Here is a 105,932-nt window from a genome sequence, read left to right as displayed (position 1 = left end):
CGACCCGAGTACGTCCAGTACGAGAGTCAGGACCCGGCACGCCGGGAGCACGCACCTGACGCCGCAGAGCCCGCCCTCCGGGCGAACGGCGGGAGGGCGGGCGACACGACCTAGGGGCCAGGACCGCCGTGGCGGCGACGCCCGGGAGTGACCGGCAGGCAGGACAGGGAACCAGTCCCGCGCCCATAGCCATGAGGTGAGCGGCTCAGCCGTGTCATCGATGTGGTCGGCTCCGGCGGGGATGCACTTCCCTTGGGCTCGGCCGGGATCGTGGCGTTAGCAGCCGGTCCAGGGCAACGACGCCGTACGCACCCGCAGTTGTTGCCGCAGCACGGGACTGGGCCGTCCCCCTGGCCGACCACCGCCTACCTGAAGTTCCGAGCTGTAGCCCTTGTCTCCCCGGTGAGAGGGCCGGACCTGGGGCCGCCGCACCGGTCCGATGCGGGGACCGACCCATCGCAGGCCAGGTGTGTCCTCCTCGTCGGACCGCCTCGAGACCGGCCGGGTGCCGGGTGCCGGGTCGCGGAGGTACCTTCTCGGGCTCCTGATCCGGACGATGGGCCCGGCCCGGTCAGTCCCGGGGCGGGAGGGCGCGCAGCGCGTCGGCCGTCTCGGCGAGCAGACGTGCTGCCTGCCGCAGGGAGTCATCCGGCACGGATTCCTCCGCGAGCAGGTCCTGGGCCGCCGCGGTGACCTCGCCCAGCCGCTGCCGCAGACGTTCCCGGCCGGTCGGCTGTGCGCCGGGGGAGGCCCAGCCGGCCCAGGTGAACCAGTTCTGATCGTCGGAGGTGTCGGTGGGACGACCCGTCGCCACCTGGAACTGCTCACGGAAGTCCCGCACGATCGCCTCGACGTCTCTCCGGATGGACTCGCTGAGGCCGCCCGCGGCTGTCGCCGACGCCTCTTCGGTGTCGTGATCGCTCGCCTCGGGGCGGGGACCGGAGTCGTTGCCGGCCTGCTCCAGCTCCTGTCGGCCCGCGTCGGTGAGGTGGTAAACCTTCCGGCCCCGGACCAGCTCGTGACGGACGAGTCCCTCCGCCTCGAGCCGGCGCAGCCTCGGATACACGGTGCCGGGAGAAGGCCGGTAGGCACCACCGAACTTCTCGCTCAGCGTGGTGAGCAGTTCATAACCGTGCCGCGGGCGCCGGGCCAGCTCGTCCAGCAGGTGGAAACGGACCTCACCGTAGGCGAACCGGCGGCTGTCACTCATCCGCTCCACCACTCCTAGTCCGCGATGCCGCCTTCCTCGAAGCCGCCCTTGAGCAGTGCGATCCGGCCGGAGACGCTGTTGGCCCACACCGACGCGCTGCCGCGGCCGAGATCCCCCCGGGCTCTGTGCTGCATGGGCATCTTAACCGGGCTGACACTGCTGAACTGGCTGGAGACCCGTCCGTTCATGGATTCCAGAGTGACCCTGACGTCGGCGTCCTCCGGTAGCCGGATGCTCAGATCGCCCGAGACACTGGACACCTTCAGGTTGCGTGTCGGACGGGGCACGGCGGACAACGCGACCGCTCCCGACACCGATCTGATGTCCACGTCGCCGCTCAGATCGATGGCGTCCACATGGCCGGAGGACGTCTCCACGTCGACCTGGCCCGACAACAGGTTCAGGGTGGTTCCGCCGCCACCGTTGTGCACATGGACATCGGTGGCGCTGTCGAGCACAGCGACCTCGGCCTGGACCGACCACAGGTCGAGCTTGCAGTGACGCGGTACGGCGAGCGACATGACGACGTGCTGCGCGTGGCGCCGGCTCAGTCGGCCCTTGACGAGCTGCCGCCAGCCGGTGCCCTGGTGGCCGAGGAAGAGCAGTCCGTCGTCGATCTGGAGGCGTAACGGATGCCGGTCGAGTTCCGCGACCTCCAGTGTCACGAAGTCGTCGTTCGTGCCGATCACCTGGAGGCGGCCGCGCACGACGAAGGAGCGGACGGCCGTCACTCCTTGCAGGGTCATGCGCTGGGGCCGGTCGATCTGCATGTGCTTCATAAAGGTCCTCCGATTCGCACAGGTCGGCGTCCGCGGTCCGTGTTGCCCCGGGGGATTCGTCGCTCACGGGGCGCCCGTGTCCCCGACGAGTCGGCCGGTGACCGGTACTGCGGCACCCGGTGTCAGTTACGGGCAGTGGGTTGTTCGAAACCTTGGCGGAGCTTCATCGCCTCCGCGCGGGTGGTCTCGGTCGCGTGGCTGATGAAGTCCAGGACCAGTGCGATCTCGTGGTCCTCGTAGCGCGCGCAGAGATCGAGCATCGAGGTCGTGATCGATCCGAAGAGTCCGGCGACGCGGGACGGCACGTCCGGGCTGACGGTGATGATCACTTTGCGGCGGTCGTTCGGGTCCTGTTCCCGGCGCACGAGCCCCGCCCTTTCCAGGCGGTTGACCACACCGGTGATCGAGCCGGAAGTGAGCCCGGAGACCTCGGCCAGCCGGCCGGCGGTGAGCGGTTCGGGGCCGGCGGCGAGGTCGAGGCACTTCAGGTCGGTCGCGTTGATGCCGAGGCGGTCGGCGATCCGCTGGTGGAACAGCACCGTTTCGGCGCTGAGCCGGCGCATCTTCCAGGAGAGCGCCCCGACGAGTTCGTCCCTGGATGGCAGATCGGTTGACATGCTTACTCAAGCCCTCCTAATATCTTAGCTCGCAAAGCAAAATACACTCTAGCAGGGTGGTTTTCAATGCCCGCGGGGCGGTCAAATTACCCGAAGATGGGCAGCTGCATGCGTAGGCGATCTGGGCGGCCATCGTGCTCCCACCCTTTCCTTACGTGTCTATTACGTATCTTCCCCGGTCAGGGGATGAACGAGCAAGGAGACCGATGTGACTACAGCTGAGTCAGGGGTGTCCGCCGAACCGAACGACGGGCAGGCCCGGAGCACGCGGCGTTGGTGGGCGCTCGTCGCCCTGCTGCTGGCGAGCTTCATGGACCTGCTGGACGGGACCATCGTCAATGTGGCCATCCCGTCGCTCCAGCGGGACCTCGGTGTCAGCAACTCCGATGCGCAGTGGGTGGCTTCGGGCTATGCGCTCGCGTTCGCGCTGGTACTGATCACCGGCAGCCGGCTGGGGGACATCTTCGGCCGCAAGAACCTGTTCGTGCTCGGCGTAGCCGGCTTCGTCGTGTTCTCGGCGCTCTGCGGCGCGGCGCAGGATCCGGCGATGCTGATCGTCGCCCGGCTGCTCCAGGGCGCTGCCGCCGCGCTCATGGTGCCCCAGGTGCTGTCCACGCTCATGGCGACGTTCCCGCCCAAGGAAGGGGCCATGGTCGCCGGTATGTTCGGCGGGGTCTCCGGTCTCGCCGTGGTCAGCGGCCCCATGCTGGGCGCACTGCTGATCAAGGCCGACGTATTCGGCCTGGAGTGGCGGTCGATCTTCCTGGTGAACATCCCGGTCGGCGCCATCGCTCTCGTCGGTGCGGCCCTGTTCGTGCGGAACACCAGGTCGGAGCACGCGCAGCGGGTGGACGTGGTGGGCAGCCTGCTGGTCACCACGGCGATGCTGCTCGTGATGTTCCCCCTGCTCAAGGGCCGGGACCTCGGGTGGCCGCTGTGGACCTACCTGTCCATGGCCGCGTCGGTTCCCGTCTTCGCCCTGTTCGCCGTCGTCCAGATCCGCAAGGGCCGCGCCCAGCGCTCCCCGCTGGTCGAGATGAGCCTGTTCCGCAAGGTTCCCTTCAACGGCGGCCTGGTCATCGCGTTCCTGTTCTTCGCCGCGCTGATCGGGTTCTTCTTCGTCTTCATGCTGTACCTCCAGATCGGGCGTGGCTTCGAGATCATGCACGCGGGACTCACCGCGCTGCCCTGGTCGCTGGGCATGGCGGTGGGGTCGGGTGTCTCCGGGGCGGTGCTCGCTCCCAGGCTCGGCCGCAAGCTCCTCAGCCTCGGCGCGCTGGTCATGGCCGCGGCCTTCACCGGAGTCATCCTGACCCTGCATCACCAGGGCCTGCACGCCACGTCCTGGCAGTTGATGCCCAGCCTGCTCGTCGCGGGTCTGGGAATGGGTGCCGTGGTCTCGTCGCTGTTCGGTATCGTCCTCGCGGCCGTGGAACCACGGGAGATCGGGTCGGCTTCCGGCCTGGTCAACGCCATCACCCAGGTCGGTGCGTCGGCGGGGATCGCGATCCTCGGTGTCGTCTTCTTCTCGCTGCTGGGGACCCAGTCCTCCGGCATGGTGGACCGGGTCGCTCCCGAGCTGAGGGCGGAGATGTCCGCCGCACACCTGCCGGCCGAGGCCCAGGACCAGGTGATCCGCGCGTTCAAGACGTGCTACCACGACAGGATGGCCGCCACGGACCAGGCGGCGACGCCCGAGAGTTGCCGCGCCACCGCGGCCGGCGACGGCAAGGGGTCCGACGCCCCGCCGGCCCTGGCGGACAAGAAGGTGGCGGTCGCGCTGGAGCATGCCGGCTCCAGGGCCAACGGCCAGAACTTCACCCTCGCGCTCCAGCGCACCCTGTGGTGCACGGTGGGAGCCATGGTCCTGGTCTTCCTGCTGTCCTTCATCCTCCCGCCACGCGCCCGTAATTGGGGCTAGCGGCAGGCCCGGCACGACCGGGGTGGCCGGGCCCGGCGGCCTGGCCGCTCCGAGCGAGGGCCGGCTCGGCTCAGCGTGCCCACAGGCGCTCGAAGGCACGGCGGGAGACCGCGCGGGGGAGTACCCGGCTCAGGGCGATGGCGGCCCGGTAGGGACGCCCGGGAATGCAGATCGGCCGGCCGGTCTGCACCGCCTCGATCGCCTCGCGGGCCACGTCGTCCCGGTCCAGCCAGAACGACTCCGGAAGGCGGAAACTCCGGGTGCCGCCGTCCGCGCCGCCCTCACCGCGCCGGACGAAACCGGGGCAGACCACGGTGACGTGGACACCCGAGCGGCGTGCCTCGCAGTACACGGTCTCGGTCATGGACGTCATGAACGCCTTGGACGCGGCGTAGGTCGCGCCCTGGGGCTGGGGCAGGAAGCCCGCTATCGACGAGACGTTGAGAATGCCGCCGTGCCGACGCGGCAGGAACGCGGACAGTGCCGCGTGCGTCAGCCGCAGCGGAGCCACGACGTTCAGTTCCACCTTCCCCAACTCGTGATCCAGCGGCTGGTCGACGAGGGGGTGCGGTGGACGGGAGCCCGCCCCGGCGTTGTTGACCAGCAGATCGATCGGCCGCTCGGCGACGGCCAGGCGCTTTGCCACGGTGTCCAGTTCCTCCGGCACCGTCAGATCCGCCGGCAGCACCTCGACGGACACCCCGTGGCGGCTGCGCAGTTCCTCGGCCAGCTCCTCAAGGCGCCCGGCGCGGCGGGCCACCACCACGACATCGGTCCCCTGTACCGCGAGCCGCCGGGCCAGGCTCTGACCGATACCGCTGGAGGCTCCGGTCACCAGAGCCGACGCGTACGTCACCATCCCATGTCACCTCGTCTGCGTGTGAGCGACCCGGCAGCCGGCAGGCGACCGAGCGCTCCGCTCACTTTGCCGACGATGCTGCCCGGCGTCGCTGGCGCATCGCTGGACGGTCCGGCGACGCGCCGCCCGACCGAAGGCACACCCGGGACCGTACGGCGGGGCCGCCGCGACTGTGTCCAGTGAGCTGCGAGTGTCCGTACGGACGATCGAGCACATCGCGGCATCACCGGACCGCTGTCTGCGCGGACGGAAAGAGGAGCGCGTAGGAGAAGGGACGTCGGAGTGGTCCAACTCGTCAGTGTCACCGTCATATTCGGCAGCGGCCTGGTGGCCGGCGTGTTCTTCGCGGTGGCCGTCAGCGTGCTTCCCGCACTCAGCGCCATGCCGCCGGACAGGTACGTACAGACGCACCACCTGCTGGGAAAGGGGTATCACCCGACGATGCCGCTGCTGGTCAACGCGACCCTCCTGGCGGACATCGTGCTGGTGCTGCTGACGGATTCCTGGACGGCCCGGGCCCTGTTGCTCGTATCCATTGTCGGCATTCTGGTGGTGGAGGCGGTTTCGCACCTCTGCAACGTGCCATTGAACAAACTGGTCCGGCAGGTCGCCGACGACACGGTGCCGGCCGACTGGCACGATCCTCGGCCCTTATGGCGGCGCTGGCACGGGATCAGAACGATCTCCGCCTTCGTCGTTCTGCTGCTGAACGGTCTGGCGGTCACACTTGGTCACTGATCCAGGGGCGGGAATCGGCCGAATTTCGGACCACGGGTGCCGGACAATCGAAAGGATTTATGATGAGACCGTGGCTCTACACACTGCTGTACAAGCGAGGCGCCGCATGGGAGCACGGCGTCGGGCCGGAGCTGCGTGAACTCCTGGCTCAGGGGCGAATCACGGCCGATCCGCGGTCCCCGGAGCGCCCCAGAGCCCTTGACCTGGGGTGCGGCACAGGAGCCAACGCCGTGTTCCTGGCCGAGAACGGCTTCGACGTCGTCGGCGTCGACTTCACCGAGTACGCGCTGGAACGCGCTCGCGAACGCGCCCGCGAGGCGGGCGTCGCCGACCACTGCCGCTTCGTCCACGGCGATCTCTCGGCCGACCGTATCCCCGGTGTCGACGGGCCTTTCGATCTGCTCGTCGATTACGGAACCCTGGATGACACCACGGGCCCCGTCCGCAGCGCGATGGCGCGCACCGTGTTCCGGATGTCCCGCAGTGGGACCCAGTTCTTCCTGTGGTGCTTCTCAGCGGACAAGAAAGAGCTGCCGTTGGTGGCCCGGCGGAGGATCTCGCGGCTCCTCCATACGGTTATGGAGCCCGGGGAGGAGCAGCGTCTGTTCGGACACGCCTTCACCATCGAACGGTTACCGGATCCGCCTCGCCCCGAACACGCGGCCTGCTTCCTCATGGTACGCAGGTGAAAAGTCTGCTCCTCGACGGAATGACGGGCCCGGTGGCGGTCCGGTAGGAGCGGTCGGTGCGAGGTGGTTTTCCCGGGACGCGTGAAAGCGCTTCCCAGCACAGTGGCAGTTCAACAAAAGGGGGAACAGCATGCAATTCGGAATACTGGGGAGCCTCGAAGTCTACAGCGGAGAGACGTTGGTGACTCCGACCTCACCCAAACTGCGGCACGTACTGGCCGCACTGATCCTGCATGCGAACCGTCCGCTCAGGCCCGAATCCCTCATCGACGAACTGTGGTCGGGCGAGCCGCCGGTCAGCGCCGCCACCACGCTCCAGACCTACATCTACCGGCTGCGGAAGAAACTGTGCCCCCACCGGCGCGTCGGAGAACGGGAACTGCTCCTCACTGTCAACTCGAGCTACCTCTTGAGGACCCAGGCCGAACAACTGGACCTCACCCTGTTCGAGCAGCTGTTCCGCATGGGACAGGAGGCGCTGGGAGGCGGCCGGCCGGACCAGGCGTCGACGCTGCTCGGCGAGGCGCTGTCCCTGTGGCGCGGCAACATGCTCGAGGACATCTCGGCCGGACCGCTCCTGGAGGCGAGTCTCGTCCACTTCGAGGAAGCGCGCCTGCGCGCCTTCGAGATGCGCATGGAGGCAGGTCTCCAGCTCGGCAGGCACCAGGAGCTGATTCCCGACCTCAAGGCCCTCACCACGAGTCATCCGCTGCACGAGGGGTTCCCCGCCCAGCTCATGCTGGCCCTCTACCGCTCGGATCGCCGGCTGGAGGCGCTGGAGGTGTACCACTCCCTGCGGCGCCGGCTCGTCGACGAACTCGGTGTCGACCCGTCGAGCGAACTGGAGCACCTGAACCGGGCGATCCTGCGGGCCGACCCGGGCCTGGACCTCCCGGACGGGAAGCGGACGGGGGTGCGGCTGACGTACCCGCCCCGGGCCCTGCCCGCGGACAAGCAGCAGGTGATCATCCACCAGTTCTCGGCTGCTCAGCTGGAGGCGCTGCTGAGCACCGCCTTCATGGACGTGCCACGCGCCGACTCCCGGCCGCAGCTCGTGGCCCTGCACGGCATGCCGGGAGTGGGCAAGAGCGCCCTGGCGCTGCACGTGGCCCAACGCCTTCGTCCCCGGTTCACCGGCGGCCAGTTGTACCTGGACCTCCGGGACGGGCAAGGGCGCCCCCTGACGTGCGCCGAGGCGATGGCCCGCATGCTGCGGCAGGCCGGGATCGAGTTCAGCCCGTCGGAAGGTCCGGCGGAGGGCAGGAGGCGGTTCCGTTCCTGGAGCGCCGACCGCCGGCTGCTGGTCATCCTGGACAACGTCACGTCGGCCGATCAGGTGCTGCCCCTCCTGCCCAGCGGCCCGGAGTGCGCGACCATCCTCACCAGCCGGTCGCACCTCGTCGGGCTGGGCGATGTGGTGGCGTTCGACCTGGCCCCGCTGTCGGTCAACGAAGGGGTCCAGCTGCTGGCGTCGCTGATCCTGCCGGAGCACGTGGTCAACGACCGGGAGCACGCCGAACAGGTGGTCAGGATGTGCGGCTGTCTGCCGGCCGCCATAAGCGCCGCGGCGCACCAGTTTCGTCAGCAGCCGCGGTGGCGGCTGCGGGATCTCGCCGCCTGGCTCGCCGATCCGCAGAGCCGGCTGAAGGCCCTCGGGTCGCCCGAGGGCGACCTGTGCAGGACCTTCGAACTCTCCGGCGCGGAGCTGGGCCGAAGCGGCTTGCAGCCCCTCGAAGCGGACCGCAGCCCTGCTTTCGGCTCCGAGCCGCCGGTCCAGGACGGGCACGCCGCGCACCGTCCGGCCGCTCAGACCCAGGGCGTGGCCCAGTTGGTGAGGGAGAGGCGATGAACCAGCCGGAGGCGAGGCGCTTCCCGTTCCCCAGCCCGGGGCCGGTGGAGATCGCCGAGGAATACGCGGAACTCAGGGCCGGCTGCCCGGTCGCCCGGGTGCGGTTCGCCACCGGCGACAGCGGATGGCTGGTCACCCGGTACGGCGACGTGCGTACGGTGCTGACGGACGCGCGCTTCAGCCGGGCGGCCGCGGCCCGCCCCGACGCACCCCGCATGCGGCCCCTGCTTCCCGACCCGTCGACCATACTGTCGATGGACCCGCCCGAGCACACGCGGCTGCACAAGCTGGTCGCCCGCGCCTTCGGCAAGAAGCCGATCGAGCGGCTGCGGCCCTTCGCCGAGCGGATCACCGACGACCTTCTGGCCGCGATGGAGCGCACGGGGCCACCGGCCGACCTGGTGAGCGGCCTGGCCATGCCCCTGCCCGTGGCGGTCATCTGCCAGTTGCTCGGCGTGCCGTACGACGACCGTGACCGGTTCTGCCACTGGGCCGACGTGATGCTCAGCCTCGGCAGCCACACCCCCGACCAGGTTCGCGTGGCTCGCGCCGGACTCGCCCGGTATCTGGCCGGGCTGATCGAGGCCAAGCGCGGCAGACCGGCCCAGGAGGACCTGCTGGATTTGCTGGTCGCCGCACGGGAGGACGGCGACCGGCTGAGCGAGCAGGAACTGGTCGTCTTCGGCGTCACGCTGCTGATCGCGGGCTACCACACGACGTCCAGCACCCTGGCCAACGGAGCGGTGCAGCTGCTGAGCCGCCCCGGGTTGGCGGACCGGCTCGCGCGTCACCCGGAACGGATCCCGCCCGCCGTCGAAGAGGTCCTGCGGTACAGCACGGCGGGCGTCAACGGCGGCACCATCCGGGTCGCCACGGAAGACGTACAGCTGGGCGGCGTCCTCGTACGGGCCGGTGAGGCTGTCCTGCCCGCGATCACGTCGGCCAACCGGGACGAAGCCGTCTTCGACGACGCGGCCGTCTTCGACCCCGAGCGCGAGCACAACCCGCATCTGGCCTTCGGACTGGGGGTGCACTACTGCCTCGGCTCACAACTGGCCCGGCTGGAACTGACGGTGGCCTTCAGCCGGCTCCTCGCCAGATTCCCCGGGCTGCGCCTTGCCGGGCCGGTGGAGGAACTGGTCTGCACGTCGGGCGTCATACGGAACCTCGTCGCCCTGCCCGTCGTATGGTGAAGCGGAGTCGAACCTGGGAAAGGGGGCTGCCGGCCATGGCCGAGGAGCCGGACCACACCCGAGCGAAGCGGCTGCGGGCGTCCGACGCGGAGCGGGAGCGGGCGGCGCGGCAGGTGCAGGACGCGGTGGGGGAGGGCCGGATCCCGCTGGACGAGCTGGACCGCCGTCTCGCCTCGGTCTTCTCCGCCGGCACGCGGGCCGAGGTCGAGGCGGCCGTGGCCGATCTGCCGGCCGCGGTGGCCCCGGCTCCGCTCCGGGTGCACGCGTTGAAGGCGGTATCGCGGCTCGACGGCCGCTGGGAGGTGCCGGCCGCTCTGTTCGTCGACGGCCACGACGCCCTGATCCGGCTGGACTTCCGCGACGCCGTACTGCGATATCCCGAGGTGCGCATCGAATTGGCGGCGCAGAAGAGCGTGGTGAGGCTGCTGCTGCCGCCAGGGGCGTCCGTGTCCGTGCACGGACTGGCACTCCACAAGGGATTCGTCCGCAACCGGGCCGGCGTTCGGCGCGATCCGCCGGGCGCCCCGCACTTCACGGTCATGGGGCACTTGTCGAAGGCCCTGCTCCTGCTGCGTTGACAGACCCGTCCTTGCACGGGACCCGCCGGCACGGCGGTCCGGGCCGCGCATCCTGCTCGGGTGCGCGGCCCGGCCGCGTGGTCACCAGTGGACGGGGATCTCGGTGAAGTTCTGGATCAGAGCGCCCTCGTTCTTCGGCAGCTCGTCCGCGGGCGCCGCCAGCCGCAGCCCGGTGAAGCGCCGCACCACCTCGCCGAGCGCCACCTGGAGCTCCATCCGGGCCAACGCGGCCCCGGCACAGTAGTGCAGGCCCGTGCTGAAGGTGACGTGCCGGTTGTCCTGCCGGGTGATGTCGAAGGTCTCGGGAGCGGAGAAGACCTCCGGGTCCATGTTGGCCGACTCGATCGAGGGAACGATGCTCGAACCGGCCGGGATCCGGACCCCGCTCACCTCGATGTCCTCCTTCACGTACCGCAGCATGGACAGCGAGGAACCCATGACCTGGAGGCGCAGGAGCTCCTCCACGGCGGAGGGCAGCAGCTCGGGCCGGCCGCGGAGCTGCGCCAGTGCCTCCGGGTCACTCAGCATGACGACCAGGCTGGAACCCAGCTGCCCGGCCGTGGTCTCGTAGCCGGCGATCAGCAGCAGCATCGTCCAGTAGACGAGCTCGTACTCGGTGAGGCCCGAGGCGTCATCGTCCTGGGCCGTGATCATCGCGCTGATCAGGTCGTCCCCGGGCTCGTCCCGCTTGGCCGCCACCAACTGCTGTACATAGGCGATCAGTTCGCCGCGAGCCCGGCCGATCTCCTCGCCGGTGAAGCGGCTCACGGACAGGAAGTGGTCGGTCCAGACGCGGAACCGGTTCTGGTCCTCCAGCGGGACGCCGAGAAGTTCGCAGGTCATCCGGATGGTCAGCGGGAACGCCAGAGCCTCGTTGAGGTCGGCGGGCCGGGGGCCGGCCTCCATCGCGTCCAGCAGTTCCGCGACCACCTTCTCGGCGCGGGGCCGCAGCTGCTCGACCCGCCGGGCCGTGAACGCCTTGGTGATCAGGCGCCGCATCCGGGTGTGCTCCGGCGGGTCCGGGCTGATCACGGGGTCCTGGAACATGACGTTGTCCTTCGTCATGCGGGCGGTCCCCGGCCGGGTCAGGTCGCGGCTCACCCGTTCGTCGGAGAGGACCGCGCGCATGTCCGCGTAACGGGTGATCAGCAGGGCCCGGTCGCCGCTGGGCAGTGTCACCGGGACGACCGGGTCCTTGTGGATGGTGCGCAGCTCCGCAGGCTGTTCGAGCGCGGACGGCCGCTTGAACGGGTACGGGCACGCGGTCGGGTTTGGGGGGCTCGTCGTCATACGTCTCACTTCCACGTCGGTCGGGCCCGGCACGACAGGCTCACTGGTGGACCCTGCCGGGACCACGCCACGGCAGGGCCGGTCACGTCACGAGTCTGGTGGCCGGCGATGGACGATCACTGGACAGGCGGAGTGTGTCCCTCCGCCCGGATGCGCTCGACGGCGTCCGCGAGCGCCCGCCCCGCGGGGCCGGGCGTGGCGTGCGCCGCGGGCAGCAGGGACACGGCGCGGCTGCGACCCGAGGCGACCGCCGGGTGCCGGCGGGCCAGACTCAGCAGGCTCTGACCGGGACCGGCGTCCACCAGGAGGAAGTCGTCGTCGGTGAGCATCCGGTGCAGCGCCGGTCCGAACAGGACGGGTGCGGCCAGCTGCCGGCCCCAGAAACGTGGATCGGTCGCCTCCCCGGCGGTGAGTGGGCCCCCCGTGGCCGCCGAGTACAGCCGGACGGCGGGGGCACGCCAGCGGGTCCGCTCGTACTCCGGGAGCGTCGCCGCGACCGCGGGCTCCATCAGGGGACTGTGGAACCCCTGCCGGGCTCGGGCCGGGCGGCAGGGCACCCCCCGGGCCCGCAGCCGGCTCTCCGCCTCGGCGAGCGGCTCACGGGCTCCGGCGAGCAGGATCTGGTTAGGGCCGTTGACCGCGGCCACGGCCACGCCCTCCGGCAGGAGGCCGGCCAGCGTGCCGGGTGACGCGGCCACGGCCAGCATGCCACCGGGCGGCGTCGTCCGTGCCGCAGCGGTCCGCGCCACCAGGAGCCGCATCGCATCCGGCAGGGACACCACATCCGCCACGACGGCCGCGACGGCCTCCCCGACGCTGTGGCCCAGCAGCGCCGCCGGCCGCACGCCCCGTCCGAGGAGCAGACGGGCCAGCGCGTACCCGAGGGCGAAGAGCAGCGGCTGCGCCCGTCCGGCGTCGTCGAAGCCGTCCGTGCGTCGGGCGAGCCAGCCGTCCCGCAGGTCCGGTCCGCCCGGGCCCAGCAGGGCGAACACCTCGTCCATGGCGTCGGTGAAATGCGGCTCCACGCCGTACAGGTGCAGCCCCATACCGGGGTGCTGGGCGCCCTGGCCCGCGAACAGCAAGGCCACGGGCCGCGGCCGGAATGCGCCAGTGGTCACCATGCGGGGCCCTCCCGGGGACGACGGTCAGGCGCTCGCGGCCGGGCGCCGGTCCGAAGGTGGGGCGAGCCGCTGTCGAGCCAGTCGCAGCCCGGTGGACGGGTGCCGCCGTGCTCCCGCCAGCGACCTGTCAGCACCTGTCCAGCGGAACCGCCCAGGCTGGCTCGCCGTAGCCACCTCGGACCGCGCCGCATGGGGAGGAACCCTTGCACCAGAACCTGATCGTCGCCCGGATGGAACCGTCGCAGGCCGCTTCGGTCGCGCAGATATTCGCCGAATCCGACGCCTCGGAGCTGCCCGATCTGATCGGGGTCTCCCGGCGCACGCTGTGGCGTTTCCACGACCTGTACTTCCATCTCGTGGAGGCAGACCAGGAGATCACCCCCAACCTCTACCGGGCGCGCAGCCACCCGCTGTACGAGGACATCCACGTCAAGCTCGCCCGGCACATCACGCCGTACGACCCCGCGTGGAGCGAGCCGAAGGACGCCATGGCCTCGGCCTTCTACACGTGGGAGAAGAAGCGATGAGTTCCGACGCGACAAAGGTGGCCCGCGCCGACGTCACACCCAACCGGCGCAGGGGCGGGGACGTCCGGGTCCTGCTGAGTCCCCGGACGGTCGGCGCCACCTCGGGCTTCATGGGGACCGTCACGCTGGAGCCCGGGGAGTACGTGTGCGAGCACTACCACCCCTACTCCGAGGAGTTCGTGCATCTGGTCCGCGGGACCGTCGAGATCACCATCGACGGCACCACGCTGACCCTGGAACCGGGCGACTCGGCACTGGTCCGGATCGGGCTGCGGCACCGGCTGGTGAACACCGGCCCCGTGCAGGCACAGGCCGTCTTCCACCTGGGGCCGCTGGCGCCTCGGCCGGAGCTGGGGCATGTCGACATCGAGTTCCTGCCCGGTGCCGAGCAGGCGCCCCCGCTCCAGGTCGGCGGCCCCCCGGCCGGCGGGGCGGGCGCATGAGGAGCATGGACGTGGCCATCACCGGCATCGGCGTGCTGGCCCCCGGCGGGGTGGGGCGCGACGCGTTCTGGCAGCGGATCATCTCGGGACGCGCGGCCACCCGCCGGGTCACCCACTTCGACCCGACGGGCTACCGCTGCCAGGTGGCCGCCGAGGTCGACTTCCACCCCGAGGCCCATGGGCTGACCCCTCAGCACACCCGGCGCATGGACCGGGCCGCCCAGTTCGCCGTCGCCGCCACGGACGAGGCGGTCACCGACAGCGGGCTCGACACCGGCGCACTGGATCCGGGGCGCCTCGCCGTGACGGTCGGCAACGCCGTGGGGTGCACCACCGGCCTGGAGCGGGAGTACCGCGTCCTCAGCGACGACGGGCGGCAGTGGATCGTGGACCACACCTACGCCGTACCCGAGCTGTACAACTACCTGGTGCCCAGCTCGATCGCGGCCGAGGTGGCCTGGTGGGCCGGCGCCGAGGGCCCGGCGTCGGTGGTCTCCTCCGGCTGCACCTCGGGCATCGACGCCCTCGGTCACGCGGCCGGGCTGCTGGCGGAGGGCAGCGCCGACGCGGTGGTCGCGGGCTCCGCCGACGCGCCGATCTCACCCATCACCATGGCCTGCTTCGACGCGATCAAGGCCACGTCCACGTACAACGACGAACCCGAGCAGGCATGCCGGCCCTTCGACCGCACCCGCCGGGGGCTCGTCCTCGGAGAGGGAGCCGCCATGTTCGTGCTGGAGAACGCCGAGCACGCCCGGCGCCGCGGCGCACGGGTCTACGGGCGCATCCTCGGCTACGCCACCCGTGCCAACGGCTACCACATGACCGGACTGCGCCCGGACGGCCGGGAGATGGCCGAGGCCATCGGTGCCGCGATGAACCAGGCCAGGGTGGACCCGCGGGACATCGACTACGTCAACGCGCACGGCTCCGGCACCAGGCAGAACGACCGTCACGAGACGGCGGCGGTCAAGAAGAGCCTGGGCAACCGGGCCTTCGAGGTGCCGATGAGTTCCATCAAGTCGGTGGTCGGGCACTCTCTGGGGGCCATCGGTTCCATCGAGGTCGCGGCCTGTGCGCTGGCGATCGAGCGGGGCGCCGTCCCGCCTACGGCCAATCTGCGGGAACGCGATCCCGAATGCGACCTGGACTACGTGCCGTTGACGGCACGCGAGCAGAAGGTCTCGGTCGCGCTGTCGGTCGGCAGCGGGTTCGGCGGTTTTCAGAGCGCCATCGTGCTGGCCGGCCCCGGCAGGGCCGTCGCATGAGCGGCACAGCCGCGGTGTTCGTCGGCATAGGCGTGACGGCCCCCAACGGGCAGGGCACGGAGGAATGGTGGGCGGCCACGCTGGCGGGCAAGAGTGCCATCGACACGGTCGGCACCTTCGACGCCCGCGAGTATCCCTCTCGACTCGCGGGTGAGATAAGGGACTTCGATCCGACGGAGTACGTCTCGCCCCGTGTCGTCGTCGAGACGTCCCGCATGAGTCACTTCGCCCTGGCGGCGACCCGGATGGCGCTGGACGACGCAGCTGTCGACCCGTCCCGGCTGCCGGAGTACGAGCTGGGCGTGATCACCGCCAACGCCACCGGCGGAGCCGAGTTCGGCCAGCGCGAGTTGCAGAAGCTCTGGCGTGGCGGCCCGCGGGACGTGAGCCCGTACATGTCCATCGCCTGGTTCTACGCCGCTACCACCGGCCAGATCTCCATCGGGCACGGGATGCGCGGACCGTGCGGGGTCATCGTCAGCGAACAGGCGGGCGGACTGGACGCGCTGGGGCAGGCACGCCGCGTGGTGCGCGACGGCGCCCGCCTCGTCGTCACCGGCGGCACGGACTCCTCGCTCTCCCCGGCCGGCTTCGTCTCCCAGCTGCCCACCGGACAGCTCTCCCCGGTCACCGACCCGGCCGGCGCCTACCTGCCGTTCGACACCAGCGCATCCGGCTTCGTCCCCGGCGAGGGCGGCGCGATCCTGCTGCTGGCGAGCGCCCGCGCCGCGCGTGAGCTGAACACCGAACCCTACGGCGAACTCGTCGGCTACGCAGCGACGTTCGACCCCCGTCCCGGATCGGAGCGGCCCCCGTCGCTCGCCCGCTGCATGCGCGAGGCCCTGACCGACGCGCGACTGCGGCCGGAGGACGTCGACGTCGTCTTCGCCGACGGGCACGGCAGCCCGGAGCGCGACCGCCAGGAGTCGCAGGCGCTCGCCGCGGTCTTCGGCCCCCACGGGGTCCCGGTGACCGTTCCCAAGACCATGACCGGCCGGCTGTACGCCGGGGCCGGCGCCCTCGACACCGCGGGCGCCCTGCTGGCCCTGCGCGACCAGGTCGTCCCGCCCACCGTGCACGTCACCGGCCCGGCCGCCCACCACCACCTGGACCTGGTCCTCGACCAACCGCGCGAACTGCCTCTGCGCACCGCCATGGTCGTCGCCCGGGGTTACGGCGGGTTCAACGCCGTGGCCGTCGTGCGGCGGACCGGATGACGTGCGGGGCAGTGCAGCCACACCATCACGAAGGAGCGGAGGAACGACCGTGAGCGCATTCACTCTCGACGAACTCAGATCGATGCTCCAGGAAAGCGTGGGCGTCGACGAGTCGGTGGACCTCGGCGGTGACATCCTCGACACCCCTTTCAGCAGCCTGGGCTACGACTCCCTCGCGATGCTGGAGATCACCGCCCGCATCCAGAACGACCTGGGCGTTCCCGTCCCCGACGAGCACATGGAGCTGATGACGACCCCCCGGGCCGTCCTCGACTACATCGACCACCACCTCCCGGAAGGACGCTGACACATGGCCGCACGGACAGAGAACTCCGTGGTCGTCGACGCGCCCATGGAACTGGTGTGGCGGATGACCAACGACATAGAGTCCTGGCCGCAGCTCTTCGACGAGTACGCCTCGGCCGAGATCCTGGACCGGGCGCCGGACGGAACCATCCGCTTCCGGCTGACCATGCACCCCGACGAGGACGGCAAGGTCTGGAGCTGGGTCTCCCTGCGCAAGCCGGACCCCGCGACCCGCACCGTACGCGCCCACCGGGTCGAGACGGGCCCGTTCGAGTTCATGGACATCGCCTGGGACTACCGGGAGACCGACGGCGGCGTGCGGATGCGCTGGGTCCAGGAGTTCCACGTACGGCCCGCGATGCCCTTCGACGACGAGGCGATGGCCGCGCACCTCGACGCCAACACCAAGGTGCAGATGGCCCGGATCAAGAAGCTCGTCGAGCAGGCGGCCGGCCGGCGGACCGGTTCCGGGTCATGAACCAGATCCTGCTGCCGCTCGCCCTGGTCGGGAGCGGGATGGCGGCCGGCGGACTGATGATCGCCTCGCTGGGAGGAGCCCCGCTGCTCCTCAGCCTTCCGGTCGAGCGCTACGTCCCGGTGCACCAGTTCCTGGTCACCCGCTTCGACCCCTTCATGCCGATCTGCATGATCACCGCGATGCTCTCCGACGCCGCCCTGGCCGCCCTGGGCACCGGCCGGGTACCGGCCGCCGCCGGGACCGCCGGCGTTCTGCTCCTCGGTGCGATCGTCGTGTCCGTCACCAGGAACGTGCCGATCAACAAGTGGGTCGGCTCCCTCGAACCGGGTGCCGTACCGCCGGACTGGGACCGGCTCGACCCCCGGGTGCGATGGCGCAACTGGAACCTCGTCAGGACCGCGCTCGCGGTCGCGGCACTGCTGGCCAACGCCGTCGGCGCCGCACTCTCCCTGTGAACCGAAGACGATTGGAGACGCCCCGATGAACCTGTCGCTGGACGGGCAGCACGTGCTCGTCACGGGAGGCACCCGAGGAATCGGCCGGGCCGTGGTACTGGCCCTGGCCGCCGCGGGCGCCGACGTCCTCACCTGCCACCGCCAGGACAACGACGACGCCCAGAGCCTCGTCCGCGTCCTGAAGGAACTGCCCGGCGACCACCACGTGGTCAAAGCCGACGTCGGCCGCCCAGAGGACGTGGACCGGCTGCTGGAGGAGTGCAGGATCCGGTTCGGCAGGCTCGACACCGTCGTCAACAACGCCGGAGTCATCTCCCACGTGCCCTTCGCCGAGCTGTCCCTCGAGGAGTGGCGGCGCATCCTCGACGCCAACCTCACCGCGCCCTTCCTGATCACCCAGAAGGCACTGCCGCTGCTCACCGAGAAGGCCTCGGTCATCAACATCGGCTCCCGGGTCGCCACGGTCGGCCTTCCGCTGCGGGCCCACTACACCGCGAGCAAGGCCGGCGTGATCGGGCTCAGCCGCTCCCTGGCCAAGGAGCTGGGGCCCCGGGGCATCCGCGTCAACGTCGTAGCCCCCGGCGTGATCGAGACCGAGGAGGCGGCCAAGCTGCCGCCCGAGGAGTACGAGGCCCTCCAGCAGAGGTACCGCCACATGACCGCGCTCGGCCGGCTCGGACTTCCCGCCGAGGTCGCCTCGGTCGTCGTCTACCTCGCCGGCTCGGCGTCGGGCTACCTGACGGGCGAGACCATCCACGTCGACGGAGGGATCTGACATGGAGCGCGCCGACGGCGTCTTCCGGGTCCTGCTGTGCGTGCAGACACACCCGGGCATGGGAGCCGACTTCGAGCGGACCTGGCTGGAGATAGGCCACGCGGTCACCGCCGACCCGGCCAACCTGGGTCAGTGGCTGCTGCGTTCGACCGAGGAGGAGCACGTCTACTTCATCATCAGCGACTGGACCGACGAGCAGGGCTTCCGCGCCTTCGAGCACAGCGAGCAGCACGTCGAGCACCGCGAGAGGCTCCACCCGTACCGCTCCGGCGGCTCCATGTCCACCATGCGGGTCGTCCACCACCTGCCCTCGGCGGAGGCGGCGGTATGAACCGCGAGATCCGGGTGATCGTGTACTGCCGGGCCCCCGAGGAGGGAGCCGCCCCTCTCGAGGCCGCTTTCCTCGGTATCAACGAGGACCTCGCCGAGGTGCCCGGCCTGCTGCGCAGCGAACTGCTCCACTCCACCCTCCAAGGGGAGGACGGCATCTTCGCCGTCCTGAGCTACTGGCAGGACGCCCAGTCGTTCCGCGACTGGGAACAGGGGGCCGCCCACCGCTCGCAGACCTCGCCGTTGCGCCGGTACCAGGACCGCGGCGGCAGCCGGCACTACGGCATCTACGAGGTCCGGGACGCGGCCTCGTTCACCGAGTCGTGAGCCGCCGTCCGCGGCACGGAAAGGAAGCCGTGATGCGTCGCCTGCTGCGCGCTGTGGGACGCGGGGTGTCCGAGGGATTCCAGACACTGGGGGCGGCGTACTTCCCCCTGCCCCCGTGGCAGGACTTCCACCTGAGTCCCGCCGCGGCCGCCTTCCTGCTGAGTCACTACGGCACCCCGACCCTGGCCGAGCCGCCCCCGGGGTCCCCCGAGCGCCTCACCTGCGAAGGCGAGGCGACCTCCGCCGAACGGTCACTGATCAGCGAACTGAGCCGGGACCTGCGGTGGCCCGCGGAAAGCTCCGACAAGGAAGAAGCCCCCTGATGTCCACTGCCGCTCCCTCCCGCACCCTGCTCGTCACCGGTGCGGCGGGTTTCATCGGTGCCAACTTCGTCCACTACTGGCGCGAACAGCATCCCGACGACACCGTCGTCGCCCTGGACGCGCTCACCTACGCCGGGAACGAGGAGAACCTCGCCGGTGTGCGCGACGGGATCGTGTTCGTGCACGCCGACATCGGCGACGGTGACCGGGTGGCGAAGGTCCTGCGCGACCACCGCGTCCGGACCGTGGTGAACTTCGCCGCCGAATCCCACAACAGCCTCGCCGTCCTGGACCCCGGCAGGTTCTTCCGCACCAACGTCATGGGCACCCAGCGACTCCTGGAGGCGTCCTTGCGCCACGGGGTGGAACGGTTCCACCACATCTCGACCTGTGAGGTGTACGGGGACCTCGCGCTCGACAGCACGGACGCCTTCCACGAGGACTCCCCCTACCGCCCGCGTACTCCGTACAACGCCAGCAAGGCCGGCGCCGACCACGCGGTGCGGGCCTATCACGAGACCTTCGGGCTGCCCGTCACGGTGACCAACTGCGCCAACAACTACGGCCCGCTCCAGTTCCCGGAGAAAGTGATCCCGCTGTTCGTCACCAACGCCCTGCGCGGCAGGAGCCTGCCCGTGTACGCCTCCCGGCACCACCGCCGGGAGTGGATCCACGTCCTCGACCACTGCCGGGCCATCGACATGGTGCTGGCCGACGGGGTGCCGGGGGAGACCTACCACGTCGGCACCGGAGTGGAGGCGAGCGTCCAGGACATCGCCGACGCGGTGCTCGGCGAGCTGGGACTGCCCGCTTCCTTCCAGACGACCGTGGCGGACCGGCCGGGACACGACCGCCGGTACCTGCTGGACTCGACGAGGATCAGGCGGGAACTGGGCTGGCGGCCCACCGTCGCGTTCGGCGCCGGCCTGCGGGAGACCATCCGGTGGTACCGCGACCACCCCGAGTGGTGGGAGCCCCTGCTGGGACGCCGTCCGGTCACGGAGGACCCGGCCGTCTGGCAGCCGTCCGGGGCGGGTGCGCGATGAAGGCCCTCGTCCTCGCCGGAGGCACCGGCTCGCGGCTGCGGCCCATCACCCACACCTCCGCCAAGCAGCTCGTCCCCATCGCCAACAAACCGGTCCTCTTCTACGGTCTGGAGGCCATCCGCGAGAGCGGCATCCGCGATGTCGGCATCATCGTGGGCGAGACGGCGGCCGAGGTGCGCCGCGCGGTGGGCGACGGGTCCGCATTCGGCCTGTCCGTCACCTACATCCCGCAGGAGGCGCCGCTGGGCCTCGCGCACTGCGTGCTGATCGCCCGCGAGTTCCTCGGCGACCACGACTTCCTGATGTACCTCGGGGACAACTTCGTCATCGACGGCATACGCGGTTTCGTCACCGACTTCCAGACCCAGCGACCCGACGCGCAGGTCCTGCTGACCAAGGTCGCCGACCCCACGCAGTTCGGGGTGGCCGAACTGGACGCCGACGGCCGGGTGGTGGGCGTGGCGGAGAAACCCAGCCACCCCAAGAGCGACCTCGCCCTCGCCGGGATCTACCTGTTCACCCCGGCCGTCCACCAGGTCGTCGCAAGGCTGCGGCCCAGCCTCCGGGGCGAGCTGGAGATCACCGAGGCCATCCAGCAGCTGATCGTCCAGCGTGCCGACGTGCGTTCGCACATCATCACCGGCTACTGGAAGGACACGGGCAAGGTCGAGGACATGCTCGAGTGCAACCGCATGGTCCTGGAGACCGTCGAGCCGCGCATCCGGGGAACGGTGGACGCCGACAGCGAGGTCATCGGGCGGCTGGACATCGCCGAGGACACCGTCGTACTGCGCTCCAGGCTGGTGGGCCCGCTCTCCATCGGCCCGGGCACGGTGGTCGAGGACAGCTACATCGGCCCGTTCACGTCGGTGGGCGCCGGGTGCCGGCTGGACCACACGGAGATCGAGTACTCCATCGTCATGGACCGCTCGTCCATCAGCGGGGTGCGCCGGATCCACAACTCGCTCATCGGCAGGGACGTGGAGGTGTCCCCCGCGGCTCCGACGCCGCGCGGCAACCAGCTGATCGTGGGCGACCACAGCCGGGTCCGGCTGAACTACTGAGGCCGGGGCCGGCCGATCTACCGAAGGAGACACCATGCCGCACACCGCCGCGCCGGGCACCCGGTGGAGGGCCGCCGCGTCCCTGGCCGAACGGCTGGCCCGATCAGCGGCCGTCAGGGACAGCCCCGGTCTTCCGACAGAGGACGTGGTGCTGCCCTGGCTGGCACGCGAGCGCCGCGACGGCGGGTTCGCCGTCTCCCGCATCCCCTTCGCCCAGCTGGACCAGTGGAGCTTCCACGAGGAGACCGGCAACCTCGTGCACCGCAGCGGGCGGTTCTTCACCGTCGAGGGACTGCGGGTGACCGGCGAGGACTGGCCCGCCGGCGGCTTCAACCAGCCCATCATCAGCCAGCCGGAACACGGGATCCTCGGCATCCTGGTCCGCGAGTTCGACGGCGTGCCGCACCTGCTCATGCAGGCCAAGATGGAACCGGGCAACACCGGACTGGTGCAGCTGGGCCCCACCGTCCAGGCCACCCGGAGCAATTACACCCGGGTCCACCGCGGTGGCGGCACCCGCTATCTGGAGCACTTCACCGGCCCCGGCCGGGGCCGGGTCCTGGTGGACACGCTCCAGTCCGAGCAGGGCGACAGCTTCCTGCACAAACGCAACCGCAACATGGCCGTCGAGGTCTTCGAGGACGTCGCCGCGGGCCGTGGCCACCGCTGGATGACGCTCGGTCAGGTCCACGCCCTGATGGGTCTCGATCACGTGGTCAACATGGACGTCCGTACCGTGCTGGCCTGCCTGCCGCTCGGCCCGGAGACGACACCCGGCGGCGGTCCCGCGGTGCCTCGCGCCGATCCGTTCCAGGAGGCACTGACCCGCTCCCTGAGCCCCGGCGAGTCCGTCCGCCACGACGAGTTGGAACTGCTCACCTGGCTCACCGACCTGCGCACGGGAACCCCCCGGTCCGCCCGGCTGATCCCCCTGAGCGCGCTGGTGGGCTGGCGGCGGAGCGAGGACGCCATCAGCGAGCCCTCCGGGCGGTGCCACCGGGTGATCGCCGTCTCGGTCAGAGCCGGCACCCGGGAGGTGACTCACTGGACCCAGCCGATGCTGGAGTTCCCCGGCCAGGGCGTCGCGGCGTTCGTGGTCCGGCGCATCGACGGTGTCCTGCACGTGCTGGTGCGGGGAAAGGCGCAGCCCGGACTCCGCGACGGCATCGAGCTGGCGCCGACCGTGAGCTGCGTCTCGCGCGACTGGCGCGCGCTGCCGCCCGGCGAGCGGGCCCCGATGCTGGATCACGTGCTGGGCGCCGACCCCGCACAGATCCGGTTCGACGCCGTGCTCCCCGAGGAGGGCGGCAGGTTCTACCGGCGCGACAACCGCTACCTCGTGGTCGAGGCCGGTGACGACTTTCCCGTCGCCGAGTCCGACACCATGCGTTGGGTGACGCTGCGTCAACTCAAGCGCCTGCTGAGGTACGGGACGTACGTCAGCGTCGAGGCCCGCACGCTCATCTCCTGCCTGCAATCGCTGTGGGACGGCGTCCGGTGAGCGGCACCCCTCCCGGGGAGCGGACCGGCAGGGCACCGGTCACCATGGGCGTGCTCGGATGCGCGGACATCGCCGCACGCAGGATGCTGCCCGCCATGGCCGCCGGATCCCGCGTACGCGTCACCGCGATCGCCGGCCGGGACCCCGCAAGGACCGCACTCTTCGCCGCGCGGTTCGGCTGCGAGGCCGTCGACGACTACGCGCGGCTGCTCGCCCGGCCCGACATCGACGCGGTCTACATCCCCCTGCCCACCGGCCTGCACGCCCGGTGGACGCTCCGTGCCCTGGAGGCGGGCAAGCACGTGCTGGTGGAGAAGTCCGCGACCGCCACGCTCGCCCAGGCGCACGAGGTGGTCGGCCTGGCACGTGAGCGCGGGCTGGCGCTCATGGAGAACTTCGCCTTCGTCCACCACGGCCAGCACGCGGCTGCCCGACGACGACTGGACGGCGACGAGATCGGCGAACTCAGAGTTCTCCAGGCATCGTTCGGCATTCCGCCGCGGCCACCGGCAGACATCCGCTACCGGCCGGACCTCGGCGGCGGAGCGCTGCTGGACGTCGGAGCCTATCCGGTACGGGCGGCCCTGATGTACCTGGGCGACGACTTGGAGGTGGTCGGCTCGACCCTGCGCCTGGACCGGGAGCGAGGGGTGGACGTGTCCGGGAGCGCCCTGCTGGCATCGCCCCGCGGTGCCACGGCCGAGCTGAGCTTCGGCTTCGAGCACAGCTACCGCAGCCACTGCTCCCTGTGGGGCAGCACGGGGCGGCTTGTCCTCGAACAGCCCTTCTCCCCACCGGCCACCGCCCGGCCGGTGACGCGGCTGGCCCGGCAGGACCACCTCCAGCATTTCGTGCTCGGCGCCGAGGACCAGTTCGCCCGTGCAGCCGACCACTTCGCGCACCTCAGCCGTGGTCCGGCAGCGGCCCGCGAGGAGGAGTACACGCAGATCCTGCGCCAGGCAGCCCTGCTGAGCGCCGTTCGCGCCACCGCCCGGACGACCCGGTCGGCACGACGCCCGGACGCATCCTGAGAGGGAGAGACATGACAGACGTACGAACCCCCGTGCTCGTCGTGGGGGGAGGACTCGTCGGCCTGTCCGCGGCGGTGTTCCTCACCTGGCAGGGCCAACGGCCTCTCCTGGTCGAACGCCGTCCGGGTACCTCGGCCCACCCCCGGGCCAGAGGCGTGAACGTCCGGGCGATGGAGCTGTTCCGGCAGGTCGGACTCGAGGAGCGGATACGGGCCACCGAGTCCGCCCGCGCCCTGGCGGACAACAGTGGCATCGTCCAGCTCGACTCGCTCGCAGGCCACCGGCAGAGGGAGTTCCTGCCGGGCTACCTGGACGACGGCACCGAGGACCTGAGCCCCACCGGATGGACCCTGTGCGAACAAGACGAACTGGAACCGCTGCTGCGCGAACGCGCCGAGGAGGCCGGGGCCGACCTGCGCTTCGGGCACGAGCTGATCGCCCACGTCCAGGACGCCGACGGTGTCACGGCCACCGTACGCGACCTGGCCACCGACGAGCGGTACACCGTGCGGGCGCGCTACCTGGTGGCGGCCGACGGTGCCGCCAGCCCGTTGCGGGGGGAACTGGGCATCCCCCGGTCCGGGCGGGGCGTCCTGGCCCGGTACCTCAACATCCACTTCCGCGCCGATCTCACCGAGGTCCTCGGCGAGAGGCGCTTCCTGATGGCCTACGTGCACAACGCCGACGTCACCGCGGGACTGCTCCCCGTCAACAACAAGGACCGCTGGCTGCTGCACGTGCCGCTCGGCTCGAACCGGGGGCCCTGGGACGAGCAGCGGTGCGAGGCGGCCGTGCGGGCCGCGGCCGGTGTACCGGAGCTGCCGGTGAAGATCCTGGGGGCCCAGCCGTGGGATGCCGCGGCACTGGTGGCAGGAAGATTCCGCCACGGGCGGATCTTCCTGGCCGGCGACGCGGCTCATGCCATGCCGCCCACAGGCGCCTTCGGCTCGGGCACCGGCGTCCAGGACGCCCACAACCTCGCCTGGAAGCTCGCCGCCGTCCTGCGCGGCGACGCGCACGCGCACCTGCTCGACACCTACGAGAGCGAACGGCTGCCCGCCGCCCGGGCCACGGTGGAGCAGGCGGTGCTCCGCTCCCTGGACCGCCCCGGCCGCAAGGCGACGGCACCGGCCGGAACGATCCTGCCGGACCACGCGGTGGCGCTCGGCTGCCGATACCCGGTGCCCGGCACCACCACCGACGACGGCGTACTCGTGCGACGGCTCACGGGCACGCCGGGCACACGGGCACCGCACATGTGGCTGGAGCACGACGGGAACCGGATCTCCACCCTGGACCTGTACGACGGCAGGGGCATCGTCCTGGTGGCGGGGGAGCGGGGCGGGCACTGGTACGACGCCGCCCGCCGTCTCTCACCCCTCGTGACGGCCCACCGCATCGGGACCCACGGCCTGGCCGATCCGCTGGGCCGGTGGGCGGAGGTTCACGGGGTGCCACCGACCGGGGCGGTCCTCGTCCGCCCGGACGGTTACGTACTGGAGCGCTTCGACGGATCCGCCCCCGGTGCCGCCCTGACCGGCACGCTGAGCACGTTCCTCGGCCGCCCGGCCGCCCCTCGCCCCACGGCGGGGTCCACCACGACGACGGGGAGCGCGGGATGAGACTGCACCTGTTCAAACTCGGCACCAACCCGGTCGGTGCGCCGGTGCCCGGCTACCTCGTCCAGGCCGACGACGGCACCAACGTGCTCGTCGACACCGGTTTTCCGCGGACCGCGTCGGGCCCCCGCGCTTTCGTCACCGTCGGGCCGGACGAAGGCGTGGAGGCCAGGCTCGCGGCCGTCGGACTGCGCCCCGCCGACATCGCGCTGGTGGTCTGCACCCACCTGGATCCGGACCACGCCGGCAACCACGACCTCTTCCCGGACGCGGAGTTCGTCATCCAGCGCGGCCACTACGAGCGGGCGAGGGCGGGCGTGCCGGCCCGGGTGGAGATGGCCAGGGCCGCCTGGGACCAGCCCCATCTGAAGTACCGGCTGGTCGACGGCGACACGGAGCTGCTCCCCGGTCTGGACCTCGTGGAGAGCCCGGGGCACGTCGAGGGCCACCAGTCGGTCCTGGTACGACTGCCCCGGACCGGCGCCGTGCTGCTCGCGGGTGACGCCATCCCGTCAGGTGAGCATCTCGACCCGGAGGCCCGGGCCGTGACCCCCTTCGACGTGAACGAGTCCGCGGTGCGCGCCAGCACCCGCAAACTGGTCGCACTGGCGAAGGCGGAGGACGCGCTGCTCGTGCGCGGGCACGACGCCCGGCAGTGGCCGGTACTGCGCACGGGACCGGACGACTGCTACGAGTGACGGCGGGCCGCGTGCGGGCGGCCGGCCCCGGTGCGGGCACGCCGCAGCAAGGGGTGAGGGCGGCGGGGAGAGGGTGTTCCTCTCCCCGCCGCCCTCACCCCTCCCGCCCGGGGCTCACCACAGGACAGGCAGGGCCTTCGGCCCCCGCTGCATGGTGCGCAGCTCCCATTCCAGGTCCGTCACGGGCACGGCGAGGCGCAGCCCGGGGAACCGGGCGATCAGCCCGCCCAGGGTGATGCTCAGCTCCGCGCGGGCCAGCTGAGCACCGAGGCAGCGGTGGGGGCCGTGACCGAAGCCGAGGTGCGGATTTGGGTGCCGCGTCACGTCCAGCTCGTCGGGGCCGGTGAACACGGCGGCATCCCGGTCCGCCGAGATCACGGCCGGCAGGACCGCCTCCCCCCGGCGTACCAGAACGCCGCCCAGTTCGACGTCCTCCAGGGCTATGCGGACGGTGCCGCCGCTGACCGCCGCCGGGGTGTAGCGGACCAGTTCCTCCACCGCGCCGTCGAGCAGCGAGGGCTGTTCGCGCAGCCGGTCCCACTGGTGCCGGTGCTCCAGCAGAGCCAGGACGCCGCCGCTGATCTCATGGGCGACCGTTTCCACCCCGGCGACCAGCAGGGTCACCCCGAACGTCACCAGCTCCTCCTCGTCCAGCCGCTCCTCCTCGGGTGCGTTGGCCAGGTCGCTGAGCACCCCGGCGCCGGGCCGGCGCCGCTTCTCGACGATCAGACCGGCCAGGTAGTCCTTGAGCGCCGTTGCGGCGGCCTCGATCTCCCCGGCCGTGCGGTCGGTGACGCTCAGGTAGTCCTTAGCCCAGGTTCCGAACCGCTCCTGGTCCCCGGCGGGCACTCCGAGCACTTCGCAGATCACCATGACCGGCAGGGGCCTGGCCACCGCCGAGACGAGATCGGCGCCCGGGCCGGCCGCCGCCATGGCGTCCAGCAGCCCGCCGACGGTGCGGCGGATGCCCGGCCGCAGCAGGTCCACCCGCCGGGTGGTGAACGCCCGCATGGCGATCCTGCGCAGCCGGGTGTGTTCGGGCGGGTCCATGGTGGTGAGCGAGCGGGCCTCCAGTGCGGTGTGCCGGGCCCGGGGGGCGTGGGCCCGCGCGGCGGCGGCCCGGCTGAAGCGGGGGTCCGAGAGCAGGCGCCGGTTGTCCTCGTAGCGAGCGGCGATCCAGGCCCGGTCCCCGGTGGGCAGGGTCACGCGTCGCATGCCGTCCGTCTCGCGCAGCTCTGCGAACTCCGGTGCCGGATGCCACGGTTCGGCGGACGGGAAGGGGAACGGCAGCGGCGGGTGGTCGTTCGTCACGTGGGTCTCCTGACGGTGTCGGGGCGTACGGCGGCACTGGCGGGCGGGATGTCACCCGCCGGGCGCCGTCACCGGACGGCGGGTCTCGATCAGCCGCTCGAGCAGCGACGCGAGTTCCCGTGGCGCCTGGCGTCCGGCGAAGGCGGCACGCATCGCGGACGCCGCCCGCCGGACCGCGGGGTCGGTGAGCACGCGGTGCACGGCCGCGGCGAGGAGGGGTTCCGGCGGGCGCCGCCGCCGCAGGTCGACGCCGGTGCCGCTCCACGCGATCCGTGCGCACACCTCCGGCTTGTCCTCGGTCACGCCCGAGGCCACGATCGGGACGCCGTGCGCGAGCGCGAGCTGTACGGTGCCGTACCCGCCGTTGGTGACCACGGCGTCCAGGTGCGGCATCAACCGGGCGTAGGGCAAGAACGGTTCGACGTGGACGTTGGCCGGCAGCGAGCCGGGGCGCAGCGCCTCATGGGAGGCGCCCGCCGTGGTCACGACGACGGTGATGTCCTGGTCCCGGAGCGCCCGGACGGCCGGCACCACCAGCTCGCCCAGGTCGCGGGCGCCCGTCCCCTGGGTGACCAGGACCGCCGGCCGGCCCGCGGCCAGCTCCGGCCACCAGGGCGGGAGCGGGCCGGAGGGCGGCGGGGCGGGGAGCAGCGGCCCGATGAACCGCACCTGCTCGGGCAGCCTGGCCCGCGGGTATTCGAACTCCTCCACGGTGGCCTGCGCGTACAGGTAAGGGGTGAGATTGGCGTCGAACGGACTGCTGCGGAGCGGCGGCAGGCCGAGGTCTGCGCGGATGACGTTCATCAGCCGCAACGGCTCCGGGAAGCGGCGGCGTTCGACCGCTTCGGCGTACCGGCGCCGTGCCCGCCGCCAGGGCTGCCCGCCCGGCGGCCAGCCCTTGCCGAACGGCGGCACCAGCGGATCCGGGATCGCCAGCGGCGCCACACTGATCGTCGCCCACAACTCCCCGTGCAGCTCGTGCATCAGGGAGGCGGCGACGAGTGTGGAGTCGGCGAGCAGGACATCGGCCCGGTGCCGTGCCATCAGCGTGCGCAGGTCCTCGTACTGGCCCGGCACCGGCCGGACGAAGACCTGCTCGGTGAACCACGCCCCGCGGGCCTGCGGTGGGAGCGCGAGGAACTCGGGGTGCTCGTCGGTCAACCGGTCCAGGTCGACGAACGCGCCCCGCTCCGGGGGCGCGTACTCGGCACCGGAGCGCGCCACCCGGTCCGCATATCGGGCGCCTGTGTACCAGAGGACACGGTGCCCGCGGGCGGTCAGCTCCGCTGCGACGGGGCCGCAGGGATTGACATGGCCGCTGGCCGCGAGGGTGGCCAGGAGGATCGTGGACATCGTCCGCTCCGTCACTCGGGATGGTGCCCGCCGCAGGGTGTGGGCGCACGGCGCCGGACCGGCGCTCCGGCCACGGTCGCCCGTGCCGCTGGACTCCGGCTGGACACGGCGCGGTGCGGGCGTCGGTCCGGCGGACGGCTCAGCCGCGGGCGTCCTCGACGGGCTGCCGCACGACCCTGACCCCGCGCTTCCACACGCCGGACACGGCCCGGCTCGCCCGGATGTCCCGTGTGGGGTCGCCGTCGACCAGGAGGAGATCGGCGCGCAGGCCCGGCGCGATCCTGCCCCGGTCGGTCAGGGAGAAGACCGCCGCGGGAGTCGCGGTCGCCGCGGTGAGCGCCTCACACGGAGTGAGTCCGGCCTGGACCAGCAGCTCCAGCTCGCGGTGGAGTCCGATGCCGTGCAACCACATCACCGAATCGGTCCCGGCGAGCAGCGGTACGCCCGCGGCGTGGGCCGAGCGGACGGCGGCCTGCGCGGCACCGAGGTCGACGCCGAGCCGCCGTGCCGCGCCCCTCCGGTGCCGCTCCAGCAGTTCCCGGTCCGGCGCGCACAGATGGCGCGCCACGGTCTCGTCGTCGGCTAGTGTGCCGAGCGCGGGGCTGCCGGAGAACAACTCGACCATGGTCAGCGTGGGCACGGCGAAGACCCCGTGCCGCGCGAGCGCCTCCCCGAACCGCTGCCCGGGCGCCTCGTCGACGAGCAGGTGGGCGAGCCCGTGCGCGCCGGCCTCCACCGCGTCGAGAGCGGCCCGTACGGTCCCGGTGTGCACCATGGTGAGCAGGCCGCGGTCCCGGGCCGCCGCGATGACGGCCGCCATGGTGGCCTTGCGGATGACCGGCAGTTCGGTGCCGTGCATCCGTCCGGAGACCTGGCCGTCGTCGTAGTGCACCTTGATGTAGTCCGAGCCCTCGGCGACGCGCGCCTCGACGAAACCGGCCGCCTCCTCGGGCTCGGTGAGCGTCGGGATGTCCGGGAAGCGCGCGGAGCCGTGGCCGCCGGGCACGGTGGCGGCGCAGCCGGCGGACCTGAGGTCGGCGATCGAAGAGCCGAGCGGCCCGTCCTGCTCCTTCTTCGCGGCGGCGACCGCGTCGGGGAAGTTGGCCATGTCCAGTTCGGTGCCGACGCCCCACCGCAGCGCCTGCCGCAGGGCGTCCCCGACCACGTGGGTGTGGGCATCGATGAGTCCGGGCAGCAGGGTGCGTCCGCCGCCCTCGACCACCTCGGCGCCGCCGGGTACCGGCAGCTCGCTGCCGACCGCCTCGATCCGGCCGGAGGCGACGACGACGGTGTCCTCGGCACGGACACACTGCCCGTCGAAGACACGCACGTTGCGGAAGATGGTTCGGCCCATGGGAGTCCTCCTGTGGATCGCGCGCTGCCATCGCGCGTCGATCGAGCGTCCAGCGCCTCGGGTGAGGCTGGGAACGCGGTTCCGGAGATCCGCGTCAACCTGTGCGCCGCACTGACAGGGACTCGCCGACAGGGCCGTGGGAAGCCGGTCGCGGTCCACCGTAGGCGAGGAGCGGACGGGTGTCCATGGAGCCCCGGCCGGTCCGGTCCGGGCCGCGCAGGCCGGCTCCGCTGTGGCGGGGGATCCAGTGAGGAGGCATGACGGTCATGGTGGCGGCGACTGAAGTGGTGGTGGTGGGGGCGGGCCCCGTAGGGCTGTCCGTGGCGGTCGAACTCGCCAGACGGCGCGTGAAGTGCCGGGTGGTGGACCGCAGGGCCGAACCGCGCCCGGGCACGCGGGGCTGTACCCTGTGGCAGCGAACCCTGGAGACGCTCGATCTGATGGGCCTGCCCATGGCCGACTTCGCGTCACGGGCGGTGAGCTACCGGCGCAGGGTCTACCACCCGTTCGGTGGCCCCGAGTTGGCCGTCGAACTGCGTGAGGGGAACACGCCGTATCCGCTGCCGCTGCTGATCGGCCAGCAGGAGACCGAGCGGGCCCTGACGGAGCGGCTGCGGGACCTGGGCACCGAGGTCGAGCGCGGCGTGCGCGCGGCCGGCCTGGAACAGGACGCCGAGGGCGTGACCCTCACTCTGGACCGCGCCACGGGAACCCGCGAGATCGTCCGGGCCCAGTGGGTGGTCTCCGCCGAGGGTTCCCACAGCATGGTTCGGGAGGCACTGGGCGTACCCTGGCACACCCGGCGCTTCACGGGCACCCAGCTCGTCCAGGTGGACGCCGTCGCACACGGCCTGCCCGGCGACGGCGCCGGTGAGGCCCACCTCCACCTGACCGCGGACGGGTTCCTCGGCGACCTGCCCCTGCCCGACGGCCGGCGCCGGCTCTTCGCGGCTGTCGCCGACCCGGACCCCGGGGACCGGAGCGACCCGTCCGTGGACGAGGTCGAGGCGTACGTCCGCAAGCTCTCCGGGGTGCCGGACATCCGGCTCCGGTCACCCCGCCACAGCTGGCGGGTGCGGCTGCACAACAGCGTCGCCGGCTCGTTCCGGTACGGCCGCTGCCTGCTGGTCGGCGATGCCGCCCGCACCGTCATGCCGGTCACCGCCCAGGGGATGAACACCGGCATTCAGGACGCATTCAACCTCGGCTGGAAACTCGCGGCCGTCGTCGGCGGCGCCGGCGAACGACTGCTGGACACCTACGCGGCCGAACGGCTCCCGGTCGCCCACAGCCTGCTGCGCCGCACCGAGCGCTCGTTCTGGGGAGGCGTCGGCACCCCACCGACCCCCGAGGCCGTCACCGTGGGAGTCCGCAGGCAGCAGCAGGCACGGTCGGACCAGGCCGTGGACTACCGGGACAGCACGCTCAGCCGCCAGTGGGCCGAACGCCCCGGTCCCAGGGCCGGTGACCGTGCCCCCCAGATCGCGCTCACCGGCGCGGACGGCAACCCCACCACCCTCTACGACGAACTGCGCCACGGTGACTGGGTGTCCGTCGCCGCCGTACCGCGGACCGGCCTGCCGCACGGGGTGCGGAGCGCGCGACCCGCCGCCACGGCCGCCGGCAACCCGGCGGACCCGTACGCCCTGGCCGAGGGCGAGACGCTGCTCATCCGGCCCGACGGCTACCTCGGGTGCCGTGTCGGCCCCGGCGACAGCCGTGCACCGGCACGGTACCTGCGTGAGACGTACGGCAGCTGACATCACCCACACGCGAACCCGAGGACAGCGGACAGCACGAGGAGAAGCGGATGCCGGACACGGACGCGGAACGCACGGACGCCGCCCACGAGATCGCACTTCCCGACGGCCGCAGGATCGTGGCCCCGGATCCCAACCAGGCGGCCGTGCTGTGGCACGAGGTCACCGGGAACGACCTGTACGCCAGGGGCGTGGAGGGCCTCGCGGCCGGGGACGTCGTCTTCGACGTGGGTGGGAACCTGGGGCTCGCCGCCCTGTTCTTCTCCGACCTTGTCCCGGGCCTGCGGGTGTACTCCTTCGAACCGGCCGAGGACTGCTTCGCCTGCCTGCGGGAGAACACGCGCCGGCACGGGACCGGCATCACTGCCGTCCAGGTCGCCGTCGGCTCCCGTCCGGGCACGGGGGAGCTGACGTACTATCCGCGGTCGCCCGCGCAGAGCAGCCTCTACCCCGACGAGGACGAGGACCGGCGCCACCTCATGACCTATCTGGCCAACACCGGCATCGACGAGGACACGGCTCGCGCGCTGGGGGAGACGATGTACCAGGGCCGCCGGTACCACGTGGACGTCACCACCGTGACCGCCGCCATGGCCGAGCACGGCGTCGACGAGATCGCGCTGCTCAAGATCGACGTGGAGCGTGCCGAACAGGACGTCCTGGACGGCATCGAAGAGAGCGACTGGCCCCGGATCCGCCGTGTCGTGGCGGAGGTCCACGACCACGACGGCCGGCTGGCGGCCGTCGTGGAGGGGCTGACCCGGCGGGGATTCACCGTCTGCGTCGGGCAGGAGGAGATGCTCACCGGGACCGGCGTACAGATGGTGCTGGCCGTCCGGGACCGTTGAGCGGCCCCCCTGCCGGGTACGTCCGGCGCCCGGCGTCCAGTCCCCTGCGAGTACGCCCTGAGAGCATCACGAGCCCTCCGTTCCCACGTCCCGCGATCACCTCGACGCTATGGAGATCACATGCGAGTGCTCATGACAGCCATCCCGGCACCGGGACACGTCACCCTGATGGTCCCGCTGGCCTGGGGACTGCGTGCGGCGGGCCACGAGGTCGTGGTCGTCAGCCAGCCGGACCTGGCACCCGTCATCCGTGGAGCGGGCCTGCCCGCCCACGCGGTGGGTGAGCACCTGGACCAGCTGGCCATGCTGCGCGAGCGACTGCCCGACGACCAGCCGCCCATCGAGGCGTGGGGCCGGCAGGGTGAGGTCATGGCCGCGATAGCCGCGCGCACCTGGGCCACCTTCACCCAGTACGCCGTCGACAGGTACGTGGACTTCGCCACGGCCTGGCGGCCGGACCTGATCGTCTCCGAGCCGTTCGAGTTCACCGGCCGGCTGGCCGGCGGGGTCCTGAAGATACCCTCGGTGCGGCACGGACTCGGGGTCAACGGACTGACCGGGCGCTTCGACGGGACGGCCAGAGAGGTGCTGTCCCGGACCGCGGACCGCCTCGGCCTGGAGTCCGGCCTGCCCGAACCGGCCCTGACCCTGGACCCCTGCCCGCCCACCCTCCAGTACCCGGGCATCAGCGGCGCCCAGCCACTGCGGTTCGTCCCGTACAACGGCACCGGTGTCCTCCCCGACTGGGCCGTCGACATGCCGCGTGACGTGCGCCGCGTCTGTGTCTCCCTGGGCAACCAGACGATCGCGCTCAACGGCATGCCACTGCTTCGCCGGCTCGTCGAAGCGGTCAGCGGCATCGACCGGACCGAGGTCGTCGTGGCCGTGTCGTCGTCGGACCTGCCCCTGGTCGGAGACGTACCCGGCAATGTGCGCCTGGTGGACTCCCTGCCGCTCCAGCTCTTCCTCCACCACTGTGACGCGGTCGTCCACCACGGCGGCGCCGGCACGGCCCTGACCGCCACGTCCTTCGGACTGCCGCAGCTCGTCGTGCCCCAGTTCCTCGACCAGTTCGACTTCGGCGACCGGATCGCCGCCGTCGGCGCGGGCATCGCTCTGGACACCGTGGAGAAGCAGAACAGCGTCGAGGGCCTGCGGCAGGCGGTCACCGATCTGCTGGAGGACTCCGCCTACACCCGGGCCGCGCGGGGGCTGCGCGACGAGATGGCGGCCATGCCGTCGCCCGCCGAGACCGTCACCCTGCTGGAGCAGCTGGCCGCAGGCCGCTGACCACACGACCGGGCACGACATCGCCCGCGCGCGGGAGGGGAGGCATCCGCCTCCCCTCCCGCGCGTACTGTTCTCAGCCGAGGTCGAACCAGTCCTTGAAACTGATCGCGGCGGCCAGATCTCCCTCGGTGCGCAGTCGCCGCTGCGTGCTGAGCTCGAATCCGGTGGCCAGCCCCGTGGACAGCAACAGCAGGTCGCCCAGGCTGATCGTGGTGACGGCGGTGGGCGAGGTGTCCGCGCCCCTGCGGATCCGGCACCGGCCGTCACCCACCGAGACCGTGTACTGCCGCGTCCCCGCCGACGTCGCGACGTCGAACCGGAACTCACCCGCGGCACCGGAAGCCCGCTGCGAGACGAACGCCCCCTGATACAGGGCGAAGAGCGCGTCCAAGGCGGCGTCCGGGCTGCCGAACGCCTCCTGCGCCCTCGCCGCCGCGTCCTCGGGCGAACCCCCCTCGACCAGTTTGCGCAGTTCCTCGAAGCTGCGGGCATGTGACTCCATCATCGCTCCCCTCTTTGAGCAGTCGTGACCGGCTCGCACCGTCCCAGGTCCCACTGGACGCGCCGTGGACGGGCGGTTCGCCACCCGTCCCGGGCGACGGACCGCCCGTCCGCCCGGCAGACGCCTCCCGTCCAGCGACCTGCCAGCACCCGGCACCAGACTCGTCCCCGAAGGCCCGGCACACGTGAGGAGGGACCGGCGCCCCATGGAGATCATCGGAGACGGGTTCATCGCCCGGCATCTGCGTCCGTTCGCGCACCGCCATCCGGACACAGTGGTGTTCGCCGCCGGGGTGTCGAGCGCCGGATCGCTCTCGGAGGACCAGTTCGCACGGGAGGCGGACCTGCTCTATTCGGTGATCCGGCGCTGCACGGCCGACGGGCGGCGGCTGGTGTACCTCTCGACCAGTTCGGCCGGCATGTACGGGGCGCGGGGGTGCCGCGGACGGGAGGACGAACCCGTCTTCCCCGGATCGGCCTACGCCCGGCACAAGCTGGCCCTGGAAGCGGTCCTGGCGGCCTCCCGCGCCGACCACCTCGTCCTCCGCACGACCCATCTGGTCGGACCCGGCCAACGGCCGCACCAGCTGCTGCCCTCGCTGACCGAGCAGATCCGCGGCGGCTCGGTGGTCGTGCACCGCGGCGCCTACCGCGACGTGCTCGACGTCCGGGACGCCATCGCCTTCTTCGACGGCCTGCTGGCCGTCGCCGAACCGAGACAGGTGATCAACGTGGCGTCCGGCACCTCGGTGCCCGTCGAGGAGATCGTGGCCCACATCGAGCGGTCACTGGGCACCGTCGCGCACAAGACGTACCGCCATGCCGCCGCTGCCTACACTGTGTCCGTCGAGCGGCTCGCGCGGTTGCAGCCGGACGTGCACGCACGGGTCGCCGACCCGGCCTACTACCGCACGGTCATCGACCGCTACCTGGGTTCGCCACCTCCACCCGCGCGAGCCGCCACCGAGGGGGAACGCCGGTGAATGTACGTCTGCGCGCGCCGGAACACCGGTACAGCCGCATCCTCGGCGTCGGTGCCTACCGGCCCCGCCGGGTGGTGACCAACGCCGAGATCTGTACCCGCATCGACTCCACCGAGGAATGGATCGAGAGCCGTTCCGGCATCGTCACCCGCCACTTCGCGGCCCCCGACGAGACACTCGCCGTGATGGCGGCGTCGGCCGGCGCCCAAGCCCTCGCCCACGCGGGACTGGAACCCGACCGGCTCGACTGTGTGCTCGTTGCCAGCATGTCGAACCTGCTCCAGACGCCGCCGGTCTCGGTCACCGTCGCCCACGCGCTGGGCGCGCACCGGGCGGGCGCCTTCGACCTCTCGGCGGCCTGCGCCGGCTTCTGCCACGCGCTGGGGGTCGCCGGTGACCTCGTCTCCTCCGGCGGCGCCGCGCACGTACTGGTGGTCGGCGCGGAACGGATGACCGACATCGTCGACCCGGAGGACCGCACCATCGCGTTCCTCTTCGCGGACGGCGCGGGCGCCGTGGTCGTCGGGCCGTCCGACGAACCCGGCATCGCACCGGCCGTGCGCGGGGCCGACGGCTCCCACCTCGGCGCGCTGCGCATGGACGGCGAGTGGGCCGGGGCCGGTCCGGACCGGCCGCGCCCGTACATGCGGATGGACGGCCGCGGTGTCTTCCGGTGGGCGGTGAGCCGGATCGTGCCCGCCGGGCAGCAGGCCATGGCGCAGGCGGGTGTGGACGCGGCGCGGCTGGCCGCGTTCATCCCGCACCAGGCCAACCTGCGGATGATCGAGGTCATGGCGGACCGTCTCGGTCTGCCCGCGGACGTGGCGGTGGCCACGGACGTGCGCCGCAGCGGCAACACCTCCTCGGCCTCGATCCCGCTGGCCATGGAGCGGCTGCTGAGCGAGGGGACGGCGCGCAGCGGCGATCCGGCGCTGCTCGTCGGGTTCGGAGCAGGTCTCAACTACGCCGGCCAGGTCGCCCTGTTGCCCTGACGGCTACTCGGAGAAGGAGGAGAAGGTGCGGAGATTCACGCTGGCCGACTTCCAGAAGAGCGTCGACGCCTGCGTAGGCACCGACGAGAGGGTCGTCTTCGACGACTCCGCGATGGACGTCACGTTCGCGGAGCTGGGGCTCGACTCGCTGGCGGTCTACGAGATGTTCACCCGGCTCGAGGCCGACCTGGGCCTGGAGATCCCGGACGACGACCTGGACGGCCTCACGACGGCCGGCGCGGTGCTGACGTACGTGCGGCACCGCCTTACCGGGGAACGGCACTGACATCACCGAAGGGCGGCGGAGGCCATCGGCCTCCGCCGCCCTTCGCGTTCGCGCCCTACAGCGTCAGCCGTGCGCCGGGGCGGTCGCCTCACCGACCACCGCGGCATCGGCATCACCCCTGCCCCGGGCGATCGCCTCCTCGAAGTAACGGGACGCGCTCGCCGTCACCGCCAGCTCCAGGCCCGACTGCCGGGCGTCGTCCAGCACCATGCGCAGATCCTTGTGCATGAGGCTGGTACGGAAGGCCGCCGGCTCGTACGCGCCGGTGCGCATCACCTCGGCGCGGAACGCCATGACCTGGGAGCTGAAGCCGCTGCCCGCGATGACCGCCAGCAGGAGGTCACGGTCCAGCCCCGCGTCCTGCCCGTAGCGCACGGCGTCCGCCAGGGAGGCGACCTGCGCGCCCAGCAGCAGGTTGAACGCGAGCTTCATGGCGGGGGCCTGACCCACCGGCCCGAGGGCCACGACACCGCCCAGCGCCTCGAGCACGGGCCGGGCCGCAGCAACGTGCTCCTGGGCCCCGGACACCAGCACCCGCATGGCACCCTCGCGGGCCTGACGCGGATTGCCGATGACACAGGCGTCGATCCAGTGCGCTCCGGCCTTCGCCACGCGCGTGCTCGCGTCGCGGGCGTACCCCGGGGACACGGTGGAGGTGTTGATCACCAGGGTCCCCGGCCGCAGCCGGTCGTGACCGAAGAGGACGTCGTCCACGGCGGCCTCGTCGGCCACGCTGACCACCAGCGTCCCGGCGGACGCCACCGCCTCGGCGGCCGAGTCGGCGAATTCCGCGCCCGCCGCGACCACGGGCAGCGCTCGCTCCTTCGTCCGGTTGTGTACGGTGACGCGGAAGCCTGAGTCGATCAGGCGCAGCGCCATGCCGCTTCCCATGTTGCCGAGCCCTGTGAAGGCGATGTGTCGGCCGGTCATCACGACCCTTCCCGAGAGGACGGTCCGCAGCGTCGAACCGCTGCGGACCGGGTGGACGGCGGGGTGTGGCGCGCGGGCGTCACAGCTTGGCGAGGATTTCGGGCGGCAGGCTGTCCACGGAGAGTTCCGACAGGCAGCGCATCGAACTGTTGCGGAAGTAGGTGAGGAACCCCTCGACGGTCGTGGTGTCACGGGGCTCGGCGAGATACGGGGCGAGTCTGCGCTCCGCTTCACGGACCCCGTCCTGCTGCGCCATGTGGCGGCCGACATCCTCCAGCGTCCCGTCGAACTGGATGAAGCGCACCATGTGGTCGTCCTTGATGAACAGCGCGGTCGCCCTGATCCGGCCTGTCTCCTTGCCGGCCTCGTCCCGCAGGATCGGCGAGGCCGCCCGCTTGAAGTGGGCGAAGATCTCGGCGATCTCCTCCTCGTGCCCGGGCTTGATCTTGTAGGTGATGGCTGCGGTGGCCACGCGAACCTCCTGGTTGGGGTGGGGCAGTTGAATGAATGAGTGAGTCGTCGGGCTACAGTCCACCGTCGACGTTCAGCGTGACGCCGGTGATGTACCGGGCGGTGTCACAGGCCAGGAACAGGACGGCCTGCGCCACCTCCTCGGCGGTCACCAGGCGGCCCAGCGCGGACATCCGGGCCATCCGGGCCCGCACCTCGGCGGGCAGGCCGCTGTCCGGGCCCATGTCGACGATGCCGGGAGCGACTGCGTTGACCCGTACACCCTTCGGTCCGAGTTCCTTGCTCAGGGCGCGCGTCATGCCGGTGATTCCAGATTTCGCGGCTCCGTAGTGCGCGCGGCCGGGTACCCCGCGGGCCGCCGCGGAGGAGCCGACACAGACCACCGAGGCGTCGGGGCCGAGTAGTCCGAGGACGGCCCGGGTGACCCGGTAGGCGCTGGTCAGGTTGGTCTGGAGCACGTGCTGCCACGCCTCCTCGGTGAGATCGGCGAAGGCGGACACCGCGTCGACGCCTACGTTGTTGACGAGCACCCCGAGCGGGGCGCCGGCCTCGCGGCAGGCGCCCACCAGCCTGTCCACGTCGTCGGGGCGGGTCACGTCGGCCCGGATCATGCGGTGCTTACCGCCCGCCTCCGCCAGGACTCGCTGGGCGTCCTCGGCGGTCCGCTCCTCGCCGTGGTAGCAGCCGACGACATCGGCGCCGGCCCGTGCCAGAGCCAGCGCGGTAGCGAAGCCGACGCCGCGGGTCGCCCCGGTGACCAGTGCCAGCCTGCCGTCCAACCGTGGATCCACGGTACCTCCAGAATCGCCGGGCGCTTCCCTTGCATGAGGAGTCTGGTACCGGTGCCTGGACAACAGCTGGACCGCTCGTCTCAGATCGCCCTCACCGGCCACCGGGCAGGACGGTCCCCGGGCCACTGAGAGGGGTGGCCCTGTCATGCTCACCCCCTACAGGGCATCACTGTGCTGGTCGGCGGACAACCTCCACCTCGCCGGCTTCTGCCAGCGCGCGGTGACCTTGCCGCCCCACGCCCATAAGGTGTCAACCCACCCCGCTCACCGAGGCGCTCTTCCCCGACCGTGTCGACCAGTTGAGGGGATGCGGATACGCTCGCGTACGTCCCGCCCCTGATCAGCGACGCGCGCAGGAGAATGCTCGGTGGCAGCAGACGATGCCTACGCAAGACTGGCCGGAACCCTGGAGCGTATCCAACGCGCCTCGGGAGGTGCCGAGTTGTCCGAGGTGCTCGACAGCGCGGACCTGTCGTACGAGACGGGGATCCCGGAGAGCGTCGTACTGACCCTGCTGGCGGGCGGGCGGGCCGAGGACATCTCGGTGGCGGAACGCGTACGGCAGCGGCTCGACTTCCTCCGTGAGACGCGACGGCGTGCCGACGGGAAGAGATACGCCCTCGAAGAGATCGCCGCGGCCGCCGGCGTGACCCGTCAGACGATGAGCGAGTGGCGCAAGAAGGGCATACCCAGCCTGGAGTCCGCCGATCGGCTCCGCCGGTTCTTCTCCCTGCCGCCCGGGTTCTTCTTCGCCGACGAGCCGGAAGCACTCGACGAAGCGCTGCAACAGCGCCTCCACGAACTGGAGTCGAGGTCGGATCCGTTCGCCGAGCTCCGTACGCCCGAGATACTGCGGCTCGCGGCGCGCGGGCTGCTGTCGCCCACCGGAGTGCGGGCGATGGCCCAGTGGGCGGAGGCAGTCACCCGGCCTGTCGCACCGGGTGTCCGCGGTGCGGGCCGGGACGAAGAAGGACTCGCGTCGTGATCTCCGGATGCGGTGAGGCGCCCCGACTTCCGCGGCCCCCGCGCGTCCCCGCCGACCGGCAGGAGCCCGGCACGGACCGTGATGCCGCCGCTGTCCCGAACCACCGGGGCGGGCGATGACTCCTCTGACCCGGCTCCGCCAGTGGCAGCGGTTACGGGCGCGCGACAGGGAGATGCGCCAGTTCGCCGAGACGCTCATCGCTCCGGTCCGGGGAAGACTGGGTGATGCCGGGGCGGACGGCAGCGATGCCGGCGCAGACGGTGACGTGGAAGCGCCGACAGATCCCGAAGCCCTGTTCGAGGCCCTGGTCGAGTCCGCCAGGCGGTGGCGCGGCGATCGCCGGCTCGAGGTGCACAAGGTCCACATTCCGCGTGAGTTCAAGGCCACCGGGATGTGGCTGGAGCGAGTCGACCGTGACGACGTCATCATCGAACAGGACGCGGCCATCTGGCATCAGGCGCAGATCTTCGGTCACGAGCTGTGGCACATGCGGCAGAAGGATGGCTTCACACCCGAGCAACTGGCGGGCGGGGCTTGGGACGAGCTGAAGTCCGGACACGCGCACGGCGCGCACCCGGCCGCCGCGCGTTCGCGCTTCGACGAGGACCCCGAGAAGGAGGCGGAACTCTTCGGCATCCGGGTCGGGCAGGAGATGCGGGCGCTGATGGAACGGGACGTGATCACGGGCGCGACCGCCCGCCGTATCGCGGACGCTCTCAGCTATCGGGGGAACCGGAGATGAGTGGGTCGATCAACTACATAAGCTGCGGCCTGCTGTGGATCGGGCTCCTGGTGAAACTGCCGGGCCTGATCCGCAACGGCAGCGAGCCCTCGCTGCGTGCCATCAACGGGGTGCTGGCGTTCGCGTCGCTGTGTTTCCTCTTCGGGGCGCCCAGTTCGGTCGAGGTGATCAACCGGCTCAGCGGTGTCCCCAACCTGGCCGCCCCACTGACCTACGCCTCGATCACCGCGTACAGCGCGACACTTCTGATCCTGATCGCCTGCTGGCGGGGCGGCCCCTCCGCGCGCCGCACGACACGCAGCTGGCTCTACGGCTACACGGCCGTTCTCCTCGGTGTCGCGATCCTCTACACCCTGGGGGACGCCACGGAGGAGCGCCGCAGCGACTTCGACACGTACTACGCGACGGCACCCTGGATCTCCGAAATGGTCGTCCTGTACCTGGTCGCACATCTGACGGCCGTCACGGTCAGCGCCGTCTGGTCGCTGCGCTGGGCCTTCGAGGCGGAGGTCCGCAGACTGCCCTGGCTGCGGGCCAGCCTGCTGACGATCGGCGCCGGTACGGTCATCAGCGCCGGGTACAGCGTCTCCAAACTGGTCGCCGTCATCGCGCGGTGGACCGGCCGGGACTGGACGGTCCTCGGTACCTCCATCCCGCCCCTCTGCGCCGGCCTCGGCGCACTGCTCACCGTGGTGGGCGTCCTCCTTCCCGTGGCGGGCCACCACCTCTCGTCATGGCGTGACTTCTTCCGTCTCGCACCCCTCGACTCCGTGCTGGACCCGGTGCTCAAAGAACGCGCCCTGCGCGTCGAGCGCCCACGTTCCCCGCTCCTGTGGGGCACCTGGCGCTGGAGCACCGTCCACAACGGTCTCCTGGCGCTCGAATCACACTTCGACGAGAGGCTTTACGACGAGGCCTTCTGCACGGAGCTCGACAGGACAGGTGACTCGGAGAGCGCTACGGCCGCCGCGTGGGCCGTGACCATCGCCGCAGCCGTACGGCGCAGCACCCGCCCTGTGCTCGGGCCCGCGCGCCTGCCGACCCGGCTCTGCCACCCTCGGGACGCCGAGTCGCTGGTCCGGATCGCCGATGCCGTGAAGAGGTCCGAGCGGACGGTACGAGAGCCCGATACCGTCGAGGCCCGGTCGCTCTGACCCCGGATCCGAGTACACGATTCCCCCCACATCCGCGGACCTGAACGGAGTCCCCGAAAAGATGAGTCTTGTCGTGTATATGGCGTCCGTCCTTCTGGCTCTGGCCGCCATACTGCTGCGCCGACCACGCAGGACTCCCCGCTCACCCCTGTCCAACGCCACGCGGGCCACTGCGTTCATCGCCGCCACGTGCTTCTTCTGGTCCGCTCCGGTGACGCTCGCCGCGGTCAACCACGCCACGGGCATCCCCAACGTGGGCGCCCCGCTCACCTACGGCTCGATCTCCGCCCTGAGCTGCTCCCTGATCATCCTGCTGATCCACTGGAGAGGCGGCCCCAAGGAGCGGATACGGCGGATGACGCGGATGACGGTCGCCGTCTACGGAACGCTCATCGTCGCCATCGTCCTGCTGTTCAGCCTCGCGGACGCCCACACGGAGCGGCTCACCGACCTGGACACGTACTACGCCAACACCCCGTACATGCGCGAGATGATCAGTCTCTACCTCGTGGGTCATCTGGCGAGCACCGTCGTTCTGAGCGCCGTCTGCCTGAAGTGGGCGCGCGACGAGGTGACAGGGCTTCTGCGGGTCGGCCTCCGGCTGATCCTCGCCGGCCTCCTGCTCGACGCCCTCGGATTCACCCTCGCCAAGGTCACCGCGGTCGTCGCACGCTGGCTGGGGTACGACCTGGACGTCCTGTCCACCACCGTCGCCCCGCCGGCCGCCGCGCTCGGCGCTCTCATCTACTCCGCGGGATTCGTCCTTCCGCGTCTCGCGTCCGCCGCCGCCGCGGAACGGCAGAGCCTGGCCACCTACCGCGCGCTGACACCGCTGTGGTCCGCGGTGAAGGACGTGGTCACGGCACCACCGGTCGCGGAACCGACTTGGTGGCAGCTGTGGTGGCAGATGCCGAGCAACCGCCTGTACCTGCTCGAAGCCAACATCCACGACGCTCTGCTCCAGCTGACGGCGCACTTCGACCAACGGATCGGTCACGCGGCGTACGCGGCTGCCGTGGAACGCGGCGCGCAACAGGACCAGGCCCGGTTCGCCTCGGAACAAGCGATGATCATCGACGGTATCCGCCGTGCTTCGGGCAAGGGTGACGGTCCTGCCGATCCACCGGAGAAGTTCCGCGTCACCATCGCCCTGGTCGAGCTGGCGCACGCCGTGAACCGCCTCCGTGAGGCGGCGCCGCAGCAGGCGAGAATCCAGTGAGACCGTCTCACCAGTGCTACGAGGAGTAACAGTTGTCGCAAAAAGCCGTCGTGATCGGAGCCGGCACAGCCGGGCTGGTAGCCGCCGCGGCCCTGTCCCGCGCCGAGCCCACGCTGGAGATCCTCCTGCTGGACAGGGACGAGCTTCCCGAAGGTCCCGAGAACCGGCGTGGTGTTCCCCAGGGCCACCACGCCCATCTGCTCATGGCAGGTGGCCTGTCCGCCATGGAGACGCTCTTCCCGGACAGCGTGCGCGACCGCCTCCTGGCCGCGGGGGCGCACGAGATCGCCCTCGGCAACGGCATGCTCGCCCTCACCGCGGACAGCGGGTGGTTCCGCCGCTGGAGGTCGAACGGCCCGCACATGATCACCTGCACACGCGCCCTGCTGGACTGGGTCCTCCGGCAGGCCCTGCTCGACTCCTGCGCCAACATCTCGATCCACCGGGCCGGCGTGGAGGGGCTCCTCGGCAACGCTCGGCGTGTGCACGGTGTCCGCGTCAGCGGAGCGGACCACGGCCTGGGCCCGGAAGTGGAAGCGGACTTCGTCGTCGACGCGAGCGGCCGGGGATCAGGCAGCCTGAAGTGGCTCGGCGGCATAGGCATCACGGGCGTCGAAGAGCGGAAGATCGACTCCGGACTCACCAACGCCACCCGGATCTACCGCACGCCGGAGGGCGCCGAACACTTCCCGCTGACAGTGGTGCAGGCCAACCCCTACAACGGCCGGCCCGGCCGGAGCGCCATGGTGCTGCCGATCGAGGGAGACCGGTGGATGGTCAGCGCGGGCGGCACCCGGGGCGGTGAACCTCCCCAGGACCCGCAGGGCTTCCTCGACTACACCCTCGACCTGCCGCACCCCATCGTCGGCCACCTGATCTCCGGCGCGGAGGCTCTCACCGACGTCGTGGTCACGCGCGGCCGCAGCACGAGCAACGCTCGCCGGTACTTCGAGAAGTCGGCGCAGTGGCCGGAACGTTTCGTCGTCCTCGGCGACGCGCTGACCACCTTCAACCCCGCCTACGGACAGGGCATGTCGGTGGCGGCACTCGGCGCCCAGGTCCTGACCCGCGAACTGCGGCAGCACGGCCTCACCGGACCGGGTCTGTCCCGACGCGTCCTGCGCGGCGCCGCCCGCCACGTCGACACGGCGTGGGCCACCGCCGTCGGCATGGACATCCTCTACCCGGGCGTACTCGGCGGGGAGCCCACACTCGCCGACCGGGTCACCGCGCACTACGCACGCCGACTGACCAAGGCCGCGACCGGTTCCTACGACGCGGCGGCGGCACTCTGGGACGTCACCAGCCTGACGGCCACCCCGGCCCGGGTGCTCCGGCCGAAGGCGCTGCTGGCCGGCCTGACCGGACCGTTCCTCCCCCGGACGTCCGAGCCCCCCCTGTGGCCCGCGGAGAGGGAGGTACTCGACCGGCTCAGGAAGGCGGCCGAGAAGACAACCACGTCATCCGTCACCCACCCATAGCACTCGGCTGTTCTGGCACGCCCGTCCGCCTGCCAGAACAACGCGACCAGCTCGCGGAGCCCGCCGACCCGCGCTCAGCACGCTCCGCGGTACGGGACACTCCACCCCGGCAGGTACGACTGCCACTCCGAGCGCGAGAGCCCGGAGACCGCGAGAGCCCGGAGACCGGGACAGCCCGGAGACCGGGACAGCCCGGAGTCGGCGTGGGCACAGACGCGCGGGAGCAGACGCGCGGGAGCGCGTGACCAGGGGACCTACCTCCGGGGCCTGCTCCAGGCACCGCGGGTACGAGTCGGTCGGGTACGAGTCGGTCGCGATACCTCGTCCGGGCGGGACAGGCCGCCCCGGGCCGGGGTCGCGCGCCGTGCGTCAGCGCGCGACCTGACTCCGCCGGAGGCCCCGGCTCACGCGGGGGAGAGGTGATGCCGGTAGCTGCCGGGGACGCCTCGCGCGCCCCTGCGCACGCTCTGGCGGCCGCCGTTCGCAGCGTATGACACTGGCAACCGTCGTCCGGGGACACCGGCGATGAAACCAGTGGTAAGGGAATGATCACCATGCGCCGTGTCACTTCGCTCGCCATCGCCTCGGTCGCCTTCGCGGCGGCCCTCGGCACAGCCCCCGTCGCGTCCGCCGCCTCCGTCCCGGCCACTCCGGGGACCGGCGCAGCCGCCGCGACCTTCCGCTGCGACCCGGGGCACTTCTGCATCTACAGCGGCTGGGACGGCGGTGGCACCCGCTGCCAGTGGACGTCGGAGAAGGTCGCGAACACCGCCGACCTGTGCTCCTTCATCCGCAACGGCAAGAACGTGCTGTCCGTGTGGAACGGAACGGGTCACCGCGTGCAGTACTACACGCAGACCAACTACCACGCGCGCGTCGGATCGACGCCCGCCGGCCACGGCGGCAACCTCCAGGGCAGCTACCAGATCCGCTCCTTCAAAAAGCAGTAGGCCCGCGCACACGCTCTAGTCGTGGGAACCGCATCTCGGCAGACGGGTCGCGGTCACGACGGCAACCACTGGAACGCGGACCCTCGAACCGACAACGGCCTGAAGACCTTCGCGCTCACGGGGTACCCGCCCGTCCGTCAGGCAAGAGCCGGTCAGTCACCGGCAGGAAGGCGGGACGAGAGCGATGATCACTGCCGATCACCTTCGTGAGTTGCTGGACCGTGGGCAGGACGACGCCGTACTGGTGCTGCTGCGTGGACGAGTCGAAGTGGTCGACAGCCCCGAGTCGGACCCGGAGCGTGGCCAGGGCGCGATGACCGTTGTCTCGCGCCGGGAACTCATCGAGCGCCTGGACGCAGAGGGAGCGGCATCGGGCGATCTGGGCGCGGTGGCGGCCGCGCTCGACACGATGGTGACACACCAGGGCGGCTGAGCAGGGACGACGGGACAGGACAGGGCTGCCCCGGGCGCAGCCGGCAGCGGGGTCCGCGTCGCGCGGCAGCGGGGTCCGCTCGGCACGGCGTCGGGCCGGCCTCCATTCCGGCCGGCCCGTCGCCGTCCGCGGCCCCATTGTCAGTGGCGGCTGTCACTCTGGACGGATGAACGGAGATGAGCAGCTGCTGCGCGGCCGGGTGTACGGCCGCGCGTACGAGGACCAGGACCCGGGCCCGCTTGCGCACCGGACGTACGCCGTGCTCACAGGCGGTCCGCTGGACGGGCTGCTGCTGGACATCACGGGCTGGCGGCCGGAGGAAGTCGACGACGGCGCGGCCCTGCCCACCGAGCTGGGACAGTTCCCCGGCGGGCGGTCGCTGTACGACCCACGACCCGGCGAACCCCGCACACCCGGCCCGGGCGTGGCCTGCCGCTTCTACTACTGCGGCGACACGCCCTGACCACAACCCGACCACCGCTCGCGCGGGTAGGGGTTCCTCCCATGCGGCCGATGAGTTCTGCCTCGCCGCGTCGTCCGCGTAGGGAGACCGTGCCCTTTCCGCGCGCCTACGGAGGCCCGGCTGAGGTGACAAGGAGCGTGCACTCCGGGGGCCGGGAGAACGCGAGCGCCACCTGACGGCCGAGCGTGCCGCACCGACCGACATTCCGGGCCCGGACTCAGAGGGTCTGAGCTACAGCTCGAACTCAAGGTGCCCGAGGTCGGTGAATTCCACCTCCAGGCCGTGGGCGCGGCGGCCGCTGTCGCGGAAGTAGACCTCACCCAGCGCTTCGGCGGCGATCTCACGGAGCCGGTCCTCGGTGGCGCCGGCCTCCTGGGCCTGGAAGAGACGGGCGGCGTGGTGGGGCGGCAGGGCGAGGGTGAGGTGACGCAGCCGGGCGTCGTCGGTGCTGCCCGGGGCCGCGGTGAAGCCGAACCGGGCACGCGTGTCGATCATGATGCCGCCGGTGGTGGCCGCGGTCTGCTTGGCCTTGGCCCTGATCTGCGGCTGCCAGCGCGTGCGGACCTCGCGTTCCAGCCGGTCGGCGAGCTCCGGCCGGGGCTTCTTGATCTGGTTCTTCACGTAGCGTTCGACGGTGCGCTGGCTGACCCCGAGCAGCTCGGCCACCCGCCGGGTGCTGCGCTGGTGCTGCCGGACCAGGTAACGCATCCGTGCCCCGGCGGACTTGGGGAGCGGGCGCGTGAACGCGCCCTGCACCGCCTTGTCGAGTCCTTCCCCGACCGTGACCATCGCCGTAACTCTCCTACTCTCCGGTGTCCTTGGCGGTGACCTCGCCGGTCTTGATGTAGCGGGCCAGGTTGGCGACCTTGCCGTCCTGACCGAGCCGCTCCAGCACGTCCGCGCCCCACAGCACGCTCTGGGTGCCTTCGTGTTTGACCATCCCGGGTGACACCCCCAGCCGGAAGGAACCCGGCACGGTCCTGCCGTCGGCGTCGTAGGGCAGGACGTCCAGCGGACCGGGCCCGTCGGCGGCGTACACGGCGCAGTCCGAGAGGACCGCGACCGGGTAGCGGCCGGTGGCCGCCGCGAGGGCGAGCATCTTGCGGTGCATGTTGGTCCGGGCCCTGGAGATGACAGCGGCCCGGATGTCGGGGCGCCACGTCGGCCGGGCGAGGGCGGGCCAGGCCTGCCCCGGCTTCCAGCCGCCGCCGCGCGCCTTCTCCTGAAGCTTGCCGATGCCGCCCTTGACGGTCATCTTGACGGCGTCCACGACGATCGCCATCTCCCGCTCGCGGTTCTTGTAGCCGTCCATCGCCTTCAGGAACTCGGCCGGGGACAGTTTCTCCGCGACGCCGAGGTCCGCCATGGTGTCGACGTAGGCGTCGCGCAGCCGCTTGTACCAGCCGTCCAGGAACCGGCCGCTCTCCGGGCGCACCCATGCCTCCAGCGGCGCCACGTCGTAGCCCAGCTCGACGGCGTACGCGACCGTCGGGGTGGCGTACCAGGCCGGCCCCTCGGGGCGCTCTCCGGTCGGCGTGAACGGGCTGGGCAGCAACGCGCCGTCGAGCTCACGCCACTGCTTGCCGACCTTCACCCGGGAGAGGTCGACGTGGGAGAGGTCGACCAGCCAGGAACCGGGCAGCGCCGCGTCGAAGACCGGGTCGGTGACGTGCACGGGCGGCGAAGCGAGGCCGACGACGGCTCCGTTGGCGGCCGCACCGAACGCCAGGTTCACGTCGATGCCGACCAGGTAGCGCTTCATGCACTCGCTGTCGGTCATGTCCCGCGCCCAGTCGTACGCCTCCTCGAACAGCTTCTCGCCGGGGCCGCGCACGTGGAAGCGGGGCAGGTGGGCCAGGACGGGGTGGCCGTCGGTCGCCTCGCACGGCGCCGGGTCGATCGGCTGCGTGCCCAGCGAGCCGGGCCGGTGCTCGGCGTGCCGCCGGCCGGTGGCGTCCGGCTCGCTCGCGCGGGTCGGCGGGTTCAGCGCGGTCATCAACTGGAGGCCGGTGACGGCCGTGGTGCCGACCGGCGTCATCACCCGCATGGCGTACACGCCCAGTACCCGGGCGAGCTGGGCGGGGTCGAGCTGTGAGGCGTGGCCCCAGGCGCGGTCGTCGAGGGCGTGCCAGGACGGGATGCACAACTGCACGCACTGCCTCCGGCCGCCCTGGGCGGGGCGGTAGATCCGCGCCCAGGGCCCTAGCCCGCGTTTGGTGAGCTGCCAGTCGGCACGCTGGAGTTGCTTGATGACCTTGTGCCCGTCCCCGAGCCGCCCGGCGTGCCGCTCCGTCTCTGACAACTCCCCGGGGAGGCCGTAGCGCTCGCAGGCCGCCCGGGTGAGCACCAGCAGCGGGTCGGCGTCCTTCCCGGAGCCGTGCAGCCTCTCCGCCCCCAACCGGGCTTCCTGGAGGGTCCACTCGACCAGGGCGGGCAGGGACTTGGCGGGTACGTCCAGGATCAGGCCGCCGATGCCGTAGCCGCTCACCTTCCGGTCGGAATCGGCGTCGAGGACGAGCAGCGGACCGTGCGCGTACCCGCCGCCGGGCGCGGGGGTGTTCGCCCCGGCGGCCTGCTTGGCGCCCGGGCGGCGCGATGTCTGCGACGGCCGGGAGGCAGGCGCCGGGCCCGACGGCCGGGAGGCAGGCGCCGGACCTGATGCGGCGGCGGCCGGTGCGGGAACGGCGGCGGGGGGCGCGGGCGGCGTGGGCGGAGTGCCGGCAGGCGTGCTGGTCCCGGCCGCAGCCTCAGGCACCCGGTCCGTGGGTGCAGGCGGGGCAGGCGGTGCCTTGGGCGCCGGGCCGGTGAACGTGCCCGGCGGAGCGGTGTCCTCCTGCGGCGCACCGGTGCTCTCCTGGGCGGGGTAGAGCTGCGCGAGCTGCTTCATCAGGCGCGCGTACGCCTCCCGCTGCGGCGGGCGTGGCTCGGTCCTGCCCGACTCCCAGTCGCCGACGGTCGCGCGCCGCACGCCCAGGGCGGCGGCCACTTCGTCAAGGGTGAGCGCATGAGCCTGGCGCAGCCGCCTGCGCTCCGTCGGCGGAGGCAGCGGGGACCGGGACGCGACCAGCGCGTCAACCGCGTCGAACAACTCGGACATGAGGCACCTCCGTCGCCACCCTATGCCCCTGAAGCGTACTCATGGCGTACTGATCAGGTGCGGTAGACGTGCGTTTCGCGTCTGTCTCACGTACGACGAGGCTTCGGGGCGGCGCCCCCCAACAGTCGGTCAACGCCGCGGCGGTGGGCCAGGAGGGGCTTCTTCCGTAAGGTGCTCGAACCCTTCGTCGCGCGCTTCGTCGGGCACAGCGTGGACGAGGAACATGCGCCGCTCGGAGGACATCGTGCGGAGCAGCGGTTGTGACTGGACGATCGTCCGGCCGGCCGGCCTCTTCGACACCGCTGCCGTCAGTGACTACCGGATGGTCGCCGGACCGCGCCTGCCAGGCCGCTTCACCTCCCGGGCGGACCTGGCCGACGCACTGCTGCGTCAGGTGGTCGACGCCCGCGATGCGCGGGCGGTGGTCGAGGTGCTCACCGTGGAGGGTGTCCCCCGTCTCATCGACATACTCCGCAAGGACACGACGCCGGTCGTCACTTTGTGCTAGCCTTACGTGTTTGCGCGCTCGTGGCGGCCGACGAGTATCCCCGTCCGGCTCCCCTCGTGCGTCGGCTGTTCATTCCTGCCGGGCCTTCCTCGGTACGTTCCCCTGCGGAAGGTCTGCATGAACCACCCCCACCGCCCCGGCGCCTCGCACGACGACCTGGCCCAGCCGGTGGCCACCGCTCCTACGGTGTCCCCGGTCGCTTCCTTCGCCGACCTGGACCTGCCGGCCGAGGTGCTGCGAACGCTCACCGAACTCGGCGTGCGTGACCCCTTCCCGATCCAGGCAGCCACGGTGCCCGACGCCCTCGCGGGACGCGACGTCCTGGGGCGTGGGCGCACCGGATCAGGCAAGACGCTCGCCTTCGGCCTGCCTCTGCTCGCACGGACGGCGGGGCGGCGGGCGGAACCGAAGCAGCCCCTCGCTCTGATCCTGGTGCCCACCCGGGAGCTGGCCCAACAGGTCACCGAGGCGCTCGCGCCGTACGCCGACGCACTCCGGCTGCGGATGGCCACCGTCGTCGGCGGTATGTCGATCGGCCGACAGGCCGCTGCGCTACGCGAGGGAGCCGAGGTCGTCGTCGCCACCCCCGGCCGCCTGCACGACCTCATCGAGCGCTCGGCCTGCCGCCTGGGACGGGTCAAGATCACCGTCCTCGACGAGGCCGACCAGATGTGCGACATGGGCTTCCTGCCGCAAGTCACCGAGGTGCTCGACCAGGTGCACCCCGACGGCCAGCGGATGCTGTTCTCGGCCACCCTGGACCGCGACGTCGACGACCTGGTCCGCCGCTACCTCCACGACCCCGTCGTCCACTCGGTCGACCCGTCCGCGGGCGCTGTCGCGACGATGGACCACCACGTTCTGGTCGTCCACGGACCCGACCGGTACGCCGTCACCACGGAGATCGCCGCCCGCGACGGACGCGTACTGCTGTTCCTGGACACCAAGCACGCGGTGGACCAGCTCACCCGGCATCTGCGGGCCAGCGGAGTGCACGCCGCTGCCCTGCACAGCGGCAAGTCCCAGCCGCAGCGCACCCGGACCCTCGGCCAGTTCAAGACCGGCCAGGTCACCGTCCTGGTGGCTACCAATGTCGCGGCCCGTGGCCTGCACGTCGACGACCTCGATCTCGTGGTCAACGTCGACCCGCCCACCGACCCCAAGGACTATCTGCACCGCGCGGGCCGTACCGCCCGGGCGGGTGAGTCCGGCAGCGTCGTCACACTGGTGCTGTCGGGGCAGCGCCGGGATATGAGCCGGCTGATGGCCGAGGCCGGCATCGAGCCGACCGTCTCCAAGGTGCGCTCGGGCGAGGCGGAGCTGAGCCGGATCACCGGAGCCAAGGCCCCCTCGGGCACCCCCCTCGACGGCGGGCCCGCCGTACCCCGCCCCAAGAACACCAATGCCCCCTTCCGCGGCCTGGGCACCAGCAAGGACGCCTCCCGCGGCACCGGCGGCAAGTCCCGGAAGGCCGACCAGGCCCGCAAGCTCGCCGAGGCCCGAAAGGCGGCCCAGACGCGCCGTGGCGGCTGAGAGCCGCTGCCCCGAGAGCCAAATACTTCCTGACCCCAGTATCAAGAACCCCCAATCCTGCCCGAACTTCTCCTGCTCGTCGTCGGGGCACTCCACCAGGTCGTGACCGGAAGCCGACAGCTGCGCCGGCAACTCACCGAACAGCCGACACTGTTCGTGTCTGCGCCCTGCGAACGGTCGGTATGCCGGTCATAGGTTCGGGTCCGGTTCGGTACTTGGAGGGGTGGGTGCATGGGCGGACTCAGGTGGCCGTCGGTCTGGCCCACCGCTTGGGCGTGGGGACGAGGGGGGGAGATGTCGGTGGTGGGGTGGACGGGCGGGCAAGCCCAGGCGAGGGCGTCTTCGTACCAGGTCGGCGGGGCACCGGCGCGCTGAGAACCGTTCAGGCAGTCCTCGGTGAGCGCCTTCAGTAGGGCGGCGGGAGGGTGTCGGGGTGTCCGCAGCGGCGTGCGGTGACGGAGCTTCAGGACGGCCTTGCCGTAGAGGCTGTCGGCCAGTTCCCAACGCTGGACAAGTTCGGGGGCTGCCTACAGGATCCGAGGCAGTCCCAGCCCTTCGCCGCGGTGACGCACGGCCTGGGCAAGACGCGGCTCGCGCGTGGCGAGTTCCTCGGCGCGTTCCCACTCACGATCGCTGAAAGCGGCCACGATGAAGAGCTGGGCCTTGGCAGGACATCGCGGCTGTTACGGCCCACCCCCATCGCCTGGGCCGCCCCGCCCGCCTCGTCACGTTCGCTTCCGGAGCCACCGGCAGGGAGTCCAGGACCGCCGCGGCGAGCGCCTCCTGCCCGGCCCTGTTCCTGGTCCGGGCCGCCAGGGCGTCGCTGCGTGCGGCGAGCAGGGGCTTCCACACGCCCAGCATCACCCCCGCCGCCACGGTGATCACCGGCACCAGCCACCAGCGGGGTTTTCACCGACCCAGCCGGCCACCCGTTCGCCTGACCCTGACATGACCGTGCGCGGCGAGCTCGCAGACCAGGCTCCGATACCTGGGTGCGCGCCGGTCTCGGAGCACGGCAGGATGGCTGGATGAAGCAGCCCCTTGACGTGCCCGAACTCGCTGCCGATCGTGGATTCACCCTTCGGCCGTGGCGCCTTTCGGACCTCCCGCTTGTCCATGAGGCGTCGGAGGACGACTACATCCCGTTGATCACAACAGTGCCGTCGCCGTTTTCGGAGCCGGCAGGTGTCGCATTCATCGAACGGCAGTGGAGCCGGGCGACCACGGGGGCCGGGTATACGTTCGTCATCGTGGCCTCTGATGATCGGCCGGTCGGTCAGGTCGGGTTGTGGCTGAAGAACTTGGATGAGGGCCGCGCGTCGCTGGGCTACTGGGTCGTCAGGTCGGCGCGTGGTCAGGGTGCCGCCGCGGCGGCGGTCGACGCGGTGTCCGGCTGGGCCTTGCGCGATCTGCGGATTCCCCGGCTCGAACTGTGGGTGGAGCCTTGGAACACGGCCTCCGTACGCTCTGCCGAGCGTGCGGGGTTTCAACGTGAAGGGCTGCTGCGCGGGTGGCAGGTGGTGGGGGACGAACGTCGGGACATGTTCATGTATTCGCGGATGAACGACGAGGCGTGAGGTCGTTCGCTACTGCCGCCGATCCGCGGGTCGGTTCCTCGGCGTGCCCCCGGGGGCACCCACCGGGTTCGATGGCCAGAGCGGACGACCAAGAAGGAGCCGTCCACACCTGCAATCACCAACTGCCTGCCACGCGCGGCGCCGGGTCTGACCTGGCCGGCGCCCCGAGTGACTGCCCGGCGCAGAAACCGAGGCGGTCCGCAGTGTCCCAGACGACCAATTCACCGTTCAGTGCGGTCGCGCCCGACAGGTGCACGCCCCGACCGCGACCTCCGAACGCCGGCCCATCTGGCCGCCTCCCCGGTAGCGCAGCACCACCCGGCCCGTCGACGGAGACCGGCGAACGGGAACCCGTCCCCATTCGGTTGTGCGCTGTCGGACTGTCCGCAAGGGCCGTTCCACAAGTGTCTGGGAGGCGGAGCGGAGGCGGTGCCCCGATCCGGCTGCTACTGACGGAGTCTCCCCTCTCCGACAACGCACATCCGCACCGCTGTCAGACCCCGCGCCTAGGCTGTCCGCACCAGGACCGGCATCAAGGAGCAGGGCAGTGCGGATAGAACGACACCAGGTGGCCGAGGCAGTCGTTTCGGCGGCGCGCGAGGACTTCGCGAACCGGATCGGGCGACAGGTCCGCTCCATGTCGAAGGCCGGCCGGATGGCCACCTACGAGTGGCAGACCGTCGCCGACGAGTTCCTCGACTACCTGGGCGCCCTCTCCGCCCAGACGCCCAACCTCGACACGCCGGAGGCCAAGGCCGCTCTCAAGGACGCCGCCGAGGCCGCCACGGGCGCCGTCGCCTACGCGGCGTACTACCCGCACTGCACCTTCCAGGTCTTCCTCGACTACGTGAATTTCGGTATCAGCTACGACCCCCGCGACGAGGACGGCGCCGACGGCGCGGAGGAAAGCGTTACCCCCGGTGAATGGATCGACGCCTTCTGCCTCGCCATCCTCACCGACAAGACCACGTTGCACGGCGAGGCCTTCCACTTCGCACGCGAGAAGTTCGCCGAGAAGGCCAAGGGCACCCCGGCCGGCGAGCTCGCCACGGGGTTCATGGCGCAGGTCCTCGGCGACACCGGAAACGACGAGGACACGTACCCGCCCAGTGCGCAGGCGAAGCTCACCGCACTCGACGCCTCGCTGGCCCGCCTCCGCAACCGCGCGGAGGAGAGCGGCGAGAGTCTCCTCGACCGGCCGGACAGCGTGGCGCTGAAGACGCTGCGCGCCGTGGCCGCCGAGGACCGGGAGGCCTTCGACGCGGGCCTGGCCGCCCTGCTGCTCGCGCACACCGCCCTGCACGCCCCTCGCACCCGCGCCCGCGCCCGCGCGCGGAGTCTCCTCCCGCTGGTGCCGCTCGGCCTGGCCGCGCTCGCGTACCGGACGCTGGGCTGGACACCGGACCCGCACACCGACTACCTCCCGCACGCCCTGGTCACGGGTTTCGCGACCCGTGGCCCGAGGGTCGGGGGCTTCGGCCGCAACCGGCGTCCGGACGCCGTCGCAGCGCTGGCCGCCGGCCCGTTGGTGGTGGAGCGGCCGGTGTCCGAACGCAGCGTGCACCCGGACACCGAGGCCCAGTTCGACGCGTACACCCGCGAGGCCCTCACCCCGGTGGACGGGAAACCCCTGGCCGTTCGGCGGCTCGGGAGCGCCATCCGCTACCAGGAGCTCCTCTTCAAGTGGCGTGCGGGGAACTTCGCCGACGTCACTGACGCCCAGTTGAAGAACCTGCGGCTGGCTTCCCAGATGGGAGCGGCCCTGTTCCGCGTCGCCCTCGCCGAGCCGGGCACCGAGGCCGAGGTGACCATCGACGGACAGAACCTCCGCTACCCGGCCGCTCGGGACGAGGAGGCGGGCCCCGCCGCCTGGGAGCACGCCACCGCGTTCGCCCTGATCACCGGCGTACGCGAGGACCTCGCACCCCTGGTCCTCACCGGGCCCACGGTGGCCGGCAAGGACGGCTCGGCCTTCGCCGCCTACCGGGAGGCCCTCCACGCCTACCTGACGGGCATGGACCCGGAGGCAGCGGCGGAGCGTGCGCTGCTTGAGGTGGAGAGAGCCAAGGACTGGGGTTTCTTCCCGCCCCCGGCGATCCTGCTGTCGCAGCTCGTGGAGGGCGACGAGGAGAGCTTCAACCTGGCGTTGGCCGACGCACTCGAAGCCCACCGCGACTATTACCAGGTCGGCGACCGCGCCGAGGACCCCGACGCCACGATCAACCTCAACGTCCTCGCACTGGCCTGCCACGCCCGCCGCCGGGGCTGGGACATCCGCGTCGAGTCCCCCTACCTTCCCCAGCGGCTCCTCCAGGCCGCCGAGCCCTTCTAGGCCCCGGCCGCACGCCCAGCCGGACAACGCACAGCCGGACAACGCACAGCCCGGAACGCTGTCCATCACCTCCGATCCGGCGCCCACCCATGGGGCGGCGCTGGGGGTTGTCCACGGTAAAGGCCAGCATCGGGCGGGCAAGGGCCACGTCATTCGGGGTGATGCCTTGCACGCCGCAACCGGAAGCCTGGCGGCGAGCGCGGAGTGACCCGGCCGCCGGTCACCGTGAAAGCCCAGCCCACCGCGCCCCCCCGAGATCAGCCCGCGCAAATGATCACCAATCGGAATCGGGGGGGCCTCCATGCCTGCATGCGCGGTTCAGCCTTGTTGGCGGAGGTCCAACATGCAGAAGACCTTGTCATAGCGGCGTTCACCGACGGCGACGAAGTCAGGCAGACGGCCGTACTCGGTGAAGCCCAGCGACCGGTAGAGGTGCAGAGCATTGTCGTTGTCGCCACGGGCGTCCAGAGTGAGGACCTCGATACCCGCCCGCCGGGCATCAGCGATCAAGGCAGTGGTCAGCGCCCGGCCGACGCCACGCCCATGGGTGCCAGCATCCACCGCGACCTTCTCCAGGTCGGCATGCGGCCGGTGAGTCGGCCGGGCGTAGCGCAGCCAGTACCCCAGCCCGACCAGCCGGCGATCGAGGTATGCGGCACGCAGGGCCCCATCCCCGGCCTCCACCGCATCGACGATGTGGTCGCAGAGCTCCGCCACCTCATCACGCGGGGGTGGTTCGACCCAGCCGAGCGCGGCACCTCCGACGACCAGGTCCGCCAGAATCTGATGGGCCGACTCTGCGAACCGCTCTCCGAGGGCGGGGTCAGACATCAGCTCCATCGCGTCCAGGATGACCGGCTCAGCGGTCCCGCTGCTGTTCAAGGCCGTATTCACGACCGCGAGCCTATCCAGTCGCCCATGGTCCGGTTCGGCTGTCGCTGCTGCCGAACAGTTGGAACGCATCACCGCGCGGCGCGCGAACTCGATGAATCGGAAGGGAGCCTGCCAAGCAGTTGGCGGAGATAAGGGCCGAGCGGCGCGAACTTGCCGTCGCCGAACGAGTCCCTGAACGTGTGAGTGAACAGCGCATCAACGAACGCGCCTCGTCCGCGGCGATGCCCGGGGAGGTGGATGGACAGGCGGTGATGCTGATGCCACACCGCGCGTCGGGCATGGAGGGGCCGGTCCCCGCCGGGCCGCCGGCGCATCCGCGCGGACGCGCGGCCGGCTGCCGGACCGGCGTGCGACGGGCTTGCTCGGTTCGCAGCGGCTCACTGTCCGGTGCGGCCGCACCGGAGCACGGTCGCGCGGAACGACGCGACCACGAAGCGCAGATCGACTCGGTGCCACGTCGCCCAGAGTTGGACGCACTTGTGGTGCCAGGGGAGTTCGCGCACCGCGACGGTTCCCGACATGCCGCGGACCATGCTCTGCTGCACGAGCGCGAATCCGAGCCCGGAGGCGACCAGACCGAGCGCGGTCAGTGGCTCCGCGGCTTCCATGCGGATGTCCGGGGTGAACCCGGACGCGGCACACGTAGCCACGAAGGTGTCGCGCCAGCCCGGGTCCTGGGGATTCTCGACGGCGATCCACGGCCGGCCGTCGAGGTCCTGCGGCGTCAGGTCCGTCCGGTCGGCCAGAGGATGGCGTGCCGGCAGGACGAGCAGCAGGGGGTCCTCCAGCAAGGCGGCGGCCAGCAGGTCGGGATCGTCTTTCGGCGGGGGTTCCTGGACGAGGGCGATGTCGAGGCTGCGTTGGCGCAAACCCTCGAACTGCTCGGCGGGAGGCAGGCTGTACAGGGCGACGTGGATTCCGGGGCGTTCGTCGTGCAGAGCGCGCAGCGCGCCGGGCAGAATGCCGGTGTGCATGGCGTCGGCGATGTAGCCGATGCAGAGACCGCCCTCCTCACCTCGGCCGAGTCGGCGCCCCAGGTTCTCCAGGCGGTCCGCGTGCCGCAGCAGCGCCTGGGCCTCGGCCAGGAAGACCCGCCCGTCCGACGTCAGCCGGATCCGCTGTTGGCCCCGCTCGAACAGGGTGAGTCCGAGGTTCTTCTCCAGTTGGGCGATCTGCCGGCTGAGCGGCGACTGGGAGATGTGCAGCCGCTCGGCGGCGCGGCCGACGTGTTCGGTCTCGGCGACCGCCACGAAGTAGTGCAACTGACGAAGATCGAGCATGTAAGACCTCTGAGGACTCAAGTATGTCCAAGCAAGTCTTGGACAGTCTCAAGTAGGGATCCTAGCCTCGAACACGTTGGGACGGCGGATCGCCCGGAAGGGCCTTTCCGTCGCAGCACGTACAGCAGCAAGGATCATCTACATGTCCATCACCTCGCTCCTGCCCGGCGCACTGGGCTTCGGCACCGCACCGCTGGGCAACATGTTCCGGGCCATCCCCGACGAGGAGGCCGCCGCCACCGTCGAGGCCGCCTGGGAGCACGGCATCCGCTACTTCGACACCGCCCCCTTCTACGGTGCGGGTCTGGCCGAGATCAGGCTGGGCGAGGTTCTGGCCGCTCACCCGCGGGACGCGTTCGTCCTGAGCACGAAGGTCGGCCGCGTCATCCTCGACGAGGTGGAGGATCCGTCCGCCCGAGACCTGGGCGAGAAGGGCGGACTGTTCGCACACGGCCGCCCGAACAAGATCGTCGACGACTACACGGCGGACGCCACGCTGCGCTCCGTCGAGGACAGTCTGAAGCGGCTGAGGACGGACCGGCTGGACATCGTGTGGGTGCATGATGTCGCACAGGACTTCCACGGCGACGAGTGGCTGGCCGTCTACGAAACGGCCCGCACCGGTGCCTTCCGCGTCCTCCAGGGGCTGCGAGACGAGGGCGTCATCAAGGGCTGGGGCCTGGGAGTCAACCGTGTCGAACCCCTCGAACTGACCCTCGACCTCGACGAGCCGAAGCCGGACGCCTTCCTGCTCGCCGGCCGCTACACCCTCCTCGACCACGAGCGCGCCCTGCAACGGCTGCTGCCGGCAGCAGCCGCGCAGAACGTCGACATCGTGGTCGGCGGGCCGTACAGCTCCGGCGTTCTCGCAGGCGGGCAGCACTTCGAGTACCAGCAGGCCCCACCTTCCGTCATCGCGAAGGTGGAGCGGATCAAGGCCCTCGCCGCAGAGCACGGCGTCAGCATCAAGGCAGCCGCACTGCAATTCTCCCTCGCCCACCCGGCCACCGCGGCGGTCATCCCCGGAGCGACGCGGCCGAGCCGCATCGCCGAGGACGTCGCCGCGCTCGGTGAGACGGTTCCGCAAGCCTTCTGGACGGCCCTGCGCGAGGAAGGGCTGATCGCCGAGCACGCCCCCGTACCCACCGTCTGACCCCTCCGTCCGCCAAGGAGACGACCATGGCCCACACCACCGCGTCCCTCGACATCCCCGCCGATCCCGACCGGGTCTGGCAGCTCGTCGGCGGCTTCGGCTCGCTGCCGGACTGGCTGCCGTACATTCCGCAGAGCAGGCTCGGCGACGGCGGCCGCGTCCGCACCCTCACCAATGAGGAAGGTGGCGTCATCGTCGAACGTCTCGAAGCGTTCGACAACGAGGCGCGCACCTACAGCTACTCCATCCTCCAAGCGCCCTTCCCCGTCACCGACTACCGCTCCACGCTGACCGTGCACGAGGTGCCCGGCTCCGGGGCGTCCCGAGTGGAGTGGTCCGGCACCTTCACCCCCGCAGGGGTCGGCGACGACGAGGCCACCGCCCTCTTCCACGGCATCTACACCGAGGGGCTGGCCACACTGAAGCAGGCGGCCGGCGTCTGAGGAACATGTGCGGGCAGTGCCCCGGGGCCGTGCCGCCGGGCAGGCGTCAGCCGCCCGGCGACACGGCCCAGCCCGCCGGGCCCGGCGCTCGGCGTGCGGGGGTGGACGCCACCGACTTCCCCGGCGACCCGGTGCAGAGGCAAGCGGTCAGGGCCCACCAATGGCGTGCTGGCGGATCGCTCGGTAGCGGCCCGGAGTGGTGCCCACAAGGTGGGTGAAGCCGGCGATGAAGCTGCTCGGGTTGGCCCACCCGCAGGCGCAGGCGCAGGCGATTCGGGCGATGCCGTGGCCGTCGGCGAGGAGGACCAGCGGGTGGTGGATGCGTTCACCGGCGCGACGCTCGTCGGCCACAGTTACGGCGGGATGGTGATCGCCGCCGCTGCCGACCGTGCCCGCGTCCGAGTCGCACGACTTGTGCACTCGACGCCTACGTGCCCCGCGACGCCGAGTCCTGCTGGTCCCTGACCACCGAGCGCTACCGACAAGCGTTCATCGCCGTCGCTGCGAACACCGGCTACGCCGTTTTTCCGTGCTCGCCCTGTTCGACAGCGAGGCACGCCCCAGCTCGGCGGGCGACCTCACCAAAGGGGCTGGACGGTGGCCGTCCACACCCCGTACGACTTCACCGTCCGGCACGGCCGCGGTCCCCGCCCGGAACCGAACGACGCCCTGGCGGCCAACCGCTGAATCTTTGCCACGGCTCCGGCCCAGGAGGCGGTGGCCGACCGCCGCGACCGCCATGGAGCCTCCGCGTGCCCGGCCGGAATCCGCCGCCGCGGCATGGCCCTTCCTGCCCTGCCGTGCCCGAGGAAACGCTGTGCGCTCGTCGTCCACTCGCTGTGTACTCTCCTCTCACACCAAGGGGAGGGATCATGAAACACAGAACGATCAGAGTGGCATGGGCTGTGACCGGTGGGGCCGCGGCTCTGACGCTCCTGACGGCAACGGGGGCCCACGCGGAAGGGAAGGGAGACATCCGGGTCACGGGCGCCGCCGTCAACAGCGGGAAGAACGTCGTCATCGGCACCTCCCAGCGCGTCACCTACCCGATCGCCATCACCATCCGGGACAACTCCGGTGTGAAGGGGCTGTCGCACGTCAGCGTCTTCAACAAGAGCGACGGTTGGGGGTTCGGCGACTGGACCGGCACCAAGTGCGTGAAGAAGAGCTCCACCACTTCGGTGTGCACCGCCACGATGACGGTCGCCCCGCAGTGGCTTCCGGACAGCCTGCCCGAGAGCGTCAACAACACCGCGGGCGTGTGGCAGGTCAACGCCACCGTCAAGGCGAACGACGGTGACTACTGGATCGCCGACCACATCGCTGAGTTCAAGGTGAAGCGCGCCTCCAAGCTCACCACCGACGCCTCACCCGAGCCCGTCACCAAGGGCGCCGAGCTGACCGTCTCCGGCAAGCTGACCCGGGCCCACTGGGAAGACCTGAAGTACTACGGATTCACCGGGCAGAACGTGCAGCTCCAGTTCAAGTCGGCCGGAGCCGCCCACTACCGCACCGTCAAGACGGTACGGACGGGCACCTCAGGGCTGCTCAGCACGAAGGTCACCGCCGGCTCGGCCGGCAGCTGGCGCTGGTACTTCCCCGGCACGACGACGACCGCACGGGTCGTGTCGGCCGGTGACGAAGTGAAACTGAAGTAGGCCGAAGGCGCGGTCACGCCCCCGGCCAGGGTGGTACGTCACCCGTCCGGGCCGAACGGTGCCCGCTCGGTGAGGCAGCAGGCCGGCGGCCCGCCGATCAGTTCGGCGGGCCGCCAGCCCGGGTGGTCGCGGTCGGTGCCGGGGACCCGGTGGCGCAGCTGCCGCTCCTCGCACACCCGTCCGCGGGCTTCTGCTCAGCCCGCCGACCGGGTCACGAACGCCGGCATCCGAACTTGCTCAGCCGCGCCATCCGGGCGGTGACGAGGTGGGTTCAGCAGGCGCCGAGGTCCTGCCAGACGCCCCACTCGCCGGTGGTGCCGGGCTCCTCACCCGTCGTCCACCACTTGGCCTTCCAGGTGTGGCCCTTGTACGAGACCTGCTGGCCGCCGGTGTAGACGGTGGCCTTGGCCCACGGGGCGGCCGTGCACTGGCTGCCGGAACCGCCGGTGATGGTCAGGGAGTACGTCACCGAGTGGCTTCCCGTTGCGCCCGCACCGGTCACGGTGACCGTGTAGGTGCCCGAGGCCGCGGCCGAGGTGGTGGCCAGGGTGAGCGTGGAGGAGCCGCCCGCGGTGACCGACGTCGGGTTGAAGGAGGCGGTGACGCCCGCCGGGGCCCCGCTGACGCTGAGCTTCACGCTCTGGGCGTCACCCTTCGTCACGGCCGTCTTCACGGTGGCCGTCGCGGACTGGCCGGCCGTCACGGTCCCGGAGGCCGGGCTGAGCGCGACGGAGAAGTCGTTGGACGGAGTGGTGGCGCCGCCACCGGTGAACGGCGCGAAGACGTGGGTGAAGTCCCACGTGTTCTGCTCGATGCCCGAGCAGTTGTCCGCGGCGGCACCGCCCGCGCAGCTGCCGTTGTCCCGCTGTAGCGCCCAGAAGGACAGGGTGTTGATGCCCTTGGCGACCGCCCAGTCGTACACGGTCCGGGCGTTGGCCAGGGTGAAGGTCTCCGCCTTGCCGAAGTCGTCGACGCCCGGCATTTCGGTGACGCCGACCATGTTCCACAGCTGGGCCGGGGTCTTGCCCGGGTACAACTGGGCGAGCAGGTCGTACAGGCCCTGGGCGGCGGTCTGGGTGTCCTTCGCCATGTCGTGGGGCTGGTTGTCGTAGTAGTCGAACGTCATGAGGTTCACGACGTCGACCCGGGCGCCGTTGCTCACCGCGTTGCGCAGCAGTGCCTCGCCGCTGTCCGCGAGGCCGTGGGTGGTGGTCGGCAGGGTGTAGGAGATCTCCACCTTGCGCCCGTTGGCCGCCGCCCAGTCCTGGACCAGCTTGATGGCCTTGTTGCGGCGGTCGATCGCGGCGGTGTTGTCGAGCGAGTCGACCTCGATGTCCATGTCGAGCCGCGAGATGTCGTAGGTGGTGATGACCTTCTCGTACGCGGCGGCGATCTGCTGGACGTCGGTGCAGCTGTCGGCGATCTCGGTGCCGGTGGTGTCGGCCGTGTAGCCCCCGAACGAGGGGATGACGTCGCCGCCGTTGCCCTGGATCGTCTTGATGTCGGTGCCGAAGGTCGATGCGGCGACCGGCATGCTCGTGTCGCCGCTCCAGTACGGCGTGCAGGAGCCCTTGGCGGCGGTCTGCAAGAACGCCATCGTCAGGTGCTTGGCGCCCGACTGGGCGGACAGGGCGGCGGGGCTTTCACTGGTCCAGGCCTCGAAGTAGGGGGCGAAGACGTGGTTCGGCAGTGGTGTCGCGGCCTGGGCGGTGCCGGTTCCCGTGAGGGCGAGGCCCATCGCGGCCGCCATGGTGGCGCCTGCGGTGAGGGCCGCGCGGAAGGGAAGCGCGAGTCTCATGTCAGTCCCGGTGTGTGGTGGGGGAGGGTGGCCAATGTCCGTGTGCGGGGCGGGTGTTGCCGACTACTGGAATAACGCCCGTCAGACGGGTGGGTCAATGGTCTGGACCAAGAAGGGACTAGACCAATTTGCGGGCCTGCGCGCCCCTTGCCTGCACAGGGCACCCGGCGGTGGACTGGACCACTCACGAATCTGTATCGGGGTGCCTGAGTGCCGGGGTGATGCGTCCTGCCGCAGTTGTTCGCGGGCGGCTGGGGAGACGCTTCTCCTCGGGCCCACCGGTCGCGGAGTCCCGCGGCCGACGGCATGTGACGCCCGCTCACGAGCCGGCGACCGGTGGGCGCGGAGGCGGCTCATGCGGATGTCGGCGTGTTCCGGGACCGCGTCCCGGTCGGCCACCCGGTGCCGGGCCGCCGCCGGGAGGGAAGCAGGGACGCCAGTGCCCAACGCCCGGGTCCGAGGGCGGCGATGAGGAGGAAGGACCAGCAGAACATGGCCGCCGGTTCTCCGCCGTTCTCGATCGGTGGGCGCGGAGGCGGCTCATGCGGATGTCGGCGTGTTCCGGGACCGCGTCCCGGTCGGCCACCCGGTGCCGGGCCGCCGCCGGGAGGGAAGCAGGGACGCCAGTGCCCAACGCCCGGGTCCGAGGGCGGCGATGAGGAGGAAGGACCAGCAGAACATGGCCGCCGGTTCTCCGCCGTTCTCGATGGGGAGGACGCCGTGGGCCTGGTGCACGTCGAAGTAGGCGTACGCCATGGACCCCGAGCACAGCAGGGCCGCGACGCGGGTCCCGAGACCGGTCAGAACCAGTGCCCCGCCGACCAGTTGGATGGCTGCGGCCCACCAGTCGGGCCATGCGGCGAAGTGCGGTTCGGCGCCGTGCGGGCCGCCCAGGATGCCGAACAGGGCCGCGGCTCCATGGCAGGCGAACAGCAGCCCCACGACGATCCGGAACAGTCCGAGCACGTGCTCCTTGCTTCTTCCAGCGCTTCCATGGGAGGTGCTCCTCTCTCGTGCGGCGGCCTCGCGGCCGCCGCGCCGCGTTGGGGGCTGTGCGAGCTGGATCGCGTTTGCTGGCGTGCCGGGCCGGACGGCGTCGGTGCGTGGTACTCGGGGCGGCGGTCCGGCGGATGGCGCGGGTGCGTCGGACGCTGCCGCGCCGCGGGGTGGCGGGGGTTCGGATGTCGCCCGGGGTACGCGTGCAGTCGAACTGTGAACTGTCCAGCCGGAGTTGTCTAGACCAATACGAAGAAAAGTTCGGAGGTTCGGTGTCGCGCGCCAAGTGCGCCCTGCGGGTCCGCACTCACCTTGCCGAGCCTCTTGACCGCGCCCGGTCCGAGGTTATGGTCTAGACCTAGTGGGCGTCAGGTCCAGACCTGCGTCGGCCCCCGCCCCCGGCCCATGGCGTCGTTCGCACGGACCTGCCGCGCGGTGCGGCACGCGCCGGGCGTCACCGTGCCCGAGTGCCTCGCCGGGCCCGGCGGGACGCGCGGCCGGTGCGGACCGCGCATCCCACGCACGATCGGTGAGGCCGGACTTCACAAGCGACGGTTTTGACACACACCGAAGGAAGTGGCACGGCATGAACAGGAAAAGACGAGCGGCTCTCACGATCGGAGCACTGGTCGCTCCGGTGCTCGCCGTCAGCCTCCCGGCGAGCACGGCCAGCGCGCACGGCTGGGTGACGTTGCCCGCGAGCCGGCAGCAGCAGTGCGCCGATGGCGTCGTCGACTGCGGTCAGATCAAGTACGAGCCGCAGAGCGTCGAGGGCCCGAAGGGCCTCCAGAGCTGTAGTGGCGGGCACGCGGAGTACGCCGAGCTGGACAACGACAGCAAGGGCTGGAAGGTGACGCCGGTCGGCACGACGGCGACGTTCACGTGGCACAACACGGCGCGGCACTCCACCGCGAACTGGCAGTACTTCATCGGTGGCCAGAAGATCGCCGAGTTCGCCGGCGGCAACCAGCAGCCGGCCGCGGACGTCAGCCAGCAGGTGAACTTCGGCAACTTCACCGGCCGTCAGAAGGTGCTCGCCGTCTGGAACGTCGCGGACACGGCCAACGCCTTCTACTCCTGCGTCGATGTCAACATCGGCGGTGGCGACAGTGGTGGCGGTGGCGGTGGCGGCACCGGTGGCGGCGGTGGGACCACCTGCACCGCTTCGGCCTGGGACCCCGCGCGCGTCTACAACGGCGGCGACACCGTCACGTACGGCGGCCACACCTGGCGCGCCAAGTGGTGGGTGACGGGCGACAAGCCCGGCACCACCGGCCAGTGGGGTGTGTGGGAAGACCTGGGAGCCTGCTAGACCGCGATCCCGGCCCGTCGGCGCGCGCTTCCCCCGGGCGCCGACGGGCCCGAATGCCGGCGGCTCCCGCTGCCCCGACACCGGTCGCGCACCGGCGGGCCGTCCGGCGTGGCGGGCAGGCCGGGCCGGGCGCGGACCCTGGCCGCGAGGGCGTCCGGCAGCGGCCGGCCCGCAGGAACCAGCCGAGCGAGACAGGACCCGCGGCGGCGGGCCTCCGCCCTCCACACGGCGCCCCCTCGCCGGGACGGCGGCAACCGGCGCCGGGCCGATGCCCCGACCGTTGCCGGTCAGCCGGTCAGCCGGTCAGCCGGTCAGCCGGTCAGCCGGTCAGCCGCGTCGGCGGGGGCGGGCAGGAAGTCCGGTACCCGGGTGCCCAGCCCCAGGGATTCGGCGCGGCGGCGGACGAGGTCGGCGAGGGCGAGGTCGAGGGTGCCCAGGCCGAACGGGGAGAACACGGTGACGCGGTCCTCGGGGCGCCGGAAGGGTTCCCCGGTGTTCAGGACGGAACCGATGGAGGTGGCGATGAAGTCCCGGTTGCCGCACAGCCGTTCGGCCAGGTGCAGGGAGGTCGACTCGCGGCACACGTGGTCCGCGTCGTCGACCACGTTGACGACGGTCAGGATGCTCCCCGGGGTCAGGTCGCGCAGGGACACGTGCAGGACCAGGGTGCCGGGCCGGCAGGCGTCGGTGGTCAGGTGCGGGGCGGCTGCGGTGGTCGCCAGGCAGACCAGCCGGTGGCCGGCGAGCGCCTCCTCGGCGCTCTCGGCGACCTCGGCCTTCAGTCCGGGCCAGCGGGCCTGGCAGCGGGCGGCGAAAGCCTCCGCCCGGGAACGGTCGAGGTCGAACACGGTGACCGCGGCGAGGTCGGGCAGGACGGCCCGGAGATAGGCCAGGATCTCGAAGCCGATCACGCCGCAGCCGATCAGGGAGGCGCCGGTCTCGGGAACGGACGAGCCCAGCGCCACCGCCGCGAGGGCGGCGCTCGCCGCGGTGCGCCGCGCCGAGATCACCGAGCCCTCCAGCAGGGCCTCCGGCTGCCCGGTGGCCATGGAATTGAGGATCAACGCGGCCGAGGCGCGTTCCAGGCCGCACGCGGCGTTGCCGGGGAAGGAGGCGATCCACTTGATGCCCGCCACCGGCTCGTCCGCGCCGAGGTAGGCGGGCAGTCCGATGATCCGGTTCCGCGGGTCGTCGGGGAAGCGGAGGAAGACGGAGTGCGGCAGGGCCGTCCGGCCCCGTTCGTGCAGCAGGTAGGCCCGGCGTACCGCTGCGACGACCTCGGTCTCGGCGCCGTCGAGGACCTGGTGGACCTCGCCGGATCCCAGGATCAGCATGGTGCCACCTGCATCGCCCACTTCTTCTCCTCCCACAGGTCGAACACGTCGCCGAAGTGGCGGGCGACCCATTCGTCGTCGTAGATCGTGTCGAGGTACCGCTCCCCGCGGTCGGGCAGGACGACCGCGCAGCGCGCGCCCGCCGGGATGCGGTCGGCCAGCTGGTCGACCGCCGCCACCAGGGCCCCGGAGGAGCCGCCCGCGAGGACGGCCTCGCGGGCGGCGAGCCGACGGCAGCCGACCACGCAGTCGAGGTCCGTCACGTGGACGACCTCGTCGGCGAGCCCGTCGCGGTAGAGCGCCGGCCGTACGGCCGCGCCGTGACCCGGGATCAGCCGGGACGCCGGGACACCGCCGAAGATGGCGCTCCCCCTGGCGTCCACCGCGACCACGGTCACCGGCAGCCCCCGGTCCCGGACGTACTCCGCGCAGCCGCGCAGCGTGCCGCACGAACTCGTCGCGCAGAACACGTAGTCGATGCCGCCCGGCGCCGCCTCCAGGATCTCGCGCATCGTCTGCCGGTGCGCCCGGGGGTTCAGCGGGTTGGCGTACTGGTTGGGCCAGTAGGCGCCGGGGACGCGGGCGATCAGTTGGCTGATGCGGCGGATCCGGACGGGCAGGTACTCACCGGTCTCCGGGTCGCACTCGCTCACCACCTCGACCTCCGCGCCGAGGGCCCGCATCACGGCGATGTTCTGCCGGTTGGTGCGGGGGTCCACCACGCAGATGAACCGGAGCCCGTAGTAGGCGCAGACCTGGGCGAGCCCGATGCCGAGGTTGCCGGAGCTCGATTCGACGACGACCGACCGGCCGGGCACGAGGGTGCCGTCCCGGATCAGCTCGCGGAGCATCTCCAGGGCCGAGCGGTCCTTCATGCTGCCGCCGGGGTTGAAGGCCTCCAGCTTGGCGTACGTGGTGAAGTGCCGGCCCGGAGCGAGCTTGGCGAGTTCGACCAGCGGGGTGCCGCCGATCGTGCCGAGAACGCCGGCCGGCCCGTCGTCAGGTTCCGGCATGGTGGCCTCGCCCCGTCGGGTCGGGGCACGGCCCGAGGATGGTGCGGAACACGCTGGTTCCTCCTGTCAGCACTGGATCGAGGGTGTGTGCGCCGGCCGGGTGCGGTGGGGATGAGAGCCGCGGCCGGGCCGGGGCCCGGCGGTCCACCGAGCCGGCGGGCCGGACGCGGCGCGTACGGAACGGGCGACCGGGGCGGCGCCGGCGATGAGCACCATCCAGCCCGCCGGCGCCGGCGCGGCGGTCCGCGCACCGGCCGAGTCGAGCAGCAACCCGCCGTGCAGCGAGCCGATCGGCAGTGCCCCGTCGGACAGCGTGCTCATCGCCGCGAGCACCCGGCCGCGCCACCGGTCCGGGATGATGCTCAGTCGGTAGCTGCCGAGCGCCACGTTCCGCGGCGGTCCGACGAACCACCCGGCGGCGTAGGCGGGGGTGAGCGCGAACGGGTCGCGGCTGAGGGCGATCACGGCCATCAACCGCCCCCGCCCGGTTCGCCCCGATCACCAGGGCGCCCAGTCCGGCGCGGCGGGCGAGCCACGGCGCCGCCAGCGAGCCGAGGACGTCCCCGGCCCCCGCTAGGCGGACCGTCAGGCCCACTCCCGCCGAGGACGCGCCGACGTCGGTGGACAGCACGATGGCGACCAGGAACAGCGCCCGGAACTTCAGCGGGAACAGCGCCCGGAACATCAGGTTGCTGCCGGCCACCAGCAGGGTGGTGGTACGCAGGAAGGGGTGTCGCCACAGCCACCCCCGGCCCTCGCGGACCTGCTCGCACGTGCTGCCGGTGCGGGCGGACCGCTCGGCCTCGAACTGCTCGCGGATGAACAGCGGTACGGTCGGCGAGACCGGGTAGGCCAGCGCGTCGGTCGGGAACGGGACGGCCCGGCCGAGACCGAAGAGCACACCGCCGAGCGGCGTCCCGGGCATCACGGCGGCCCGCCTCCGCGCCTCGTTGCGGGACACGGCCGGCGAGAGCTGGCCCGGCGGCACGACGTTCGGGACGGCCGCGTGCGCGGCGAACCCGTGGAACACCGTCAGCACGCCCTCGGCGAAGCTCACGGCCAGCACCAGCGGCAGACCCAGGACACCGAGGGTGGCGGCGACCGCGATGGCCGCCGCGCCGAGCGCGCGCGGCGCGGCGCACCGGATCATCAGCCGCCCGCGGGGCCGGCGGTCCACCAGGGCGCCGGCCGGCAGGGGGAGGAGCAGCGTGGCCGGCAGGGGGAGGAGCAGCGCGGGCAGCAGCGCCACGGATCCGGCCGGTCCGGCGGCGAACGGCGAGCCGGTGAGGGCCACGACCGGCAGCGGGCAGGCGATGGTGGTCGCCGTCGAGCTGAGCAGGGAGACCGCCGACCCACCCCACAGCAGCAGGAAGTCGCGGTCACGATGCAGCGGGACCACCGGATCGGCGGTGGCCGAATCCGGCGGGTCCGGCGGTCGCGTGTCCGCCGGCGCGCTCGTGTCGGGGCTCGTCATCTGTCACCCTCCTCGTCCGGCCCGGGCCGGACGCTAGCCGCGCGCCGCCCGCTCCATCTGCCGGCGCAGACCGAGCGGTCGCAGGTCGGTCCAGACGGTGCCGATGTGGGCCGGGCATTCGGCCCGGGTGCCCGCAGGGCCCTCGGCGTGCCGGCCGAGCGGCAGTTCGCGGTCGGCACGCCAGACCGAGTACTGCTCCTCGTCGTCGAGGACGACGCGGTACGCACGCTCGTCGATGTCTTCCTCGGCCACGGCTGGCCCTCCCTCGGGTGTGAACTGTCGCGTCACGAACCTCACGTGACCGGAGGCGGCGTCAAGGAGCCTGCCGCAGCCGCCCGGCCCGGTTGCAGAGAAGGAGGCGCAGTCACCGCGACCTCAACGCTGCCGACGTGACTGCCGGTTGTTCTCTCGGAGCGGCAACGGCCCGGTGGCGACGCTGAGGCGCATGACCGCGTACCCCTCCGTCCGTACCCCTCCGTCCGTACCCCTCCGTCCGTACCACTCCGTCCGGACCGCGCCGGCCGACCGCGCCCGGAGCGCGACGCAGCTCCACCCTCCCCCTGACGATGCCGGCCGAGTCCCCGGTAGTGGCCGCCCTGTCCGAGTACCTGTCGGCCGCCCGGCCGCTCGCCCGCACTGACGGAAGCGACCTGATCCCGCCGGAGCGGTGCCGCTCGGTGGCCGACCGATCGCGGGCAACGACTACGGCACCCAAGGCTCCCTGCCGCGTGAGCAGACCGCGCCGCGCACCGGGCCGTTCGCGGTAACTTCCTGCCGTACGAAGCGAACTTCCCGCCCCACGAAGCGAAGGAGAAGAGTACGTGGAACCTCGTCCGACACCGTCCCTGCTCACGCCCGTCCTACGGGTGCTCACAGGTCTACTGGGCGCAGGGTCCTTCGGGACGGGGGTGCTCGCGGTATTCGTGACCCAGAACGGGACAGGCACGGGAGTGCTGCTCGCCTTCGGCGGCGTCTTACTCGTTCTCGCTCTCCTCGGTAACCGCATCGAGAGTTTCGAACTCGGGGGAGCCAGCCTGAGGCTCCGCGCGGCCGCAGCGGAGAGATTCGCGGCGGCAGAGGAGTCCGAGCGTCGGGGGGACCCGACCACGGCCGGCCAACTGCGCGCCGAGGCGCAGGCCCTGCTGGACGCCGCGGGGCCCATCGCCGCCAACTACAGGTCTGTTCGCCGCTCGATGCGCCCAGGCCCGGACCGCACCCGCGCCATGGAAGAGATCGTCTCCCGGGCTCGTCGTCTCTCGGAGGAGCAGCCGTTCGAGCCGGCCGAAGTTCTGCGGTGGCTGCGAGAGGGGAGCGACGAGGAACGCGTCACTGCCCTGGCCATGATGCAGGCCAGCCGGGAGCTGCGGAACTTCGACGCCGCACTCGCGGCCATCGAGCACTCGCGCAGCGCGTTCGAGCAGTACCTCGCCATGCTGCTCACCAGGCTCATGATCGACGATCTTGACGCGGCGCAGCTGAGGCGGCTCGCCGACATCATCAAGTCTCAGCGAGGACTTCGATTCCGCCATGACACCGACCGGTGGCGGCTCAGCGAGGAGATCCTCCAGCGGGTGGAAGGACGCTCAGACACCCGCTGACCGCCGGACTCGTCCCTGATGAGGCCGGACGACGACACGCCGGCCTCCACCGACACCCTGGCCCGCCTCTCCCTGCCCACCTGCCTCATTTCCCTGGCCCGCCGCGCCCTCGTACTCATCCCGGTCCTGCGGCTGGGCCGCCGCCTGGCCCACCCCTCCAAGCTGGGACCGGGTGGGTCAGGGGCGCGCCGGCGGGTACCCGCAGGACATGATCAGGCGTGCACTGTGGCAGGGGTTGGTCGCCGGTACTGCCGGGGGAGTCGTGATGACCCTCGGCGAGAAACTCGAGCAAGCGGTCACCGGCCGGCCCGATTCCCACGTACCGGCCCGCGTTCTTCAGCGTCTGACCGGCCTGCCGGAACACGACGGGGCACAGCCACTGCCGGTCAACTGGGCCATGCACTTCGGCCAGGCCGCACTGCTCGGCGTCCTGCGCTCGATCATGGCTCAGGCGGGACTGCGGGGGCCACTCGCATCCGCCAAGTTCACTGTCGTCCGTCTCACCAACGACCAGATCCTCGAGAACGCCACCGGCGTGGGCGCTCCGCCCTCCACCTGGCCGAGAAAAGAGCTCGTACTGGACGTCCTGCACAAGGCCGTCTACGCCTTCGCCACGGGCGCTGTCGCCGACAGGCTCGCAGCCCGCAGCGGCCTTGGTCCCGGGCAACGTCACGCCGCACTCCGCCCAGGTCGCCACTCCGGCATCGGCCCCCTTCCCCGGTGAGCCGACGGTAGTGCCCGGCCTGGCATGCTGATCACGGCCAAGCCGTGCCCCTCCGCCTGACCTGCCGGAAGAGGCACGCCGAACCGTCGCCACCCCCTCCGCCCCGGCCGAGCAGTGAACCGGGCCGGACGAACCGGCGGCGTTCGGGCATCGGCCCTACCGTGGTGGCATGGCAGTGATCACCGGTTGGCGAAGGGGAGCGGGAACCCCGGTCGGCACGCTGGACGTACTGGGGCCGGCCGTGCTGTTCGTGCTGTCGGTCGTGGCCGCGTCCGTCATCCCGCACGAGCACCGGGTTGCGTTCCGGTGGCCTGCCGTCGCGCTGGCGGCGGTCGGCTGCTTCGCGTTGCTGTGGCGGCGCCACCACCCGTTCGGCGTACTGGTCACCGCCCTCGCCTGCGGAATGGTCTTCCAGGTGTTCGGGGTCCGGGAGAGTCCGCTGGTGACGAGCCCGGTCATCGTGTCCGTCTACACCGTGGCCGCCCGGACGGACCGGCGGACCACCTGGGTCGTGGCGTCCGCCTCGGCTCTCCTGCTGGTCGGGGCGGCCATGGCGTTCGGGCCGGGGTCGTGGCTGGCTCCGGACAACGCGGCGATGCTGGCCTGGACGGCTCTGCCCGCCGCCGTGGGGGACGGGGTGCGTTCACGCCGTGCTTACGTGGCGGCCGTGGAGGAACGGGCGGCGCACGCGGAGCGGACCCGTGAGCAGGAGGCCCGGCAGCGGGTGGCGGCCGAGCGGGTGCGGATCGCGCGCGAGCTGCATGACGTCGTCGCGCATCACATCGCTTTGATCAACGCGCAGGCCGGTGTCGCCGTTCATCTGGGGGAGCGGCGGCCGGAGCAGCTGGTCACCGCTTTGGAGGGCATCCGGGACACCAGCCGGTCCGCGCTGGAGGAGCTCCGGGTCACCGTGGGCCTCTTGCGGCAGTCCGACGATCCGAAAGCACCGCGGGATCCGATGCCGGGGCTGGCGCAGGTACCGGCGCTTCTGGCGTCCTTCGAGCGGGTCGGCCTGTCCGTCAGGCACACGCGGAACGGCCTGGCCGAGCCACTGGCACCGGCGGTGGACCTGGCCGCGTACCGCATCGTGCAGGAGGCCCTGACGAATGTGCGCAAGCACGCCGGGGCCGATCACGCCCGTCTCTACCTGCACTACCGTCCTCAATGGCTGACGATCACCGTGGAGGACGACGGGCAGGCCGGATCGCACGAGCCTCACCCCGGGACCGGTCATGGGCTGATCGGGATGCGCGAGCGTGCGGCCAGCGTCGGGGGAAAACTGGAGGCGGCCGGGCGCCCCGACGGGGGTTTCACCGTGACCGCCGAACTGCCGCTGCGGCCGACCGCGGCAACGGCGGCACCGATCGGGCAGGCTGCCGAGGAGAGATGGGCATGACGATCCGCGTACTGCTCGCCGACGACCAGGCGCTGTTGCGGGGCACCTTCAGGATGCTGTTCGACTCCGCCGACGACATGGAGATCGTGGGCGAGGCGTCCAACGGCCGCGAGGCGGTGGAGCTGGCGCGGACGCACCAACCGGACGTGATCCTGATGGACATCCGCATGCCCGAGATGGACGGCCTCGTCGCCACACGGCTGATCGGCGAGGCGGAGGACCTCGCATCGGTGAAGGTCCTCATCCTGACCACCTTCGAGGACGACGAGTACGTGGCGGAGGCACTGCGGGCGGGCGCGAGCGGCTTCCTCGGCAAGGGTGCCCGCCCCGAAGAGCTGCTCGACGCCGTCCGCATGGTCGCCGCCGGGGACGCCCTGCTGTCGCCCTCGGCGACCCGCGGCCTGATCAGGCGGTTCCTGGCGCAGCCGGCACCGTGCGGCACAGCCGTGCACGAGCGGCTGGCATGCCTGACGCGACGGGAACGCGACGTCGTGGGGCTTGTCGCACTGGGACTGTCGAACGACGAGATCGCCGGGCGCCTGTTCGTGAGTCCGCTGACGGCCAAGACCCACATCAACCGGGCCATGACCAAACTGGCCGCCCGCGACCGTGCCCAGCTGGTGGTCATCGCCTACCAGTGCGGTCTGGTCAGCGCGGCGACGACGGCGGCCCGTCCCTCAGTGCCTGGTTGAGCGCCCGGTACGGCTGCGGAACGCCCTGTCCGGGCGGTAGGACGACCCGCCGCGTACCGCAGCCGCAGTACCCGGGAATCGCCGCACAGGGACGACGCGCGAGGGCCCCTTCCTGGGCGATGGTGAAGTCATGAACGCAACTCTCATTGCCGTCGGACCCGGCCCCGCGTCGGAAGAGCCCACCGTGGTCACCGCCCTCCAGGGCTGCCGCACGATCAGCAACCTGCTGGCCGGACACGCGCTCGACATTCTGGAGTCGCACGAGGCGACCGCGGTCCGTGCCCACCTGGCGACCTGCTCCGACTGCCGGGACGAGCATCACTGCCTTGCGGCCGTGGCCGCCCACCTGTCCTCGCTCCGCAAGGCCCTGGCGTACGGCGCCGGCCGGCAGCAGTTCTCGTACCTGCCCGGCCCCGCCGGACCCCACCAAGCACGGCACCCACGCCGTCGGGGCAGTGCCGCCCGAGGACCTCTGACCACCTCCCTCACACTCTCCCAGTGGGTGAGCAGGCTTGCCTGCGTCAGGTGAGCGGCTGGTCAGCGCACTGATGCGCCCCGGTGGGCACAACGGATCGAACCGCAGCCGGCGGGTGTCCTGGAGTCAGCACGGCACGGGCGGGGACACCCGTGGGCCGAGCGGGTCGTACAGCCGTCCGGTGGCCGGTGGCCGGTGGCCGGTGCAGCTACGGCGGCCACCGGCCATCGGCGCCGCGTCCAGCACCCGGTCGTAGCAGCCGCGTGAACGCGGCACAGGTCGAGAACCGCCTCGGCAGAGCCGCCCCTCACACGCCTCGCTTGCCGCGGGCCGGCCGACCAGGGCACCGGATCCGGTCCACCGCCTGGTGCATGACGCGCAGCCCCGGGGGAGGAGAACAGCGTGCGGCGTCGCCCCTGGCCCCCTGAAACCGGCACCTGGCAACCGCGGGCGGACCGCCGTCTGCGACGATCGTTTCCGTGGACTACCCGAACGACCAGGATCCCGGCGCCCCCGTCCGCTTCGGTATCCCGGAGCACGGCCGCATCCCGAAGTACTACGCGGTGAAGGCGCACATCGGACGGCTCGTCGAGGAACTGGGTGAAGGCGGCCTCCTGCCGACCGAGCGGGATCTCTCGGAGACCTACGGGGTCGCCCGGGAGACCGTGCGCCAGGCACTTCGCGAGCTGCTGCTCGAAGGGAAGCTGCGCCGGCAGGGACGCGGCACGGTGGTCGCCGGTCCGAAGCTGGAGCAGCCGCTCTCCTTGGCGAGCTACACGGAGGGCGTGAGGCGGCAGGGCCGCACCCCCGGCCGTTCACTCATCTCCCTCGACCGGTTCCCGTGTCCGGAAGCGCTCGCCGCCGAGGTGGGGCTCCAGCGCGGTGAACCGGTCTGGCACATGGAGCGGGTGCTCCTCGCGGACGATGAGCGGGTCGGCCTGGAGAGTACCTATGTGGCGGTGGGCCGGGTCCCGGATCTCGACCGTGACTTCGACCCCGACTCCTCGTTCTACGCGTACCTCCGCGACCGGCTCGGCATCGCGTTCGGCGATGCGGACGAGCGGATCGAGACGGTGTTGGCCACGCCGCGCGAAGCGCTGCTGATCGGCACGCCGCCCGCCCTGCCGATGCTGCTGATCCACCGGGTCTCACGGGACACCGGGTCGAGACCGCTGGAGCGGGTGCGGACCTTGTACCGGGGGGACCGGTTCTCGTTCACCACGCACATCGGTGATTGATTCAAGCCAGCCAGCCAGCCAGCCAGGCAAAGGCGAGCCCCGGCTCGCCTTCTTGCATCACGATTGGATAACGTGTCTAGCCCAAACGTGATGGGCAGTTCATCATCTGGTTGATGTCCGAACCCTGCCGATTCCCGCGTCCCAAGGAGTGTGGCCGTCGTGAGAGTGATAGTCGTCGGAGCCGGCGTGGTGGGCACCCTGCACGCCTGGCATGCGGTGGAGCGCGGCCACGAGGTCGTACAGATCGAACGTGAAGCGGAGGCGCGCGGGGCCTCGCTGCGCAACTTCGGGCAGATCTGGGTCAGTGGCCGCGCCGGGGGAGAGGAACTCGACACCGCCCTGCGCGCCAGGGATCTGTGGGAGGAGATCGGCTCCCGCGTTCCGCGTCTGGGCTTCCGGGCCTGCGGCTCGCTGACCCTGATGCGCGACGCCCGGGAGACAGCCGTCGCCGAGGCCGCCCTGGCCCGCGACGACGCGGCGGCCCGCGGCTACAAGCTGCTCGCCGCCGGTGAGGCGCGCGCCCTGAACCCCGCCCTGCGCGGGACCTTCGAGGCAGCCCTGTACTGCGAGCGCGACGCGGCCGTCGAGCCGCGTACGGCACAGGTGGCCCTGCGCGCCGAGCTGCTGAAGTCCGCGCACTACACGTTCCTGCCGGGCCGCGAGGTCCGCGAGGTGATCGGCGAGAACGCCGTCCGCGACGACCACGGCGACCTCCACACCGGTGACCACGTGGTGCTGTGCACGGGTGCCTGGCTCGGCGGTCTCGTCCGTGAGCTGGCCGGACCGGAACTGCCTGTGCGGCGCGTACGGTTGCAGATGATGCAGACCGGCCCGCTGGGCGAGCCGCTCACCACCTCCGTCGCCGACGCGGACAGCTTCCGCTACTACCCGGCCTACCGGAGCGAGGCGCTCGACGCCCTCAACACCGCTCAGCCGCAGGCGCCGACCGCGGCCGAGCACCGGATGCAGCTGCTCATGGTGCAGCGCGCGGACGGCGGGCTGACCATCGGCGACACCCACGAGTACGAGCACCCCTTCGCCTTCGACACCCTCGAAGATCCCTACGACCACCTCACCGAGGTCGTCGAATCCTTCCTCGGTCGCCCGCTGCCGAAGATCCGGCGCCGCTGGGCCGGGGTGTACGCGCAGTGCACCGATCCGAGCCGGGTCGTGCACCGCCAGCGCGTACGGGACGGGGTGTGGCTGGTCACCGGACCCGGCGGGCGCGGCATGACCTGTTCACCCGCGATCGCGGAGACGACCGCCGACGAGCTGGGATGGTGACCGAGTTGAACGACATCCGACTTGTGGTGCTCGACATGGCCGGCACCACCGTCGCCGACGGCGGCCTCGTGGAGCAGGCCTTCGGCGTGGCCGCCGGTGAGCTGGGCGTGGAGCCCGGTTCCGCGGACCACGCGGAGAAACTCGACTACGTCCGCGCCACGATGGGCGAGTCCAAGATCTCCGTCTTCCGGCACCTGTTCGGCGAGGAGTCCCTCGCGCAGCGGGCCAACGCCGCTTTCGAGAACGCCTACGGGGAACTCGTCGACGGCGGCCGTATCGCGCCGATCGCCGGGGCCCGCGAGACGATCGAGGAACTCCGGTCGGGCGGCCGGACCGTCGTCCTGACCACCGGGTTCGCCCGCGTCACCCAGGACGCCATCCTCGCCGCCCTCGGCTGGCAGGACCTGGTGCCGCTCACACTGTGCCCGGCGGACGCCGGTGGCCGTGGCCGCCCCTACCCCGACATGGTGCTCGAGGCATTCCTGCGGACCAGGGCCGCCGACGCCGTCCAGCAGATCGCCGTCCTCGGCGACACTTCGTACGACATGCTCAGCGGGGTGCGAGCCGGAGCCGGTGTCGTCGCCGGGGTGCTCACCGGGGCGCACGAGGAGGAGGCGCTGCGCGCCGCCGGGGCCGGGCACGTGCTCGGATCGGTGGCCGAGCTGCCGGCGCTGCTGGGCACGTCGGCGGACCCCCGCGGAGCCGGACGATGAGCAGCGGGATCCGCTTCGACCGGGTGTCCGTCGCCTACGGCGGCACCACGGTCCTCGACTCCCTCGACCAGAGCGCCGGGCCCGGCGAGGCGATGGCTCTGCTCCGGCCGTCCGGATCGGGCAGGACCACCGCACCGCGGGCCGTCGCGGGATTTGTACGGCCCGCCGCCGGGCGGGTGTTCATCACGACCGCGACGTGACCGGCCTGCCGCCGGAGCAGTCTCCTCCGGCCTCGTCGCTGGGGCCTGCATCGCTGCGTACGGAGCGGCGGCCCTGGCATGGAGCGTGACAGCGGTGTCCCTGCGTCAAGCTCTTGTCCCCGCTCACTTACTGGGGCGCGTCGGCATGGCCTACCAGATGGTCGTCGGCGCCGGAACTACGCTCGGCGCCGCCCTCGCGGGTGTCGAGGCCGGCTCCTTCGGGCTTCGCGCTCCCTTCTGCACCGGGGGCGTTCTGCTACTCGCGGCAAGCCTGGTCACCATGCGCTCCGCCGGTGATGACACCCCAGAACCCCATGGCGCGACCGCACCGAGCGTTCAGGCGGTCCGACGGTACATCGGTGGTACGCAGGCCACTGAGCCGGAGCGCGACCGATGAGCCGCACGATGAGAGGTGTGGCCGCTGGTCGGCCGGCAGAGGGCGACGGACCCTCCGCGCGGATACCGGTGGGGTCTCACGGAGGCGTCGGCCCGCTGTCGGATATCTTCCGTGCGGCTCTGTAAGCCGTCGGCGGTCATTCTCCGTGGGGGACCGGGGTCAGGGTTCTGATGGCGAAGTGCCGCAGCTGGGCGCGCATGGCGTCCCGTGGCACGTTCTCCTGCCCGGCCAGATGCTCGACGAGATCGGCTCGGGTGGCGGCGAGCAGGGCGTGGGCGGTGAAGTCGCTGTCGGCCACGCCGGGAATCTGCTCGAGAACCGCTCGGAGCAGGCCGTGCCACCGCTTGTAATGCTCTGCCTGGTACGGGCTGTTGCTGCCGCTCTCCTCCAGGGCCAGCGCGAGGCGGCGGTTGTCGAGTTTGAAGCACAGGACCGCGTCGAGCAGCGCGAGCACACGCCGCTCCGGCGGGGTCGTGGGCCCCAGAGGTGGCGGGCCGGTCTCGACGGCCTCTCTCACCGGTTCGAGGCGCGCCTCGTACAGGGCGCGGAGCAGCCCGGTGCGATCGCCGAAGGCGCGGAAGAGCGTTCCCTTGCCCACGCCGGCCGCCGCCGCGATGTCGGCCATGGTGACGTCCTCGGGACTGTCGCAGCGGGCGAAGAGGGCGTCGGCGGCCGCGAGCACGGCTTCCCGGTTGCGGACGGCGTCCTTGCGGGACTTGCGCTCGGGCATGCGGTTCCTCCTGGTTGCAAAGCGGACCCCCGGTCCGTATTGTGAAAGCGGACCCAGGGTCCGTATTCTACGAGATGGAGGATACCCATGTCCGTACCGACTTCCCCGTCGGATCTCTACCGCCACAGCCTGCGACTGCTGCTGGACAAGAACATCGCCGGCTGGATCGACCTGTGGGCCGAGGACGGCGTCATGGAGTTCCCCTTCGCTCCCGAGGGCCGGCCCGGGCGGCTGGAGGGCAGGGAGGCCATCGCCGCCTACATGCGCCCCTATCCCGACCACATCGACCTGCACGACTTCCCCGACCTGCGGATCCACCAGACCACCGATCCGGAGACCATCGTGGTCGAGATGCGCGGCGTCGGCCGTCTGGTGGAGACCGACAAGCCCTACGAGATGACCTACATCGCCGTCGTCGCCGTGCGGGACGGGCGCATCACCTCCTACCGCGATTACTGGAACCCCCTCGCCGTCCTGGAGCCCGGCACCGACTTCACCGGGAGCAGCCGATGACCGCCACCACCGGCACCACTCTGGTCATCGGCGCGACCGGCACCACCGGCAGTCGTGGCACCGCGCTGCTGACGGCTGCCGGTCACCACGTCAAGGCCGCCAGCCGGCACGCCAGCCCGGTACCCGGCGCGGAACCGGTACCCGGCGCCCAACCGGTCTCCTTCGACTGGCGCGCCCCCGACACCCACGCCGCCGCGCTCGACGGCGTCGACCGCGTTTACCTCGTACCGCCCCCGGGAGACCCCGATCCCGCGGCGATCATGCTGCCGTTCCTCCGGCAGGCTCGGACCGCCGGGGTGAGGCGCGCGGTGCTCCTCAGCTCCTCGGCCGTCCCCGAGGGCGGTCCGGCGGTAGGAGCGGTGCACCGGGCGCTGCCCACGTTGTTCGACGAATGGGCGGTGCTGCGCCCCTCGTGGTTCATGCAGAACTTCACCGGCACCCACCCGCACGCCGTGAGCATGCGTGAAGAGGGCGTCATCCGTACCGCGGCCGGGAGCGGCCGGGTCGGGTTCATCGACGCCGGGGACATCGCGGCCGTCGCCGTCCACGCCCTGACGGACGCCCAGGCCCCCGACGCCGGCCTCCTGCTGACCGGTCCGGAGGCGCTCGGCTACGACAGCGTCGCCGCGATCATCACCGAGGCCACCGGCCGCCCCGTGGTCCACCGCCGGCTGTCGTACGACGAGATGCGTGATCGTCTCACGGCACTGATGCCGCCGGAGTTCGCCACCATGCTGGCCGGTATGGACCGCGCCATCGCCGAGGGGGCGGAGGACCGCGTCACCGACACCGTCCAGCGCGTCACCGGGCGTCTCCCGCGGACCTTCCGCGCCTTCCTGGAGGAGGAGATGAGACGCAACGGCTGATGCCAGGGACTCCCCGACGGGGCGCGCTGTCCGGAGTGACCAGCGAGTCCGCATGACTGAGTGATCGAGGACGAGGCGGTGGAGCTGATCACCTGGGTCTCCCGAGCCGGTTCATTCGGCCCCGCTGACCAGCCAGGTCCGCGCAACTCCCGGCGTCGGCTCCGGCGGTGGAGCGCGGGGGACCGGCACCGGCGCCGATACCGGCACCGCCCATCGGGGTCGTAGCCCGGCATCAGCGAACCCGCGGCGGCGGGTTCGGCCTGACCGGTATGCGGGCCCGCGCCGAACACATCGCGGGCTCGCTCACGGTGGAGTCCGAGCCGGGACACGGTACGGCCGTGTCGGCCCGCGTACCGTGGGTGGGCGATGACCGCTGACCCCACCATCTCCCTGCTGATCGTCGACGACCATCCGGTCGTCCGCGACGGCCTGCGCGGCATGTTCGACTCCGCGCCCGGCTTCGCCGTGCTCGGTGAGGCCGCGAACGGCGTGGAGGCGGTCGTCCGGGCCGCCGCCCTCGACCCGGACGTGATCCTGATGGATCTGCGGATGCCCGGTGGGTCGGGTGTGGACGCCATCCGCGAGCTGGCTCGGCGCGGCTCCCGGGCCCGGATCCTGGTGCTCACGACCTACGACACCGACTCAGACACACTGCCCGCGATCGAGGCGGGAGCGACCGGCTACCTCCTCAAGGACGCTCCGCGCGAGGAGTTGTTCACCGCCGTCCGGGCCGCCGCCGAGGGCCGTACGGTCCTCTCCCCGGCGGTCGCCTCCCGCCTGGTCCACGCGGTGCGCAGCCAGCGGCGGCCCGGCGCCGAGCCGCTGTCCGCGCGCGAGCGAGAGGTGCTGGCCCTGGTCGCCCGGGGCACCTCGAACCGCGAGATCGCCCGCGAGCTGTTCATCAGCGAGGCGACGGTCAAGACGCATCTCACCCATCTGTACGCCAAGTTGGGTGTCAACGACCGGGCGGCGGCGGTGGCGGTGGGATACGACCGGGGTCTGCTGGGCTGAGCGGAGCCGGCACCGGGGGAGAGGGCCTGCTCGGCACCGGACGACGTGGGCCGACCGCCTCTGCGTGAGGGGAGCGGGTCATCCCCGACTCCGTCGCCCGGTGCCGCCTGCCACGCGGTTGTCCGTCCCGGTCGGCACACCGGCCCCTCCGCCGGGGAGTGCCTGCGGCCGATCAGTCCGCCCGGCGGCCCGGATGCCCCGGGGGGCGACGCACGCGAGTGCCCGCCGTCGGAGCGCGCACGGTGTCTGCCCGTCCGGCACTGCGCGCTGCACCGGACGGTACGGCGCCCACACACCGGTCGGCGTTCAGCCGTCGGCCTCGCTCCGCCGTGGGCGCAGCGCACGCCGCTGCCTTGCGGTGAGGCCGCCCCAGACGCCGTCGTCCTCCCGGTGCCGTAGTGCCCAGGCGCGGCACTCGCGCACCACGGCACAGCGGAAGCAGATCCGCCTGGCCTTCTCGATCTGGGCGAGTGACGCGCCATCTTCGCTGATCGGGAAGAACAGCTCGGGATCCTCGCCGCGGCAGGCCGCCCATGTTCGCCAGTTCACCGTGCCCTCCACCTGGTCGGACGCACGGTCGTGCGGTCAGGTGCCCGGGGGCAGCCGGAATCGCGCGGCGCGTGCGACACGTCGTAGACCCGGCAGAGTGTTGACCAAAATATCCCAGATGGGTGGGGTTTCTCCAGACCGGGAGACAAGAAAAACGCCCCTTTTCGCGAGGCGAGTGAGTGCTGCCTCGACACAGGTGCCTCGGGGGCTTGGACTCCGGCGATCCGGGCACGCGGGACGGTGAGCGGACCCAGGAGCGAACGCGAGTGAGGACGGTGCCGTGATGACCCCAGTCGAACGCGCATGCGGGACCATGGTGCGGACCGCGCCGGTCAGGCGGCTCCGGGCCGACGCTGACCGGCCGGCCGCCTGACCAGCCGGCCCCCGCACACCATGGCTCGCACGAAGCAGTACGCCGTCGCCGCCTCGGGACAGTGGACCGACGAGGAGGAGGGACGCCGTCGGCTGCCCGCCGGCGAGGTCCACGCCTGGGAACCCGGTCGGAACGAAACGGTCTGCGGTCTGTCCCTCAGCCGCTCCCAGCTGACCCGCTTCCCGCACGTCACCTGGGTCGACACGTTCCCGGAGTCCGGTGGCGCGGCGGACCGGGTGAAGCGCGTCTGCCCGCGGTGCGCCTCCGTCGCCGGACGCCGCGGCAGCGACGCACGCCCACGGTGGCACCGCACCAACCCCCGGCCCTGAGCCCGGCGTCGCCTCCCCGGCCGCGACGCCGTCGCTCGCCACGCTTGCGGTCTCAGCGGCCAGGCCCAGGACTCGAAGATCGCGTCAGGCGTGTCCCACATCATGCGGCAGACCGGCGGCACCTTCGGCCTGACCGTGCTCAGCACGCTTGCCACCTCGCATGCGGATGCCCTGCTGGGCCGGCGAACGCCGCCTCGGCACTCACGGAGGTCACCAGCTCGCCTTCCGTGTCGGCTCGGGCCTCGTCGCCGTCCGCGACACGCTGATCGGCGTAGAGCCGCTGCCGGGCGAGGCGCCGGACGATTCGGCGGCAGGGCCGCTGAGCCGGACCCGCCGCACGAAGGCACTCCCCGGTGCGAAATACTCTCCCGATGAGTTCACGCACCTCCCCGATCAGCCAGCCGATCACGATACGGAGGGCCGTCGCGCGGGATGCCAAGCGGCTCACGCGGCTCGTGCGTGGCTCGAGCGCCTACGAGGGGAAGTACGCAGCCGCGGTCGCGGGCTACAAGGTCGGTCCTGACTACATCGAGGCCCACCGCGCCTTCGTGGCCGTCGGCGCCGACGAGCATGGAGGCCGCGTCCTCGGGTTCTACTCGCTCGTCCTCGCTCCGCCGGAGCTCGACCTGCTGTTCGTCGCCGACGAAGCGCAAGGGCGTGGCATCGGACGGCTGCTCGTCGCGCACATGCAGTCCGAGGCCCGTGCCGCCGGGCTCGACCGTGTCAGGGTCGTGTCACATCTTCCCGCCGCGGACTTCTACCACCATGTCGGTGCAGTACGGACCGGCACCGCGCTCGCGAACCCGCCCGCCGTGGCGTGGGACCGCCCCGAATTCGAGTTCCGCATTCCTCCGGACTGACGCGGCGTGCCGGTTCGCAGGGCGGCGACGTCGGCCGCATGGCGGCCGGCACGCGGGAGCCGCCGGACGCCGCGCATTCCGTGTACGCCGTCGTCCTGCCGCCGGTACCGGCTTCGCGCCGGCGGTTGGCCCGCTGGTCCCAGCGGCCGTGGGGCCCGTGTCCGATATCCAGCACCTCGCTCATCTGCGGGCGTCGCCCCAGTGGTCCGGCGTGACCGGCAAGGCCATGGGGCGCGGGGCAGCCGCCCTGCTCCTCGGGTCCGGGCTACGTACGGCCAATCTCGGCTTTCTTCTGCTTTCCGGTGGGCATCGTGGGTCCGGCCGGCACTTGGAGGGTAAGGGGCTGCTCCCGAGAACCGTCTGGTTCCCACGGACGTGTTCGCGGAGACAACACATCCCGCAGTCTTGGGTGTTGAGGGGGTCCATGCGTGATTGACACAGTGGTTCAGATGCTCGCTCAGGCTGCTGGGGGAACCGTGACCGCAGTGGGCTCCGGGGCGGGGCAGATGGTGACGGACCTGGTGCGTGAGCGGCTTGCCCGGAGTGACACGGGCCGCTCGGCGATACGGTCTGTCGAAGCCCAGCCCGCAGATCCGCAGGCCGCGGCCGGACTCCGGGCTGTGCTTCAGGCGGAGGTGGACGCCGATCCGGACTTCGCCCGGCAGATAGCCGCGGCGCTGGCCGCCGTGCCCCCGCAGCCGGTGTACGGCAGCATCACCATCGACGGCTCCGCGGTCAGAGGGCGCAACACCATCTCGCTGGGGCCGGTGACCATCAACAACACACGCAACGCCCGCTACTCCCTGCTCACCGCAGCGATAGTGTTCGTCGCCCTGGTGGCGCTGGGCGTGTACGGCGGAGCCCGGCTCATCGCCGGTGACGACCCGGGACAGGGAAAGTCCGTGACCCCGCTGACCGATGCCGCCGCCTATCAGGTGCTCCCCGACATCGCCAGCCTGCCGCCGGGCTGGACACAGCCCAAAGCGCCCGACATCGGGGGAGCGCAGGTGCCCGAGAGCGCAGGGCTTACCTACATGGCGTCCGTCGACTTCCTCATGGGCGCCCCCGACGCCGACCTTCACATACGCGTCGCCGCGTTCACCAGCGCGGAGAAGGCCCACAACCTCTACCTGCGGGGCGAGGAGAGCGACCGCGACATCAAGAAAACCGGTAGATCCTCCGTGTCAAGGCCCCGTTTCGGGGACGAGAGTCATGTCATCTCGTACCCTGCCGCGAACGGAGAGGAATCCGGCTCCGCCCTGTCATGGCGTGTGGGTACAGTTTGGATGCTCGTCGGTGGTGAGGACCTCGAGGGGCGGCCGTTCGACGGCACCTGGCTCAAAGCCCTGGGGAAGATGATGTCGGAGCGGGCGCAGCAGGCTCAGAACGGCCAGGAGCCCACAGCCACCGTGCGCAACGGCTGAAAGGCACAGTCGAACGGGAGACCCCGGGATCCCGGGGTCCCGCGCGGTCCGGCTCAACGGCCGGCGGCTGCCGAAGCCGGCGAGCGCGTGCCGCTGGTTTTCGGTCAGCCCTCGGCCCTGCCCACCGGCCGGTACAGCCGCCGCCGCCGCTCCGCCACCGCGCCGGCCTCCAGCACCTCCCGCGCCGGCACTGAGACACCCGGCAACGTCGCGCGGTACCGGCGAAGCCAGGTCACGGTCTGGTCGAAGACCCGCCACCCGCCCCTCCGCGTGCGTCGACGCCCGTCCGTCCGTACGGGAACGTCCGGAACTGCCGCATCCACCTCCGGTCGTCATGGCCCCGGTGAGCCGCGCCGCTTCGGAGTCTCCGCCCGCGTACGCATCACGCACGAAGAGCGCTCGGCCGTCCCCTGGTGGATGTGACCGCACATTCGATGCACGTCCTAGTTGCGGGGTGACTCGTCGGCGAGCTGGTTGTTGCGGTCGATCTCCGGGATGTGTGTCTCGGCCCAGACCCGCAGGGCGGAGAGTGGTCTTTCGAGGGACAGGCCGAGTTCGGTGAGCCGGTAGTGGACGGCGGGCGGAACGGTGGGTTCCACGCGGCGCGCGACCAGGCCGTCGCGGACCAGGCTCTGAAGGGTGGCGGACAGCATCTTCTGTGAGATCCCCGGGATACGTCGCCGCAGTTCCGCGAATCGGAGCTCGTCCGGAGCCTCCTGGGCCAGCACCTTGACCACCATGGACATCCACTTGGTGCCGATGCGGTCGAGTAACTGGCGGGTAGGGCAGCGCGGATCCAGCAGGTCACCGCGCTCACCGGGCAACTGGTCAGGTCCGTCGGGCCTCGACGTGGTCACCTGGGGCTCACCACCTGAAGGGAAAGTGCCGTCTTGGGCGGACAAGGCTAGCTCCCTAGCGTGACCCTGCCACCATCCCTCACCATCCACCTGGAGTCCCTCCATGCCCGAGCTGCGACGCGTCCCCGTCAACGGTGTCGAACTGAACGTCGCCCTCGCCGGGTCCGGCCCAGCCGTCCTGCTGCTGCATGGCTTCCCGCACACCTGGGAGTTGTGGACGGACGTCATGGCCGATCTGTCCGGCCGCTACCGCGTCATCGCGCCAGACCTGCGCGGGTTCGGCGCGAGCAGCCGGGCGCCCTCCGGGTACGACGCGGGCACCCTGGCCGAGGACGCCGCGGCCCTTCTCACCACCCTCGGAGTGTCGTCGGCCGCGGTGGTGGGCATCGACGCGGGCACCCCGCCGGCCTTCCTTCTCGCCCTGCGCCACCCCTCTCTCGTCCGGCGCCTGGTGGTCATGGAGTCCCTGCTGGGCACACTGCCCGGCGCCGAGGACTTCCTCGCCGACGGGCCACCGTGGTGGTTCGGCTTTCATTCCGCCGCGCCCGGCCTCGCCGAGGTCGTGCTGGAGGGCCACGAGGCCACTTACGTCGACTGGTTCCTGCGCGCCGGCACGCTCGGCGACGGGGTGCGCCCCGCCGTTCGCGACGCCTTCGTCCGCGCATACACCGGCCGCCAGGCGTTGAGCTGCGCGTTCTCGTACTACCGGGCTCTGCCCGAGAGCGCGCTACAGATCGAGCAGGCGGTCACCACTGCCCGCCTGACGGTGCCGACGATGGCGCTCGGCGCCCGGCCTGTCGGTGCGGCGCTGGAACACCAGCTCCGCCCGGTCACCGACGATCTCACCGGACACGTCATCGAGAACTGCGGCCACATCATCCCGCTGCACCGGCCGCGCGCCCTGCTCACGCTGCTGCGTCCGTTCCTGGCCGGTCGGGGCACGAGAGCGGCGTGACCGGGGCCAGGGTCACTCCGGTCCGGGGACCGGGCCGTGCTGCGTCCGACGACCCGCGCCCCGCACCGAGGCCTCGTACGAGCGGGGCCGCCTCGCCGCCGGCGCGCTGACCGCCGCGGGTCCGCGCGGTGCGCCGATGCGACCGTCTCGGCTCGCGCGCCCTGCCGCACCCTCGCTGTGCCCGCTTCTCTGCCACCGTGTCCACGGCCGGGCCGCACGGACCGGTTTCCAAGGCGTCAGAGCATCAGCAGCAGCCGCGTGTCCGCCACGAGTTTGCGGTTCACGCTGGTGCTCTGCACGAAGATCGTGTAGTCGTCGTTGTGGTCCGGCTTGACGCGGACTTCCGCGTCCGGCAGGCCGAGCAGGGTTCGGGCCTCGGGCCCCGTATACACGCGGTCCGTTTTCTTCTCCAGAACGGCGATCTGCTTCCTCGGCTGTATCTTCTCGGACTTGCTCAGCTGGTAGAACGCGCCACCGGTACGGTAGGCGTGCCCGTTCTCGGTGACCCATTCCCGGATCGCCGTGTCACGGGTCACCGGGATCAGCTGGTATTGCGAGGGCTGCACCGGGATGAGACCGGCCGCCTTGATGGTGTCCCTGTTGACTGTTTCCGCACCCATGGAGAACACCGCCCGCGATCCCCGGATGCCCTTGGTGCGGCCCACCATGAACTTTTCGGTGGCCTGCTGGATGACCTGCCCGGCTTCCTCAAGACCTTGTGTGCTGGTGGCGTCCCAGATGGCGACGTTGTCCTTCGGGAAACCGCACTTCATGGCCTCACGCTTGCCCATCTGGTCCGGCACCAGGACGGCCAGTGTCCAGTTGTCCGCCTGCTTCTCGATCATCTCGGCCACGGCCTGCGTCAGTTCACGCGGGTCCTGGGTGAGCGTATCGGGGCAGCGATGGCTCGCGTTCTCCTGGCCATCGGTGAGTATGAACGTCAGGAAGCTGTGGTCGCCGTACAGTTGAGCGGTCCGGGCGAGTTCCCGCTGTGACTTCAGCGCGGCCGCCAGCAGGGCCGTCATTCCCCCGGCCCGGTACAACTGCTTCAGCGACGGCATCCGCAGTACGTCTTTGTCATAGACGACGCATTCCACCTTGTCGGCGAAGACGTACACCGTGACGCGGGTTTCCTGGTCCAGCTCCCTCGAACGCCGGGCGAGGTATGCGATCTGCTGGTCGGCGACTTCTACGACCTTGCGGCTCAGGTGCGTCATGGACGAACTGGCATCCAGCACAAGGGCAACGTGATTGATGTAATTCTGGGTTCCGGACACGAAAGCTCCCCCTCATTCCGACTCGATGCTCCTACCGTCTCACGCACCACTGACAATCGGTCCCGGCTCCCGCTCACGGCGGCTCCGGACGCTGCCGGGGCACACGCACGAGCGCCCTCGCGTGCGTCACCGGCCGGTGGCGAGCGGCAGGGGGCGAGCGGTCACCGGCAGCGGTGAGTGGACGCCACCGCGTCGCGAGGCGCCGGTGCACGGACCCGGGCCAGCGTGGTGGCCAGGGTCTGCCAGACATGGGCGGCCAGGTCCATGTTCCGCGCGTCCGTCGCCTGATGGGCGAGCCGTTCCAGGGCCGCTATGCCCTCCTCGACGCGGCCGTCCAGGATGGCCAGCCGGCCTTCGAGGACGGCGAGCCGTACCCGGTCCCGGTAGGGCAGCCGCAGTTCGCCGTCGGACAGCAGGGCACAGCACAGCGCGCGGGCCTCGTCCAGCCTTCCCTCGTGGAAGGCCAGGTGGGCGCGCAGCGCGTGCAACTCCTGCCCCTGCAAAGGCGTGCCGGTCAGCTCGACGAGCACTTGGGCCTCGCCCAGCCAGCGCCGGGCCGCCTCCAGCCGGGGAGGGGACATCTCGAGCGCGGCGGCGGTCGCGGCGATGCGCAGCCGTGTCCACAACTCCAGGTCGTCCCGGCCCTGGAGCAGACCGAGGGCGGTTTCCAGCCGGTTCTGGGCGGCGGTGTGGTCCCCTTGACGGTGGCTGACCACGGACGCGGTCCACAAGGCCTCGGCCGCCTGCGGGGCGCTGGCGGCGGGAAGCAGGTCCCGCTCCAGTTCGTGCACGTGCCGGCCGGCCGCGTCGAGGCGGCCCAGTTCGGTCTCGACACCGATCAGCGCCATGAGCGCGGTCATGGTGTCGGCCGCCTGGAGGTCTTCCTCGCGCGCGATGGCCAGCGCGGTCACGGCCGCCGACTCCGCCGTCCCCAGGTCGCCCAGTGCACCGAGGCAGCGCGCGTACTGGACGTTCGCCCTCACCCGCAGCTCCGGTACCGCCAACAGGTCACTCAGTTCGATGAGTTCGCCGAGCCGGCCGCGTTCCTCCTCGTAGTCGCCGTTGCGGCGGTCGACGCGGCTCAGCAGCCACAGCGCCTGCCAGCGGCTGGAGAGGTCGGCGCGTTCGTCGTCCCGCAGCGCGTGAAGCAGAGCGACGGTGCAGTCGGTGCCGGGTGGCGCCGAGGACGCCGCCGCCAGTGCGTGGCTGAGGGACCTGCCGCCCAGCGGCTCGTTCAGCGCTGACACCTCGACCCCGAGCCGCTGGGCCAGATAGGTGACTGCGCGTGGGGTGGGCCGGCGTTCGCCGGACTCCAGCCGTGACAGGTATCCCGTCGACATGCCCTCGCCGACGACCGCCGCCTGGCTCAAACCTCGTTCGAGCCTGAGCATCCTCAGCCGTCGCCCGAAATGCGGCTGCTCGAGCATTCCCACCCTCTGATCCCCCGAGGTCTTCGTGAGTCCGCTTCCTTCCGCGGATTTCGCCGGCAGCGTGCGGAAGCGGTCCAACTTTACGAAGCGTCGACAGCACGGGCAACACAGTGGCATTGGCGTGAGCCACCGGCCAATCCGGTGTGCCCGCTCCATGGCCTGACCCTGTCCCTGGGTTGCCGGTTTCTTTCGGCTGAAAAACGTTCCTGTGAAAGAGAGTTGACAGACTGTCGGTCCCATCGGGCAAACCCTTGCCAAGGGCGTTGCCCGGCCTTAGCCTCCATAGTGCCGGCCTGATGCGATCACGCCCTCGTCTCCGGAGGCTTCCGTGCCCCCTCGCGTCCAGTCGGGCTCGTTGTGGAAGCTGACCGCGGAGAAGACCACGGCAGCCGCTCCCGAGGCGCCCGGCAGGTTCTCCCGCGGTACCGGTGTTCCGGCAGCCCCGGCGGCGGAGCGGTGATCCCCGAGGAACCCGGGCGGGCAGTGTCGGGAAGTGGAGCTCCGACAACGTTGTCCGCAGGTCGTCGCGCATTCCAACCCCCCATGCACAGAAAGACGGTACGTCCGTGGCCACCGTGAGCATCGCCTCCTCCCTCTCCTGCTCTCCCTCCCCCGACGGCGGGAAGACAGCCGCCGTCCTTGCTTCCCGGGTCCTGCCGGGGGACGCCGGGGGCGGCCGTCGGCGTCGTACGTACACGGCCCACGCGTCCGCGAGGGACACGACCGTCACCGCTGCGGAGACGGATTTCGCCGGGGCCTTCGGGCTGAGCCCGGGTGAGATATGCGGGCGTGACCTCTGTGATCTCCTTCTCGCGCGGTTTCCCGTGAGTCTGCGGCGCCGGTTCACCGATCTCTGTGAAGGCCGGGCGGACCGGTTCACGGAGCAGGTGAGCGGCCGGGACGGCAGCGGCCGGACCTTCTGCGCGGATCTGACGGCGACAGCCGTGGTCGGCCCGGACGGCACGGCCGGACTCGTCATCCTGCTCAGCCGCGCCGGGGACGGGGCCGGGGCGGAACGCCGTGGCGAACAGATGCTCAGCGAACTGGACGCACGTGTGCTGGAGGGCGTGGCGAGCGGTGCGTCGACGGTGCAGCTGGCCAGCCGCCTCTACATGAGCCGGCAAGGAGTCGAGTACCGCGTGGGGCGGCTGCTGCGCAGATTCGACGCTCCCAACCGTCCCGCGCTCGTGGCGCGCGCCCACGGACTGGGGATGTTCTCCTTGGGACAGTGGCCGCCACGCGTCCTGCCCGATTTCGTCGAGTAACCGGCAGACGGTCCCCCGCCCCGCCGGGGCGGCCGCGGACGGTCCGGCCACCGTCCGCAGCCGCCCCGGCAGCGGTTGCCCGCCCGCGACGGTCATGCCGCCGACGGCAGCCAGGCCTCCCGGAAGCGGCGGCGCGCCCGGTGCAGACGGGACCGGACCGTCCCCACCGGCAGGGAGAGGACCCGCGCCATCTCCTCCTCGTTGAGCCCGTAGGCGCGCAGGGTGAGCACCTGCCGGTGGGAGGTGGGAAGACGCTCCAGGACGTCACTGATGTGCACGGCGTCCAGCGGGTTCGTCTCCTGGCCCGCGTCGACCTGTGCATAGGTCCCCTCCTCACCCGCCCGTTTGGCGACGCGGACGGCCTCGCGGACCGTCACCGAGCGCACCCAGCCGTAGAACGCGGCCGGTTCGCGCAGGGTGCGCAGACCGCGGTAGACGGCGAGGAGCGCCTCCTGTGCGGCGTCGGCGCCGTCGTCATGGGTGACGGACCGGCAGATGCGGGCGACGTACGGCGTGATCGCGGTCAGCAGGTGGTTCATCGCCTGCTCGTCGCCCGCCTGGGCTCGGGGCAGGAGCGCGAGGGGGGTGGGGAGGTGGCTGACGGTGCTCATACGGGGGAGTGCTCCTTGGGGCAACCGGTGCGGTCGGGCGCGGTGGACGGGGTGACCGTCCTCACCGTGCGGGCGAGGGCAGAGGGTCGGTGACGTCCGCGAAGGTGAGGAGCCCGGCGAGGACGTCGTCACGGAACGTCTGCATGAAGGAGGGGCTGAAACAGGCGGTGAAGTGCGGGAACTCGATGGCGAGGCGCCCCTCGAAGGAGACGACACACGCCATGACGGGACTGCGGCCCGCCTGCGGGAAGTAGTGTTCGCGAGCGGGCACCAGCCGGATGTCGGTGGCCCGCAGTCCGGCCGGCAGCCGGGGGCCGGGGACGACGCCCATGTTCGTGACGATGACGGTCGCCAGCTGCAACGCCGGATTGCCCGGAATCTCCGGCGTGATGCGCATCTCGTGATACTGGTCCGCGCGGTCGATGAAGTCGCTCAGCTGGCTGTGGACGGTACGCGCCAGCGCCATCAGGTCGGTGTCCGCGGCGACGCCGAGGGTCTGTAGATGGGTGGTGACGGCCGGCACCATCAGCAGAGCGGGCAGCGCGGGGGTCAGCCGGGACCGCAGGTCCACGGGGGACAGACAGCCGAGCGTGCGGGGCCCGTCGCCCTCCAGGCGGCGCCGTGCCGCCGTGAGTAGTGCGGCGGCGACGAGGGCGTGCACGGACACGCCCGCCTGACGTGCGGTCCGCCGCAGCCGGGTGGTGCGCTCCTCGTCGAGGGCCAGCCGGCACACCTCGATGCGGCCGTCGCCGGCCGGTTCCGCACCCGGCCCGGCGCCGGCGGTGGCGGGCCGCGGCACGTCGAAGGGCAGGAGTTCGACGGGGTGCCGCCGCGTCTCCTCGACGCGCCGCTCCAGGTAGGCGGCGGTGGCCGCCGGGTCGGCGGCGGGCAGCAGCCGGCTGACCGGCTGCGGCCAGTGAGGGCGATCCCCACAGTCCTCCCGGGCGTCGGCGGTCGCATCGGTCGCGGCCGCCTTCCCCCCGGTTTCGCCCCCCTCGACCAGCGCCCGGTAGTGATCCCAGACGGCGTTGTGCAGGGCGATGCTGCTGTGCCCGTCCGTGATCGTGTGGTCCACGACGAGGACGAACAGATGACGGTCGCCTTCGGGCGCGCTCACCAGGACCGCCCGGCTGAGCGGGCCTCCGACCGGCAGCGGAGCGTTCAACTCCGCGAGGTGGACCTCCTCGCCGCCGGTGCGGGTGATCAACCGGGGCCGTTCGTCCTCGGCGAGGAGACGCAACGCGAAGCCCGGACCGTCCGGCGCGATGCGCGAACGCAGCGTCGGGTGGGCCTGCGTGAGGGCGTCGAATGCCGCGGACAGCGCCCCGGTGTCGACCTGCCCGTGCAGGGCGCACGAGAGCACCGCTCTGCTCCGCTGCCCGACATACAGCGTCTCGACCGGGCACAACGCACGATGCATGCCGCCAGCCTTCCTTTCCCTGTCTCTTCGTCGTACAGGCCCTGATGACGGATCGTCACGGCCGGGGCGCGCATGCCCGACGCCCGTTCGAGAGTGCAACGCCGGGGGCCGGTGAATCCACCTGGACCGGACGGCCGGACGAAAGTCGCGGGAATTCCTTAGAGTCCGCCGGGTCCGGCGCTATCCCGGGCCGGGCGTTCTTCAGGGAAATACCTGAATTCCCGGCGCGGGCCCGGTCCCGGCTTGATCGGTCCCGTCGCCTCGTCGCACCCTGAGGGCACTTGCGGGAGCGGCGGTGGGGCCGTGCCGACCCCACGCTCTCGGCAGTGCGCCCCCCTTTCCCGCTCCGTGGGCCGAGGCCGCACCCCCCGTCCGCCCGGCCGGGCCGTTCCGGCCGGGACGTCACGACTTGCCACGCGAGGTTGTGCCATGTCACTCCACGAGGAGTCACTCCGCGAGAACGACCACCGGCCACTGTCCGGAGCCCAGGAGGGACTCTGGTACGCCGGGCGGCTCGCTTCCGACAGCGCCGCGTACAACACCGCGGAGGCGGTGGAGATACACGGTGCCCTCGACACCGACCTGTTCGAGGCGGCCCTGCGCCGGACCGTCGGCGAGGCCGACACCTTCGCCCTGCGTTTTCTCGACACGGACGACGGCCCCCGCTGTCACCGGGCGCCGGACGCGGACGACTGGACGCTTCAGCGGATCGACGCCGGCGACGCCGACGACCCGGAGCGCACCGCCTGGGAGTTGGTCCGCACGGACCTCGCCACGCCGGTGGACCTGGACAAGGGGCCGCTGTTCTCCCACACCCTGCTCACCCTCGCCCCCGACCGGCACCTCTGGCTGCTCAGGGCCCACCACCTCCTGCTGGACGGTTACAGCTACAAGCTCCTCGGCCGTCGCCTCGCCGACACCTACAACGCGCTGGCCGAAGGGCGTGAACCCGCCCCGGCCGTCTTCGCGTCCGTCAGCCGGCTCCAGGCGGAGGAGGCCGCCTACCTCGCGTCCGAGCGCTGCGTCCGCGACCGGGCGTACTGGTCGCGGCGGCTGGCCGGACTGCCGGAGCCCGCACGGCTCACGCACCGCACCGCGGCGCCCGTCGCCCCGTTCCTGCGCCGCACCGTGGAACTGGAGGGCGCCGACGCGCAGGCCCTGTCGGACGCGGCCGGCCGGCTCGACGTCACGCGCACCGACCTGCTGACCGCCGCAGTCGCCGCCTACCTGCACCGCATGACCGGCGCCGACGACCTCGTGCTGGGCATGGCCACGATGAGCCGGCTGGGCAGCGCCGCCCTGCGCACCCCGGGCACCGCCTCCGACGTCCTGCCGCTGCGCGTGGCCGCCGACTCCGGCACGACCGTCGCCGGTCTGGTCCGGGCGGTCGCCGACGAGGTGCGACAGCTGCGCCGGCACCAGCAGTACCGGGGAGAGTTCATCCGCCGGGACCTGAACCTGCTGGGAACCGGGCGCCGGCTGTACGGGCCGGTGCTGAACATCGTCCCGTTCACCGAGACCCTCGACTTCGGCGGTCACCCGGCGACCTGGCACCACCTCTGCGGCGGTGCCGTCGACGACCTCCAGATCAATGTCCGGCCCGGCACCCGGCCCGGCACCCTCTGGCTGGCCTTCGACGCCAACCCCGCCCTGTACGACGAGGACGAACTCGCCCTGCACCGCGACCGGTTCCTGCTCCTGCTGCGACAGCTCGCGGACGCCGCGCCCACGACGCCGCTGGGAGACCTGGACCTGCTGCTGCCCGGCGAGCATCCGAGCGACGCCCCCGTGCGGGACTTCCCGGTCACCGCGACCCTCACCGACCTGTTCGAGCGGCAGGCGAGGGCCTGGCCGCGGCGCGTCGCGGTGTCGTACGAGGACGACCGGCTCACCTACGCGGAACTCGACGCCCGGGCCAACCGCCTGGCCCGACTGCTGGCCGAGCGCGGGGCGGGTCCGGGCCGGGTGGTGGCGCTGGCCCTGCACCGGGGCCCGCGGCTGCTGCCGGCCCTGCTGGCCGTCCTCAAGACCGGAGCCGCCTACCTCCCCCTGGACCCCGGTCATCCGGCACAGCGCCTGCGGCTCGTCATGGACGACGCGGCCCCCGTCCTCCTCGTCACCGAGAACGATCTCGCCCCACGCTTCACCGACGGGGTCCCCGCCGTCGTCCTGGACGACCCCGCCGTCGAGGCGGACATCGCCGCACGGCCGGCCGGCGAGCTGACCGCCAGTGACCGCCGGGGGGAGACGAGCCCGTCGGACATCGCGTACATCATCCACACCTCCGGCTCCACCGGCCGTCCCAAGGGCGTACCCGTCGCGCACGCCAACGTCGTCCGCCTCTTCGCCGCGGCGGCCGAGCACTTCGACTTCGGCGAAGAGGACGTGTGGACGCTGTTCCACTCCTACGCCTTCGACTTCTCGGTGTGGGAGATGTGGGGCGCCCTGCTGCACGGCGGCCGGCTCGTCGTCGTCCCGTACGCCGTCAGCCGCACGCCCCGGGACTTCCTGCGGCTGCTGCACCGCGAGGGGGTGACCGTCCTCAGCCAGACGCCGTCCGCCTTCGAGCAGCTCATGGACGCGGACGGCGAACAGGTGCCGGAGGGCGGCCCGGAGCGGGCGGGCGCACTGCGCTACGTCGTCTTCGGCGGTGAGGCCCTGCGCCCCGAGCGGCTGCGGCCGTGGGCCGACCGGCACGGGCTCCAGAGCCCGGCGCTGGTGAACATGTACGGCATCACCGAGACCACCGTGCACGTCACCCACCACCGCGTCACCGAGGCCGATCTCACGGACCCGCGCCGGACGGGCGTCATCGGCGCACCGCTGGCGGACCTGCGGGTGCACCTGCTGGACCCCACGGGCCGGCCGGTGCCGCCGGGCGCCGTCGGCGAGATGCACGTGGCCGGCGCGGGCGTGAGCGGCGGCTACCTCGGCCGCCCCGAGCTGACCGCCGAACGGTTCCTCGACGACCCCTTCGGCCCGCCCGGCAGCCGGATGTACCGCTCCGGCGACCTCGCGCGGCGCCGCGCCGACGGCACCCTCGACTACCTCGGCCGGGCCGACCAGCAGATCCAGCTGCGCGGCTTCCGCGTCGAACCCGGCGAGATCGAAGCCGTCCTCACCGCCCACCCGCGGGTCACCCGGGCCGCCGTCCTCGTACGACGTGCCGACAACGGTGCCCGGCAGCTCGTCGCCTACACGGTGCCCACCGGACAACAGCCGCCGAGCCCGGCGGAACTGCGCGCCCACGCCGCGGCCCACCTGCCCGACCACATGGTCCCCGCGGCCTGCGTGAACGTCGACACGCTCCCGCTGACCGCGAACGGCAAGCTCGACACCGACGCCCTGCCCGCGCCCGACTTCACCGCCGTCGCGGCCGGCACCCGCCCGCAGACTCCTCAACAAGCGCTCCTCTGCACCCTGTTCGAGGACGTGCTGCGGCTGCCGCGCGACACCGTGGGCACCGACGCCAACTTCTTCGACCTGGGTGGCGACTCCCTGCTCGCCACCCGCCTGCTGGCCCGCCTGCGGCACGAGAACGGCGCCGAGGTGCCCATCACCGCCCTGTTCGACGGCCCGACACCGGCCGCGCTCGCGCAGCGGCTCCCCTCCCGGCCCGGCACCGCTCCCGCCCGCCCGGCACTCGGGGACATCGACCGCCCGGAGCACGTCCCGCTGTCCTACGCCCAGGAACGCATGTGGTTCCTCAACCGGCTCGACGACTCGGCCGCCACGTACAACATCCCGCTGGTGGTGCCGCTCGGCTCCGCCGTGGACGCCGAGGCGCTGCGCGCCGCGCTCGGTGACGTCACCGACCGGCACGAAAGCCTGCGGACGGTGTTCGCCGAGCGGGACGGCGTGCCCCACCAGCGGATCCTGCCGCCCGGGGAGCTGCGCCCGCGGCTGCGCCGGGTGGACTGCCCGGCCGACGAGATCGTCGCCCACGTCACCGCGGCCACCCGCCACCGCTTCGACCTGACCGGAGAAAGCCCCCTGGCCGCCTGGCTGTTCGGGACCGGAGAGGAACGGACGCTGCTGCTGGTGCTGCATCACAGCGCGGCCGACGGCTGGTCGCTGCGCCCCCTCGCCGACGACCTGACCGCCGCCTACGCGGCGCGCCGGGCGGGCCGCGCCCCGGGCTGGGACCCGCTGCCGGCGCAGTACGCCGACCACGCCGTCTGGCAACGCGCCCTGCTCGCCCCGGAACCCGACGGCCCGGGACGGCTGGAACGGCTGACCGCCCACTGGCGCGAAGCACTGGCCGGTCTGCCGCAGGAGTGCACCGTCCCCGGCGACCGGCCCCGTCCGACGGCACCGCGCGGCGACGGCGCCCACGTCACCGAGACCGTGGACGCCGCACTCCACCGGGACCTGCTGGCCCTGGCCGAACGGGAGGGCACCAGCCTGTTCATGGTGCTGCACGCCGCGCTGAGCGCCCTGCTCACCCGCTGCGGAGCCGGCGAGGACATCGTCGTCGGCACCCCCGTCGCGGGCCGCTCCGAACCCGCGCTGGACGATCTGATCGGCCTGTTCACCAACACCCTCGTCCTGCGGGCCGACACCTCGGGCGACCCCGCCTTCCACGAGTTGCTCGCCAGGCTGCGCCCGTACGACCTGGCCGCCCTGGACCACCAGGACCTGCCCTTCGACCGGCTCGTCGACGAGCTGAACCCGCCCCGCCGCGCCGGCCGCCACCCGCTGTTCCAGGTCATGCTGGCCCTCCAGAACAACGAGCCCGCCGTCCTCCGGCTGGACGGCCGGGAGGTGCCGCTGCGGCCCACCGCCACCGGCACCGCCAAGTTCGACCTCTTCGTCGACGTCCTGGAACGGCACGGCGCGGACGGCACGCCCGGCGGACTCGATCTGCACGTCGAGTACGCCACGGACCTGTACGACGCTGCCACCGCGGAGCGGTTCGCGCACGCCCTGGGCGAACTGCTGCGCGTGGTCAGCGCGGACCCGGACCGCAGGATCGGGGGCCTGCCGGCGCCGCCCCCGCGCACCCCGGCCGCGTCCGCCGGGGCCGGTACCGCCGACGTGACGGACGCGGCTCTGTCCGTACCCGGCATCCGTGACGCGGCCGCTCTGCCCGGCCCCGACGGCACGCCACCGCACCTGTACGTGGTACCGGGCCGCGCGGATGCCGCCGAGCGCGTCGAACAGGTCCTCGACGCGGCCGGGCACGGCGCCGTCCGCGTCACGGCGGTCAACGCCCTGCCCCGCACCGCCGACGGCGCGCTCGACACCGACGCGCTGCGAGCCCTGCCCCTGGCCGACCGCACCGCCGCCGAGTCCTGGCGGCAGCACCTGGCCCGTGTCCCCGGCGTGCGCACGGCCGAGACCGTGGTGGAGGCCGTCCCCGAGGAACTGGCACGCCGGCACGCCGGCCCGCCGCGCCGCACGGCCGGGCCGTCGCCGGCCGGCCACGGCCGCACGGCGGCCGGGACCGTGCCGGCGCTCAGCGAGGGACCGCGGCCGGCCGAACCCACCGTGCCCGGCTGGGCACAGGCCCTCGTCCGCGCCGCCGAGCGGGACCACGGCGACATCGTGCACGTGCACGCCGACGGCAGCGAGACACGGCGCAGCTACGCGTCCCTGATCACGGAGGCCTCCCGGGTGCTCGCGGGGCTGCGGCGGGCCGGACTGCGCCCCGGCGACCGGGTGATCCTCCAGTGCGACGCCACGCAGGACTTCCTCGCCGTGCTGTGGGGCTGTGTCCTGGGCGGTTTCGTCGCGGTCCCGCTGACCGTCCCCGCCTCGTACACCACCCCCTCGGCGGCGCTGACCAAGCTGGAGGGCATCTGGCGGATGCTCGGCCGGCCCTGGACGGTGTGCTCGGCGGCGCTGGAGCCCGGCCTGCGCGACCTGGCGGCCCGCCAGGACTGGCCCGGGCTGCGGCTGACCAACGCCGACGCGCTGCGGGACGCCCCCGAGGACCGCGACTGGTACGCCGCCCGGCCCGACGACCTCGTCCTGATGCTGATGACGTCCGGCAGCACCGGCCTGCCCAAGGCCGTGCGCCTGACCCACCGCAATGTGCTCACCCGGTCCGCCGCCACCGCGGCCATGAACCGGCTCGGCGAGCAGGACGTCTCCCTGAACTGGATCCCGCTCGACCACGTCACCGGCGTGGTGATGTTCCACCTGCGCGACGTGTACCTGGGATGCCGGCAGATCCACGCACCGACCTCCTGGATCCTCCAGGACCCGCTGCGCTGGATGGACCTCGCCCACCGGCACCGGGTCACCGTCACCTGGGCACCCAACTTCGCCTTCGGACTGCTGGCCGGGAAGGCCGACCGCTTCCGGGACCGGGAGTGGGACCTGTCACCGATGCGGCTGGTGATGAACGCCGGCGAGGTCGTCGTGGCCGCGGCCGCCCGGCGGTTCCTGCACACGCTGAAGCCGTTCGGGCTGCCGCAGGACGTGATGCACCCCGGCTGGGGCATGTCCGAGACCTGCTCGGTCGTCACCGACGCCGTGCTGCCCGCCGAACCGCCGGTCACCGACGAGACGTTCGTCAGCTGCGGCCTGCCCTACCCCGGCTTCGCCATGCGCATCGTCGACGAACACCGCACCGTGCTCGCCGAGGGCGACGTCGGCCGGCTCCAGGTCCGCGGCACCTCCGTGACCGGCGGCTACCACGACAACCCGGCGGCCAACGCCGAGGCGTTCACCGACGACGGCTGGTTCGACACCGGCGACCTGGCCTTCCTGCGCGACGGCGAGCTGTACATCACCGGCCGCGCCAAGGACGTCATCATCGTGAACGGTGTCAACCACTACAGCCACGAGATCGAGGCCTGCGTCGAGGAACTGCCGTACGTCGTCCGCAGCTTCACCGCGGCCTGCGCGGTGCGCACCGACCCGTCGGCGGCCACCGACGAACTCGCCCTGTTCCTCCACCTCGCCCCCGGGCACGATCCCGCCACCGCGCTGCGGGAGATCGCCGGCAAGGTGACCCGGGAGATCGGCGTCAGCCCCGCTTTCCTCGTGCCGGTCGACGCCGCCGCCGTACCGAAGACCGAGATCGGCAAGATCCAGCGGACCAAACTGCGCAAGAGCTTCGAGGCGGGCGCCTTCGACGACGCGGTCCGTGAGGCCCAGCTGCTGATGGGCACCGCCGCCACCCTGCCCGACTGGTTCCTGCGGCCGGTGTGGCAGCGGGCCGAGCGCCACCGCCCCCGCGCGACGTCGGCCGGCCGGCACACCCTCGTCCTCGCGGGCGGCGACCCGCGGGCACAGGACCTCGCCCGGCGCCTGGCGGGGGAGGTGCGAGCCGGCGGCGGACTGTGCACCCTGGTCACCGACGGAGCGTCGTACGCCCGGCTCGACGCCGCCCACCACCGGCTCCGGCCCGCCGAGGAGGCCGACCACGCGGCGCTGCTGCGGGCCCTGGAAGCCGACGGGCGGCCGGTCGACACCCTCGTGCACCTCGGCGCGCTGCACCTCGGCGAGGCCGCCGATCCCGCGTCCGCCGAGGCCGGCACCGCGTCCCTGCTCGCGCCGGCCCGGGCCCTCGCCGCCCGGCCCGGCGGGCCGCGCCCGGTCGACCTGCTGTACGTGACGGCCGGCGCCCAGGCGGTCACCCCCGGGGACCGCCCCTCCCCGGCGCACGCCATGGCCGGCGCCGTACTGAAGTCGCTGCGGGAGGAGTCCGGCGGCCTGCGGTGCGTCCACCTCGACCTCGACCCGCACGGCGACGAGGACCCCGTACCCCTGCTGCTCGCCGAAGTGGCCGGCACCCCCGCCGACACCGAGGTCGCCCACCGCGGCGAACAGCGCCTGGTACGCCGGCTGGCCCCCCTGCCCGACCCGGCACCCCGCACCGAACCGCCCGCCGCCGACGGCTTCCACCTGATCAGCGGGGGACTGGGCGGTGTCGGCACCGAACTCGCCGCCCACCTGCTGCACACGCCCGGCACCCGGCTCCTCGTCCTCGGCCGGACCCCGCTGCCCCCCGAGGACAGCTGGCCGCGGCACCTGGCCGCCGGAGGGCCCACGGCCGCCCGCGTCGAGGCGTACCGGCGGCTGCGCGAACTCGGAGAGGTCCGGTACGCGTGCGCCGACGTCACCGACGAGCGGCAGGTACGGCAAGCCGTCCACGCGGCCGCCGAGCACTGGGGCGCGCCCCTGGTGTCGGTGCTGCACCTCGCCGGAACCCTCGTCGAACGCTCCCTCGGTGAACTGGACGCGGCCGCCTGGCGCGAGGCCCTGGACGCGAAGGTGCGCGGCGCCTGGACCCTGCACCGCGTGAGCGCGGACCACCCGGTCGGCTCCTTCGTCACCTTCTCCTCGGTGAACGGCTGGTTCGGCGGCGCCATGAACACGGCCTACGCCGCCGCCAACGCCTACCTCGACGCCCTCGCCCTGCACCGCCGCGGCCTCGGCCTGCCCGCCCAGAGCCTGGCCTGGAGCATGTGGCGCGAGCGAGGCATGAGCAGCGGCTACCGGCTCGCCCCGCTCACCGAGGCCCGCGGCTACCGCGTCCTGGACACCGCCGCCGCGCTGCGCTCCTACGACCTGGCCCGCACCCTGGACGAACCCCACCTGCTGATCGGCGTCGACCGCAGCGCTCCCTGGGTCCGCAGCCACGTCCTCGAACCCGCCCGCCAGGTAAGGCGGCTGGCCGCCCGCGTCGCCCTGGAGGAGGGCGCCGACATCGGCACCCTGTACCGGGCCGCCGCGGACGCCGCCGGCGGGGACCACTGGGTGCTGCGCGCGGCGGGCGCCGCCGAACGGCAGGCGCCCGCCTCCGGCACGGGGGAGCGGCTGCGGAGACTGGAGGACCGGCTCACCGGCCTGTGGCGCGACATCCTGGGCCGCGACCGGGTCGGCCGGGACGAGAACTTCTTCGACCTGGGCGGCAACTCCCTGCTGCTGGTCGCCGCCCAGAGCGCCGTCAACCAGGCCTTCGGATGCGAGCTGCCGGTCGTCGACCTGTTCGCCCACCCCACCGTGCGCGACCTGGCCCACCACCTGTCGGCCCTGACCGCACCCGAGGCGGCCGACGCCCCGCCGGCGCCGGACCCGCAGGCGCCGCCGGAGGCCGCCGGGACCGGGCCGAACAGCCTGGACCGCGCCAAGGAACGAGCCCAGCGGCAGCGTGCGGCCCGTACCCGCCGTACCGCACGGCAAGGAAAGGACCGAGGCCATGCCTGAGACCACCGAGCCGCAGGACGAGCAGGCACCCGCCGTCGCCGTCATCGGCATGGCGGCACGCCTCCCCGGCGCGGACGACTTGGACGCGTTCTGGGACAACCTGGCCGCGGGACGCGAGTCCGTGCGGCCCATCACCGACGACGAGTTCCTGGCCGCGGGCGGAACCGAACGCGACCTCCACGACCCCACGCTCGTCCGCATGGCGTCGGTCGTCGAGGGAATCGACCGCTTCGACTCCGGGTTCTTCGGCTACAGCCCCGCCGAGGCCGCCGTGGTCGACCCCCAGCAGCGCCTGCTGCTCGAAACGGCCTACCACGCCCTCGAGGACGCCCGGTGCCTCGGCCCCGGCACCGACACCGGTACGTTCGGCGTGTACGCCGGCAGCGGCGACAGCCGCTACTACCCGTCGCACGTGTACCCGCGCTACGCCGGGCAGCCCGGATCGGTGGAACTCGTGCACGCGGCCACCGCCAACTCCCTGGGCACGCTCGCCACCCGCGTCTCCTACGAACTGGGGCTCACCGGCCCGAGCGTGTCCCTCCAGACGGCCTGCTCCACGGCGCTCGTCGCGGTGCACACCGCCTGCCAGGACCTGCTCGACTACCGGTGCGACACCGCGCTCGCCGCCGCCGTCTCCCTCAACCCCTCGGCGTTCCTCGGCTACCGTCACGTGCCCGGCGGCCCCTTCTCGCCCGACGGCCACTGCCGCGCCTTCGACGCGGCGGCGGCCGGCACCTCCTCCGGCGACGGTGTCGGCGCCGTCGTCCTCAAACGCCTGGAGGACGCCCTCGCGGACGGCGACCACGTCCGCGCCGTCATCCGGGGCAGCGCCGTCAACAACGACGGGCGCCGCAAGGTCGGCTTCAGCGCGCCCAGCGCCGCTGGTCAGACCGAGGTCATCCTCGCGGCACAGGCCCAGGCGATGACCGACGCCGGCACCATCGGCCTGGTCGAGGCGCACGGCACCGCCACCCGCCTGGGCGATCCCATCGAGGTGGCCGCGCTCACCGAGGCGTTCCGCCAGTCCACGCGGCGCCGCGGCTACTGCGCCCTCGGTTCGGTGAAGACCAACATCGGCCACCTGGGAGCGGCCGCCGGGATCGCCGGGCTGATCAAGGCCGTCCTGGCCCTGGAACACCGGCAGATCCCGCCGAGCCTGCACTTCGAACGGCCCAACCCGCACATCGACTTCGCCTCCGGCCCCTTCCGGGTGCCCACCACCCTGGAGGACTGGCCCGCGGACGGGCACCCCAGAAGGGCCGCGGTCAGCGCCTTCGGCATCGGCGGCACCAACGCGCACGTCATCCTGGAGGAGGCGCCGCCCGCCCCCGTCCCGCCCCGGGAGCCCGAGGGCCGCCACCGTCTGGTCCTGCCGCTGTCCGCCCGCACGGCCGACGCCCTGCGCGGCCAGGCCGAGGCACTCGCCCGCCACCTCGAAAGGCGGCCGGATCTGCGCCTGGACGACACCGCGCACTCCCTGCGCGCCGACCGGCCGGCGCTGCGCCACCGCCTGGCCGTGACCGCCGCTTCCCGGGAGGAGGCCCTGTCCGCGCTGCGCACCGCCGTGCCCGGCACGCCCCCCGGGGCGGACGAGCCGCCGCGGGTGGCGTTCCTGCTGCCGGGCGGTGGCACCCAGTACCCGGGCATGGGGGCACAGCTCTACCGCGAGCACGACGTCTACCGCGACACCGTCGACGAGTGCGCGCGCATCCTGCGCCCCGCCCTCGGCGCCGACGTCCGCGACGCCCTGTTCGCACGCCGCGAGAGCGACGGCACGAGCACGTCCCTGCTCGCCCTGGTGGTCACCGAGTACGCCCTCGCCCGCACCCTCATGGCGGCGGGGGTGCGCCCGGACGCGCTCATCGGCCACTCGCTCGGCGAGTACACGGCAGCCTGCCTGGCCGGGGTGATCGACCTCGACGAGATGCTGCCCCTGGTCACCGAACGCGTCCGGCTCATCAGCTCCGCGGGCGGGGCGACCGTAGGAGTCGCGGCACCCGTCGAGGACGTGGTGCCGCTGCTCGGCGAGGAACTGTCCCTCACCGCGGTGAACGGCCCGGCCGCCTGCACCGTCGCCGGACACGTGGAGGCCGTCGCCCGCTTCGAGACCGAACTCGCCCGCCTGGACGTGCCGTTCCGCCGCCTGCGTATACCGGTCGCCGCCCATTCCCACGTCCTCGACCCGGTGCTCCCGGCGTACGAGAGACACCTGCGCGGCGTCACCCTGCGCCCGCCGCGGATCCCGTTCGTCACCAACGTCACCGGCGCCTGGATCACCGACGAGCAGGCGACCTCGGTCCGGCACTGGATCGCGCACACCCGCGACACCGTGCGCTTCGCCGACGGCGTCACCACCCTGTGGGAACGCCGGCCGGTCCTGGTGGAGGTCGGACCCGGGGACACGCTGACCAAGCTGGCCGCCGCCCAGCTCGCGGAGCACGCGCCGGTGACGGTGACCACGATGCGGCACGCCAAGGCCGACGCCGCCGACGGGTTCGTCCTCGCCGAGGCGCTGGGCCGGCTGTGGAGCGCCGGCGTGGACACCGCGCTGCCCGAGGTGCCGGGTACGCCCCGGCGGGTGCCGCTGCCCCCCTACGCCTTCGCACGGCACCGTCACTGGATCGACGCCCCCGGCGCCCGCACGGACCCCGGCACGCCGGAGCGCGGCGCCGCGGTGCACGCCGAACCGGCCCTCGGTCCACGGCCCCGCCTGACGACCGAGCACGTGCCCCCGCGCACCGCGCGCGAACAGGCGGTGACCCGCGTGTGGGAGGAGACCCTCGGCATCGGTGGCATCGGCGTCCACGACAACCTCTTCGACCTGGGCGGCGACTCGATGCGCGCCGTACTGCTGACGGGCCGGCTGCGGCAGGCCGGCGTCCTCGACGTGCCCGCCGCCGCCTTGCTGGCCGCGCCCACCGTGGCCGGTCTGCTCGCGGCGGCCGACGACACCTCGGCGCAGACGCCCGGCGCGGGCGCGAACGCGCTGGCTCCGCTCCTGCCGCTCCGGGCGCAGGGCGGCGCCGCCCCGCTGTTCTGCGTCCACCCCGGGGCGGGCGTGTCCTGGCGCTACACCGGACTGCTGCCCCACCTCGGCGGCGACCAGCCGGTCTACGGCATCCAGGCCGCGGGCCTCGACGGCACCCGGCCGCCCGCACCGGACGCGGCGTCCATGGTCGCCTGCTACCTCGACCTCGTCCGCGAGGTGCAACCACACGGCCCCTACCGGCTCCTGGGCTGGTCCTACGGCGGTTTCGTCGCGCACGCGATGGCCTGCGCCCTACAGGAGCGGGGCGAGCGGGTGGAACTGCTGGCCATGCTGGACGCACCCCAGCCGCACGGCATGCGGTACGACGCCGCGGCGGTCGAGCGGCAGGTGGCGTCCCTGCTGATGCGGGTGGCCGGCCCGTCCCTCGGGCCGGGAGCGGCCGAAGTGCCGGACGTGGCGGCCGTCCTCGCCGCCATCGACGCCGCCCTGACGGCCGACCCGACGAGTGCGCCGGTCACCCGGGCCGAGGCCGAGGCCATCGCGGCGGTCATGCGCAACAACCTGCGCATCGCCCACCAGTTCGCGCCCGGTGTCTTCCGCGGGGAGGTGCTGTTCTTCAGCGCCGCCGAGGAGGCGGACACCGGCTTCCCCGGCGACCTGGCCGTGCTGCCCGACAAGGCCGAGAGCTGGCGGCCCCACGTCGAGGGCACCCTGCACGACCACCGGGTGCCGTGCGGCCACTACGAGATGACCGAACCGGAGCCCATCGCGCTGATCGGCACGGCGGTCGCCAAGGCGCTGCGCGCGGCATCCGAGTGACCGACCGGTCCGCCGACGCTTCGCACTCGGGGCGGTGCCGACCACCGGGCCCGAGTGCGAAGCAGGCGGACGGCCGCCGGGAAGAACGAGGAACGCGAGAGGGCTGAACGACAGGCCCCCGCACCCGATTTCCGTCGGCGCGTCACGATCGACGAACGCCGACGCGGCTTCGGCGGGGAGCGGGAAGGAGAGCGGCACCGCTCGTGCGGGCGGTTGCGCGGTGCCGTTGCCGGTGTACGGGGTGCCTGCGGTGAGGCGGTGGCCGGCGGTCAGGGGCCGGCCCAGGCGAGGACCGTGCTGAAGACGCCCGTGCCGACCGCCACCACCTCGACGTGCACGGCGAGCCCAGGGCCCCGCCGCGCCTCGATCCGCAGCCCGCGGGCGCATGGGCGGGCCAGCAGGTCGCGCAGGCTTCTCAGCCTGCCGGCGGGGAGCGCCTCAGGCCCGGTGTGCAGAGCTTTCCACGCGGCTTCCTTCGCCGAGAACAGCGAGGTCACCGACCACCGCACCGCACCCGGCGCGGGAGCGTGCAGCAGCTCCTCCTCGTCCTCGCGCAGCACCAGCCGGGCCGCTCCGGCGGGCAGGCGGCGCAGCTCCAGATCACAGCCGAGCGGGATGTCCCGTCCCGGCGCCCGGGCCACGGCCACCGCGACCCCCGCGCTGTGCGTGATGGACGCCGCCCGCCCGGGAGGGAACACCGGCAGGCGGCCCGCCCGCGGGATCTCCCCGCAGTCCAGCCCCACCGCGCGCAACGCGCGCCGCGCCGCGAGCCGGCCGGCCAGGAACTCCAGCCGGCGCTGCGGCGGCATCACCGCGGCTGCGGC

The 105,932-nt window shown here is 71.9% G+C and carries 95 protein-coding genes and 6 pseudogenes (1 of these 101 only partly in view); 67 read left to right on the top strand and 34 right to left on the bottom strand.

The genetic code is table 11. The annotated features are described in order from the left end of the window. Positions 1-571 precede the first annotated feature (571 nt). The 3 genes from ABZ117_RS23185 to ABZ117_RS23175 all read right to left on the bottom strand — a co-directional run bounded on the left by ABZ117_RS23185 (position 572) and on the right by ABZ117_RS23175 (position 2,606). Entirely contained in the window at positions 572-1,210 is a 639-nt protein-coding gene (locus ABZ117_RS23185; protein ID WP_356823591.1) for a PadR family transcriptional regulator, read from the bottom strand. Between the two features lie 14 nt (positions 1,211-1,224). Next, entirely contained in the window at positions 1,225-1,989 is a 765-nt protein-coding gene (locus ABZ117_RS23180) for a DUF4097 family beta strand repeat-containing protein (protein ID WP_356823590.1), read from the bottom strand. Positions 1,990-2,111: 122 nt separating this feature from the next. Beyond that, a complete protein-coding gene (locus ABZ117_RS23175) occupies positions 2,112-2,606 on the bottom strand; it encodes a MarR family transcriptional regulator (protein ID WP_356823588.1) in 495 nt (164 codons plus the stop codon). Between the two features lie 208 nt (positions 2,607-2,814). Here ABZ117_RS23175 and ABZ117_RS23170 point away from each other — a divergent pair, with 208 nt between their 5' ends. Further along, on the top strand, positions 2,815-4,527 hold the full coding sequence (locus ABZ117_RS23170; protein WP_356823586.1) for an MFS transporter: 1,713 nt from the start codon (positions 2,815-2,817) through the stop codon (positions 4,525-4,527). Between the two features lie 70 nt (positions 4,528-4,597). Here ABZ117_RS23170 and ABZ117_RS23165 read toward each other — a convergent pair whose 3' ends face one another. Next, positions 4,598-5,386 (bottom strand): SDR family oxidoreductase, encoded by a 789-nt coding sequence (locus ABZ117_RS23165; protein ID WP_356823584.1) that lies wholly within the window; start codon positions 5,384-5,386, stop codon positions 4,598-4,600. A gap of 282 nt (positions 5,387-5,668) precedes the next feature. Here ABZ117_RS23165 and ABZ117_RS23160 point away from each other — a divergent pair, with 282 nt between their 5' ends. The 5 genes from ABZ117_RS23160 (at position 5,669) to ABZ117_RS23140 (ending at position 10,433) form a co-directional block, all read left to right on the top strand. Then, positions 5,669-6,124, top strand: a complete 456-nt coding sequence (locus tag ABZ117_RS23160; protein WP_356823582.1) for an anthrone oxygenase family protein — start codon at positions 5,669-5,671, stop codon at positions 6,122-6,124. Beyond that, positions 6,040-6,813: a class I SAM-dependent methyltransferase gene (locus ABZ117_RS23155; RefSeq protein ID WP_356823580.1), complete on the top strand. Its 774-nt coding sequence runs from the start codon at positions 6,040-6,042 to the stop codon at positions 6,811-6,813. Before ABZ117_RS23160 ends, ABZ117_RS23155 begins: the two co-directional genes overlap by 85 nt. Before the next feature lie 181 nt (positions 6,814-6,994). Continuing rightward, positions 6,995-8,662 (top strand): BTAD domain-containing putative transcriptional regulator, encoded by a 1,668-nt coding sequence (locus ABZ117_RS23150; protein WP_356823579.1) that lies wholly within the window; start codon positions 6,995-6,997, stop codon positions 8,660-8,662. Further along, positions 8,659-9,855, top strand: coding sequence for a cytochrome P450 (locus ABZ117_RS23145; RefSeq protein WP_356823577.1), 1,197 nt, complete (start codon positions 8,659-8,661; stop codon positions 9,853-9,855). Before ABZ117_RS23150 ends, ABZ117_RS23145 begins: the two co-directional genes overlap by 4 nt. A gap of 35 nt (positions 9,856-9,890) precedes the next feature. Further along, positions 9,891-10,433 (top strand): DUF1707 domain-containing protein, encoded by a 543-nt coding sequence (locus ABZ117_RS23140; RefSeq protein WP_356823575.1) that lies wholly within the window; start codon positions 9,891-9,893, stop codon positions 10,431-10,433. 81 nt (positions 10,434-10,514) lie between these two features. Here ABZ117_RS23140 and ABZ117_RS23135 read toward each other — a convergent pair whose 3' ends face one another. Together ABZ117_RS23135 and ABZ117_RS23130 are read right to left on the bottom strand one after the other, a co-directional pair. After that, positions 10,515-11,723, bottom strand: coding sequence for a cytochrome P450 (locus ABZ117_RS23135; RefSeq protein ID WP_356823574.1), 1,209 nt, complete (start codon positions 11,721-11,723; stop codon positions 10,515-10,517). A 116-nt stretch (positions 11,724-11,839) separates the two neighbouring features. Further along, positions 11,840-12,844 (bottom strand): acyltransferase domain-containing protein, encoded by a 1,005-nt coding sequence (locus ABZ117_RS23130; protein ID WP_356823572.1) that lies wholly within the window; start codon positions 12,842-12,844, stop codon positions 11,840-11,842. A gap of 203 nt (positions 12,845-13,047) precedes the next feature. Here ABZ117_RS23130 and ABZ117_RS23125 point away from each other — a divergent pair, with 203 nt between their 5' ends. Genes ABZ117_RS23125 through ABZ117_RS23045 form a run of 17 tightly spaced genes read left to right on the top strand, consistent with a single transcriptional unit; the run spans position 13,048 to position 26,252 of the window. Further along, positions 13,048-13,371 carry a TcmI family type II polyketide cyclase gene (locus tag ABZ117_RS23125; RefSeq protein ID WP_356823570.1) on the top strand — a complete coding sequence of 108 codons (324 nt, stop codon included), beginning with the start codon at positions 13,048-13,050 and terminating at the stop codon, positions 13,369-13,371. Continuing rightward, positions 13,368-13,814: a cupin domain-containing protein gene (locus ABZ117_RS23120; protein ID WP_356823569.1), complete on the top strand. Its 447-nt coding sequence runs from the start codon at positions 13,368-13,370 to the stop codon at positions 13,812-13,814. Before ABZ117_RS23125 ends, ABZ117_RS23120 begins: the two co-directional genes overlap by 4 nt. Then, positions 13,811-15,082: a beta-ketoacyl-[acyl-carrier-protein] synthase family protein gene (locus ABZ117_RS23115; protein ID WP_356823567.1), complete on the top strand. Its 1,272-nt coding sequence runs from the start codon at positions 13,811-13,813 to the stop codon at positions 15,080-15,082. The genes ABZ117_RS23120 and ABZ117_RS23115 overlap by 4 nt, the downstream gene beginning before the upstream one ends. Then, entirely contained in the window at positions 15,079-16,299 is a 1,221-nt protein-coding gene (locus tag ABZ117_RS23110; protein ID WP_356823565.1) for a ketosynthase chain-length factor, read from the top strand. Before ABZ117_RS23115 ends, ABZ117_RS23110 begins: the two co-directional genes overlap by 4 nt. Before the next feature lie 49 nt (positions 16,300-16,348). Continuing rightward, positions 16,349-16,606, top strand: a complete 258-nt coding sequence (locus ABZ117_RS23105) for an acyl carrier protein (protein ID WP_356823563.1) — start codon at positions 16,349-16,351, stop codon at positions 16,604-16,606. A gap of 3 nt (positions 16,607-16,609) precedes the next feature. Continuing rightward, a complete protein-coding gene (locus ABZ117_RS23100; RefSeq protein WP_356823561.1) occupies positions 16,610-17,083 on the top strand; it encodes an SRPBCC family protein in 474 nt (157 codons plus the stop codon). Next, entirely contained in the window at positions 17,080-17,538 is a 459-nt protein-coding gene (locus ABZ117_RS23095) for a DUF1772 domain-containing protein (protein ID WP_356823559.1), read from the top strand. Before ABZ117_RS23100 ends, ABZ117_RS23095 begins: the two co-directional genes overlap by 4 nt. A 25-nt stretch (positions 17,539-17,563) precedes the next feature. Then, positions 17,564-18,313 carry an SDR family oxidoreductase gene (locus ABZ117_RS23090; protein WP_356823557.1) on the top strand — a complete coding sequence of 250 codons (750 nt, stop codon included), beginning with the start codon at positions 17,564-17,566 and terminating at the stop codon, positions 18,311-18,313. Between the two features lies 1 nt (position 18,314). Continuing rightward, on the top strand, positions 18,315-18,644 hold the full coding sequence (locus ABZ117_RS23085) for an antibiotic biosynthesis monooxygenase family protein (RefSeq protein ID WP_356823555.1): 330 nt from the start codon (positions 18,315-18,317) through the stop codon (positions 18,642-18,644). Continuing rightward, on the top strand, positions 18,641-18,970 hold the full coding sequence (locus ABZ117_RS23080; RefSeq protein WP_356823553.1) for an antibiotic biosynthesis monooxygenase: 330 nt from the start codon (positions 18,641-18,643) through the stop codon (positions 18,968-18,970). The genes ABZ117_RS23085 and ABZ117_RS23080 overlap by 4 nt, the downstream gene beginning before the upstream one ends. A 32-nt stretch (positions 18,971-19,002) precedes the next feature. Then, complete coding sequence (locus ABZ117_RS23075; protein WP_356823552.1) at positions 19,003-19,293, top strand: DUF6059 family protein; 291 nt, start codon at positions 19,003-19,005, stop codon at positions 19,291-19,293. Further along, positions 19,293-20,339, top strand: coding sequence for a dTDP-glucose 4,6-dehydratase (gene rfbB / locus ABZ117_RS23070; RefSeq protein WP_356823550.1), 1,047 nt, complete (start codon positions 19,293-19,295; stop codon positions 20,337-20,339). The genes ABZ117_RS23075 and rfbB overlap by 1 nt, the downstream gene beginning before the upstream one ends. Then, complete coding sequence (locus ABZ117_RS23065; protein ID WP_356823548.1) at positions 20,336-21,403, top strand: glucose-1-phosphate thymidylyltransferase; 1,068 nt, start codon at positions 20,336-20,338, stop codon at positions 21,401-21,403. Before rfbB ends, ABZ117_RS23065 begins: the two co-directional genes overlap by 4 nt. Positions 21,404-21,437: 34 nt before the next feature. Then, complete coding sequence (locus ABZ117_RS23060) at positions 21,438-22,904, top strand: NDP-hexose 2,3-dehydratase family protein (protein WP_356823546.1); 1,467 nt, start codon at positions 21,438-21,440, stop codon at positions 22,902-22,904. Continuing rightward, positions 22,901-23,935 (top strand): Gfo/Idh/MocA family oxidoreductase, encoded by a 1,035-nt coding sequence (locus ABZ117_RS23055; RefSeq protein WP_356823544.1) that lies wholly within the window; start codon positions 22,901-22,903, stop codon positions 23,933-23,935. Before ABZ117_RS23060 ends, ABZ117_RS23055 begins: the two co-directional genes overlap by 4 nt. A gap of 11 nt (positions 23,936-23,946) precedes the next feature. Further along, positions 23,947-25,557, top strand: coding sequence for an FAD-dependent monooxygenase (locus ABZ117_RS23050; protein ID WP_356823543.1), 1,611 nt, complete (start codon positions 23,947-23,949; stop codon positions 25,555-25,557). Next, the gene (locus ABZ117_RS23045) at positions 25,554-26,252 is read left to right on the top strand and encodes an N-acyl homoserine lactonase family protein (RefSeq protein WP_356823541.1); all 699 of its coding nucleotides are present in this window, start codon (positions 25,554-25,556) and stop codon (positions 26,250-26,252) included. Before ABZ117_RS23050 ends, ABZ117_RS23045 begins: the two co-directional genes overlap by 4 nt. 114 nt (positions 26,253-26,366) lie before the next feature. Here ABZ117_RS23045 and ABZ117_RS23040 read toward each other — a convergent pair whose 3' ends face one another. The 3 genes from ABZ117_RS23040 to ABZ117_RS23030 all read right to left on the bottom strand — a co-directional run bounded on the left by ABZ117_RS23040 (position 26,367) and on the right by ABZ117_RS23030 (position 30,270). Next, complete coding sequence (locus tag ABZ117_RS23040) at positions 26,367-27,563, bottom strand: cytochrome P450 (RefSeq protein WP_356823539.1); 1,197 nt, start codon at positions 27,561-27,563, stop codon at positions 26,367-26,369. Between the two features lie 51 nt (positions 27,564-27,614). Then, entirely contained in the window at positions 27,615-28,916 is a 1,302-nt protein-coding gene (locus ABZ117_RS23035; protein ID WP_356823537.1) for a nucleotide disphospho-sugar-binding domain-containing protein, read from the bottom strand. Positions 28,917-29,055: 139 nt separating this feature from the next. Next, positions 29,056-30,270, bottom strand: coding sequence for an amidohydrolase family protein (locus tag ABZ117_RS23030; protein ID WP_356823535.1), 1,215 nt, complete (start codon positions 30,268-30,270; stop codon positions 29,056-29,058). A 257-nt stretch (positions 30,271-30,527) separates the two neighbouring features. On the opposite strand from ABZ117_RS23030, the gene ABZ117_RS23025 reads away from it, so the two are divergent. From ABZ117_RS23025 to ABZ117_RS23015, 3 genes are all read left to right on the top strand, one after another. Further along, positions 30,528-32,030, top strand: coding sequence for an FAD-dependent monooxygenase (locus tag ABZ117_RS23025; RefSeq protein WP_356823533.1), 1,503 nt, complete (start codon positions 30,528-30,530; stop codon positions 32,028-32,030). Positions 32,031-32,080: 50 nt separating this feature from the next. Further along, complete coding sequence (locus tag ABZ117_RS23020; protein WP_356823531.1) at positions 32,081-32,878, top strand: FkbM family methyltransferase; 798 nt, start codon at positions 32,081-32,083, stop codon at positions 32,876-32,878. Between the two features lie 120 nt (positions 32,879-32,998). Further along, complete coding sequence (locus ABZ117_RS23015; protein WP_356823529.1) at positions 32,999-34,168, top strand: nucleotide disphospho-sugar-binding domain-containing protein; 1,170 nt, start codon at positions 32,999-33,001, stop codon at positions 34,166-34,168. A gap of 73 nt (positions 34,169-34,241) precedes the next feature. On the opposite strand, the gene ABZ117_RS23010 is transcribed toward ABZ117_RS23015, so the two are convergent. Further along, complete coding sequence (locus ABZ117_RS23010; protein ID WP_356823528.1) at positions 34,242-34,673, bottom strand: SCP2 sterol-binding domain-containing protein; 432 nt, start codon at positions 34,671-34,673, stop codon at positions 34,242-34,244. A gap of 202 nt (positions 34,674-34,875) precedes the next feature. Here ABZ117_RS23010 and ABZ117_RS23005 point away from each other — a divergent pair, with 202 nt between their 5' ends. From ABZ117_RS23005 to ABZ117_RS22995, 3 genes are read left to right on the top strand one after another with little or no spacing between them, the layout of a single operon-like run. After that, complete coding sequence (locus ABZ117_RS23005) at positions 34,876-35,652, top strand: NAD-dependent epimerase/dehydratase family protein (RefSeq protein WP_356823526.1); 777 nt, start codon at positions 34,876-34,878, stop codon at positions 35,650-35,652. After that, positions 35,649-36,644, top strand: a complete 996-nt coding sequence (locus ABZ117_RS23000; RefSeq protein ID WP_356823524.1) for a beta-ketoacyl-ACP synthase III — start codon at positions 35,649-35,651, stop codon at positions 36,642-36,644. Before ABZ117_RS23005 ends, ABZ117_RS23000 begins: the two co-directional genes overlap by 4 nt. 25 nt (positions 36,645-36,669) lie before the next feature. Continuing rightward, positions 36,670-36,930 carry a phosphopantetheine-binding protein gene (locus tag ABZ117_RS22995; RefSeq protein ID WP_356823522.1) on the top strand — a complete coding sequence of 87 codons (261 nt, stop codon included), beginning with the start codon at positions 36,670-36,672 and terminating at the stop codon, positions 36,928-36,930. Positions 36,931-36,993: 63 nt separating this feature from the next. Here ABZ117_RS22995 and ABZ117_RS22990 read toward each other — a convergent pair whose 3' ends face one another. The 3 genes from ABZ117_RS22990 to ABZ117_RS22980 form a co-directional block, all read right to left on the bottom strand. After that, on the bottom strand, positions 36,994-37,860 hold the full coding sequence (locus tag ABZ117_RS22990) for an NAD(P)-dependent oxidoreductase (protein ID WP_356823520.1): 867 nt from the start codon (positions 37,858-37,860) through the stop codon (positions 36,994-36,996). Positions 37,861-37,939: 79 nt separating this feature from the next. Further along, positions 37,940-38,332, bottom strand: coding sequence for a SchA/CurD-like domain-containing protein (locus ABZ117_RS22985; RefSeq protein ID WP_356823518.1), 393 nt, complete (start codon positions 38,330-38,332; stop codon positions 37,940-37,942). A 52-nt stretch (positions 38,333-38,384) separates the two neighbouring features. Beyond that, a complete protein-coding gene (locus ABZ117_RS22980; protein ID WP_356823516.1) occupies positions 38,385-39,122 on the bottom strand; it encodes an SDR family NAD(P)-dependent oxidoreductase in 738 nt (245 codons plus the stop codon). Between the two features lie 367 nt (positions 39,123-39,489). Here ABZ117_RS22980 and ABZ117_RS22975 point away from each other — a divergent pair, with 367 nt between their 5' ends. From ABZ117_RS22975 to ABZ117_RS22940, 8 genes are all read left to right on the top strand, one after another. After that, positions 39,490-40,107 carry an XRE family transcriptional regulator gene (locus ABZ117_RS22975; RefSeq protein ID WP_356823514.1) on the top strand — a complete coding sequence of 206 codons (618 nt, stop codon included), beginning with the start codon at positions 39,490-39,492 and terminating at the stop codon, positions 40,105-40,107. A gap of 172 nt (positions 40,108-40,279) precedes the next feature. Next, positions 40,280-40,849, top strand: a complete 570-nt coding sequence (locus ABZ117_RS22970) for a hypothetical protein (RefSeq protein ID WP_356823512.1) — start codon at positions 40,280-40,282, stop codon at positions 40,847-40,849. Then, positions 40,846-42,003 carry a hypothetical protein gene (locus ABZ117_RS22965; protein WP_356823510.1) on the top strand — a complete coding sequence of 386 codons (1,158 nt, stop codon included), beginning with the start codon at positions 40,846-40,848 and terminating at the stop codon, positions 42,001-42,003. The genes ABZ117_RS22970 and ABZ117_RS22965 overlap by 4 nt, the downstream gene beginning before the upstream one ends. 61 nt (positions 42,004-42,064) lie before the next feature. Then, on the top strand, positions 42,065-43,222 hold the full coding sequence (locus ABZ117_RS22960; protein WP_356823508.1) for an MAB_1171c family putative transporter: 1,158 nt from the start codon (positions 42,065-42,067) through the stop codon (positions 43,220-43,222). Between the two features lie 32 nt (positions 43,223-43,254). Then, complete coding sequence (locus ABZ117_RS22955) at positions 43,255-44,703, top strand: FAD-dependent monooxygenase (RefSeq protein WP_356823506.1); 1,449 nt, start codon at positions 43,255-43,257, stop codon at positions 44,701-44,703. 554 nt (positions 44,704-45,257) lie between these two features. Next, positions 45,258-45,653 carry a peptidase inhibitor family I36 protein gene (locus ABZ117_RS22950; protein WP_356823504.1) on the top strand — a complete coding sequence of 132 codons (396 nt, stop codon included), beginning with the start codon at positions 45,258-45,260 and terminating at the stop codon, positions 45,651-45,653. A gap of 184 nt (positions 45,654-45,837) precedes the next feature. Further along, positions 45,838-46,086 carry a hypothetical protein gene (locus ABZ117_RS22945; protein ID WP_356823502.1) on the top strand — a complete coding sequence of 83 codons (249 nt, stop codon included), beginning with the start codon at positions 45,838-45,840 and terminating at the stop codon, positions 46,084-46,086. Between the two features lie 166 nt (positions 46,087-46,252). Then, positions 46,253-46,549 carry a hypothetical protein gene (locus ABZ117_RS22940; protein ID WP_356823500.1) on the top strand — a complete coding sequence of 99 codons (297 nt, stop codon included), beginning with the start codon at positions 46,253-46,255 and terminating at the stop codon, positions 46,547-46,549. 231 nt (positions 46,550-46,780) lie between these two features. Here the strand turns inward: ABZ117_RS22940 and ABZ117_RS22935 are convergent, their stop codons facing one another. Further along, complete coding sequence (locus ABZ117_RS22935; RefSeq protein ID WP_356823499.1) at positions 46,781-47,338, bottom strand: XRE family transcriptional regulator; 558 nt, start codon at positions 47,336-47,338, stop codon at positions 46,781-46,783. Between the two features lie 13 nt (positions 47,339-47,351). Continuing rightward, positions 47,352-49,646 (bottom strand): helix-turn-helix transcriptional regulator, encoded by a 2,295-nt coding sequence (locus ABZ117_RS22930; RefSeq protein ID WP_356823497.1) that lies wholly within the window; start codon positions 49,644-49,646, stop codon positions 47,352-47,354. A 223-nt stretch (positions 49,647-49,869) separates the two neighbouring features. Here ABZ117_RS22930 and ABZ117_RS22925 point away from each other — a divergent pair, with 223 nt between their 5' ends. From ABZ117_RS22925 to ABZ117_RS22910, 4 genes are all read left to right on the top strand, one after another. Next, positions 49,870-50,154: an NAD(P)H-binding protein gene (locus tag ABZ117_RS22925; RefSeq protein WP_356823496.1), complete on the top strand. Its 285-nt coding sequence runs from the start codon at positions 49,870-49,872 to the stop codon at positions 50,152-50,154. A 117-nt stretch (positions 50,155-50,271) separates the two neighbouring features. Next, on the top strand, positions 50,272-51,687 hold the full coding sequence (locus tag ABZ117_RS22920; RefSeq protein ID WP_356823494.1) for a DEAD/DEAH box helicase: 1,416 nt from the start codon (positions 50,272-50,274) through the stop codon (positions 51,685-51,687). Positions 51,688-52,715: 1,028 nt separating this feature from the next. Beyond that, positions 52,716-53,264: a GNAT family N-acetyltransferase gene (locus ABZ117_RS22915; RefSeq protein WP_356823493.1), complete on the top strand. Its 549-nt coding sequence runs from the start codon at positions 52,716-52,718 to the stop codon at positions 53,262-53,264. Positions 53,265-53,811: 547 nt separating this feature from the next. Next, positions 53,812-55,596, top strand: a complete 1,785-nt coding sequence (locus ABZ117_RS22910) for an Imm49 family immunity protein (RefSeq protein ID WP_356823492.1) — start codon at positions 53,812-53,814, stop codon at positions 55,594-55,596. Positions 55,597-55,914: 318 nt separating this feature from the next. Here the strand turns inward: ABZ117_RS22910 and ABZ117_RS22905 are convergent, their stop codons facing one another. Together ABZ117_RS22905 and ABZ117_RS22900 are read right to left on the bottom strand one after the other, a co-directional pair. Then, complete coding sequence (locus tag ABZ117_RS22905; protein WP_356823601.1) at positions 55,915-56,436, bottom strand: N-acetyltransferase; 522 nt, start codon at positions 56,434-56,436, stop codon at positions 55,915-55,917. A 431-nt stretch (positions 56,437-56,867) separates the two neighbouring features. Next, the gene (locus ABZ117_RS22900) at positions 56,868-57,770 is read right to left on the bottom strand and encodes a LysR substrate-binding domain-containing protein (RefSeq protein WP_356823490.1); all 903 of its coding nucleotides are present in this window, start codon (positions 57,768-57,770) and stop codon (positions 56,868-56,870) included. Positions 57,771-57,912: 142 nt separating this feature from the next. Here ABZ117_RS22900 and ABZ117_RS22895 point away from each other — a divergent pair, with 142 nt between their 5' ends. Then, positions 57,913-58,923 carry an aldo/keto reductase gene (locus ABZ117_RS22895; RefSeq protein ID WP_356823488.1) on the top strand — a complete coding sequence of 337 codons (1,011 nt, stop codon included), beginning with the start codon at positions 57,913-57,915 and terminating at the stop codon, positions 58,921-58,923. Positions 58,924-58,949: 26 nt separating this feature from the next. After that, entirely contained in the window at positions 58,950-59,366 is a 417-nt protein-coding gene (locus ABZ117_RS22890; protein ID WP_356823486.1) for an SRPBCC family protein, read from the top strand. A 147-nt stretch (positions 59,367-59,513) separates the two neighbouring features. Here ABZ117_RS22890 and ABZ117_RS22885 read toward each other — a convergent pair. Beyond that, positions 59,514-59,630: pseudogene (locus ABZ117_RS22885) on the bottom strand (AraC family transcriptional regulator); the annotation flags it as partial. Between the two features lie 69 nt (positions 59,631-59,699). On the opposite strand from ABZ117_RS22885, the pseudogene ABZ117_RS22880 reads away from it, so the two are divergent. The 3 genes and pseudogenes from ABZ117_RS22880 to ABZ117_RS22870 all read left to right on the top strand — a co-directional run. Further along, positions 59,700-59,896: pseudogene (locus tag ABZ117_RS22880) on the top strand (alpha/beta fold hydrolase); the annotation flags it as partial. Continuing rightward, positions 59,896-60,053 (top strand): annotated as a pseudogene (locus ABZ117_RS22875) (SAM-dependent methyltransferase); the annotation flags it as partial. The pseudogenes ABZ117_RS22880 and ABZ117_RS22875, both read left to right, overlap by 1 nt. Before the next feature lie 185 nt (positions 60,054-60,238). Beyond that, entirely contained in the window at positions 60,239-61,024 is a 786-nt protein-coding gene (locus tag ABZ117_RS22870) for a hypothetical protein (RefSeq protein ID WP_356823485.1), read from the top strand. Positions 61,025-61,062: 38 nt separating this feature from the next. Here the strand turns inward: ABZ117_RS22870 and ABZ117_RS22865 are convergent, their stop codons facing one another. The 4 genes and pseudogenes from ABZ117_RS22865 to ABZ117_RS22850 all read right to left on the bottom strand — a co-directional run bounded on the left by ABZ117_RS22865 (position 61,063) and on the right by ABZ117_RS22850 (position 63,788). Further along, a complete protein-coding gene (locus tag ABZ117_RS22865; RefSeq protein WP_356823483.1) occupies positions 61,063-61,200 on the bottom strand; it encodes a hypothetical protein in 138 nt (45 codons plus the stop codon). 95 nt (positions 61,201-61,295) lie between these two features. Then, positions 61,296-62,822 (bottom strand): glycosyl hydrolase family 18 protein, encoded by a 1,527-nt coding sequence (locus ABZ117_RS22860; RefSeq protein WP_356823481.1) that lies wholly within the window; start codon positions 62,820-62,822, stop codon positions 61,296-61,298. Positions 62,823-63,175: 353 nt separating this feature from the next. After that, positions 63,176-63,346, bottom strand: a pseudogene (locus ABZ117_RS22855) (DoxX family protein); the annotation flags it as partial. Between the two features lie 16 nt (positions 63,347-63,362). Further along, complete coding sequence (locus ABZ117_RS22850) at positions 63,363-63,788, bottom strand: DoxX family protein (RefSeq protein WP_356823479.1); 426 nt, start codon at positions 63,786-63,788, stop codon at positions 63,363-63,365. Positions 63,789-64,404: 616 nt separating this feature from the next. Between ABZ117_RS22850 and ABZ117_RS22845 the strand changes: the two genes are divergently transcribed. Next, on the top strand, positions 64,405-65,130 hold the full coding sequence (locus ABZ117_RS22845) for a lytic polysaccharide monooxygenase (RefSeq protein WP_356823477.1): 726 nt from the start codon (positions 64,405-64,407) through the stop codon (positions 65,128-65,130). A 311-nt stretch (positions 65,131-65,441) separates the two neighbouring features. Here the strand turns inward: ABZ117_RS22845 and sbnB are convergent, their stop codons facing one another. The 4 genes from sbnB to ABZ117_RS22825 are packed head-to-tail and all read right to left on the bottom strand — an operon-like array spanning position 65,442 to position 69,203. Continuing rightward, positions 65,442-66,464: a 2,3-diaminopropionate biosynthesis protein SbnB gene (gene sbnB / locus ABZ117_RS22840; protein ID WP_356823476.1), complete on the bottom strand. Its 1,023-nt coding sequence runs from the start codon at positions 66,462-66,464 to the stop codon at positions 65,442-65,444. After that, a complete protein-coding gene (sbnA, locus tag ABZ117_RS22835; RefSeq protein WP_356823474.1) occupies positions 66,458-67,477 on the bottom strand; it encodes a 2,3-diaminopropionate biosynthesis protein SbnA in 1,020 nt (339 codons plus the stop codon). Before sbnA ends, sbnB begins: the two co-directional genes overlap by 7 nt. Then, complete coding sequence (locus ABZ117_RS22830) at positions 67,464-68,951, bottom strand: MFS transporter (protein ID WP_356823472.1); 1,488 nt, start codon at positions 68,949-68,951, stop codon at positions 67,464-67,466. Before ABZ117_RS22830 ends, sbnA begins: the two co-directional genes overlap by 14 nt. Before the next feature lie 33 nt (positions 68,952-68,984). Then, positions 68,985-69,203 carry an MbtH family NRPS accessory protein gene (locus tag ABZ117_RS22825; RefSeq protein ID WP_356823470.1) on the bottom strand — a complete coding sequence of 73 codons (219 nt, stop codon included), beginning with the start codon at positions 69,201-69,203 and terminating at the stop codon, positions 68,985-68,987. A 569-nt stretch (positions 69,204-69,772) separates the two neighbouring features. On the opposite strand from ABZ117_RS22825, the gene ABZ117_RS22820 reads away from it, so the two are divergent. The 9 genes and pseudogenes from ABZ117_RS22820 to ABZ117_RS22780 form a co-directional block, all read left to right on the top strand. After that, positions 69,773-70,549 carry a hypothetical protein gene (locus ABZ117_RS22820; RefSeq protein ID WP_356823468.1) on the top strand — a complete coding sequence of 259 codons (777 nt, stop codon included), beginning with the start codon at positions 69,773-69,775 and terminating at the stop codon, positions 70,547-70,549. Positions 70,550-70,757: 208 nt separating this feature from the next. Next, positions 70,758-71,273, top strand: coding sequence for a hypothetical protein (locus tag ABZ117_RS22815; RefSeq protein ID WP_356823466.1), 516 nt, complete (start codon positions 70,758-70,760; stop codon positions 71,271-71,273). Between the two features lie 169 nt (positions 71,274-71,442). After that, positions 71,443-72,669 carry a sensor histidine kinase gene (locus tag ABZ117_RS22810; protein ID WP_356823464.1) on the top strand — a complete coding sequence of 409 codons (1,227 nt, stop codon included), beginning with the start codon at positions 71,443-71,445 and terminating at the stop codon, positions 72,667-72,669. Next, the gene (locus ABZ117_RS22805; protein WP_356823462.1) at positions 72,666-73,361 is read left to right on the top strand and encodes a response regulator transcription factor; all 696 of its coding nucleotides are present in this window, start codon (positions 72,666-72,668) and stop codon (positions 73,359-73,361) included. Before ABZ117_RS22810 ends, ABZ117_RS22805 begins: the two co-directional genes overlap by 4 nt. 130 nt (positions 73,362-73,491) lie before the next feature. After that, a complete protein-coding gene (locus ABZ117_RS22800; RefSeq protein ID WP_356823460.1) occupies positions 73,492-73,890 on the top strand; it encodes a zf-HC2 domain-containing protein in 399 nt (132 codons plus the stop codon). Between the two features lie 425 nt (positions 73,891-74,315). After that, positions 74,316-75,074 (top strand): GntR family transcriptional regulator, encoded by a 759-nt coding sequence (locus tag ABZ117_RS22795; protein ID WP_356823458.1) that lies wholly within the window; start codon positions 74,316-74,318, stop codon positions 75,072-75,074. A gap of 159 nt (positions 75,075-75,233) precedes the next feature. Beyond that, a complete protein-coding gene (locus ABZ117_RS22790) occupies positions 75,234-76,358 on the top strand; it encodes a TIGR03364 family FAD-dependent oxidoreductase (RefSeq protein ID WP_356823456.1) in 1,125 nt (374 codons plus the stop codon). Continuing rightward, positions 76,352-77,071, top strand: a complete 720-nt coding sequence (locus ABZ117_RS22785; protein WP_356823454.1) for a phosphonatase-like hydrolase — start codon at positions 76,352-76,354, stop codon at positions 77,069-77,071. The genes ABZ117_RS22790 and ABZ117_RS22785 overlap by 7 nt, the downstream gene beginning before the upstream one ends. Further along, positions 77,068-77,291: pseudogene (locus ABZ117_RS22780) on the top strand (2-aminoethylphosphonate ABC transport system ATP-binding subunit PhnT); the annotation flags it as partial. The gene ABZ117_RS22785 and the pseudogene ABZ117_RS22780, both read left to right, overlap by 4 nt. Before the next feature lie 513 nt (positions 77,292-77,804). Here ABZ117_RS22780 and ABZ117_RS22775 read toward each other — a convergent pair. Continuing rightward, positions 77,805-78,398: a TetR/AcrR family transcriptional regulator gene (locus tag ABZ117_RS22775; RefSeq protein ID WP_356823453.1), complete on the bottom strand. Its 594-nt coding sequence runs from the start codon at positions 78,396-78,398 to the stop codon at positions 77,805-77,807. Positions 78,399-78,485: 87 nt separating this feature from the next. Here ABZ117_RS22775 and ABZ117_RS22770 point away from each other — a divergent pair, with 87 nt between their 5' ends. From ABZ117_RS22770 to ABZ117_RS22755, 4 genes and pseudogenes are all read left to right on the top strand, one after another. Next, positions 78,486-78,911: a nuclear transport factor 2 family protein gene (locus ABZ117_RS22770; protein ID WP_356823451.1), complete on the top strand. Its 426-nt coding sequence runs from the start codon at positions 78,486-78,488 to the stop codon at positions 78,909-78,911. Beyond that, positions 78,908-79,777 carry an NAD(P)H-binding protein gene (locus ABZ117_RS22765; RefSeq protein WP_356823449.1) on the top strand — a complete coding sequence of 290 codons (870 nt, stop codon included), beginning with the start codon at positions 78,908-78,910 and terminating at the stop codon, positions 79,775-79,777. The genes ABZ117_RS22770 and ABZ117_RS22765 overlap by 4 nt, the downstream gene beginning before the upstream one ends. A 236-nt stretch (positions 79,778-80,013) precedes the next feature. Continuing rightward, a pseudogene (locus ABZ117_RS22760) lies at positions 80,014-80,154 on the top strand (ATP-binding protein); the annotation flags it as partial. After that, a complete protein-coding gene (locus ABZ117_RS22755) occupies positions 80,144-80,788 on the top strand; it encodes a response regulator transcription factor (protein WP_356823447.1) in 645 nt (214 codons plus the stop codon). The pseudogene ABZ117_RS22760 and the gene ABZ117_RS22755, both read left to right, overlap by 11 nt. A 306-nt stretch (positions 80,789-81,094) precedes the next feature. Here the strand turns inward: ABZ117_RS22755 and ABZ117_RS22750 are convergent, their stop codons facing one another. Then, the gene (locus tag ABZ117_RS22750; protein ID WP_356823446.1) at positions 81,095-81,337 is read right to left on the bottom strand and encodes a WhiB family transcriptional regulator; all 243 of its coding nucleotides are present in this window, start codon (positions 81,335-81,337) and stop codon (positions 81,095-81,097) included. Positions 81,338-81,730: 393 nt separating this feature from the next. Between ABZ117_RS22750 and ABZ117_RS22745 the strand changes: the two genes are divergently transcribed. The 3 genes from ABZ117_RS22745 to ABZ117_RS22735 all read left to right on the top strand — a co-directional run bounded on the left by ABZ117_RS22745 (position 81,731) and on the right by ABZ117_RS22735 (position 84,323). Beyond that, on the top strand, positions 81,731-82,039 hold the full coding sequence (locus ABZ117_RS22745; RefSeq protein WP_356823444.1) for a hypothetical protein: 309 nt from the start codon (positions 81,731-81,733) through the stop codon (positions 82,037-82,039). A 371-nt stretch (positions 82,040-82,410) separates the two neighbouring features. Next, entirely contained in the window at positions 82,411-82,899 is a 489-nt protein-coding gene (locus tag ABZ117_RS22740) for a GNAT family N-acetyltransferase (RefSeq protein WP_356823442.1), read from the top strand. Positions 82,900-83,405: 506 nt separating this feature from the next. Beyond that, entirely contained in the window at positions 83,406-84,323 is a 918-nt protein-coding gene (locus ABZ117_RS22735) for a hypothetical protein (protein WP_356823441.1), read from the top strand. 443 nt (positions 84,324-84,766) lie between these two features. On the opposite strand, the gene ABZ117_RS22730 is transcribed toward ABZ117_RS22735, so the two are convergent. Beyond that, a complete protein-coding gene (locus tag ABZ117_RS22730) occupies positions 84,767-85,180 on the bottom strand; it encodes a helix-turn-helix domain-containing protein (protein ID WP_356823439.1) in 414 nt (137 codons plus the stop codon). 103 nt (positions 85,181-85,283) lie between these two features. Here ABZ117_RS22730 and ABZ117_RS22725 point away from each other — a divergent pair, with 103 nt between their 5' ends. Further along, entirely contained in the window at positions 85,284-86,135 is an 852-nt protein-coding gene (locus tag ABZ117_RS22725; RefSeq protein WP_356823437.1) for an alpha/beta hydrolase, read from the top strand. Positions 86,136-86,371: 236 nt separating this feature from the next. Here the strand turns inward: ABZ117_RS22725 and ABZ117_RS22720 are convergent, their stop codons facing one another. Together ABZ117_RS22720 and ABZ117_RS22715 are read right to left on the bottom strand one after the other, a co-directional pair. Further along, positions 86,372-87,412 (bottom strand): vWA domain-containing protein, encoded by a 1,041-nt coding sequence (locus tag ABZ117_RS22720; protein WP_356823435.1) that lies wholly within the window; start codon positions 87,410-87,412, stop codon positions 86,372-86,374. A 161-nt stretch (positions 87,413-87,573) separates the two neighbouring features. Next, a complete protein-coding gene (locus ABZ117_RS22715) occupies positions 87,574-88,839 on the bottom strand; it encodes a helix-turn-helix domain-containing protein (protein WP_356823434.1) in 1,266 nt (421 codons plus the stop codon). A gap of 827 nt (positions 88,840-89,666) precedes the next feature. On the opposite strand from ABZ117_RS22715, the gene ABZ117_RS22710 reads away from it, so the two are divergent. Next, positions 89,667-90,107 (top strand): LuxR C-terminal-related transcriptional regulator, encoded by a 441-nt coding sequence (locus ABZ117_RS22710; RefSeq protein WP_356823432.1) that lies wholly within the window; start codon positions 89,667-89,669, stop codon positions 90,105-90,107. A 92-nt stretch (positions 90,108-90,199) separates the two neighbouring features. Here the strand turns inward: ABZ117_RS22710 and ABZ117_RS22705 are convergent, their stop codons facing one another. Next, on the bottom strand, positions 90,200-90,718 hold the full coding sequence (locus tag ABZ117_RS22705; protein ID WP_356823430.1) for an RNA polymerase sigma factor: 519 nt from the start codon (positions 90,716-90,718) through the stop codon (positions 90,200-90,202). Between the two features lie 61 nt (positions 90,719-90,779). Then, a complete protein-coding gene (locus tag ABZ117_RS22700) occupies positions 90,780-92,138 on the bottom strand; it encodes a protein kinase (RefSeq protein WP_356823428.1) in 1,359 nt (452 codons plus the stop codon). Positions 92,139-92,567: 429 nt separating this feature from the next. Here ABZ117_RS22700 and ABZ117_RS22695 point away from each other — a divergent pair, with 429 nt between their 5' ends. Both ABZ117_RS22695 and ABZ117_RS22690 read left to right on the top strand, forming a co-directional pair. After that, a complete protein-coding gene (locus tag ABZ117_RS22695) occupies positions 92,568-101,300 on the top strand; it encodes an amino acid adenylation domain-containing protein (protein WP_356823426.1) in 8,733 nt (2,910 codons plus the stop codon). Further along, positions 101,293-105,108, top strand: coding sequence for a beta-ketoacyl synthase N-terminal-like domain-containing protein (locus ABZ117_RS22690; RefSeq protein ID WP_356823424.1), 3,816 nt, complete (start codon positions 101,293-101,295; stop codon positions 105,106-105,108). The genes ABZ117_RS22695 and ABZ117_RS22690 overlap by 8 nt, the downstream gene beginning before the upstream one ends. Before the next feature lie 269 nt (positions 105,109-105,377). Here ABZ117_RS22690 and ABZ117_RS22685 read toward each other — a convergent pair whose 3' ends face one another. Next, positions 105,378-105,932, bottom strand: partial view of a 4'-phosphopantetheinyl transferase superfamily protein gene (locus ABZ117_RS22685; protein ID WP_356823423.1) — the 3' portion only. Its footprint extends 111 nt past the window's final position; 555 of the gene's 666 nt are visible here — the last part of the coding sequence; its start codon lies off the right edge, out of view — the gene reads right to left on this strand; the stop codon is at positions 105,378-105,380.

The organism is Streptomyces sp. NPDC006309 (genome assembly GCF_040613095.1).
GTDB lineage: Bacteria > Actinomycetota > Actinomycetes > Streptomycetales > Streptomycetaceae > Streptomyces.
This window is presented reverse-complemented; position numbering and strand designations above follow the sequence as displayed.

What these genes read in the sequence shown, in the direction of transcription:
- ABZ117_RS22815 (WP_356823466.1), top strand. Translation starts at nt 70,758, where the DNA reads ATGATCAGGCGTGCACTGTGGCAGGGGTTGGTCGCCGGTACTGCCGGG.
- ABZ117_RS23120 (WP_356823569.1), top strand. Translation starts at nt 13,368, where the DNA reads ATGAGTTCCGACGCGACAAAGGTGGCCCGCGCCGACGTCACACCCAAC.
- ABZ117_RS22695 (WP_356823426.1), top strand. Translation starts at nt 92,568, where the DNA reads ATGTCACTCCACGAGGAGTCACTCCGCGAGAACGACCACCGGCCACTG.
- ABZ117_RS23050 (WP_356823543.1), top strand. Translation starts at nt 23,947, where the DNA reads ATGACAGACGTACGAACCCCCGTGCTCGTCGTGGGGGGAGGACTCGTC.
- ABZ117_RS22950 (WP_356823504.1), top strand. Translation starts at nt 45,258, where the DNA reads ATGCGCCGTGTCACTTCGCTCGCCATCGCCTCGGTCGCCTTCGCGGCG.
- ABZ117_RS23185 (WP_356823591.1), bottom strand. Translation starts at nt 1,210, where the DNA reads ATGAGTGACAGCCGCCGGTTCGCCTACGGTGAGGTCCGTTTCCACCTG.
- ABZ117_RS22690 (WP_356823424.1), top strand. Translation starts at nt 101,293, where the DNA reads ATGCCTGAGACCACCGAGCCGCAGGACGAGCAGGCACCCGCCGTCGCC.
- ABZ117_RS22785 (WP_356823454.1), top strand. Translation starts at nt 76,352, where the DNA reads ATGGTGACCGAGTTGAACGACATCCGACTTGTGGTGCTCGACATGGCC.
- ABZ117_RS22745 (WP_356823444.1), top strand. Translation starts at nt 81,731, where the DNA reads ATGGCTCGCACGAAGCAGTACGCCGTCGCCGCCTCGGGACAGTGGACC.
- ABZ117_RS22945 (WP_356823502.1), top strand. Translation starts at nt 45,838, where the DNA reads ATGATCACTGCCGATCACCTTCGTGAGTTGCTGGACCGTGGGCAGGAC.
- ABZ117_RS22810 (WP_356823464.1), top strand. Translation starts at nt 71,443, where the DNA reads ATGGCAGTGATCACCGGTTGGCGAAGGGGAGCGGGAACCCCGGTCGGC.
- ABZ117_RS22990 (WP_356823520.1), bottom strand. Translation starts at nt 37,860, where the DNA reads ATGACCGGCCGACACATCGCCTTCACAGGGCTCGGCAACATGGGAAGC.
- ABZ117_RS23110 (WP_356823565.1), top strand. Translation starts at nt 15,079, where the DNA reads ATGAGCGGCACAGCCGCGGTGTTCGTCGGCATAGGCGTGACGGCCCCC.
- ABZ117_RS22935 (WP_356823499.1), bottom strand. Translation starts at nt 47,338, where the DNA reads ATGGTCACGGTCGGGGAAGGACTCGACAAGGCGGTGCAGGGCGCGTTC.
- ABZ117_RS22930 (WP_356823497.1), bottom strand. Translation starts at nt 49,646, where the DNA reads ATGTCCGAGTTGTTCGACGCGGTTGACGCGCTGGTCGCGTCCCGGTCC.
- ABZ117_RS22715 (WP_356823434.1), bottom strand. Translation starts at nt 88,839, where the DNA reads ATGCTCGAGCAGCCGCATTTCGGGCGACGGCTGAGGATGCTCAGGCTC.
- ABZ117_RS23010 (WP_356823528.1), bottom strand. Translation starts at nt 34,673, where the DNA reads ATGATGGAGTCACATGCCCGCAGCTTCGAGGAACTGCGCAAACTGGTC.
- ABZ117_RS23005 (WP_356823526.1), top strand. Translation starts at nt 34,876, where the DNA reads ATGGAGATCATCGGAGACGGGTTCATCGCCCGGCATCTGCGTCCGTTC.
- ABZ117_RS22960 (WP_356823508.1), top strand. Translation starts at nt 42,065, where the DNA reads ATGAGTCTTGTCGTGTATATGGCGTCCGTCCTTCTGGCTCTGGCCGCC.
- ABZ117_RS22705 (WP_356823430.1), bottom strand. Translation starts at nt 90,718, where the DNA reads ATGAGCACCGTCAGCCACCTCCCCACCCCCCTCGCGCTCCTGCCCCGA.
- ABZ117_RS22900 (WP_356823490.1), bottom strand. Translation starts at nt 57,770, where the DNA reads ATGCTCGATCTTCGTCAGTTGCACTACTTCGTGGCGGTCGCCGAGACC.
- ABZ117_RS23090 (WP_356823557.1), top strand. Translation starts at nt 17,564, where the DNA reads ATGAACCTGTCGCTGGACGGGCAGCACGTGCTCGTCACGGGAGGCACC.
- ABZ117_RS23095 (WP_356823559.1), top strand. Translation starts at nt 17,080, where the DNA reads ATGAACCAGATCCTGCTGCCGCTCGCCCTGGTCGGGAGCGGGATGGCG.
- ABZ117_RS23045 (WP_356823541.1), top strand. Translation starts at nt 25,554, where the DNA reads ATGAGACTGCACCTGTTCAAACTCGGCACCAACCCGGTCGGTGCGCCG.
- ABZ117_RS22905 (WP_356823601.1), bottom strand. Translation starts at nt 56,436, where the DNA reads ATGGAGCTGATGTCTGACCCCGCCCTCGGAGAGCGGTTCGCAGAGTCG.
- ABZ117_RS22775 (WP_356823453.1), bottom strand. Translation starts at nt 78,398, where the DNA reads ATGCCCGAGCGCAAGTCCCGCAAGGACGCCGTCCGCAACCGGGAAGCC.
- ABZ117_RS22890 (WP_356823486.1), top strand. Translation starts at nt 58,950, where the DNA reads ATGGCCCACACCACCGCGTCCCTCGACATCCCCGCCGATCCCGACCGG.
- ABZ117_RS23080 (WP_356823553.1), top strand. Translation starts at nt 18,641, where the DNA reads ATGAACCGCGAGATCCGGGTGATCGTGTACTGCCGGGCCCCCGAGGAG.
- ABZ117_RS23165 (WP_356823584.1), bottom strand. Translation starts at nt 5,386, where the DNA reads ATGGTGACGTACGCGTCGGCTCTGGTGACCGGAGCCTCCAGCGGTATC.
- ABZ117_RS23135 (WP_356823574.1), bottom strand. Translation starts at nt 11,723, where the DNA reads ATGACGACGAGCCCCCCAAACCCGACCGCGTGCCCGTACCCGTTCAAG.
- ABZ117_RS23115 (WP_356823567.1), top strand. Translation starts at nt 13,811, where the DNA reads ATGAGGAGCATGGACGTGGCCATCACCGGCATCGGCGTGCTGGCCCCC.
- ABZ117_RS23180 (WP_356823590.1), bottom strand. Translation starts at nt 1,989, where the DNA reads ATGAAGCACATGCAGATCGACCGGCCCCAGCGCATGACCCTGCAAGGA.
- ABZ117_RS23035 (WP_356823537.1), bottom strand. Translation starts at nt 28,916, where the DNA reads ATGTCCACGATCCTCCTGGCCACCCTCGCGGCCAGCGGCCATGTCAAT.
- ABZ117_RS23025 (WP_356823533.1), top strand. Translation starts at nt 30,528, where the DNA reads ATGACGGTCATGGTGGCGGCGACTGAAGTGGTGGTGGTGGGGGCGGGC.
- ABZ117_RS23085 (WP_356823555.1), top strand. Translation starts at nt 18,315, where the DNA reads ATGGAGCGCGCCGACGGCGTCTTCCGGGTCCTGCTGTGCGTGCAGACA.
- ABZ117_RS22740 (WP_356823442.1), top strand. Translation starts at nt 82,411, where the DNA reads ATGAGTTCACGCACCTCCCCGATCAGCCAGCCGATCACGATACGGAGG.
- ABZ117_RS22830 (WP_356823472.1), bottom strand. Translation starts at nt 68,951, where the DNA reads ATGACGAGCCCCGACACGAGCGCGCCGGCGGACACGCGACCGCCGGAC.
- ABZ117_RS22755 (WP_356823447.1), top strand. Translation starts at nt 80,144, where the DNA reads ATGACCGCTGACCCCACCATCTCCCTGCTGATCGTCGACGACCATCCG.
- ABZ117_RS23020 (WP_356823531.1), top strand. Translation starts at nt 32,081, where the DNA reads ATGCCGGACACGGACGCGGAACGCACGGACGCCGCCCACGAGATCGCA.
- ABZ117_RS22920 (WP_356823494.1), top strand. Translation starts at nt 50,272, where the DNA reads ATGAACCACCCCCACCGCCCCGGCGCCTCGCACGACGACCTGGCCCAG.
- ABZ117_RS23155 (WP_356823580.1), top strand. Translation starts at nt 6,040, where the DNA reads ATGGCGGCGCTGGCACGGGATCAGAACGATCTCCGCCTTCGTCGTTCT.
- ABZ117_RS22735 (WP_356823441.1), top strand. Translation starts at nt 83,406, where the DNA reads ATGGTGACGGACCTGGTGCGTGAGCGGCTTGCCCGGAGTGACACGGGC.
- ABZ117_RS22860 (WP_356823481.1), bottom strand. Translation starts at nt 62,822, where the DNA reads ATGAGACTCGCGCTTCCCTTCCGCGCGGCCCTCACCGCAGGCGCCACC.
- ABZ117_RS23130 (WP_356823572.1), bottom strand. Translation starts at nt 12,844, where the DNA reads ATGGTGACCACTGGCGCATTCCGGCCGCGGCCCGTGGCCTTGCTGTTC.
- ABZ117_RS23175 (WP_356823588.1), bottom strand. Translation starts at nt 2,606, where the DNA reads ATGTCAACCGATCTGCCATCCAGGGACGAACTCGTCGGGGCGCTCTCC.
- ABZ117_RS23075 (WP_356823552.1), top strand. Translation starts at nt 19,003, where the DNA reads ATGCGTCGCCTGCTGCGCGCTGTGGGACGCGGGGTGTCCGAGGGATTC.
- ABZ117_RS22925 (WP_356823496.1), top strand. Translation starts at nt 49,870, where the DNA reads ATGCGCCGCTCGGAGGACATCGTGCGGAGCAGCGGTTGTGACTGGACG.
- rfbB (WP_356823550.1), top strand. Translation starts at nt 19,293, where the DNA reads ATGTCCACTGCCGCTCCCTCCCGCACCCTGCTCGTCACCGGTGCGGCG.
- ABZ117_RS22965 (WP_356823510.1), top strand. Translation starts at nt 40,846, where the DNA reads ATGAGTGGGTCGATCAACTACATAAGCTGCGGCCTGCTGTGGATCGGG.
- ABZ117_RS22915 (WP_356823493.1), top strand. Translation starts at nt 52,716, where the DNA reads ATGAAGCAGCCCCTTGACGTGCCCGAACTCGCTGCCGATCGTGGATTC.
- ABZ117_RS23015 (WP_356823529.1), top strand. Translation starts at nt 32,999, where the DNA reads ATGCGAGTGCTCATGACAGCCATCCCGGCACCGGGACACGTCACCCTG.
- ABZ117_RS22805 (WP_356823462.1), top strand. Translation starts at nt 72,666, where the DNA reads ATGACGATCCGCGTACTGCTCGCCGACGACCAGGCGCTGTTGCGGGGC.
- ABZ117_RS23030 (WP_356823535.1), bottom strand. Translation starts at nt 30,270, where the DNA reads ATGGGCCGAACCATCTTCCGCAACGTGCGTGTCTTCGACGGGCAGTGT.
- ABZ117_RS22765 (WP_356823449.1), top strand. Translation starts at nt 78,908, where the DNA reads ATGACCGCCACCACCGGCACCACTCTGGTCATCGGCGCGACCGGCACC.
- ABZ117_RS22940 (WP_356823500.1), top strand. Translation starts at nt 46,253, where the DNA reads ATGAACGGAGATGAGCAGCTGCTGCGCGGCCGGGTGTACGGCCGCGCG.
- ABZ117_RS23065 (WP_356823548.1), top strand. Translation starts at nt 20,336, where the DNA reads ATGAAGGCCCTCGTCCTCGCCGGAGGCACCGGCTCGCGGCTGCGGCCC.
- sbnA (WP_356823474.1), bottom strand. Translation starts at nt 67,477, where the DNA reads ATGCCGGAACCTGACGACGGGCCGGCCGGCGTTCTCGGCACGATCGGC.
- ABZ117_RS23060 (WP_356823546.1), top strand. Translation starts at nt 21,438, where the DNA reads ATGCCGCACACCGCCGCGCCGGGCACCCGGTGGAGGGCCGCCGCGTCC.
- ABZ117_RS22770 (WP_356823451.1), top strand. Translation starts at nt 78,486, where the DNA reads ATGTCCGTACCGACTTCCCCGTCGGATCTCTACCGCCACAGCCTGCGA.
- ABZ117_RS22970 (WP_356823512.1), top strand. Translation starts at nt 40,280, where the DNA reads ATGCGCCAGTTCGCCGAGACGCTCATCGCTCCGGTCCGGGGAAGACTG.
- ABZ117_RS22800 (WP_356823460.1), top strand. Translation starts at nt 73,492, where the DNA reads ATGAACGCAACTCTCATTGCCGTCGGACCCGGCCCCGCGTCGGAAGAG.
- ABZ117_RS23100 (WP_356823561.1), top strand. Translation starts at nt 16,610, where the DNA reads ATGGCCGCACGGACAGAGAACTCCGTGGTCGTCGACGCGCCCATGGAA.
- ABZ117_RS23140 (WP_356823575.1), top strand. Translation starts at nt 9,891, where the DNA reads ATGGCCGAGGAGCCGGACCACACCCGAGCGAAGCGGCTGCGGGCGTCC.
- ABZ117_RS22700 (WP_356823428.1), bottom strand. Translation starts at nt 92,138, where the DNA reads ATGCATCGTGCGTTGTGCCCGGTCGAGACGCTGTATGTCGGGCAGCGG.
- ABZ117_RS22870 (WP_356823485.1), top strand. Translation starts at nt 60,239, where the DNA reads ATGAAACACAGAACGATCAGAGTGGCATGGGCTGTGACCGGTGGGGCC.
- ABZ117_RS22845 (WP_356823477.1), top strand. Translation starts at nt 64,405, where the DNA reads ATGAACAGGAAAAGACGAGCGGCTCTCACGATCGGAGCACTGGTCGCT.
- ABZ117_RS23145 (WP_356823577.1), top strand. Translation starts at nt 8,659, where the DNA reads ATGAACCAGCCGGAGGCGAGGCGCTTCCCGTTCCCCAGCCCGGGGCCG.
- sbnB (WP_356823476.1), bottom strand. Translation starts at nt 66,464, where the DNA reads ATGCTGATCCTGGGATCCGGCGAGGTCCACCAGGTCCTCGACGGCGCC.
- ABZ117_RS22895 (WP_356823488.1), top strand. Translation starts at nt 57,913, where the DNA reads ATGTCCATCACCTCGCTCCTGCCCGGCGCACTGGGCTTCGGCACCGCA.
- ABZ117_RS22725 (WP_356823437.1), top strand. Translation starts at nt 85,284, where the DNA reads ATGCCCGAGCTGCGACGCGTCCCCGTCAACGGTGTCGAACTGAACGTC.